This window comes from Mycolicibacterium aubagnense (assembly GCF_010730955.1).
Classification (GTDB): Bacteria; Actinomycetota; Actinomycetes; order Mycobacteriales; family Mycobacteriaceae; genus Mycobacterium; species Mycobacterium aubagnense.
On sequence record NZ_AP022577.1, the window covers coordinates 1,258,139 to 1,373,481 of the forward strand.

General features: G+C 66.0%; 110 protein-coding genes (2 of these 110 running past the window's edge). 53 read left to right on the top strand and 57 right to left on the bottom strand.

Annotated features, from left to right (window positions below):
- The 3 genes in view from G6N59_RS06210 to G6N59_RS06220 are tightly spaced (at most 56 nt apart) and all read left to right on the top strand, a layout consistent with a single transcriptional unit that may run on beyond the window.
- Positions 1–433 carry the 3' portion of a response regulator transcription factor gene (locus tag G6N59_RS06210; RefSeq protein ID WP_138231413.1) on the top strand. It extends 269 nt beyond the left edge of the window, so the window shows 433 of its 702 coding nt (coding positions 270–702); the start codon falls outside the window, past its left edge; the stop codon is at positions 431–433.
- Complete coding sequence (locus G6N59_RS06215; RefSeq protein ID WP_138231281.1) at positions 414–1,964, top strand: sensor histidine kinase; 1,551 nt, start codon at positions 414–416, stop codon at positions 1,962–1,964. Before G6N59_RS06210 ends, G6N59_RS06215 begins: the two co-directional genes overlap by 20 nt.
- A gap of 56 nt (positions 1,965–2,020) precedes the next feature.
- The gene (locus tag G6N59_RS06220) at positions 2,021–3,967 is read left to right on the top strand and encodes an ArnT family glycosyltransferase (protein ID WP_138231282.1); all 1,947 of its coding nucleotides are present in this window, start codon (positions 2,021–2,023) and stop codon (positions 3,965–3,967) included.
- A 72-nt stretch (positions 3,968–4,039) separates the two neighbouring features.
- Here G6N59_RS06220 and G6N59_RS06225 read toward each other — a convergent pair whose 3' ends face one another.
- On the bottom strand, positions 4,040–4,225 hold the full coding sequence (locus G6N59_RS06225) for a hypothetical protein (RefSeq protein WP_138231283.1): 186 nt from the start codon (positions 4,223–4,225) through the stop codon (positions 4,040–4,042).
- Positions 4,226–4,612: 387 nt separating this feature from the next.
- Between G6N59_RS06225 and G6N59_RS06230 the strand changes: the two genes are divergently transcribed.
- A complete protein-coding gene (locus G6N59_RS06230) occupies positions 4,613–5,965 on the top strand; it encodes a cryptochrome/photolyase family protein (RefSeq protein ID WP_138231284.1) in 1,353 nt (450 codons plus the stop codon).
- 96 nt (positions 5,966–6,061) lie between these two features.
- Here G6N59_RS06230 and G6N59_RS06235 read toward each other — a convergent pair whose 3' ends face one another.
- Positions 6,062–6,304: a hypothetical protein gene (locus tag G6N59_RS06235; protein WP_170212414.1), complete on the bottom strand. Its 243-nt coding sequence runs from the start codon at positions 6,302–6,304 to the stop codon at positions 6,062–6,064.
- A 472-nt stretch (positions 6,305–6,776) separates the two neighbouring features.
- On the opposite strand from G6N59_RS06235, the gene G6N59_RS06240 reads away from it, so the two are divergent.
- Complete coding sequence (locus G6N59_RS06240) at positions 6,777–7,121, top strand: hypothetical protein (RefSeq protein ID WP_138231414.1); 345 nt, start codon at positions 6,777–6,779, stop codon at positions 7,119–7,121.
- A gap of 463 nt (positions 7,122–7,584) precedes the next feature.
- Here the strand turns inward: G6N59_RS06240 and G6N59_RS31025 are convergent, their stop codons facing one another.
- Both G6N59_RS31025 and G6N59_RS31030 read right to left on the bottom strand, forming a co-directional pair.
- Positions 7,585–7,746 (bottom strand): hypothetical protein, encoded by a 162-nt coding sequence (locus G6N59_RS31025; protein ID WP_234884296.1) that lies wholly within the window; start codon positions 7,744–7,746, stop codon positions 7,585–7,587.
- 93 nt (positions 7,747–7,839) lie between these two features.
- Positions 7,840–8,082 (bottom strand): hypothetical protein, encoded by a 243-nt coding sequence (locus tag G6N59_RS31030; protein ID WP_234884297.1) that lies wholly within the window; start codon positions 8,080–8,082, stop codon positions 7,840–7,842.
- Here G6N59_RS31030 and G6N59_RS06245 point away from each other — a divergent pair.
- A complete protein-coding gene (locus G6N59_RS06245) occupies positions 8,054–9,817 on the top strand; it encodes an alkaline phosphatase family protein (RefSeq protein WP_234884298.1) in 1,764 nt (587 codons plus the stop codon). The two genes, G6N59_RS31030 and G6N59_RS06245, sit on opposite strands and share 29 nt — an antisense overlap.
- 98 nt (positions 9,818–9,915) lie before the next feature.
- Here G6N59_RS06245 and G6N59_RS06250 read toward each other — a convergent pair whose 3' ends face one another.
- On the bottom strand, positions 9,916–11,691 hold the full coding sequence (locus tag G6N59_RS06250; protein ID WP_138231286.1) for an acyl-CoA dehydrogenase: 1,776 nt from the start codon (positions 11,689–11,691) through the stop codon (positions 9,916–9,918).
- A 113-nt stretch (positions 11,692–11,804) separates the two neighbouring features.
- Here G6N59_RS06250 and G6N59_RS06255 point away from each other — a divergent pair, with 113 nt between their 5' ends.
- The 3 genes from G6N59_RS06255 (at position 11,805) to G6N59_RS06265 (ending at position 16,199) form a co-directional block, all read left to right on the top strand.
- On the top strand, positions 11,805–12,389 hold the full coding sequence (locus G6N59_RS06255) for a TetR/AcrR family transcriptional regulator (protein ID WP_138231287.1): 585 nt from the start codon (positions 11,805–11,807) through the stop codon (positions 12,387–12,389).
- Between the two features lie 124 nt (positions 12,390–12,513).
- Positions 12,514–14,712 carry an adenylate/guanylate cyclase domain-containing protein gene (locus G6N59_RS06260; protein WP_138231288.1) on the top strand — a complete coding sequence of 733 codons (2,199 nt, stop codon included), beginning with the start codon at positions 12,514–12,516 and terminating at the stop codon, positions 14,710–14,712.
- 2 nt (positions 14,713–14,714) lie between these two features.
- Positions 14,715–16,199: a mechanosensitive ion channel domain-containing protein gene (locus G6N59_RS06265; protein ID WP_138231415.1), complete on the top strand. Its 1,485-nt coding sequence runs from the start codon at positions 14,715–14,717 to the stop codon at positions 16,197–16,199.
- Here the strand turns inward: G6N59_RS06265 and G6N59_RS06270 are convergent.
- From G6N59_RS06270 to G6N59_RS06290, 5 genes are all read right to left on the bottom strand, one after another.
- Positions 16,196–17,686 carry a class I adenylate-forming enzyme family protein gene (locus G6N59_RS06270; RefSeq protein WP_138231289.1) on the bottom strand — a complete coding sequence of 497 codons (1,491 nt, stop codon included), beginning with the start codon at positions 17,684–17,686 and terminating at the stop codon, positions 16,196–16,198. The genes G6N59_RS06265 and G6N59_RS06270 overlap by 4 nt on opposite strands.
- Positions 17,687–17,698: 12 nt before the next feature.
- Positions 17,699–18,274, bottom strand: a complete 576-nt coding sequence (locus tag G6N59_RS06275; protein WP_407665824.1) for an Rv1363c family protein — start codon at positions 18,272–18,274, stop codon at positions 17,699–17,701.
- Positions 18,202–18,966 (bottom strand): Rv1363c family protein, encoded by a 765-nt coding sequence (locus tag G6N59_RS06280; RefSeq protein ID WP_138231416.1) that lies wholly within the window; start codon positions 18,964–18,966, stop codon positions 18,202–18,204. Before G6N59_RS06280 ends, G6N59_RS06275 begins: the two co-directional genes overlap by 73 nt.
- A gap of 274 nt (positions 18,967–19,240) precedes the next feature.
- Complete coding sequence (locus G6N59_RS06285; protein WP_138231291.1) at positions 19,241–20,725, bottom strand: FadD3 family acyl-CoA ligase; 1,485 nt, start codon at positions 20,723–20,725, stop codon at positions 19,241–19,243.
- The gene (locus G6N59_RS06290) at positions 20,722–22,275 is read right to left on the bottom strand and encodes an AMP-binding protein (protein WP_163911026.1); all 1,554 of its coding nucleotides are present in this window, start codon (positions 22,273–22,275) and stop codon (positions 20,722–20,724) included. The genes G6N59_RS06285 and G6N59_RS06290 overlap by 4 nt, the downstream gene beginning before the upstream one ends.
- Before the next feature lie 160 nt (positions 22,276–22,435).
- Here G6N59_RS06290 and G6N59_RS06295 point away from each other — a divergent pair, with 160 nt between their 5' ends.
- On the top strand, positions 22,436–23,836 hold the full coding sequence (locus G6N59_RS06295) for an HNH endonuclease signature motif containing protein (protein ID WP_138231293.1): 1,401 nt from the start codon (positions 22,436–22,438) through the stop codon (positions 23,834–23,836).
- A 157-nt stretch (positions 23,837–23,993) separates the two neighbouring features.
- Here the strand turns inward: G6N59_RS06295 and G6N59_RS06300 are convergent, their stop codons facing one another.
- From G6N59_RS06300 to G6N59_RS06335, 8 genes are all read right to left on the bottom strand, one after another.
- A complete protein-coding gene (locus G6N59_RS06300; protein ID WP_138231294.1) occupies positions 23,994–25,262 on the bottom strand; it encodes a cytochrome P450 in 1,269 nt (422 codons plus the stop codon).
- A gap of 19 nt (positions 25,263–25,281) precedes the next feature.
- Positions 25,282–26,487 carry a cytochrome P450 gene (locus G6N59_RS06305; RefSeq protein WP_138231295.1) on the bottom strand — a complete coding sequence of 402 codons (1,206 nt, stop codon included), beginning with the start codon at positions 26,485–26,487 and terminating at the stop codon, positions 25,282–25,284.
- 25 nt (positions 26,488–26,512) lie between these two features.
- Positions 26,513–27,982, bottom strand: coding sequence for an aldehyde dehydrogenase family protein (locus tag G6N59_RS06310; protein WP_138231296.1), 1,470 nt, complete (start codon positions 27,980–27,982; stop codon positions 26,513–26,515).
- Positions 27,975–28,985: an SDR family oxidoreductase gene (locus tag G6N59_RS06315; RefSeq protein WP_138231297.1), complete on the bottom strand. Its 1,011-nt coding sequence runs from the start codon at positions 28,983–28,985 to the stop codon at positions 27,975–27,977. Before G6N59_RS06315 ends, G6N59_RS06310 begins: the two co-directional genes overlap by 8 nt.
- Positions 28,978–30,093 (bottom strand): spirocyclase AveC family protein, encoded by a 1,116-nt coding sequence (locus G6N59_RS06320; RefSeq protein WP_138231298.1) that lies wholly within the window; start codon positions 30,091–30,093, stop codon positions 28,978–28,980. The genes G6N59_RS06315 and G6N59_RS06320 overlap by 8 nt, the downstream gene beginning before the upstream one ends.
- 3 nt (positions 30,094–30,096) lie before the next feature.
- Entirely contained in the window at positions 30,097–31,209 is a 1,113-nt protein-coding gene (locus tag G6N59_RS06325; RefSeq protein ID WP_138231299.1) for an ABC transporter substrate-binding protein, read from the bottom strand.
- A 100-nt stretch (positions 31,210–31,309) separates the two neighbouring features.
- Entirely contained in the window at positions 31,310–32,098 is a 789-nt protein-coding gene (locus G6N59_RS06330; protein WP_138231300.1) for a CbbQ/NirQ/NorQ/GpvN family protein, read from the bottom strand.
- Positions 32,095–33,801, bottom strand: a complete 1,707-nt coding sequence (locus G6N59_RS06335) for a nitric oxide reductase activation protein NorD (RefSeq protein WP_138231301.1) — start codon at positions 33,799–33,801, stop codon at positions 32,095–32,097. Before G6N59_RS06335 ends, G6N59_RS06330 begins: the two co-directional genes overlap by 4 nt.
- A 135-nt stretch (positions 33,802–33,936) precedes the next feature.
- On the opposite strand from G6N59_RS06335, the gene G6N59_RS06340 reads away from it, so the two are divergent.
- The 4 genes from G6N59_RS06340 to G6N59_RS06355 all read left to right on the top strand — a co-directional run bounded on the left by G6N59_RS06340 (position 33,937) and on the right by G6N59_RS06355 (position 37,541).
- A complete protein-coding gene (locus G6N59_RS06340; RefSeq protein ID WP_138231302.1) occupies positions 33,937–34,869 on the top strand; it encodes an SDR family NAD(P)-dependent oxidoreductase in 933 nt (310 codons plus the stop codon).
- Between the two features lie 58 nt (positions 34,870–34,927).
- Complete coding sequence (locus G6N59_RS06345) at positions 34,928–36,232, top strand: TetR/AcrR family transcriptional regulator (protein ID WP_407665825.1); 1,305 nt, start codon at positions 34,928–34,930, stop codon at positions 36,230–36,232.
- 80 nt (positions 36,233–36,312) lie between these two features.
- A complete protein-coding gene (locus tag G6N59_RS06350) occupies positions 36,313–37,083 on the top strand; it encodes an enoyl-CoA hydratase/isomerase family protein (RefSeq protein ID WP_138231303.1) in 771 nt (256 codons plus the stop codon).
- Positions 37,080–37,541 carry a hypothetical protein gene (locus G6N59_RS06355; protein ID WP_138231304.1) on the top strand — a complete coding sequence of 154 codons (462 nt, stop codon included), beginning with the start codon at positions 37,080–37,082 and terminating at the stop codon, positions 37,539–37,541. The genes G6N59_RS06350 and G6N59_RS06355 overlap by 4 nt, the downstream gene beginning before the upstream one ends.
- On the opposite strand, the gene G6N59_RS06360 is transcribed toward G6N59_RS06355, so the two are convergent.
- Genes G6N59_RS06360 through G6N59_RS06380 form a run of 5 tightly spaced genes read right to left on the bottom strand, consistent with a single transcriptional unit; the run spans position 37,535 to position 43,520 of the window.
- The gene (locus G6N59_RS06360) at positions 37,535–38,989 is read right to left on the bottom strand and encodes an AMP-binding protein (RefSeq protein WP_138231305.1); all 1,455 of its coding nucleotides are present in this window, start codon (positions 38,987–38,989) and stop codon (positions 37,535–37,537) included. The genes G6N59_RS06355 and G6N59_RS06360 overlap by 7 nt on opposite strands.
- Complete coding sequence (locus G6N59_RS06365; protein WP_138231306.1) at positions 38,986–39,753, bottom strand: SDR family NAD(P)-dependent oxidoreductase; 768 nt, start codon at positions 39,751–39,753, stop codon at positions 38,986–38,988. Before G6N59_RS06365 ends, G6N59_RS06360 begins: the two co-directional genes overlap by 4 nt.
- Entirely contained in the window at positions 39,744–41,201 is a 1,458-nt protein-coding gene (locus G6N59_RS06370; protein ID WP_138231307.1) for an AMP-binding protein, read from the bottom strand. The genes G6N59_RS06365 and G6N59_RS06370 overlap by 10 nt, the downstream gene beginning before the upstream one ends.
- A gap of 7 nt (positions 41,202–41,208) precedes the next feature.
- On the bottom strand, positions 41,209–41,940 hold the full coding sequence (locus G6N59_RS06375; protein ID WP_138231308.1) for a GntR family transcriptional regulator: 732 nt from the start codon (positions 41,938–41,940) through the stop codon (positions 41,209–41,211).
- Positions 41,937–43,520 carry an SMP-30/gluconolactonase/LRE family protein gene (locus tag G6N59_RS06380; RefSeq protein ID WP_138231418.1) on the bottom strand — a complete coding sequence of 528 codons (1,584 nt, stop codon included), beginning with the start codon at positions 43,518–43,520 and terminating at the stop codon, positions 41,937–41,939. Before G6N59_RS06380 ends, G6N59_RS06375 begins: the two co-directional genes overlap by 4 nt.
- A gap of 138 nt (positions 43,521–43,658) precedes the next feature.
- On the opposite strand from G6N59_RS06380, the gene G6N59_RS06385 reads away from it, so the two are divergent.
- Genes G6N59_RS06385 through G6N59_RS06435 form a run of 11 tightly spaced genes read left to right on the top strand, consistent with a single transcriptional unit; the run spans position 43,659 to position 57,071 of the window.
- The gene (locus tag G6N59_RS06385; protein ID WP_138231309.1) at positions 43,659–44,510 is read left to right on the top strand and encodes an SDR family NAD(P)-dependent oxidoreductase; all 852 of its coding nucleotides are present in this window, start codon (positions 43,659–43,661) and stop codon (positions 44,508–44,510) included.
- Positions 44,510–45,862, top strand: a complete 1,353-nt coding sequence (locus G6N59_RS06390) for an aromatic ring-hydroxylating oxygenase subunit alpha (protein WP_138231310.1) — start codon at positions 44,510–44,512, stop codon at positions 45,860–45,862. Before G6N59_RS06385 ends, G6N59_RS06390 begins: the two co-directional genes overlap by 1 nt.
- A complete protein-coding gene (locus tag G6N59_RS06395; protein WP_138231311.1) occupies positions 45,859–47,703 on the top strand; it encodes a flavin-containing monooxygenase in 1,845 nt (614 codons plus the stop codon). The genes G6N59_RS06390 and G6N59_RS06395 overlap by 4 nt, the downstream gene beginning before the upstream one ends.
- Positions 47,704–48,615, top strand: coding sequence for an SDR family NAD(P)-dependent oxidoreductase (locus tag G6N59_RS06400; RefSeq protein WP_138231312.1), 912 nt, complete (start codon positions 47,704–47,706; stop codon positions 48,613–48,615). It abuts the gene before it with no gap.
- A 19-nt stretch (positions 48,616–48,634) separates the two neighbouring features.
- Complete coding sequence (locus G6N59_RS06405) at positions 48,635–49,750, top strand: CaiB/BaiF CoA transferase family protein (protein WP_138231420.1); 1,116 nt, start codon at positions 48,635–48,637, stop codon at positions 49,748–49,750.
- Positions 49,751–49,752: 2 nt separating this feature from the next.
- Complete coding sequence (locus G6N59_RS06410) at positions 49,753–50,904, top strand: acyl-CoA dehydrogenase family protein (protein ID WP_138231419.1); 1,152 nt, start codon at positions 49,753–49,755, stop codon at positions 50,902–50,904.
- Positions 50,901–51,791: an acyl-CoA dehydrogenase family protein gene (locus G6N59_RS06415; protein WP_138231313.1), complete on the top strand. Its 891-nt coding sequence runs from the start codon at positions 50,901–50,903 to the stop codon at positions 51,789–51,791. The genes G6N59_RS06410 and G6N59_RS06415 overlap by 4 nt, the downstream gene beginning before the upstream one ends.
- Positions 51,788–52,954, top strand: a complete 1,167-nt coding sequence (locus G6N59_RS06420; protein ID WP_138231314.1) for an acyl-CoA dehydrogenase family protein — start codon at positions 51,788–51,790, stop codon at positions 52,952–52,954. Before G6N59_RS06415 ends, G6N59_RS06420 begins: the two co-directional genes overlap by 4 nt.
- Positions 52,951–53,895 (top strand): acyl-CoA dehydrogenase family protein, encoded by a 945-nt coding sequence (locus tag G6N59_RS06425; protein ID WP_234884301.1) that lies wholly within the window; start codon positions 52,951–52,953, stop codon positions 53,893–53,895. The genes G6N59_RS06420 and G6N59_RS06425 overlap by 4 nt, the downstream gene beginning before the upstream one ends.
- A gap of 12 nt (positions 53,896–53,907) precedes the next feature.
- Entirely contained in the window at positions 53,908–55,620 is a 1,713-nt protein-coding gene (locus G6N59_RS06430; protein ID WP_138231316.1) for a thiamine pyrophosphate-binding protein, read from the top strand.
- 32 nt (positions 55,621–55,652) lie between these two features.
- Positions 55,653–57,071 carry an aldehyde dehydrogenase family protein gene (locus G6N59_RS06435; protein ID WP_138231317.1) on the top strand — a complete coding sequence of 473 codons (1,419 nt, stop codon included), beginning with the start codon at positions 55,653–55,655 and terminating at the stop codon, positions 57,069–57,071.
- 60 nt (positions 57,072–57,131) lie between these two features.
- On the opposite strand, the gene G6N59_RS06440 is transcribed toward G6N59_RS06435, so the two are convergent.
- The 9 genes from G6N59_RS06440 to G6N59_RS06480 form a co-directional block, all read right to left on the bottom strand.
- Positions 57,132–58,754 (bottom strand): MCE family protein, encoded by a 1,623-nt coding sequence (locus G6N59_RS06440; protein WP_138231318.1) that lies wholly within the window; start codon positions 58,752–58,754, stop codon positions 57,132–57,134.
- Positions 58,754–59,965 (bottom strand): MCE family protein, encoded by a 1,212-nt coding sequence (locus G6N59_RS06445; RefSeq protein ID WP_138231319.1) that lies wholly within the window; start codon positions 59,963–59,965, stop codon positions 58,754–58,756. The genes G6N59_RS06440 and G6N59_RS06445 overlap by 1 nt, the downstream gene beginning before the upstream one ends.
- Positions 59,962–61,200, bottom strand: a complete 1,239-nt coding sequence (locus G6N59_RS06450) for an MCE family protein (protein ID WP_138231320.1) — start codon at positions 61,198–61,200, stop codon at positions 59,962–59,964. Before G6N59_RS06450 ends, G6N59_RS06445 begins: the two co-directional genes overlap by 4 nt.
- Complete coding sequence (locus tag G6N59_RS06455; RefSeq protein WP_138231321.1) at positions 61,200–62,318, bottom strand: MCE family protein; 1,119 nt, start codon at positions 62,316–62,318, stop codon at positions 61,200–61,202. Before G6N59_RS06455 ends, G6N59_RS06450 begins: the two co-directional genes overlap by 1 nt.
- On the bottom strand, positions 62,319–63,335 hold the full coding sequence (locus tag G6N59_RS06460) for an MCE family protein (protein ID WP_138231322.1): 1,017 nt from the start codon (positions 63,333–63,335) through the stop codon (positions 62,319–62,321). It lies immediately after the preceding gene.
- The gene (locus G6N59_RS06465; RefSeq protein WP_138231323.1) at positions 63,332–64,522 is read right to left on the bottom strand and encodes an MCE family protein; all 1,191 of its coding nucleotides are present in this window, start codon (positions 64,520–64,522) and stop codon (positions 63,332–63,334) included. Before G6N59_RS06465 ends, G6N59_RS06460 begins: the two co-directional genes overlap by 4 nt.
- Positions 64,523–64,558: 36 nt before the next feature.
- Positions 64,559–65,416 (bottom strand): ABC transporter permease, encoded by an 858-nt coding sequence (locus G6N59_RS06470; protein WP_138231324.1) that lies wholly within the window; start codon positions 65,414–65,416, stop codon positions 64,559–64,561.
- A gap of 7 nt (positions 65,417–65,423) precedes the next feature.
- Positions 65,424–66,239, bottom strand: coding sequence for an MlaE family ABC transporter permease (locus G6N59_RS06475; RefSeq protein ID WP_138231325.1), 816 nt, complete (start codon positions 66,237–66,239; stop codon positions 65,424–65,426).
- 236 nt (positions 66,240–66,475) lie between these two features.
- Positions 66,476–67,972, bottom strand: coding sequence for an aldehyde dehydrogenase family protein (locus G6N59_RS06480; protein ID WP_138231326.1), 1,497 nt, complete (start codon positions 67,970–67,972; stop codon positions 66,476–66,478).
- A gap of 118 nt (positions 67,973–68,090) precedes the next feature.
- On the opposite strand from G6N59_RS06480, the gene G6N59_RS06485 reads away from it, so the two are divergent.
- Together G6N59_RS06485 and G6N59_RS06490 are read left to right on the top strand one after the other, a co-directional pair.
- Positions 68,091–68,636 carry a thioredoxin domain-containing protein gene (locus G6N59_RS06485; RefSeq protein ID WP_138231327.1) on the top strand — a complete coding sequence of 182 codons (546 nt, stop codon included), beginning with the start codon at positions 68,091–68,093 and terminating at the stop codon, positions 68,634–68,636.
- A 99-nt stretch (positions 68,637–68,735) separates the two neighbouring features.
- A complete protein-coding gene (locus G6N59_RS06490; protein WP_163911033.1) occupies positions 68,736–69,137 on the top strand; it encodes a DUF732 domain-containing protein in 402 nt (133 codons plus the stop codon).
- An 83-nt stretch (positions 69,138–69,220) separates the two neighbouring features.
- On the opposite strand, the gene G6N59_RS06495 is transcribed toward G6N59_RS06490, so the two are convergent.
- Positions 69,221–70,411: an amidohydrolase family protein gene (locus tag G6N59_RS06495; RefSeq protein WP_138231329.1), complete on the bottom strand. Its 1,191-nt coding sequence runs from the start codon at positions 70,409–70,411 to the stop codon at positions 69,221–69,223.
- Between the two features lie 85 nt (positions 70,412–70,496).
- Positions 70,497–71,087, bottom strand: coding sequence for a TetR/AcrR family transcriptional regulator (locus tag G6N59_RS06500; protein WP_138231330.1), 591 nt, complete (start codon positions 71,085–71,087; stop codon positions 70,497–70,499).
- A 145-nt stretch (positions 71,088–71,232) separates the two neighbouring features.
- On the opposite strand from G6N59_RS06500, the gene G6N59_RS06505 reads away from it, so the two are divergent.
- Positions 71,233–72,519, top strand: coding sequence for a cytochrome P450 (locus G6N59_RS06505; protein WP_138231331.1), 1,287 nt, complete (start codon positions 71,233–71,235; stop codon positions 72,517–72,519).
- 96 nt (positions 72,520–72,615) lie between these two features.
- Here the strand turns inward: G6N59_RS06505 and G6N59_RS06510 are convergent, their stop codons facing one another.
- Complete coding sequence (locus tag G6N59_RS06510) at positions 72,616–73,821, bottom strand: CaiB/BaiF CoA transferase family protein (protein ID WP_138231332.1); 1,206 nt, start codon at positions 73,819–73,821, stop codon at positions 72,616–72,618.
- Between the two features lie 245 nt (positions 73,822–74,066).
- Here G6N59_RS06510 and G6N59_RS06515 point away from each other — a divergent pair, with 245 nt between their 5' ends.
- The 5 genes from G6N59_RS06515 (at position 74,067) to G6N59_RS06535 (ending at position 78,085) form a co-directional block, all read left to right on the top strand.
- Complete coding sequence (locus tag G6N59_RS06515) at positions 74,067–74,765, top strand: SDR family NAD(P)-dependent oxidoreductase (RefSeq protein WP_138231333.1); 699 nt, start codon at positions 74,067–74,069, stop codon at positions 74,763–74,765.
- A 17-nt stretch (positions 74,766–74,782) separates the two neighbouring features.
- Entirely contained in the window at positions 74,783–75,652 is an 870-nt protein-coding gene (locus G6N59_RS06520) for a mycofactocin-coupled SDR family oxidoreductase (RefSeq protein WP_138231334.1), read from the top strand.
- Between the two features lie 12 nt (positions 75,653–75,664).
- Positions 75,665–75,859, top strand: a complete 195-nt coding sequence (locus G6N59_RS06525; protein WP_138231335.1) for a ferredoxin — start codon at positions 75,665–75,667, stop codon at positions 75,857–75,859.
- A gap of 43 nt (positions 75,860–75,902) precedes the next feature.
- On the top strand, positions 75,903–77,246 hold the full coding sequence (locus G6N59_RS06530; RefSeq protein ID WP_138231336.1) for a cytochrome P450: 1,344 nt from the start codon (positions 75,903–75,905) through the stop codon (positions 77,244–77,246).
- A gap of 77 nt (positions 77,247–77,323) precedes the next feature.
- On the top strand, positions 77,324–78,085 hold the full coding sequence (locus G6N59_RS06535; protein ID WP_138231421.1) for a MerR family transcriptional regulator: 762 nt from the start codon (positions 77,324–77,326) through the stop codon (positions 78,083–78,085).
- Positions 78,086–78,108: 23 nt separating this feature from the next.
- Here G6N59_RS06535 and G6N59_RS06540 read toward each other — a convergent pair whose 3' ends face one another.
- Together G6N59_RS06540 and G6N59_RS06545 are read right to left on the bottom strand one after the other, a co-directional pair.
- Complete coding sequence (locus tag G6N59_RS06540) at positions 78,109–79,287, bottom strand: acyl-CoA dehydrogenase family protein (RefSeq protein WP_138231337.1); 1,179 nt, start codon at positions 79,285–79,287, stop codon at positions 78,109–78,111.
- Positions 79,271–80,269, bottom strand: a complete 999-nt coding sequence (locus G6N59_RS06545; protein ID WP_138231338.1) for an acyl-CoA dehydrogenase family protein — start codon at positions 80,267–80,269, stop codon at positions 79,271–79,273. Before G6N59_RS06545 ends, G6N59_RS06540 begins: the two co-directional genes overlap by 17 nt.
- A gap of 105 nt (positions 80,270–80,374) precedes the next feature.
- Here G6N59_RS06545 and G6N59_RS06550 point away from each other — a divergent pair, with 105 nt between their 5' ends.
- From G6N59_RS06550 to G6N59_RS06565, 4 genes are all read left to right on the top strand, one after another.
- Complete coding sequence (locus tag G6N59_RS06550; RefSeq protein WP_138231339.1) at positions 80,375–81,451, top strand: amidohydrolase family protein; 1,077 nt, start codon at positions 80,375–80,377, stop codon at positions 81,449–81,451.
- 16 nt (positions 81,452–81,467) lie between these two features.
- Positions 81,468–82,610 carry an amidohydrolase family protein gene (locus tag G6N59_RS06555; RefSeq protein ID WP_138231340.1) on the top strand — a complete coding sequence of 381 codons (1,143 nt, stop codon included), beginning with the start codon at positions 81,468–81,470 and terminating at the stop codon, positions 82,608–82,610.
- 1 nt (position 82,611) lies between these two features.
- Positions 82,612–83,001, top strand: a complete 390-nt coding sequence (locus G6N59_RS06560) for a Rieske (2Fe-2S) protein (RefSeq protein WP_138231341.1) — start codon at positions 82,612–82,614, stop codon at positions 82,999–83,001.
- A gap of 85 nt (positions 83,002–83,086) precedes the next feature.
- On the top strand, positions 83,087–83,989 hold the full coding sequence (locus tag G6N59_RS06565; RefSeq protein WP_234884302.1) for an alpha/beta fold hydrolase: 903 nt from the start codon (positions 83,087–83,089) through the stop codon (positions 83,987–83,989).
- A gap of 2 nt (positions 83,990–83,991) precedes the next feature.
- On the opposite strand, the gene G6N59_RS06570 is transcribed toward G6N59_RS06565, so the two are convergent.
- A complete protein-coding gene (locus G6N59_RS06570; RefSeq protein WP_138231342.1) occupies positions 83,992–84,453 on the bottom strand; it encodes a hypothetical protein in 462 nt (153 codons plus the stop codon).
- Between G6N59_RS06570 and G6N59_RS06575 the strand changes: the two genes are divergently transcribed.
- Genes G6N59_RS06575 through G6N59_RS06620 form a run of 10 tightly spaced genes read left to right on the top strand, consistent with a single transcriptional unit; the run spans position 84,452 to position 93,412 of the window.
- Complete coding sequence (locus G6N59_RS06575; protein WP_138231343.1) at positions 84,452–85,732, top strand: NADH-ubiquinone oxidoreductase-F iron-sulfur binding region domain-containing protein; 1,281 nt, start codon at positions 84,452–84,454, stop codon at positions 85,730–85,732. The genes G6N59_RS06570 and G6N59_RS06575 overlap by 2 nt on opposite strands.
- A complete protein-coding gene (locus G6N59_RS06580) occupies positions 85,729–86,025 on the top strand; it encodes a ferredoxin (protein WP_138231344.1) in 297 nt (98 codons plus the stop codon). Before G6N59_RS06575 ends, G6N59_RS06580 begins: the two co-directional genes overlap by 4 nt.
- Entirely contained in the window at positions 86,007–87,674 is a 1,668-nt protein-coding gene (locus G6N59_RS06585) for a thiolase C-terminal domain-containing protein (RefSeq protein ID WP_138231345.1), read from the top strand. The genes G6N59_RS06580 and G6N59_RS06585 overlap by 19 nt, the downstream gene beginning before the upstream one ends.
- On the top strand, positions 87,671–88,585 hold the full coding sequence (locus G6N59_RS06590; RefSeq protein WP_138231346.1) for an alpha/beta hydrolase: 915 nt from the start codon (positions 87,671–87,673) through the stop codon (positions 88,583–88,585). The genes G6N59_RS06585 and G6N59_RS06590 overlap by 4 nt, the downstream gene beginning before the upstream one ends.
- Positions 88,585–89,403 carry an NAD(P)-dependent oxidoreductase gene (locus tag G6N59_RS06595; protein ID WP_138231347.1) on the top strand — a complete coding sequence of 273 codons (819 nt, stop codon included), beginning with the start codon at positions 88,585–88,587 and terminating at the stop codon, positions 89,401–89,403. Before G6N59_RS06590 ends, G6N59_RS06595 begins: the two co-directional genes overlap by 1 nt.
- Positions 89,400–90,203 carry an NAD(P)-dependent oxidoreductase gene (locus G6N59_RS06600; protein WP_138231348.1) on the top strand — a complete coding sequence of 268 codons (804 nt, stop codon included), beginning with the start codon at positions 89,400–89,402 and terminating at the stop codon, positions 90,201–90,203. The genes G6N59_RS06595 and G6N59_RS06600 overlap by 4 nt, the downstream gene beginning before the upstream one ends.
- Positions 90,200–91,411: a cytochrome P450 gene (locus G6N59_RS06605; RefSeq protein ID WP_138231349.1), complete on the top strand. Its 1,212-nt coding sequence runs from the start codon at positions 90,200–90,202 to the stop codon at positions 91,409–91,411. Before G6N59_RS06600 ends, G6N59_RS06605 begins: the two co-directional genes overlap by 4 nt.
- The gene (locus tag G6N59_RS06610) at positions 91,408–91,611 is read left to right on the top strand and encodes a ferredoxin (protein ID WP_138231350.1); all 204 of its coding nucleotides are present in this window, start codon (positions 91,408–91,410) and stop codon (positions 91,609–91,611) included. The genes G6N59_RS06605 and G6N59_RS06610 overlap by 4 nt, the downstream gene beginning before the upstream one ends.
- Entirely contained in the window at positions 91,608–92,660 is a 1,053-nt protein-coding gene (locus tag G6N59_RS06615; protein ID WP_138231351.1) for an NAD(P)H-dependent amine dehydrogenase family protein, read from the top strand. Before G6N59_RS06610 ends, G6N59_RS06615 begins: the two co-directional genes overlap by 4 nt.
- A complete protein-coding gene (locus G6N59_RS06620) occupies positions 92,657–93,412 on the top strand; it encodes an SDR family NAD(P)-dependent oxidoreductase (RefSeq protein ID WP_138231352.1) in 756 nt (251 codons plus the stop codon). Before G6N59_RS06615 ends, G6N59_RS06620 begins: the two co-directional genes overlap by 4 nt.
- 23 nt (positions 93,413–93,435) lie before the next feature.
- Here G6N59_RS06620 and G6N59_RS06625 read toward each other — a convergent pair whose 3' ends face one another.
- The 13 genes from G6N59_RS06625 to G6N59_RS06685 all read right to left on the bottom strand — a co-directional run bounded on the left by G6N59_RS06625 (position 93,436) and on the right by G6N59_RS06685 (position 103,761).
- Positions 93,436–93,726: a DUF1330 domain-containing protein gene (locus tag G6N59_RS06625; RefSeq protein ID WP_020102581.1), complete on the bottom strand. Its 291-nt coding sequence runs from the start codon at positions 93,724–93,726 to the stop codon at positions 93,436–93,438.
- A 14-nt stretch (positions 93,727–93,740) separates the two neighbouring features.
- A complete protein-coding gene (locus G6N59_RS06630; protein WP_138231353.1) occupies positions 93,741–93,935 on the bottom strand; it encodes a ferredoxin in 195 nt (64 codons plus the stop codon).
- Positions 93,932–95,221, bottom strand: a complete 1,290-nt coding sequence (locus G6N59_RS06635) for a cytochrome P450 (RefSeq protein WP_138231354.1) — start codon at positions 95,219–95,221, stop codon at positions 93,932–93,934. The genes G6N59_RS06630 and G6N59_RS06635 overlap by 4 nt, the downstream gene beginning before the upstream one ends.
- A 97-nt stretch (positions 95,222–95,318) precedes the next feature.
- Positions 95,319–96,164, bottom strand: coding sequence for a TauD/TfdA dioxygenase family protein (locus tag G6N59_RS06640; RefSeq protein WP_138231355.1), 846 nt, complete (start codon positions 96,162–96,164; stop codon positions 95,319–95,321).
- Entirely contained in the window at positions 96,161–96,496 is a 336-nt protein-coding gene (locus tag G6N59_RS06645; protein ID WP_138231356.1) for a hypothetical protein, read from the bottom strand. The genes G6N59_RS06640 and G6N59_RS06645 overlap by 4 nt, the downstream gene beginning before the upstream one ends.
- Positions 96,497–96,498: 2 nt before the next feature.
- A complete protein-coding gene (locus G6N59_RS06650) occupies positions 96,499–97,758 on the bottom strand; it encodes an aromatic ring-hydroxylating oxygenase subunit alpha (RefSeq protein WP_138231357.1) in 1,260 nt (419 codons plus the stop codon).
- 39 nt (positions 97,759–97,797) lie between these two features.
- Positions 97,798–98,541 carry an SDR family NAD(P)-dependent oxidoreductase gene (locus tag G6N59_RS06655; RefSeq protein WP_138231358.1) on the bottom strand — a complete coding sequence of 248 codons (744 nt, stop codon included), beginning with the start codon at positions 98,539–98,541 and terminating at the stop codon, positions 97,798–97,800.
- An 8-nt stretch (positions 98,542–98,549) separates the two neighbouring features.
- Entirely contained in the window at positions 98,550–99,566 is a 1,017-nt protein-coding gene (locus tag G6N59_RS06660) for a ferredoxin--NADP reductase (RefSeq protein WP_138231359.1), read from the bottom strand.
- Positions 99,567–99,747: 181 nt separating this feature from the next.
- Positions 99,748–100,200, bottom strand: a complete 453-nt coding sequence (locus G6N59_RS06665; protein ID WP_138231360.1) for a MarR family winged helix-turn-helix transcriptional regulator — start codon at positions 100,198–100,200, stop codon at positions 99,748–99,750.
- Positions 100,200–101,471, bottom strand: a complete 1,272-nt coding sequence (locus G6N59_RS06670) for a metal-dependent hydrolase family protein (RefSeq protein WP_138231361.1) — start codon at positions 101,469–101,471, stop codon at positions 100,200–100,202. The genes G6N59_RS06665 and G6N59_RS06670 overlap by 1 nt, the downstream gene beginning before the upstream one ends.
- Positions 101,468–101,797 (bottom strand): hypothetical protein, encoded by a 330-nt coding sequence (locus G6N59_RS06675; RefSeq protein ID WP_138231362.1) that lies wholly within the window; start codon positions 101,795–101,797, stop codon positions 101,468–101,470. Before G6N59_RS06675 ends, G6N59_RS06670 begins: the two co-directional genes overlap by 4 nt.
- Before the next feature lie 2 nt (positions 101,798–101,799).
- A complete protein-coding gene (locus G6N59_RS06680; protein WP_138231363.1) occupies positions 101,800–103,065 on the bottom strand; it encodes an aromatic ring-hydroxylating oxygenase subunit alpha in 1,266 nt (421 codons plus the stop codon).
- Between the two features lie 93 nt (positions 103,066–103,158).
- Complete coding sequence (locus G6N59_RS06685; protein ID WP_138231364.1) at positions 103,159–103,761, bottom strand: TetR/AcrR family transcriptional regulator; 603 nt, start codon at positions 103,759–103,761, stop codon at positions 103,159–103,161.
- Between the two features lie 90 nt (positions 103,762–103,851).
- Here G6N59_RS06685 and G6N59_RS06690 point away from each other — a divergent pair, with 90 nt between their 5' ends.
- From G6N59_RS06690 to G6N59_RS06715, 6 genes are all read left to right on the top strand, one after another.
- A complete protein-coding gene (locus tag G6N59_RS06690) occupies positions 103,852–105,006 on the top strand; it encodes a spirocyclase AveC family protein (RefSeq protein WP_138231365.1) in 1,155 nt (384 codons plus the stop codon).
- A 6-nt stretch (positions 105,007–105,012) separates the two neighbouring features.
- Positions 105,013–106,167 carry a spirocyclase AveC family protein gene (locus G6N59_RS06695; RefSeq protein ID WP_138231366.1) on the top strand — a complete coding sequence of 385 codons (1,155 nt, stop codon included), beginning with the start codon at positions 105,013–105,015 and terminating at the stop codon, positions 106,165–106,167.
- Position 106,168: 1 nt separating this feature from the next.
- Positions 106,169–106,987 (top strand): CbbQ/NirQ/NorQ/GpvN family protein, encoded by an 819-nt coding sequence (locus tag G6N59_RS06700; protein ID WP_138231367.1) that lies wholly within the window; start codon positions 106,169–106,171, stop codon positions 106,985–106,987.
- A complete protein-coding gene (locus G6N59_RS06705) occupies positions 106,984–108,675 on the top strand; it encodes a nitric oxide reductase activation protein NorD (protein WP_138231368.1) in 1,692 nt (563 codons plus the stop codon). Before G6N59_RS06700 ends, G6N59_RS06705 begins: the two co-directional genes overlap by 4 nt.
- Positions 108,676–108,753: 78 nt before the next feature.
- On the top strand, positions 108,754–109,782 hold the full coding sequence (locus G6N59_RS06710; protein WP_138231369.1) for a phosphotransferase family protein: 1,029 nt from the start codon (positions 108,754–108,756) through the stop codon (positions 109,780–109,782).
- Positions 109,779–110,747, top strand: a complete 969-nt coding sequence (locus G6N59_RS06715; protein WP_138231370.1) for an NADPH:quinone oxidoreductase family protein — start codon at positions 109,779–109,781, stop codon at positions 110,745–110,747. Before G6N59_RS06710 ends, G6N59_RS06715 begins: the two co-directional genes overlap by 4 nt.
- Before the next feature lie 22 nt (positions 110,748–110,769).
- Here G6N59_RS06715 and G6N59_RS06720 read toward each other — a convergent pair whose 3' ends face one another.
- The 6 genes from G6N59_RS06720 to G6N59_RS06745 form a co-directional block, all read right to left on the bottom strand.
- On the bottom strand, positions 110,770–111,267 hold the full coding sequence (locus G6N59_RS06720; RefSeq protein ID WP_138231371.1) for a hypothetical protein: 498 nt from the start codon (positions 111,265–111,267) through the stop codon (positions 110,770–110,772).
- Complete coding sequence (locus G6N59_RS06725) at positions 111,267–111,869, bottom strand: TetR/AcrR family transcriptional regulator (RefSeq protein ID WP_138231372.1); 603 nt, start codon at positions 111,867–111,869, stop codon at positions 111,267–111,269. Before G6N59_RS06725 ends, G6N59_RS06720 begins: the two co-directional genes overlap by 1 nt.
- A gap of 96 nt (positions 111,870–111,965) precedes the next feature.
- Complete coding sequence (locus G6N59_RS06730) at positions 111,966–113,114, bottom strand: acyl-CoA dehydrogenase family protein (protein WP_138231373.1); 1,149 nt, start codon at positions 113,112–113,114, stop codon at positions 111,966–111,968.
- Complete coding sequence (locus G6N59_RS06735) at positions 113,114–113,902, bottom strand: enoyl-CoA hydratase/isomerase family protein (protein ID WP_138231374.1); 789 nt, start codon at positions 113,900–113,902, stop codon at positions 113,114–113,116. The genes G6N59_RS06730 and G6N59_RS06735 overlap by 1 nt, the downstream gene beginning before the upstream one ends.
- Positions 113,899–115,125 (bottom strand): CaiB/BaiF CoA transferase family protein, encoded by a 1,227-nt coding sequence (locus tag G6N59_RS06740; protein ID WP_138231375.1) that lies wholly within the window; start codon positions 115,123–115,125, stop codon positions 113,899–113,901. The genes G6N59_RS06735 and G6N59_RS06740 overlap by 4 nt, the downstream gene beginning before the upstream one ends.
- Positions 115,122–115,343, bottom strand: partial view of an SDR family NAD(P)-dependent oxidoreductase gene (locus tag G6N59_RS06745; protein WP_138231376.1) — the end only. 537 nt of this gene lie beyond the right edge of the window; 222 of the gene's 759 nt are visible here — the last part of the coding sequence; its start codon lies beyond the right edge, outside the window — the gene reads right to left on this strand; the stop codon is at positions 115,122–115,124. Before G6N59_RS06745 ends, G6N59_RS06740 begins: the two co-directional genes overlap by 4 nt.

Here is a 115,343-nt window from a genome sequence, read left to right on the forward strand (position 1 = left end):
CACCATCGAAGACCGCATCGCCGGATTGTCAGCGGGCGGAGACGATTACGTCACCAAGCCGTTCAATGTCGAGGAAATGGTGCTGCGGATGCGGGCACTGATTCGGCGGACCGGCGTCGGCGTCGCAGCCGACAGCGCGCAACTGGTCGTCGGCGATCTGGTACTGGACGAAGACAGTCGCGAAGTCACCAGGGCGGGCACCGACATCACTTTGACCGCGACCGAATTCGAGGTGCTTCGGCTGATGATGAACAATCCTCGGCGGGTGCTGACCAAGACCCAGATCCTGCACGCCGTATGGGACTATGATTTCGAGGGCCGCTCAAACGTGGTGGAGCTGTACATCTCCTACCTACGCAAGAAGATCGATGCCGACCGCGCACCCATGATCCACACGGTCCGCGGGGTCGGCTATGTCCTCAAACCGCAGTGACGTCGTGGTGGCGGCCCCTCCGCCGCGGTCGCGAAGTGGCCGGAAGTATGCACCGCGCACTTGGACGTTGCGGCGCCGCCTGATCGTCGTGGTGTCGGTGCTCGGCGCGGGGCTGTGCGTCGCTGTTGGCGCCGGCACACTGATTGCGTTGCGGCACTTCCTCATCGGCCAACTCGACAACCAGGTTCTCGATGCCCAATCCCGGTCGATGACGTTCTTCGAGTTCGGGCCCCCGCCATTCCTGCGGTTCTCCGGTCCCGGGCCGATGTTCCTCGACGGCCCCGGCCAATCGGCGGGCACCGTGGGCGCGATCATCTCGCAGCCCGGGCAGAGCCACGCGGCGGTCATCTTGACCAGCGGCGACCGCCGGCCGGTCAGCTCGGCGGCATTGATACAGCTGGAACGAATTCCCCAGGGACGCACCGTCAGCGTCGACCTGGACGGCCTGGGTCCGTACCGGCTCGTCGCGCAGCCGTCCCACAATGAGGTCGTGGTGTCGGGTCTGCCGCTGGCTGGAGTGCAACAGACTCTGCGATCCGTCACCTGGATGATCGGTGGCTTTTCCACGCTGGCTCTGGTGGCGGCGACTGCCGCGGGGACTGTGATGATTCGCCGCGAACTCGTTCCGCTGTCACGGATGTCCGACGCCGCGCAATACGTTGCCGGACTGCCGCTGCACGAAGGTGACGTGCAAATTCCGTCGCAGATCGAGCCTGTGGACGCCGACACCGCGCATACCGAGGTGGGCCGGTTGGGCACCGCGCTCAACAGCATGGTCGACCGGGTGGCCGACGGGCTGGCCACCCGCCACGCAAGCGAGACTCGGGTACGGCAGTTCGTCGCCGATGCAAGCCACGAGCTGCGAACACCACTGGCCTCGATCCAGGGGTACACCGAGGTGGCCCGCCGGTTGATCACCGGGATACCTGATGACGCGGCGGATGGATTGCGCACCGACCTGGTCTATGCGCTGACCCGCGTGCATGCCGAGTCCCGGCGGATGGGTCAACTGGTTGAGGACATGCTGCTGTTGGCCCGGCTCGACGCCGGCCGGCCCTTGGAGCACGACGAAGTCGACCTGTCCCAGATGGTGATCGACGCCGTGAGCGACGCCCACATGGCCGGCCCCGAACACCGGTGGGCCCTGGACCTGCCGGACCACCCGGTGATGGTCGTCGGCGACCGGGCGCGGTTGCAGCAGGTGCTGACCAATCTGCTGTCGAACGCCCGAGTCCATACCCCACCCGGCACCACGGTGGTCACCGCGCTCGCCGGGGCCGCCGGCGGGCCGGTCTCGTTGACAGTGACCGACGACGGACCGGGAATTGCACCCGACGTGCTGCCGGAGATCTTCGAACGCTTCGCGCGCGGCGACGAATCCCGCTCCCGGGCAGCCGGGAGCACCGGGCTGGGTCTGGCCATCGCGCAAGCCGTGGCCAAAGCACACGCCGGCACGATCACCGTGCACAGCGATGCGGCCGGATCGGCGTTCACAGTGACGTTGCCCGCGCCGGACGGCCCGCGATCATAGCTGCCCCTCAGACTCGACCAACGATGAACCCAGGTAACTCACGAACCATGAGGAGCATGTTGCAGAACCTGACCGCACCGCATGCGCGACAACCCGATGCCGAGTCGGCTCCTTGTGCGTCCCAGCCGGCGGCAGACCCGCGTTGGGCGCGGCCGGCTCTCGCTGTACTGCTGGTGGCCACCGCCGCGTTCTGGACTGTCACGCTGGGCCGGATGGGTTGGGCCAACGCGTTCTACGCCGCTGCGGTACAGGCCGGCACCCAGAGCTGGAAGGCGGTGCTGTTCGGCTCGTCGGACGCCGCGAATTCCATCACGGTGGACAAGCCACCCGCGTCGCTGTGGCCAATGGAGTTGAGCGCCAGAATATTCGGCGTCAACACCTGGTCGATACTGGTCCCGCAAGTCGTGATAGGCGTCGCCTCGGTCGGGCTGTTGTACATGATCGTACGACGGCAATTCGGCCCAGTCGCGGGCCTGATCACCGGTGGCACACTGGCTTTGACACCCGTGGCCACGCTGATGTTCCGGTACGACAATCCGGACGCTCTGCTGGTGCTGCTGATGATCGGTGCCGTCGGCGCCCTGATGCGGGCGGTAGAGGACGGCCGCACCCGGTGGTTGGTGCTGTGCGGCGCTCTCATCGGATTCGGCTTTCTGACAAAACAATTGCAGGTCATGCTGGTGGTTCCGGGTTTGGCGCTGACCTTTGTGGCCGCAGGTCCGTCGCGGCTGCGCACGCGGATGCTGCAATTGGTCGCAGCACTGCTGTCGATGGTGGTAGCAGGTGGATGGTGGGTCGCGCTGGTGGAGCTCATCCCAGCGGCCGACCGGCCCTACATCGGCGGGTCGACGGACAACAGCTTCTTGAACCTGACGTTCGGGTACAACGGCATGTCCCGGCTCAGTGGCAGTCATGGCGGTTTCCCCGAGCCGCCACCGGGCCTTTCCACGCCCCCTGGTGGCAAGCACGGCGGGTTCCCGTTCGGCTCAGATCCGAGCATTCTCCGTCTGTTCACCGGCGAGTCCGGGACCCAGATCTCGTGGCTGCTGCCCGCCGCGCTGATCTTTCTCGTCGCCGGAATCATCTTGTGCGGCAAGGCTGCCCGCACCGATCCGCGACGTGCTCAGTATCTGGTTTGGGGAGGTTGGCTGCTCGGCACGGGCGGTGTGTTCAGCTTCATGTCGGGCCTGTACCACGATTACTACACAATGGCACTGTCGCCGGCCGTAGCCGCGCTGGTCGGCATCGGCGCGACCCAGCTGTGGCACCGTCGTTCGACCATCTGGGCTTCGCTGACCCTGGCCACAACGGCCGCGATCACCACCGGATGGTCGTGGGTATTGCTGAACCGCACACCGGATTTCGTGCCATGGTTGCGCTGGGCCGTACTGGCTGTCGGTATCGCCGCGGCGGTGCTGCTGGTGCTGGATCGGCTACGTGGTGCCCGATTCGGATCGTGGGCCGCCGCGCTCGCCCTCGTCGCCGCATTGGCCGGCCCACTCGCGTACTGCGTACAAACCGTAGCCACGTCGCACAACGGCGGCGTCGTCACCGCCGGGCCGCAGGTGGCCGGTGCACATCCCCCCGGGCCGCTTCCGGGGTTCGACAAGGCGCCCAGCGCGCACCTGGCCCAGCTGTTGCGGGCCGATGCTGGTGAATACACCTGGGCAGCGGCCACCATCGGATCCAACGAAGCGGCGAACTACCAGTTGGCCTCGGGTGAGCCGGTGATGCCGATCGGCGGATTCATCGGCAGTGACCCCTCGCCGACACTTGCACAATTCCAGAAGTACGTCGCCGACGGTCAGATCCACTACTTCATCGTGTCGCGGGGACCTGGTGGACCTGGGATGCCCGACGCGCCCGGGCGGCAGGGCAAGGCGGACAAAACTGTGACCGAGGGCGCCAAGATCTCCGACTGGGTGAAGCAGAACTTCATTGCCGACACCGCCGACGGGGCGACCTACTACGACCTGACCTCGCCACAGCACCACGGTGCCTAGGCCGGTACTGCCGAATACCGTTGTCAAATAACGAAAGAACGAAGGAACTCGCTGAGCGGTCGACCAGAACCGTCAACCACCGGGCTGCGACCGGGCCGGCTCCGACGAGGAGCCGGCCGCAAAATCAGCGGTCGGGTCGGCGGCCTGCTGGATCAAGACGGCTGCGATAGCCGCGCCCAAACCCGCACCTGCGCTGATCAACCCGAAAGCTGCCAGTGCCACCCCGGCCCGACGACGCGTCTTGCGCTGCATGATCATGCGCACCATCTCCTCGTTGCGGAACAACCTGACAGTCGCAGACCATATCGCAGCGTGGTTCGGTGCGCTGAACTGTCGAATTTGCTGACATAGCACCAGAAAATGCGCTCGAACATCCACTCGTGACGAAGGGCCTTGCGCCATCGATTCCCTTGACCATGTTGCGCTACAGCATATTTCAGCGGTCTGTCGATCAACTCAACAGCGTTTGAGGCCGATGGGAATTGGCGTCAAGAAGGCCGATCAACAGTCCCGCCGCCGCATATTCATACCGCCGCAATACAGTATCCATACGAATTCCCCAGGGTCGGAGTCGAAGCGGGCCAAGTTTCCGAGCCTTCGATCACGGCCTGGCGTTGCGGCCCCGTGGTCGGTAAGTATGTACTCGTGCCATCCCTGCTCTGGTTCCGCCGAGACCTCCGGTTGAGCGATCTACCCGCGCTATCGGCAGCGGTCGACCAAGACCGTGATGTACTCGCCTGCTTCGTTCTCGATCCTCGGCTCGAAGCCTCCTCGAGTGCCCGCCGCCTGCAATTCCTCGGAGACTCCCTGCGGCAGTTGCACGCGGATCTGTCCGGCCGATTGCTGGTCACTCGTGGACGTCCGGAGGAGCGAATTCCGTTGCTCGCCGATGAGATCAACGCGTCCGCAGTTCACGTGTCGGCGGACTTCACTCCGTTCGGCCGACACCGCGATGCACGCGTACAGGATGCGTTGGGCAACGTACCGCTGGTGTCCACGGGCTCCGCGTACCTGGTCTCACCCGGCCGGGTCATGAAAGACGACGACACACCTTATCGGGTGTTCACCCCGTACTTCCGGCGATGGCGCGATCATGGATGGCGCCGGCCGGCCCGAACCGGAGTGCATTCGGCGCAGTGGATCGACCCGGACGGGTTGCACACAGCGGCGGGCCAGCCGGGCCACATTCCGGATCCCGGTGTGCCGCTCTGCTTCACCGCCGGCGAGGCGTCGGCCCTGCAGCGGTGGAGGCGATTCGTCGCCGATGGATTGATGGACTACGCCGATCAACGAGACCGGCCCGCAGCCGACGGCACCAGCGCACTGTCGGCGCATTTGAAGTTCGGCACGATCCATCCCCGCACCATGGCCGACGATCTGGACCTCGGGCAGAGCAGCCACGTTGCGTATCTGCGGCAGTTGGCTTTTCGTGATTTCTACGCGGCAGTGTTGTACCACTGGCCGGACAGCGCGTGGCACAACTGGAACCGCGATTTCGACGCGATCGAAACGGACACCGACGCCGCGGCGGTACGACTGTTCGAGGCGTGGAAGCAGGGCCTGACGGGATTCCCGTTCATCGATGCCGGAATGCGGCAGCTGAGCCAGACCGGTTTCATGCCCAACCGGCTGCGGATGGTCACCGCGTCGTTCCTCGTCAAAGACCTACACCTGCCGTGGCAGTGGGGCGCCCGCTGGTTCATGGCACAGTTGGTCGACGGCGACATCGCCAACAATCAGCACGGCTGGCAATGGTCCGCCGGCTGCGGAACTGACGCCGCCCCGTACTTTCGGGTGTTCAACCCCACGACGCAGGGAAAGAAGTTCGATCCCACAGGCGCCTACATCCGCCGCTGGGTTCCTGAGTTGGCGGACGTCGCAGATGTCCACCTCGCATCTGGCACCCGTCCACCCGGTTACCCGGCACCGATCGTTGACCACGGCGACGAACGTGCCGAAGCACTTCGGCGATATCGGGCAGTCGGGAGTCAAGGTTGACCCGAGGCACGGAGACGGGCCGACCACCCGGCCGTATCCCGTTCCGCGTCAACGGTGAGCGGGCTACGAGCCGGGCGGTCGAGTTGCTACGCGGGATCAGAATGGCGGAGGCGGCAGCAACGGTCCACCCGGGGGCGGCGGAATCCCCGGCCCCGGCGGCGCGAGGCCGGGCCCGCCGGGAGGCGGCACATTGGGTCCGGGCGGCAGGATGCCCGGACCGGGCGGTGGGGGCGGCTGCGCGCCGGCGACGGCTGCGCTGAATCCTGCGCCCGCACCCATCAGCGCGATCGCAACCAATGCGACCCCCGTACGGTGACGTGTCTTGTGCTGCTTTGACATTCGCACATCTCCTAGATTGTGGAACTACTGACGGTTGCCGACAGTAACCCATTTCAGCAGGTGGGGTGAATTGTCTGATTTCGGCAACATCGCGCACCGAAGCACTATTTCGTGGGACATTTCGCTAATGTCACGTTCCGTACCGTTGTAGCCAAATGTATTGTCATACAGCATCTTACGATCCATCAAACGTCCTCCGGAAATGTCACTTTCATTCACCGGACAAGGCAATCGATCAGGTTGCGCGCATTCCCGACTCCATTCTCCGCGCCACATTCATATCGGCGCAGTACGGAATCCATATGAATTCCCCAGGGTTTGACGCGCGTTGTTCTTCAACCGCTGTGTTGTGCGGACATATCCGGCAGCTGAACAGGTGAGTACGCCGACCGCAGCCGCAGACGGGCCTGGCACATGGCAGGCCCGTCGCCTTACGCTGACGACCATCACGCACGACCACGCGGAGGCCACGTTGCAGAATCCAGAAGCTTTTCTCGACCAGTTCGCCGACGACGCAGGTGGTCGGGTATTCGCCGAGCCGTACCACACGCCCGACGGGGCGACCGTCATTCCCGTGGCGAAGATCGGCCGCGGCGGCGGCGCCACGACGGCAAAACCGCTCGGCGTGTTCGTTATTCGCGATGGCGGCACAACGTGGGTACCGGCGGTGGATGCCGACCGTATCGCGTTGATCGGCGTGGTGACCGGCCTGATCACCGCGGTGATCGGTTGCCTGGCGATCCTGCGGCGTCCGCCGTGGCCTGACCTGTCCGACCACGGGAATCCGGTGTCGCGTCGCCGCCGATTCAATCCATAACTCCCTCGTTGCGTGGTTTCGCGATTCCACGCCCGGGTAACCGTGGTGCGGGGGTCGTGGAGTTGTTCTGCCGCGGGACATGGGCCACCGGCATGCAGGCCGTTTGGAACCCTGACCTGGGCGCCTGGGGCGTTTGGGACATGCGGACCAGCACGTTCAATCGGCTTTAGCACCCCAAGAAGCGGCCGCCACCCCGTCGTGACGACGCGGTGGCGGCCCGCATTTGTCCACCGCCAGAAGCGGTCATCACCAAAATCACTGGAAACTGTACGAATACTCCCAGCTTCATTCCAGGCGGAAATGCTAATCGCTACGTCAATTCTTTCTACCGTTACCGCCAGACATTGGCAGCGGGCGGGCGGAGGGGATGAACCATGGGTTGCGCACGGTATGTCGGTCGGGTCGGGGCCTTGGCGGTGTTCCTCGGAGTGGGTGTATCGGTCACAACAGGACAGGGACTCGCCTACGCCGAGCCGACATCGACATCGACGTCGACCAACACGTCGCATGCGACGGGTGCGACGGATGCGACGGGCTCGGAGAAGGCGGCGCCCAAACACGCGCCTGCCCCAGCCACCGCGACACAGCCCGACGCCACACCGGCATCGACAACAGCGGATTCCACGCCGTCTCCTGTCCACAATCCGAAACCGCGGTCCAACAACGACAATAAGGGCACCGACACGGCCGACCGTCACCGTACCGCCAATCTCAATCGTCACGCGGCAAGCGTCACCACGACAGCGTCAACCTCGACAACTGCCGACATATCCATCAGCGCCACAAAGAAACCCATCCAGCCGCAACCCACCGCTGCCACGATCAGCCACTCCCCCGCGCCGTCGATCGTCGCAACGGCGGCGGTGCCTGCCACCGCATCACCAGGGCATACGACCACGACGACCCCGTTGGCGGCGGTCGTGACCCCGACCGTGTCCGCACCGACCGCGCCCAACCTCATCGGCCAGATCGTCAGCGCGGCAAAACAACTCATCGGCATCGCCCTGCAACCCCTGGTGTCGGCCCTGCCGTCGAACGTGCCCGCCAATTCACCGGTACTGTGGACGGTGCTCGCTTGGGTGCGCAAGCAGATCGAGACGAATCTGCTTCCCCCACATGTGGTTTCCGCTTGGAACGTGACCAGCCCGAACCTGCTGGTCAACCCGAGCGCAGAACTCGGGGACCCGTCACTGTCCGGCGGCAGCACGGTGTCCATTCCCGGCTGGACCGTCACCGGCACGCCGACCGTCATCAAATACGGGACCGTGCGCCAGATCCCGCTGGGCCTGTCGACGCCCGGGCCGACGCTGCCGTCGATCTTCAATTTCCCGAGTGATCCTCCGACGTCCAGCGACACGCAGTTCTTCGGCGGCGGCAATGTTGCGACCTCGACGCTCAGCCAGACAGTCGATCTGAGTGGCGCCGCGTCGGGCATCGACGCCGGCACGACGCCCTTCAAGCTCAGCGGGTACCTGGGCGGCGCCATGATCGACCCGTCTGAAGCGTCGGTCAAGGTCACCTTCCTCGACGCCAATGGGACGCAATTGGGGGTCGGCAATGTCGCGCCCGTCGGTCCCCTCGATCGCTGGCTCCAAACCGGACTACTCCAGCGCAGCACCGAAGGGACCATCCCCGTCGGCACGCGGTCAGCGCAAGTGACGCTGACACTGCAGGACTTGAACCCATTCACCGGTGGTTACAACAACGCGTTCGCCGACGACCTGTCATTCACTGTGGGCGCCGCCCTCCCGGCTCCACCGCCGCCCACCCCGCCGAAGTCGACGGTCGGCGCACTGGATCACGTCTTCATGGTCTATCTGGAGAACAAGGGCTACGGCGACATCGTCGGCAGCCCCAATGCGCCGTACCTCAACAGCCTGATCAACACCTACGGTGTCGAGACGGATTACTACGCGCTGACCCACCCGAGCGATCCGAACTACTACCCGATCCTCGGCGGCTCGGACTTCGGGCTCAGCTACAACTGTGCGACCAACTGCATCAACGCCACGAACCTCGCCGACAGAATCGAGGGCGCCGGCAAGACGTGGGCCGGGTACGCGCAGGGCATGTCCGCGGCCGGGCCGTACGTGTCGACAAGCGACTACGCGCCCGACCAGCTGCCGTTCCTGGCCTTCAGCGACATCTACAACAACCAGGCCCGGGCCGATGCACATCTGCACCCGCTGACCCAGTTGGCGACCGACCTCTCGTCGTCGACGACCGCACCGAATTTCGCCTGGTTCGCGGCGAACGAGGCCAACAACGGCGAGGGCCCCATCGATTTCCCCACGGGCATCCTCAATTTCATCGGCAGCATGTTGACCAACCACCAGTACAACGTCAAGGCCGCCGACGAGTTCCTGCAGCAGACGGTCCCCACCATCGTGAATTCAGCGGTGTGGAATGACCCGACGCAGAAGAGCGCAATATTCATCACGTTCGACGAAGACACCGACAATCTGTCGCTGGGCTTCGGCAATGGCGGCAATCACGTTGTCACCGTGGCGATCCCGTCGCCCGGCGCCGTCGCAGCCGGGATGCGTTCCGGCAACTTCTCTGACAGCAGCTACGCCAACCACTACAGCCTGCTCCGGACCATCGAGAATTCGCTCGGCGTGGCGCCGTTGACCAACAACGACGCCTTCGCCGATCCTCTCAACGGGTTCTGGGACCCGGCACCCGTGATTCCGTAACCGGCCCCGGACGCCCACATCTCGCTACCTCCCGAAATTGAACGTAGGACCCGAGGAAACCTCGGGTCCTACGTCTACTTCAGTGCGGGTTCAGCAGATCAGAACCAGTCGACCTGCGCCTCGACGGTGGTGCGGTCCAGGCTGGCCAGCAGGTCCAGCTGGGTCGTCACCTTGGGCAGCTCGTAGCGGAAGAAGTACTGTGCGGCAGCACGTTTCCCGTCGTAGAAGTTGCCGGTGTTGCCGCCGACGGCGTTCAGCTGCTCCAGCCAAATCCAGGCCATCACGATGTGGCCGGCGGCCTCCAGGTAGGCAGTCGAGTTCGCCAGGGTGGTCTCGGGATCACCGGCGGCCCACAGCGTCGCGGTCACCTCGACCAGGCGCTCGGTCTGGGCCTGCAGCTCCCGTGCGTAGTCGGCGGTGGCCTCCGATTGCAGTGCGGCCTGGACGGTCTCGTTGATCCGCCCCTGCAGCAGCTTCAAGCCGGCGCCGTCCTGCATGACGACCTTGCGGCCCAGCAGGTCGATGCCGTGGATGCCGTGCGTGCCTTCGTGAATGGCGTTCAGGCGGTTGTCGCGGTACTGCTGCTCCACGTCGTATTCGGTGGTGTAGCCGTAACCACCGTGGATCTGGATGCCCAGGTTGTTGGCTTCCAGGCACCACTGCGACGGCCAGCTCTTGGCGATCGGGGTGAGGACCTCGAGCATGAGGTTGGCCTCGTCCAGCTCGGCACCGGTGAAGATCCGCATCTCGTCGACCAGGCGCGCGCAGTACAGGCCGAGCGCCAAAGCGCCTTCCACATAAGACTTTTGAGCCAGCAGCATGCGCTTGACGTCGGCGTGCTCGATGATCGGGACCTGGGAGCGTGTCGGGTCCTTGTCGCCGACCGGACGGCCCTGGGTGCGCACCTTGGCGTACTCCAGTGACGTGAGGTAACCGGCGTAGCCGATGGCGGTGGCCATGGAGCCGACAGCGACACGGGCCTCGTTCATCATGTGGAACATGTAGGCCAGGCCGCGGTGCTCTTCGCCCACAAGGTAGCCGACAGCGCCCGGCTCGTCGGTGGGCCGGTGGCTGCCGTCGCCGAAGTTCAGCAGGGCGTTGGTGGTGCCGTGGTTGCCCATCTTGTGGTTGAGGCTCACGAGCGCGACGTCGTTGCGGGTGCCGTCGGTCAGGAACTTCGGCACGATGAACAGCGAGATGCCCTTCACGCCGGGGCCGCCGCCGGGGACCTTGGCCAGCACCAGGTGGACGATGTTCTCGGTCAGCTCGTGGTCACCACCGGTGATCCACATCTTGGTGCCGGTGACGCGGTAGGTGCCGTCGGCGGCCTTGGTGGCCTTGGTGCTGATGTCGGCGAGCGAGGAGCCGGCGTCCGGCTCCGAGAGGCACATGGTGCCGAAGTAGCGGCCTTCGAGCATGGGGCGAACCCAGGTGTCGATCTGCTCGTCGGTGCCGTACTCGGTCAGCAGGTTCGCGTTACCGACAGTGAGGAACGCGTACGAGAAGGTGGCGGGGTTGGCGGCGCGGAAGAACGCCGCCGAGGACTGCGCGACCACGTTGGGCAGCTGCATGCCGCCGACGCGTTCGTCGAACGAGCTGGCCATCAGGCCCGCGGCGTTGAAGTCGTCCAGGGCCTGCTTGATCTCGTCGATCAGCACCACTTTGCCGGTCTCGTCGACGAACGGCGGGTTGTGGTCGGCCTTCTTGTTGTGCGGTGCGAAGCGCTTGGTCGCGATGTCGGCGCTCAGGTCGAGGACGGCGTCGAAGGTGTCACGCGAATGCTCCGCGAAGTGCTCGTGCTTGGTGAGCTCGACCACGTCGAGCCACTCGTAGAGCAAGAAGTCCAGGTCGCGCCGAGACATGAAATCACTCACGTGGGTTCTACCTTCCAAAGCAGCCGAACATTAGCAGTCGCTCATTTCCTAAGCGATTGCTAATATCGCCTATTGACCAGGCCCGTGTCAACTGTGTGTACGATCACGTGCACATGAAGACCGACCGGACAACCGATTCGGCCGCAGCCGAACGCATCCGGCGCGCGGCCATCGAGGCGTTCGCCGAGTCCGGCTACGGCGGCACCTCCACCCGCCAGATCGCCAAGCGCCTCAACATGAGCGCGACGGCCATGTACCCGCACTACCGGTCAAAGGAAGAGTTGCTCTACGCCATTGCGCTCGAAGGCCACGGCAGCCTCCTCGCGACCTTGCGCGCCACGGACGACGCCGCCGCACCATGTGCCGAGCGCTTCCACGCGGTCGTCGCGGCGTTCGCCACCTGGCATGCAGAGAACAGCAAGCAGGCCAGGGTGGTGCAGTACGAACTGCACGGCCTGACCCCGGCCCACTACCGCACCATCGCCCCGCTGCGCCACCAGGTCACCGCCGTGATCGCCAACATCATCGAAAGCGGTATGGCGACAGGCGAATTCCACGTCGACAACCTCGACGACGTGGTCATGGCGATCTCGTCGCTGTGCGTCGACGTCTGCCGGTGGTTCCCCTCACGCACGCACCGCGATCCCCATAAATTGGGCGAAATCTACGCCCAGGTCGCCGCCCGGCTGGTGCGCTGACCGCGCTCGTCTGAGTGCCGGCCGATAGGCCAATCGGTACTCGATTTTCCGCGGATTACGTGCAATAACCGGCCAGCCGGCGCTGACCGTCGTGGTGTACTTGCTGCCGACGACAGGAGGCCCGATGGTCAACCCTCCACCGGAGGTCCGCGATGAGGTCGTACCGGCAACAACGGACAACCCATCCACTGTGGACGACGCACTGGCGCCTGAGGTCCGGTTGCGGCGCGTGCGCGGCCGCTTCAGCATCCAGTCGAAGCTCATCACGATGCTGTTGGGGGCCAGCATCGTGTCGGCTGCCGTGGTGGGATTCATCGGTTACCAGACCGGGCAGGCCTCGTTGCGAAACGCTGCCTTCGACCGGCTCACCCAGGTCCGGGAGACCCAGGCGCGCCAGTTCGGCAGTCAGGTCTCCACCTTGAAGAAGGCGCTGCTCGTCTACACCAGCGGCCCGGCGATGGGCGATGCGCTGCAGGCCTTCAGCGCCGGATTCAACGAATTGACCAACACCCCAATTGATCCCGCGCAGCAGCAGGCCATTGTCAACTACTACGAAAAAGAGCTGATCAACCCGATCCAACAGGCGACGGGCGCCAAGCTCAATATCGACCTGCTGCTCCCGTCGACCAACGCCGCCAAGTACCTGCAGGCCCACTACGCCGTCCCGGCTGCGCAGCCGAATGGGCCGGCACCCGCCCCGGATCCCAGCGCCTGGGGGGCCGCAGCGACCCGCTACGACCCGTTCTTCGACAAGATCGTGAACTTGTTCGGATATGGCGACGCGCTCCTGATCGACCCGGCAGGCACCGTCGTGTACTCGGCGAGAAAGCGTGCCGACCTCGGAACCAACATTCTGTCCGGACCGTACGAACAAGGGAATCTGCACGAGGCCTACGTGAAAGCGATGGGCGCTGATCGGGTCGACTATGTGTCGGTCACCGATTTCCAGACCTATCACCCGGCCGGCGACCATCCCGTCGCCTGGATGGGAGCGCCCGTCGTGGCCGGAGGTCGCACGATAGGCGTCCTCGCCCTCCAGCTTCCCATCACCGGGATCAACGCGCTGATGACATTCAACGGTGAATGGCAGGACAACGGCCTCGGCGCCACCGGCGAAACCTACCTCGCCGGGGCCGACGATCTGATGCGGTCGAACTCCCGCCTGTTCGTCGAGAACAAGGATGCCTTTCAGCGAGAGGTCACCGCGGCCGGGACGCCCGCCGAACTGGCGGAGCGGGCAGTCCGCCTCGGCGGCACCACGCTGATTCAGCCTGTCGGTGGCGACGCCACCCGAGCGGCGCAACGCGGCCAGACCGGGGTGCGGATCACGACGGACTACCTCGGCCAGGAGACCCTGCAGTCCTATGCGCCGGTGTCCGTGGGGCCCGACGTGACGTGGACGATCGTGGCCAAGATCGACACCGCCGAAGCCTTTGCCCCGGAACGGGTTTTCACCAGAACCATGGGTGTCGCCGTGGCGGCGATCGTCATTCTGGACTGCCTGGCCGCCATGGCCCTGGCGCAGTTGTTCGTGCGCCCCATCCGCCGGCTCGAGGCCGGTGCGCAAAAAGTCAGCCGGGGCGACTACGACGCCGTGATCCCGGCGCGGACCCGGGACGAATTCGGCGATCTGACCAAGACTTTCAACGACATGAGCCGGCTACTGGGTATCAAGGACGAGCTGCTGCGCCGCGAACGCCAAGAGAACGCACAGCTGCTGCGGTCACTGATGCCGGAGTCGGTCGCGCAGCGGTACCGCCGAGGCGATGAAACCATCGGCGAGAGCCATCAGGACGTCGCCGTGCTCTTCGCGGACATCGACGGCCTGGACACCCTGGCCGGCGACCTACCGTCCGACGAATTCCTCACCGTCGTCAACGAATTGGTCCGCCAGTTCGACGATGCCGCCGAACGGTGCGGCGTCGAGGCAATGCGCATTCTGCGCAACGGCTACACGGCCAGTTGCGGCCTGAATGTGCCTCGGTTGGACAACGTCGAACGCATCGTGGCGTTCGCCATCGAGATGCAACGCATCGTGGGCCGCCTCAACGCCGAGGACAATCTGCAGCTCGGTTTCCGGGCCGGTATCGACACCGGCCAGGTCACCAGCGGGCTGGTCGGCAGCAACACGATGATCTACGACATGTGGGGCAGCGCAGTCGACCTGGCCTATCAGATCCAGGCCGGCGGCGGCGAACCCGGCATCTACGTCACGTCGCGGGTGCGCGACGCGGTGCATGACACTCACCGGCTCACCCAGGCGGGACAGTTCGCCGCCGGTGACGCCGAGGAGCCGGTCTGGCGGCTGACGGGGCGGCGGTGAGCATGTACACCTCGGGGCCGGCGTGGTTCTTGTGGGTGGCCGCCATTGCCATCGGCCTGCCGGCCAGCCTGATCATCCTCACCGAATGGCGCCGGTCCCTGTTGCGCCGGAACAGTCCGCTGGCTGCGCCCGTGGGGCTCTTGCGCACCTACGTGCTGCCGGTCGTGGCCGTACTGTTCCTGCTGCTCAAAGTCGCCGTCGTCCCCGCGCGCGATATGCCCATCCGGATCGTGGCGACCCTACTGGTGTTCCTGACGCTGCTGCTGGTGCTCTCCGGCCTCAGCAACACCATGTTCGCCAACGCGCCAGAAACGTCGTGGCGGAGCCGGATCCCGCGGATCTTCATCGACGTGGCCCGCATGGTGTTCATCATCCTGGGCCTGGCGGTGATCTCCCGCTACATCTGGGGCGCCAACGTCAAGGGCGTGTTCACCGCCGTCGGCGTGAGCTCGGTGGTCATCGGCCTCATGCTTCAGCACTCCGTCGGCCAGATCGTGTCCGGTTTGTTCATGCTGTTCGAGCAGCCGTTCCGGATGGGCGACTGGCTGGACACCTCGGCGGCCCGCGGCCGCGTCGTCGAGGTGAACTGGCGGGCCGTCCACATCGAATCCAGTACCGGCGTGCAGATCACCCCCAACTCGGTGCTGGCCGGCACGTCCTTCACCAACCTGAGCCGGTTGGCCACCGCGCACACCACGGTGACCACCACGTTCGCCGCCACAGATTCGCCCGACCAGGTGTGCGCCACCCTCACCCGGATCGCGACCAATCTGCCGCAGCGTGGCGACGACGTCGAGCCGACGACAGTGCCGATCGGGGACCACAAGTACCGCACCACCATCGGCCTCAAATCCCCCGGCGACGACGACGCCGTGCAGGCCACGTTCCTGCGCTGGGCCTGGTACGCCGCGCGGCGCGACAAACTGCACCTCGACGGTGTCGCCGACGACTACTCCACCCCGAAACGCCTCGAGGCGGCGCTCGACGAAGTCGCCGCACCGGCGATGCGGCTGAGCCAGAGCGACCAGCGGGCCCTGATGCCCTACGCACGTCTGATCCGTTACGGCACAGGCGAACTCATTCACGCCCCAGGAGAGGTTCCCAAGACCATCACGGTGCTGGTCTCTGGCCGGGTGCGGTTGACCGTGCCCGCCGGCGACGGGTCCGTCACCGCGGTCCGCAGCCTCGACAAGGGTGCGCTCCTGGGCGTTGCCGCGTTCACCCACCAGGCCAACCTGGCGTACGCGCACGCCCTCGACGAGGTCACCCTCCTGCAGATCGAGCACGACGAGATTCAGCGGCTGCTGACCGACCGTCCACTGCTGTCCCGGGAATTCGGCCGCCTCATCGACGAACGTCGTACCGAGGTGCAGTCCGTCCGCAGCGCCGCGAAGAAGGCGATCCAGGCGGCCGGTCAGGACGTCACCGGTCAGGACGCGCTGCCGTCAATCGCGACCCCCGGCAGTCAGGGAGCCGAATCCCGTTAGCTCGCAGGCACGCTCAGTTCGCCGGCCAGTTCGCGCCGCAGGACCTTGCCGGTCGGAGAGGTCGGCAACTCGTCCCGAAACACCACGCGATCGGGCGTTCGAGAACCGCGCAGGGCTGCCCGCACATGCTGGCGCAGTGCCTCGGGGTCCGGCGACTCGTCGGCCTCGGGCACGACGACCGCGACAATGATCTGTCCCCACTCGGGATCCGGCACGCCCACCACCGCGACGTCGCGTACCTGCGGATGTTCGACGAGGACGTCCTCGAGCTCCGCGGGCGCGATGTTCTCCCCTCCGCGGATGATGGTGTCGTCGGACCGGCCGTTGATGAAAAGGAAGCCCTCGGAATCCAGCCAGGCGAGATCGCGGGTCGGGAACCAGCCGTTCTCGTCCAGCACCGAACCGAGGTCAGTGTACTTGCCCGACACCTGCTCGCCGCGGATGAAGAGCTCACCGATCTCGCCGTGGCCCAACGGTTTACCGTCTTCGGCCCGGATCTCCACCTCGATCCCGGGCACCGGCCGGCCGACCGATCCCAATCGTCGCTTCACGTCCTCATCTGGTGACTCGTGTGCGGCACGGTGGTCCTCGGGTGTCAGGACGGCAATGGTCGAGCTCGTCTCGGTCAGCCCATAGGCATTGACGAACCCGACCTCCGGCAACAGGTCGAGGGCCCGACGCACCAGTGGCAGCGGCACTTTCGATCCGCCGTAGGCCAGGTTGCGCAGGGCACCCGGAGCGGCCGCGCCGCGCACGAGTTCGGCGACGATCCGGTCCAACATGGTCGGCACCACGGTGCCCGATGTGACAGCTTCCGCGGCTGCCAGTCGGAGCCATTCGGCGGCGTCGAACTTTGGCAGGTACACCATCTTTCGACCCGCATACAGGTTCGACAGCGCCGCGCTCACGCCGGCGATGTGGTACGGCGGCACGCAGATCAGCGCGGCGTCCCGCGCGTCGGCCGAGTCGAATTCGACGGTGCGGGTGACGTAACTGGTCAGGTTGTGATGCGAGAGCTCGACAGCCTTCGGCTTGTTCGTCGTGCCGGAGGTGAACAGCACGATGGCAACATCATCGGGGTCGGCGAACTCGGCCGCTGCCTCCGTGGTTTTGCCCGCGTCGACGAAAGCCTTCGATTCCATTGCGCGGTCGTAGTTTTCGGCGACGTCGGCGTACTCCTCGTCGTAGATCACCAACGGATCCGGCAAGCGCGCGATGAGGTCGCGCAACGCGCCGGGGCTGAGGCGGTAATTCAGCGGCGTCAGCGGACGGTTCGCCCGCGCCGACGCGAAGATGAGGAGCGGCAGCATGGCGCCGCCGGTCCCGATGTACGCGACGCTACCTGCGCCGGACGCCGAGACGACACCACCTCCGCCGTCGGCGAGCCGGTTCAGTTCATCTGTCGTCCAGCGGGTTTCGCCGGAGACGACCGCGGCACGGTCCGAATTGGCCGACGCCGCCATATCGAGCAGAATCGCAAGACTCACGGAAGACTCCGTCTAAATGGGATCGAACTTCGAAATGAGCCAATTGCCACCGCTTTTGGCCATGGTCACCCGAACGCTACTGGCGGCCAGGCTCGGTTGCGGCCGCTCGGTGCTCCGCGTCTCCTGATCGATGAACAACAGCACCACGGCCGAGTCGGGCTTCAGCTCCGAGACCGCCGACTGGACCACGGACGCGGTCGTCTTCACGCCACGCTGCTTGGCGGCCGGCGCCACGATCTGCTGGCTGAATTGGCTGTAGTACGTGAGGAAATCGCCGGTGAGATGCGACTTGGCAGCCGAGAAGTCCTTGTCCAGCGTGTCAGGCGAATAGGACAGCAGGGCCACCGCGCCGGCTGATGCCGCATCGATCACCGTGTGTTCAGCAGCGGCATCGGTCTGCTTGTCAGGCCGATACTGGGTCCAGTACAGCGATCCCGCCAGCGCCGCCGACGCGGCGACCAGCAGCGCCACGACGATCGGCAGCCACCACTTCTTGATGCTCACGTTCTTGACACTCACGGTACGAACTCCACCTTCGCCATTTTGAGCACGCCGCCGTCGCGGCTCACAGTGACCTTCAGCCGCCACGCGCGCGGGTCGTTCTTCGCGCCTGCGGAATTCGTGACCTCCGATGTGGCGGCGACCAGCACCACCGCGGAATCCTCGCTCATCGACTGCACCGCGGTGAGGTTGACGGTGCCGTTCGTCACGACCTTGGACTCTTGCACCACCTTGACGAAGTCGGTTGCGCGCGAGGCGAAGTCGGCCTTGAATTCGCCGGTGGAGCTGTCAAGGATGTGCTGCACACCCTCTTTGGCGTTGTTGAAGTCGAGCGATGTCATGTTGACCACACCCAGCCGGGCCGCCGCGGTGAACTCTGCCGCCCGTTGCCGGTCGGCCTCGACGCCGCGGTGGTGCCAGATGATGGCGGCACTGATACCCAGCAGCGCGACGATCAGCAGTGCGGCCACCCCTACCGCGAGTACTCCACGGAGCGACCGCCAACGGGGTGACTCACTCGGGTCCGCGGGCTCACCGACGAGATCAGGGTCACCGACGGCTGCGGCGTCGTCCACTTCCGGCTCATTGAGTTCAACGGCAGCCACCGGCGCCTCATCGACGGCCGCGGCGGTCGCCTGCGCCTGCCTGCGCAGTCGGATGGCTCGTGCCCGAGCGCGCGCGGCTTCGGCAGCCGCTTCGGCCGCTTCGGCTTCCGCCTCTGCTTCCTCGGCCAGGATCGCCGGATCGTCGTTCGGTGCGTGGGCTAGCTCGTCGGCCATGGCGCTCTTCGGGGTCATGAGTCGGAGTCCAGTGCCGCCGACTCGACGGACTCCGTTATGCCTACCATCCGCCATGCGCACGTCACAGCCGAACTCGCGGTGGAGTGCCATGCAGACCACCATCGTCGTTGCGCCGCGGCAGCATGGACACCTCCTCATCCGATCAGCAGATGCAAACGACATTATCAGAAGCGATAATGGCATTTCTAGACATCGCCTAATTGCCCACTCTAAATGCGTTTCTAACTGCGAGAATATTATTCTCGCTATTTGTTCAGCGGTCGGATGGTGCCGCGTCGGCGCGACGCTGCAACGTCGGACCAGCCATCGCCACCAGCGCGTCCTTGGTGACCTTGCCGGTGGCGTTCTGCGGCAGTTCCTCGACGAATTCGACGAACCGCGGCGCCTTGTACCCCGCCATCCGCTCCCGACTCCACGCGATCAGTTGCTGTTCGGTCATCGGCGACGCCGAGACGACGAACGCCATCCCTACTTGCCCCAACCGGTCGTCGGGAACACCGATGACCGCGACCTGATCCACCGCCGGATGTTCGAGCAGGTAACCCTCGATTTCCGCCGGATACGCATTGAAGCCACCGACGATGAACATGTCCTTCTTCCGGCCGATGATGCGCAGCCGGCCGCTGTCGTCGAACGATCCGAGATCACCGGTGTGCAACCAGCCGTCGGTGTCGACGGCCTCCGCGGTGGCGACCGGATCGTCGAGGTATCCCGCCATCACGGTGTAGCCGCGGACCAACACTTCGCCGTCGTCGGCGATGCGTACCTCGACGCCGTCCGAAGGGCGACCCACCGTGGTGGCGATGTCCTCGAACGAGTCGCCAGGCCGGGACATCGTGGCCGTGCCGCACTCGGTGAGCCCGTACCCCGTCGCGAGCGTCTGGAAAGGCAGCTCGTGCAGGACGCGGCGCACCAACTCCACGGGGATATCCGCGGCGCCGGTGACGCCGGCCCGCAGCGTCGCGAGCCTCGCCTTGTCCGGCACCGCGAGCAGCGAGTGGTAGAGCGTCGGTGGACCGGGAAGCACGGTGATACTTTCGCGCTCAACGAGTTCCACGACGGCGTCGGCGTCGAACACCGCCACCGGCAGTATGGTGGCGCCGCGGATCAGCGCGGCGATGATGCCCGCCTTATAACCGAAGGTGTGGAAGAACGGGTTGACGATCAGATATCGGTCGCTTTCCCGAAGGTCGACCCGGTCGCACCACTCGGCGTACTGCCGCAGGGTCTGCCGGTGGTTCATCATCACGCCCTTGGGGCGGCCGGTGGTACCCGACGTGTAGATGATGTCGGCGATGTCGTCGCCGTCGATGTCGCGGCACTCGTAGGGCTCTGCGTTGTCGAGGAACCCCGACCTCAGGTCGATGGCCGGCACACCGGCGGGGACATCGAAATCCTGCCCCAGGAAACCTTTCTCGACCATCACCGCCTTGGCGCCGCTGCGGGTGATGATGTCGGCCGCCTCCTCGGCCTTGAACCGGGTGTTGACCGGAACCACTACTCCCCCAGCGGTGATCAGCCCCAACGCGGCGATCACCCAGTCGGCCGAGTTGGGCGCCCAGATGGCGACCCGGTCGCCCTTCGCGATCCCCAGCGCGTGGAAGGCGCCCGCTGCTCGCCGGATACGCCCCGCCAGTTCGGCGTACGACAGGCGCAGCGGTCCGTCGACCAGCGCTTCCGCGTCGCCGAATCTCTCCGCGGTGCTCAGCACCATCTCCGGAATTGTGCACCAGCTCATGATCGAAGCCCTTGGCGCACCAGGAATTTCTGCACTTTCCCGCTGGCGGTCCGCGGATAATCCGCCACCTCGTGTAGTTCCTCGGGCCACTTCTGGCGCGCCACACCCGCAGTCGCGAAGTGCTCGCGCACCTGCTGCAGCGTCGGCAGGACCTGGCCGGGCCTGACCCGCACGACGGCGGCCACCCGCTCGCCGAGCCGGGCGTCGGGTGCCGCCACCACCACAGCGTCGGCGATGTTCTCCATGCCCAGCAGCACCTCTTCCACTTCCACGGCACTGACGTTCTCCCCGCCGCGGATGATCACGTCGGCCTTGCGATCGGTGATCGTGAGATACCCGTCCGCGTCGAGGAATCCGATGTCGCCGGTGCGGTACCAGCCGTCGTCGTCGAAGGCCTGCGCAGTCAGCGCGTCGTCGGTGTAGCCGAGGCACAAGTCGGGGCCACGGCTGAAGATCTCGCCCTCGTCGTCCAACCGGATCTCGACGCCCGGCCGGGGATCGCCGTCGGTGAAGAGACGTTTCACCTCAGGCGCGGTCGGATGAGTGCCGGTGATCGACGGATGCTCGGTGCTGCCGTACGCGCGGTAGACGAATACGCCCAAGTCTGACAACCGGCGCGTCACCGCCGCCGGCACCGATGATCCGCCCAGGCCAACGGTTTTCAGCAACGCATGGTGTTCGTCCGTGCAGTCGGGATGGTCCAGCAGGCTTGTGACGAAGTACGGCGGTCCGCCGCCGACCGCGAGTCCGTCACGCTTCATCAATGCCAGCACCTGGCCGGCATCCCAGCTGTCGCAGAGGTTGATGGGCCGTCCTTCCAGCACCGGGATGAGGAACGCGCCGACCATGCCGATGAAATGGCCGACGGGCGCGACAGTCAGCTCTTTGCCACGCTTGGTGGGGTATCCGGCGTTGAGTTGGCGCGTCTCGCAGACCAGCGACTGATGGGTGTGGACGACGCCTTTGGGGTTGCTGGTCGTGCCGGACGTGTAAGCGATGAGCGCCGGTGCGGCCGGGTCGACGGGGAGGGTGCCCGTCATCGGTTCGTCGGCGAGCAGGTTGTCGAAGTCGCGGCCCACCACCCCGACGATCGGCACGTCGGCGCACAGATCGGCGTGGTGGGCCGGCCGACCGGCGTTATCGGCGGTGATGAAGACGCGCGGGGCGGCGTCCGCGAGGATGTGCGCCAGTTCCTTGCGGCCGTAGAAGTGCACGATCGGTACGACGACCGCGCCCAGAAACGCCGCCGCCCAGAACACCGCGGCGGCTTCCATCCAGTTCGGCAGTTGGAAGGCGACGACGTCGCCGGGGCCGACGCCACGTGCCCGCAGTCCCGCGGCGAGCCGGCGGGCCACATGCTCGGCCTCGGCGTAGGTACCCGACCAGCCCCGGACTGCCGAGTGGATCCGGAAGTCGGCGTCGGGCGCGGCCCGCACGCCGGCAGCCAGCAGGTCACCGACGGTTTCGGTGGTCCACCAGCCGTTGTCTCGGTATCTGGCGGCGAGATCGGCGGGCACGGTGCGGTTTACGGGGCTGCGGAGACCAGTCATGACACCGGGAATCGTATTCTCCAAAATAGAGAAAGCCAATATCGCCGGTTGGGCCTTGGCGCTGAAAACTTTGGCCACTTTGTTTGCGCTGGTCACGGTAGGTAACTAGCGCCCCATCTGGCACGCTCACTTGTCAGTGCTTCGAACTAGTGTTCGCAGCATGAGATTCGCCGATCCGGCTGTTATCGAGGAGGCCTACGCCGACCTCGAAGCTGACACCACCCGGATCGCAGACCTCGACTACAGCAGGTTGAGTGTGCCGGACCTACTGGAGTTGCAGTCCCGCCGCGAACGACAGAAGTGCGCCGCCGAAGCGGTCGATCACCGCATCCTGGCCGCCCTGGTAGCCCAAACCAGCCCGAAAGAGATCGGCGGGAAAAACTGGGCCGACGTGCTGCGGATCCGCCTGCACATCGACGCCAAGGAAGCCCGCCGGCGGGTTCGGGATATGGAGAATCTAGGTCCACGATTGGGGTTGACCGGCGAGGTGTTGCCACCGCGGTGGGAAGAAGCCGCCCGGGCTCAAGCCGATGGGGCGATCAACACCGACCACGTCGAAGTGATCGCAAACTTCATGGCGAACCTGCCCGACTGGGTGGATCCGGCGACCACAACCCAGAGTGAGCAGACGCTGGTGGCCCGGGCGAGGCACCAGACCCCCGAAGAGCTGCGAGCCGCGGCCAACAAACTGCTCTACGAACTCGACCAGGACGGGCCCGAGCCCGACGACACCGAACGCGACCGCAAACGCGGGATCAGCCACGGTAAGCAACGCCAGGATGGGACCTCGGAGGTCAGCGGCCCCCTGACCCCCGAAGCCCGCGGGTATTGGGATGCGATCTACGACAAGTACGCCGCCCCCGGGATGTGCAACCCCGCCGATGAGGTGCCCTGCATCAGCGGGACGCCCACGGCGGAGCAGATCGCGGGCGACACCCGCACTCTCGCGCAACGTCAACATGACGCGCAGATGTGGGTCGCCCGCATGGCCCTGACCTCAGGCATGATGGGCGAACACAACGGGCTACCCGTCACCGTGATCGCGACCGGGACCGTCACAGACCTCGAACGCGGCGCCGGTGTCGCGGTCACCCATACCGGGACGAAGCTGCCGATCCGAGATCTGATCCGTATGGCGGGTCAGGGTGCGCATCACTATCTGACGGTGTTCGACCAGCACAGCAGCATTCCGCTGTATCTGGCCCGGGCCCGCCGCACCGCATCACCGGGCCAACGCCTCGCCCTGTTCGCCGCCCACCTGGGCTGCACCCGACCCAATTGCACCGCCCCAGCCTCGCGCTCCCAAGCCCACCACCTGATCCCATGGAAACACGGCGGCAGCACCGACATCACCAACCTCACCCTGGCCTGCGGCTGCGACAACCGGCTCGCCGACACCGGCGGCTGGAGCACCACCATGGGCCCCCACGGCCGCACCCCGTGGACCCCACCACCACTCTTAGATGTCGGCCAACCAAGAACGAATCAGTATCACCACCCGACGCTGCATCCCACCGAGGGTGAGGACGCCGATGGCGAAATCGAGAGTCCCACAGACTGATTGGCATTCATGGCGGGGTGGCAGCCACCGCGCGATGCCGCACGCGCAGGCGGCAGGCCGGCACGGCACGCACCGTAGGGCCTACACCTCGGCCTGCGCACTCGTGGCCTTCCGCAATACGCTCCCGCGGAGGAACTCTCAGATCGGGAGACACGCGCTAGCCGGCAGGACTGAACTCCAGATGCAGCTCGGTGAGCCCGCGCATCTGCCAGGTCGGCTCGTAGGTGTAGCGCCGCGTGCCGGCCGGGCCATGGTGCTCTTCGCTGATGCGGATGTCGGCCATTCGGTCGAGGATCCGGTTGAGCGAGATGCGGCCCTCGGCCCGTGCCAGCGGTGCGCCGGGGCACGAATGGCTCCCCCGGCCGAACGCGATGTGCTCGCGCACGTTGGGCCGGTCGAGACGAAATTCATGGGGCTGCTCGAACTTTCGCTCGTCGCGGTTGCTCGCGCCGGGCAGGAGCATCACCATCGAGCCGGCCGGCACCACGGTGTCACCGACGGTGGTCGACGTACGCGCCATCCGGAAGTGACATTTCACCGGGCTCTCCATCCGCAGCGCCTCCTCGACGAAAAGCGGTATCAATTCCCGGTTTTCGCACAGCAGCTGCTGCATGTCGGGGTTCTCTCCGAGCACCTGCATGCCGAAGCTCAGCAGCTTCGTCGTGGTCTCCTGGCCCGCCGCGAACACGAACGTCGCCAACCGCACGACATCGATGATCTCGGGCGTCGATCCGTCCGGGTATTTCGCCTGCGCCATCTCGGTCAGTACGTCCTCGCGCGGCTCGCGGCGGCGCTCGGTGATGTAGCCGGTGAATTTCTCGTCGAGCCATTCCAGTGGGTTGTGAGCGCGGGTGACGGTGTCGTCCGTGATATCGCCGACCACCTGGCTCCCGTTCACCGCCCGGAACTCGTCGTGGTCGGAGCGCGGTATGCCCAGCAGGTCGGCGATCACCAACCCGGAGAACGGCCGCGCGTAGTCGGCCAGGAATTCGCCCGATCCGCGGGAGACAAACCGGTCCAGCAATTGGTCCGACAGCTCCCACATGAAGTCTTCGTTCTCCTTGAGCCGCTTGGGGGTCAGTAGTCGGCTCAGGAGCCCGCGGGTTCGGGCATGCAGCGCACCGTCCTGGGTGACGATGTGTTCGCTCATCGGAATCCGATCGCGGTACTCCTCGAGCAAATCACTGATGTCGTCGCCTTCCGGCTGAAAAGGCAACCCGGAGAAGGGGCCTGCCACCGACACGCACGACGAGAACGCGCCGTCCTTGTAGACGGCGAGCGCTTCGGAGTGCCCCGACACCGCCAGCACCCCGTGGTGCGGTTGGTCCAGTACAGGGCATTTCGCGCGCAACCCGTCGAAATAGGGGTACGGATCGTCGACCAGCGAAGGATCGGCGAAGAAGTTGGTCGAGTCGAGGTCGGTCATCAGACGCTCCTGGTTGATTTCAGCCGAACAGCACGGGCAAGGCGGTCGGCGACCGGAAGACCTGCCCACGGATATGGGGGGCCTCGGCCGCAGGGTCCAAGCGCAGATTGGGCAGCCGGTCGAACAGCAGGTTCAGCGCCACCCGCATCTCCAGCCGGGCGAGGTGCATGCCCATACACACGTGCGCGCCGTGCCCCCATGAGATTGGCGTGCGGGCCGCCCGGAAGATGTCGAAGCTGTCCGGATCGGCGTAGCGGTCCTCCTGGCGGTTCGCGGCCCCGAGCATCGGCATCACCGACGAACCCGCCGGGATGTCGACGCCACCCAGCTGAGTGTCGCGCACGGCGACGCGGGTGATGGTCAGCAGCGGCGCCTCCCAGCGCACCGCCTCCTCGATGGCCTGCGGGATGAGCGACCGGTCGGCCCGGACGGCGTCGAGTTGGTCCGGGTGGGTCAACAGGCCGAGCAGCAGGTTGCCCAGCGAGCGGTAAGTGGTCTCCACGCCGGCCGGCAACAGCAGCCGCAGGAACGAGAAGATCTCGTCGTCGTCGAGCTTCTCGCCGTCGATTTCCGCCACGGCGAGGCTGCTGATCAGGTCGTCCTGCGGGTCGGCGCGGCGGGCAGCAAGGATCGGGGCGAAGTACTCCTCCAGCGCCTTGGAAGCGGCCTTCCCGCGTTCGGGATTGATGGTGAACGACAACAGCGAGATCGACCACCGCTGGAACTGCGGGTAGTCCTCTTCCGGCAGGCCCAGCAGGCCGGCGATGATCCGGGTCGGGTAGGGAAAAGTGAATTCCTTCACCAGGTCCACCTGGCCGTCGCCGACGAAGCCGTCGATCAGTTCGTTGCCGACACGACCGACCAGGTTCCCCTCCCATCGCGCAAGAGCCTTCTGGGAGAACGCCTTTGATACCAGCGCACGATGTCTGCCGTGGTCGGGCTCGTCCATACCCAGCATCACCCGCTGTCCCAGCACCTCACCGAACGCCTGGATCACGATGGCCGACGAGAAGGTCTCGTTGTCCCGCAGCATCGTGGCAATGTCCTCGTGGCGGTACACGATGAACAGCGGCTTGCCCTCTTCGCCCGGCATCACCGACATGTCGATGCGCTGGATGCCCTCCTCTCGCCGCAGTCGGGCCATCTCGGTGTAGGGGTCGCGGACGTCACCCGACACGACGTCGTCGAACGCGCCGAAATCCTCGAGGTCATCGAACAGCTCCATTGTGTTGGGCTCCTTGGGTTTCTGGTCAGTTGTTGCGCGCTGGGTACGAGACCGACTTGATCTCGGTGTACTGGTCGAATCCGGCGGCGCCGTTCTGTCGGCCGACGCCGCTGGCCTTGTAGCCGCCGAAGGGCGCCTCGGCGCCGTAAGCCGAGGTCCCATTGAGGCCGATGAATCCGGCCCGCAGGCGGCGCGCGACGGCGACCGAATGCTCGATGGATCCGGACATCACGTTGCCGGCGAGGCCGTACACGCTGTCGTTGGCGATGCGGATCGCATCCTCTTCGTCGTCGAACGGGATCACCGCGAGCACCGGCCCGAAGATCTCCTCCTGCGCGATCGTCATCGCGTTGTCGACATCGACGAAAAGCGTTGGCCGGACCCAGAATCCCTTGGCGAATCCAGCGGGTGGCTCGGGGCTGCCGACCAAGCAGGTGGCACCCTCGTCGATGCCCTTCTGGATGTACCCGAGTACGCGGCTGCGCTGTTTGGCCGAGATCACCGGCCCGCACAGGGTCGCGGCGTCCTGCGGATCACCCGGGGCGACGTTCTCGTAGATCGCTTTGAGGATGGCCACGCCCTCGTCGTAGCGGCTTCGTGGCAGCAGCATTCGCGTCGGGTTGGCACAGCCCTGACCGGCGTGCATGCAGGGCGCGATACCGATGGCGCAGGCGAGACCGAAATCCGCGTCCTCCAGCACAATGGTCGCGGACTTCCCGCCGAGTTCGAGGAACAACCGCTTCATGGATGCGGCACCCTTCTCCATGATCCGTACGCCGACCGGTGTCGAGCCGGTGAACGAGATCATGTCGACCTTCGGCGACAGCGTGAGTTCCTCGCCCACCAGGTGATCGGAGGCGGTCACGACGTTCACGACGCCTGCCGGGATGTCGGTCGACTCGGCGATCAGCCGGCCCAGCCGGGTGGCGTGGAACGGTGTGTCGGGTGCCGGCTTGAGTACGACGGTGTTGCCGGTGGCCAGCGCCTGGGCAAGCTTGTGGATGCTGACCTCGAACGGGAAGTTCCACGGTGTGATGGCGCCGACCACGCCGACCGGTTCACGCCACACCTTGCGCGTGGTCAGCTGCCCGGTCAGCGCGACGAAGGCGTCGCCCAGGTCGGTCTCCCAGGGGTATTCGTCCATCAGCTGGATCGGGTATCTCAGTGCGTCGGAGAGCGGGGCATCCAGCTGGGGGCCATAGGTGATGGCACGCGGGGCGCCGGCTTCGAGAATGAGTTCCTCACGTAGGGCTTCCTTTTCGCCTTTGAGCGCGTCGTCGAGCTGTTGCAGGCAGCGCTTGCGGAACTCGAGATCGGTGGACCAATCGGTGTCATCGAACGCCCGCCGCGCGGCGTCGATGGCCCGCAGCATGTCGGCCCTCGACGCGTCGGAAACCTCTCCGATGACTTCCTCGGTAGCGGGGTTGATATTGGCGAACGTGCCCGCTTCTCCGTCGAGGAGCTTGCCGTCGATCAGCATGCGCGACTCAGACATGATCCCCGCTCTCGGAGGTGTTTCTGGTGGACGAAAGGCGCATCCCCACAGCGGCGACGCGTTGCAGAACGGCGGTCGGCACGATGCGGGCAGCCAGCACCATGGCCCGCTGCCCGGCCGTCAAGTGGATCGCGCCCGGCCGCAGTCTGCCCTGACGCGGCAAGCCCATCGCGATCCGCACCATCTGATGCAGGCCCGCCGTCGGCAGCACCTTGTTCGATAGCAACAGCATTCGCGCGTCGAGGCCGACCGGGTGCTTGGTGAACGGTCCGCCGTCCTCCAGCGCCGCGGCCAGGCCACGGGCAAACCGTTCGGGTGACTGCGCCAACCGCATCGCCGCGCGGCCCCGCTTGTCGATGTTGCGGTGGTGCGGGGCATATGGGCCGTCGAAATCTCGGAGGTCCGTGGTCCCGGCGTCGGTGATGATGTCGGTGTCGAACGTGCCGGTGACCAGAACGGTGACGCCCAGTCCGAACGGGGCGACCTCACCGGCCAGGGACTCCGCCCAGCGTTCGAGGGCACCTTTCGCGGCGGAATACGCTGCGATGGCGGGCATTCCGCGGACCCCACCCTGGCTGGAGATCACCACGATCCGGCCCTGACCGGCTGCCCGCATCGCCGGCAGCAGCGCCTTCGTGAGCAGTACCGGACCCGTCACGTGGGTGGCGAGCATCTGGTCCCACAACTCGATGGGCGTCTCCTCCACCATCCCGGCCGCCGAGATTCCCGCGTTGTGCACCAACGCATGCGGGGCGCCCACGGCATCCTCGATGAGTTCGGCCGCCGCGGCGATCGACGCCCGGTCCTGTAGATCGAGGGGCACGCCGATCAGGCGCGGGTCGTCGTCGAGTGCACCGGTGGCCTCGCGCAGCCGTGGCATTCCCGCGTCCGGGGTCCGCATCGCGGCGACCACCCGCCAGCCATCCCGATAGAGGCGCACCGCGGAGGCGAAGCCCAGCCCCCGGGATGCGCCGGTGATGACGACCGTGCGTGACTCAGCCATGCTGTCCTTGCGCCGCGCAGCGGTTGCTCGTGGCACCCAGCTGAACGTCCGGACGACCGGCGGGCTGGCCTGTCATCCACGTCGACAGGATGCCCACCGAGTACGGGCCCTTCTGTCCGTTCTCCTCGTAATAGCCCTGTGGATCATAGATTTTGGCTTCCGGATATGGCCAAGGACAGGCCACGGAGGTGGCATAGCCCGACATGCGGATGGCCGTGAACCCGGCCCCGTAACAGAAATAGGCGATGTTCACGACGACGAACATGACCGTGAACATGCCGAGCACTGGACGGCCCGCAAACAACCGGGCCCGCTGCGCCAACTTCTCGGCCACGGTGCGGCCGGTGTCGTCGCGGTAGACGAGGATGCCCGCGGGCACCATGACGAAGGTGACCATGGTCGACTCCCAGAGCAGCGGGAACTGGAACGTGGTGCCGGTGAAGATGGAGCCGAACGGGATCACTTGCGAGTAGATGTACAGCCCGGTGCGGACCAGGGTGAGCTCGAGCATCATGTCGAACAGGAACCCAATGACGAAGATGAACCCGCCCAGTGTCACCAGTGGGTGGCGCCACACGAACGAGTCGACGGGCTTGCGGGCCTGAATCTTTCGCAGAATCCACACTGCCGGGAAGTACGGACCGAATTGGAACATGACGTAGCCGAGAACGATGAAGGGTTCGACCGTCGGCGACAGCGACACCCAGGGCCAGTCCTCGGGCCAGTGCCACAGCGCCGGGTTGTAGACCGCGTACGGCGACCAGTTCATGTACGGGTCCTGCCACACGATCGCCGTGGTGATGAAGGCCATCAGCACGATCGGGCTACCCGGGTTGCGCCGCCACCCCCAGACGCAGACACCGATCAGCGCGGGCACCGAGAAGATCGTGAAGACCTCCCAGACGGTGATCCAGTGGCTGAAACCGAACAGGAAGTCGACGGGCCGGGGCGCGCCCTCCACATTGGGATTGCGGATGCGCGGCGACACCGCTCCCCTGCGGGCGTAGTGGCCGACAATCGCGACGAGCGCGACGATGACCACCGACCACACCCACGGCCAGGGTGAACGACTCTGCCGCGGAGCGGGTTTGGCTTCCAGTGCGGTCATGCGTCACTCCTCGCCGAAGCGGTCGACCAGATGCGAATTGATGCCGTCGGCATCGAGTTGCCGCGCGACGAGATAGCCGGCGCCCATCCAGGCACGGCGGGTCCACCTGCCGAATGACACGCGGGTGCCCGGCGCGCCGGCAGCGGCGGGCATCATCTTGACCCGTTCCAGCGCCTCTTTGACGCCGCGGGGGCTCAGCGGGTGCGCATCGGTGAAGGCCCGCAGCAAGGCGGTGGCGACGTCGCGGTTGACGACGGGAACGCAGTATTGCGGGCGCCGCCCGTATTCCTTCTCGTACTCGTCGAGGAATCGCTGCCCGACGGAGTTGGCTTCGTCGTACTGGTCGACGCCGGTCCATCCCATGAACGCCTGCCACATCACGGGGTTGATCCAGGCGTTCTGGAAGGCGGTGCTGGTGTACCGCGGTGGGTCCCAGTCGAGGGCCTGCAGCGCCGCGTTGAGGAACACGATCCCGAAACCGAAACCGCAGTGCACCAACGCATCCGGCCTCGCGTCGGACATGGCCTTGACGACCTCGTTGATGTTCTGTGCCGTCTGCGCGATCTTCGCTTCGGCGACGATGCGAATGCCCTTGCGCTGACAGGCATTCCGGAAGTGCTTCAGATAGGTGTCGCCGACCAGCGAGTGCTCGATGAGCACACCCACTTCGCGGTGCCCGGCCTTGGCCAGCAGGTCGGCCCAGAAGATCGGCTCGTCGGTGAGCGAACCCTGGGGAAACGAGAACGTCCATTCGCCCAGCCAGTCGTCACTGCCGCTGACGCTGATAGCCGGAATCCGGAAACGCTCCTCGATGGCCTCGCGGGTGGGAACCGCGTTGTCGGAGATGTGCGGCCCGAAAACCGCCAGACATCCTTCGTCGACGAGTTCACCGAACGCGTCGATGACGGCCTTGACGGTACCTTTCGGCAGGCCTTCGACCTCCTTGTAGACGATCTCGACCGGGCGGTCGATGATGCCCTCGGCCAGGGCCGTTTTGAACACGAGCTCGAAGGACCGTGAGAGGTCGTCCTTCATCTCCTTCGGGTACACGTCCGGCAGCCGGAAATCCATCAGGTAGCCCAATTTGATGGGCTGCGCAGTGCTCTCGTAAGACATGCCACCTCCGTTGGTACCTGCCAGGAGAGATGAAACCTAATATTTGTTCTGAACCTAGCTGAGCACTCGCTCAGCGTCAATCATCGCGGTGACGCGTGGGTCAGTCCCGCAGGTAGACGTCGATCATCTCGTCGAGACCCCGGCCCACAATCGGATCGTCGGTGAGTGGACCGGCGATGGCCGCGCGGGCAGCCTCCGGCGCGCTCAGCCCCTCGGCGATCAACCGTCCGGCGGCGATGAGCACCCGGGTCGAGGCCACCTCCCGCAGGCCGGCAGTCTCCAAGCGGCGTATCGCGTGCGCGAACGACACCAGGCGGGCCGCGGCATCACTGCCCACCCCAGCCTCGTGCGCGACGATTTTCTCCTCGACTTCGCCTGCGGGGAAATCGAATTCGATGGCGACCAGCCGTTGCCGGGTCGAGTCCTTCAAGTCTTTCAACACACTCTGATAGCCCGGGTTGTAGGACACCACCAGACCAAAACCCGGGGCGGCATCGAGCGTGATGCCGAGCCTCTCGATGGGCAGCTGCCTGCGATGATCAGCCAGCGGGTGCAGCACCACGGTCGTGTCCTGCCTCGCTTCGACCACCTCGTCGAGATAACAGATGGCGCCCTCCCGGACGGCCCGGGTCAGCGGGCCGTCGACCCACTCGGTCTCACCACCCCGCAACAGGAATCGTCCGACGAGGTCGGCCGTGGTCAGGTCGTCGTGGCACGACACCGTGATCAGCGGGCGACCCAGGTCGTAGGCCATGGCCTCGACGAAACGAGTCTTACCGCAACCGGTCGGCCCTTTCAGCACTATCGAAAGCCCCTGCCGGAAGGCCGCTTTGAATACCTGCTCCTCGTTGCCGACCACTACGTAGTAGGGCCGCGCCCCTGCCGTCATACAGCTGATCCTTTGGTGGTGGGTTTCGAGATGCACCGACGGACGTCGGCCGACTGCAACGCCGATCGGAACAGCGGGCCGATGGTGACACTGAGCTGATCGAGCCGCGGCAGTATCGCATGCGCAGCACTGCCGAAAACCTTTCGCAATTGGTCGGTTTCGGTGCCGGCGCCGACAGTCAGGCACAGACAGCCGATCCCCTGGCGCCGAGCTTCGGCAAGGGCATGACGAGCGTCTGCCGCCCCGTATGCCCGCTCGTAGCCATGGTCGTACGCAAGCCCATCGGATAGCACGACCAGCAGCCGCCGCGCGGTGCCGCCGTCGCGTTGCAGCACCGCAGCTCCGTGCCGGATCGCCGCACCGAGCCGCGAGTAGGCGCCGGGGCGCAGACCGTGGAGACGGCGCAGCACCACTGCGCTCACGTCGTCGCCGAAACGCTTCACCGGCATCGTCCGCACCGCCGAACGCCCTTGGGATTGAAAGGCATACAGCGCCACGCGGTCACCGAGGTCGTGCAGCGCGACCATCAACGCGGCGGCGGCGGCCCGCTGGTGTTCATGCACCGTCCGCCCCGCGGGGCCGAGTTGCCCCACCGAACCGGAAGTGTCCAGCAACAGCAGTACCGACAGGTCGCGGCGGCGCCGGAGGCTCGCGATGTACACAGCCTCGTCGGGCGCGGAACCCGCGAGTAATTCCGCCTGCGCCTCGACCGCGGCGTCGATGTCGATATCGTCGCCCTGAGCCTGCCTGCGGCACCGATCGAGCCCGACACCGAGCCGAGCCAGCGGCCGGCGCAGGCCATGGGCGTCGGGCACCCAAGGCACGCTGGTCCGGTCGGGCTCGGGTTCGACCTCCTGGACCGTGCACCAGTCCGCCCGGTAGCCGCGCCGGTGGACATCCCACTCCGGATAGCTGAATCCGCCGGTGTCCCAGGCACTCCCCTCGTCGGCAGCGGTGGCCATCGAGACCACGGCATGCCCGCCGCCCACCGGTCCGGACCGGGTCCGGTGCGTCGGGGTATCGGCACCAGGCGTGCCGCCCTCCCCGAGCTTGCGCGCCATCGACATCATCTTCGCGAGCAGCTTGCCCACGCCACCGCCACCGCCGACCGGGCTGGTGAAGATGTCCACAACATCGCCTTGGTCTTCGTCGGTGTCACAGGGTAGTTCGGCAAGTTCACACTGTCGCCGGCCACGCGGAACATGCTGGCCGTGCCCGCCGTATTTCGCCGCCGCCAAGACCTTTCGCGATCTGATCGCACCGAAGATCGGGGGCGGATCCGCGATCGGTTCGCGGCCGAACGCCAGGGCGAGGGATGCATCGGGCGAGTCGCTGCGGCGCGCGAGGTCCGTGTCGATGAGTACCCGCACCGCCGGCGGCAACAGTGCCTCCATCTGTGCCAGGGCGCGGTGGCCTTCGACGGCCAGATACCGGCGCGCGATGTCGCCGCGCCGGCCGATCCGGCGCATGATGTCGGCGTCCAGGCTGCCGGCCGCCAACAGCGACGACTGCACCGCCAACGCGCGCCGCTGATCGATCGCGGTGGCGGACGGATCGACGAACATCGTGTCGCCGTCGGTCCACGCCGGCTCCCCCGGAACGGCCTCCGCGACGTCGACGGGGCGGCCCGCCATGGCGGATGCGAGCAGGCCGAACCGGTGGATGTCCTCACCGGTCGCGTCGGTCTCCACGGAATCTGTCATACCTCGCCACAACCTTGACCAAATATCTGTTCCACCATAGAGTTCGAATTCGACCGCAGTCAATGACAACGTCGGAGAACGTGGACTTCTTGCGGAGGATGCCTCGTGCAATGGCGAATTCATCTGGAGCAGAACATGATTGACTTCGCGGGACAGTCGGTGATCGTGACCGGGGCCGGCCGCGGCCTGGGCCGCCTGTACGCGCTCGAACTCGCCCGCCGCGGAGCCGCCGTGGTTGTCAACGACCTGGGCGGCTCGATGCGGGGTGACGGCGCGGATCCCAGCGTGGCCGACGATGTCGTCGCCGAGATCACGACCGCCGGCGGCTGTGCGGTGGCATCGCATGATTCGGTGGACACCCCGGCGGGCGGTGCCGCGATCGTCGCCACGGCGGTCGAGAGTTTCGGGCGGGTCGACGCGGTGATCAGCAATGCCGGCATCTTCAACAGCATTGCGTTCGAGGACCTCTCGGCCGACGACTGGCGCCGGATGCTGAGCGTGCACCTCGACGGCGGTTTCTACCTGAGTCAGCCGGCTTACCGCGTGATGAAGAACCAGGGCTACGGACGATTCGTCTTCGTCTCGTCGTCGGGCGGCATGTTCGGTCAGCCGATGGAAGCGCACTACGCGGCGGCCAAGGCGGGTCTGGTCGGGCTCTCGAATGTCATCGCGATCGAGGGCGCCGCCCACGGCATCCTGTCCAATACGGTGCTGCCGTTTGGCTTCTCCCGCATGGTCACCGAGACGGTTGGCGATCCGAAAGCCCTGGAAGAGACGGGCTTCCTGAAACTGATCGCACCAGAGTTGGTGGTGCCACTCGCGGTGTTCCTGGCCAGCCGGACCTGCGAGTTCACCCACCACAACTATTCAGCTTGCGCGGGACGTTACGCGCGGGTGTTCGTCGGTCTCGGTGATGGCTGGCTGGCCGGCACCGAACCCGCGCCGAGTGTCGAGGACCTCGTCTCGCATCTCGACGAGGCCACTGCCACCGAACCGTTCGCCATACCCGGCTCGATCTTCGAGGAGGTGTTCGGCGTCTGCGATCGCCTGGGCGTCAAGGTCTTTTAGGCCACGATCGAACCGTTACCGGAGCAGGACCCCGAACTTCTGTTCCACGCTAGATTGGGTGGAGCGTGGTAGCCGACCGCGCACGTCCGGAGGGAGGGCTCTGCTGACCCACGCATATGACGACGGCACCCGTCGGACCGAAATCCTCCAGACCGCCGCGTCGCTCATCGCCTCCACCGGCCTGCGGACGTCGCTGCAGGAGATCTCCACCGCCGCAGGCATTCTGCCTGGCAGCCTGTATCACCATTTCGAGTCCAAGGAAGCGATCCTGGTCGAGCTGATCCGGCGCTTCCATGCCGATCTCCATCGGATCGGCGCCACCGCCCAGGAGCGGCTCGACGGACCCGACGCCGCCCCGTTCCCGGAGAAGATCGTCGCGCTCGGGTCCGCCATCGCGCGGTGCGCCGTCCAGCACGGCGCTGCCCTGCAAATGTCGTTCTACGAATCCCCCAGCGACAACCGCGAACTCGTCAAGCTGCTCGGTGAGCCGCACACCGCCGTCCAGCAGGCCATGCTGAACACCCTCCGCGCGGGTAAATGGGCCGGTTACCTCAGGCCGGAGATCTCCGACCTCCCCACGCTGGCCGACCGCATCTGCCAGTCGATGATGCACGTGGGCCTCGACGTGATTCGGAACAACGCGTCTCCCGATCAGGTCGCCACGGTCATGTGCCGGATCATGCTCGGCGGCCTGGCCGGCCGGCTGCCCACCGATGCCGAACTCGACCGCTCGCCCGCGCTTGGCGTCGCCCGAGCCGCGATCGAAACCTGGTCGGACGACGTGGTTTCCGAAGGCAGCGACAGAGCGATCCACGTGCGCGCGGTGGCACGGGCCGAATTCGGCCGTCGCGGTTACGAAGTCACCACGATCCGGGACATCGCGTCGGCAGCCGGGATGGGGATCGGGACCGTGTACCGACTCATCGGGTCGAAGGAAGAACTTCTGGCCTCCATCATGGCGTCCTTCGGCACGAAGGTGGGCGAGGGTTTCGACCGCGTGCTGAGGGCGGACGCGACGCCGGTGCAGAAGCTGGACGCGCTGAGTTGGGTGAACATCAACGCACTGGACCGGTTCCCGGACGAGTGGAAGATTCAGCTGGCTTGGATGCGACAGTCACCACCTGATACGCCCGCCATCGGTCTGGCGTTCACCACCCGTATGCGGCAGCTGAAGACCCTGGTGTCGGAGGGCCTGCGGTCCGGCGATATCCGCATCGACAGCCCGAACCGCGAAATGCTGGCCCGCTGCGTCATGGACGTGTTGTGGATGCCGCAGAACATCGTCGCGGCCGAAGGCACGCGCGCGGCGTTGATCACCGCGCGCGACACCATGGTGCGCGGCATCGCCGTCCGCGACACCTGAGTCGCAGCATCCCCCTTGGCCAGCACTGCGGTGATGCTATTCTCTCAAATGGAGAATGCCACTATCAGTTAGGTAGCGCCATGCAGGGCCAGCACAGCGACGGGTCGCGTTCGGTGAACGTGGAGTTCGACAGCGGGTTGGCTGTGCTGACCATCGACCGCCCGCACGCCCGCAATGCGATTTCGCTCGACACGATGGACCAGCTGAATGCCGCGCTGGACACCGTGGTCGAGGCCCGGGTGCTGGTGATCAAGGGCGCGGGAGACCGCGCCTTCGTGTCGGGCGGGGACCTCAAGGAACTGGCCGCCATCACCACTCACGACGAGGCCGCCGAGATGGCGTGGCGGATGCGCGGCATCTGCGATCGGCTGGTGAATTTCAGCGGCCCGGTGATCGCCGCCCTCAACGGGCACGCGCTCGGCGGGGGCGCGGAGTTCGCCACCGCCGCCGACATCCGGCTGGCGGCCGACGACATCAAGATCGGCTTCAACCAGGTGACCCTGCAGATCATGCCGGCATGGGGCGGCGCGGAACGCCTGGCCGCGCTCGTCGGCCCTGGCCGGGCCCTGATGCTCGCGGGGACCGGGGAGGTGCTCAGCGCTGCTGAGGCCGAACGAATCGGCCTGGTGGACAAGGTGTTCGAGCGGTCACGCTTCGACGATGGCTGGCTCCAGGTGGCCCACGCACTGACGGCAGCGCCGGTGCGCGATATCAAGCGGGTGGTCCGGGGGCTGTCACCCACGGACGCCGTGGACGCCTTCGCCCGGCACTGGATTTCCGACGAACATTGGGAAGCCGTCGACAATCGCACCAAACCGGTGCAGAGTCTTGACGCAGGACGCCCAGCGTGAAGGGAGCATTCGTGTTTCGGCTGCTGCTGACCGCGACGACGGCCGGTGCCGCGGCGCTGGGCTTCGCGTCCCCTGCCGGTGCGGCGCCGCCGCCCGCCCCCACCGGCTGCATCATCACGGGCTACATGCTCCCCATGGGGTGCGATCAGACCACGGCTGCCTCCAATGGTGTTCCGCGCTGGGGCAACGCCTGCAACGATCGCAACAAGCTCGCGTGGGATGACACCGACGTCGGCACCGTGATCGGCACCATCCTGTGCGACGGCAACGTGTGGACCCGCATGGGCCAGCCACCGCAGGGGGTACATCCGGCCGGCTCCCCGTGCGGCGTCGACGACGGCGTACAACCATTCGAGTTCTCGGCGACGCCGGACAACCACCTGGTGGTGTGCGACTGGATGCAGCCGCCGGAGACGCGGACCTGGGTGCCGTACGAGAAGAAGTGGTCGAGTTACTGAGCGGCCAGCCGCGCCCGTAGCTCACGTTTGAGGACCTTGCCGTAACTGTTCTTGGGCATCTCGTCGAGGTATACGTACCGCTTGGGCCGTTTGAACCGCGCGATGCGCTCCAGCAGATGGGCGTCCAACTCGTCGCCCGGCGCGGTGCCGACGATGAACGCGACGGCGATCTCGCCCCACTCGGGATCCGGCGCACCCACCACGGCGGCTTCCGCGACGCCGGGATGCTCCAGCAGCACTTCCTCGACTTCCCGCGGATAGATGTTGCTGCCACCGCTGATCACCACGTCTTTCGACCGGTCACGCAGGGTCAGGTAGCCGCGGTCGTCGAACGAACCCATGTCCCCGGTGTACAACCAGCCGTCCCGCACCGTGTCGGCGGTGGCGGCAGCGTTGTTCCAGTAGCCGGCCATGACAACGTCACCACGGCAGACGATTTCGCCGATCTCGCCGGCGTCGGCGCGAGTACCGTCCTGACGCAGCACGGCCACCTCGACACCGGTGCGGGCATAGCCGACGGAGCCGAGGATGGCGTCATCACCGGATTCGTGGTCCGGGCGGCGCAACCCGGTGATCGTCATGGGCGCTTCGCCCTGGCCGTACAACTGCGCGAACACGGGACCGAACGCGGCCATCGCCTTCTTGAGCCCATCGAGGTACATCGGCCCGCCCCCGTAGATGAGGGCGTGCAGATTGCGCGGCCGGGCTCGCCCGGTGCCGACCAGACGCGCCACCATGGTTGGGGCCAGGAACGCGCTGCTGCCGGGATGGTGGTCGCAGAGGTCGAGGAATTCGTCGGGGTCGAAGGCACCCGACTCGGGCACGACCTGACGCGCGCCCCGTAGCACGTACGGCGGGATGTAGAGCCCGGAACCATGCGACATGGGCGCCCCATGCAGGAGGCTGCAGTTCTCATCCGGGTCATCGAGATCGGCCAGGTGAGCCAGCGTCATGGCCATCAGGTTGCGATGGGACAGCATCGCGCCTTTGGCGCGGCCGGTGGTGCCGCTGGTGTAGAACAGCCATGCCAGTGCCGACGGGTCGGCGTCCGGTGGGTCGACCGGTGGTGCGGCCAGTCGCCGCGAATACGACTCGGCGCCAATGACTTCGGTGGGCCGCTGAAGACGAGCCCCAATGGTCGGTGACGCGAAGACCAGCGAAGCGCCGCTGTCGTCGAGGATCTGCCCCATCTCGCGGGCGTGCAGTTTGTAGTTGATCGGTACGGCCACACATTGCGCGGCCCAGACCGCGAACAACAGTTCGACGATCTCGGGACAATTCTCGGTGGCGATCGCGATCCGGCTGCCGGGTGTTCCGAGCCCGGCGGCCAGGGATAGTGCGCGCTGCCGCAACTCTTTCCACGTGTGCAGCTGAGTCTGTCCGTGGTACACCGCACCGCGATCCCCAAATCGGGTGGCGGCGAGGTCGAGAACGGCGAACATGTTCACCGCGCGATCCACACCGAGTCCAGTGCGTAATCCGACAGGTACTTGGTGGAACTCCACCCGCCGTCGACAACGATGGTCTGGCCGTTGATGAAACTCCCTGCCTCCGAACACAGGAACGCCACGGTGCCGGCAACGTCCTCGACCCGGCCGAGCCGTTGGTGCGGGGTCATCTCGACGTTGATCTTGCGGAACCGCTCGTCGTCCAATCGGTGTGCGACCATCGGTGTGACGGTGACTCCGGGCGCCACGGCGTTGCACCGGATGCCGTGCGCGCCATACTGGCATGCGATGTGTGTGGTCAACGCTGTCAGCCCGCCTTTGGCCGCCGAATACGCGCCGCCGCGCAGCCCACCGACGACGGCGAAAGTCGACGTGACGTTGATGATCGCCGAACCCGGCGCCAGGTGCGGGATGACGTCGCGGGCCAGTCGGAACGGCGCACGCAGCATCAGCCCCAGGGCGTAATCCAGTGCCTCGTCGTCCGTTTCGTGCAGCGGCTTCGGGCTGCCGACCCCGGCGTTGTTCACCAGAAAATCAATGCGTCCCCACCGGCTGAGCGTGGCCTCGACGATGCGGGACGGCGCATCGTCGTCGGTGAGATTCACGGCCAGGGTGGCGATGCGGTCGGGGTTGCGCTGTCGCAATTCCGCCAGGCGGGTTTCATCCCGACCGGTACCCAGCACGGCCATGCCGGCCTCGGCCAGCGTTGTCGCGCAACCGAATCCGATCCCGCTACTGGCGCCCGTGACTATCGCTACCTGCATGTCAGCCTCGCTCTGATCTGGTGCTTGAGAACCTTGCCCGCGTCGTTCTTCGGCAGCGCATCCCACGTCTCGACCTGCTCGGGAACCTTGAACCGCGCGATTCCCTTCGCCACCAGGAAGCTCCGCAATTCCGCGATCCCGGGTGGCGAGCCTGCGGACGGCACGATCACCGCACAGGCCCGTTCGCCCGTCCGCTCGTCGGGCAATCCCACGATGGCAACCTCCGCGATACCCGGATGGCCGACCAGGATGTCCTCGACTTCCTTGGGCGCGATGTTCTCACCGTTGCGGACAATGATGTCTTTGGCCCGTCCGGTGACCACGAGGCAGTCGCCCTGCCACCGGCCGAGGTCGCCCGTCGGAAAATACCCTTCCGCGTCGCGGGATTCGTCCTGTGGGTGACGGTAGCCGACGAGCATCTGCGGTCCCCGGACCCGGATCTCGCCCACGACGAGCCTGATATCGGCGATCGCCGGGCGACCGTCGGTGTCCGCGGCGGCGTCGGGATCATCGAGCGCGCCGACCGTGGTGACCGGAACCTCGGTGGAGCCGTAGACGCGGCTGACCTTGGCCCGTTCGAAATAGGCTGTGGCCCTGCGAATCAACGATGATGGCACGGATGCTCCGCCGCAGATGAACACCTTCAGGTCGGGTAGCCGGGTCCCGGCCCGCGCGGCGGCGTCCAGAATCTGTTCGAGAAACGGCGTCGCGCCGGCTACGTGGGTACATCGCTCGGCGACCATGAGCGCCACCGCCTCGTCGGCGTTCCAGCGCTCCATCAGCACGGCGGTGGTGCCGAGCAGCAGCGGGCACTCGAACGCGTAGATGGAGCCGCCGATGTGGGCGATCGGAGAAGGGACGAGAAAGGTGTCACCCGGCTCGATCAGCCAGTGGTCACGTAGCTGCCCGATCAGCGCACCGATCGAATTATGGCTGTGCAGTACACCTTTCGCGCGTCCGCTGGTGCCCGAGGTGTACAGCAGCAGCGCGGGGTCATCGGGTGCGACGGCCGGGAAATCCGATGGCACCGCGGCGGCCGGCAGTGCGCCGTCGCGCACCGCGACGATCTCTGGCGGCGTGCCCATCGCCGCCGTCACGCGAGCGAGCATGGCGGCGTAGTCATGGCCGCGAAACTCTCTCGGGATGAAGATCATCCGGCAGTCCGCGTCAGCGAGGATGAACGACAGTTCATGGTCCCGCAGCGACGGCAGGATGGGGTTCACCACCATGCCCGCGAGCGCTGCCCCGAGGTAGACGACCGCGGCCTCAGACCAGTTCGGCAGCATGAACGACACCACACTGCCGCGCGGCAGCCGCGCAGAAAAGTGGGCCGCCAGCGCACACGCCTCGCCATACAGCCCGGCGCCATCGACGCGGTGCGCACCGTCGATCAGGACGGTGCGGCTGCTGGTCGCGAGTTCGCGGAGGCCATCGACGATTGTCCGCATCACCGCCTCAGCTCTTGACCCGCCGCATCGTCATCGAATGCCGGTACCGTGCCGCCGGATGCGTGTTGACGGTGACCTGGGCGATGTCACCGTCCGACGTCCGGTAGGTACGCCGCATCTGGAGGGCGGCCGTCCCCAGGTCCACCTTGAGCTCCGCAGCCAGGCGGGATGAGACGACCACCGCCGAAATCTCTTGGTGCACTTCAGCGATACTGACACCGAACAGATCCTCGAGCAGCGGGAAGATGGGCCCCGAGTGCCGGTGCAGCAACCGGCCGACGGCCGCGAACTCGCGGTTGATGTAGTACTCGGTGCGACAGATGGGCGCACCGTTGCCGCTGCGGAAACCCTCGACCGCCAGCCACTGCGAGCCGAGCGCGAGCCCGGTCCTGGTCTCGTGATCGGCATCGACGGTCACCATGGCGGTGGACACGATCTCGAACTGTGCGCCCTCTGCAAAGGCCAGCAGATCGTCTATCGACATCACGTCCTGCGCATAGGCGTTCGCCGTCGACCTGGGCACCACCAGGGTGCCCGCGCGCGGCTTCGACTCGACCAGGTTGTCGTCGCGAAGTCGGCGCAGGGCTTCCCGAACGGTGTAGCGGGACACGGCGAATCGCTCGCAGAGTTCGTGTTCGGTGGGCAGCTGGGAACCGACGGGGTACACCCCGTCGACGATCTCCTTGCGCAGAGTGCGCGCCACCTGCAGGTAGCGATGTTCGGCGGTCGGGGCGGTCACGAGCACTCCCGACGCAGAGCGAGCACGCTGCCGTCGCCGTCGGCAGAGACATAGAGGGTGCCGTCGGGTGCCGCGGCGATGCCCGCGAACGGGCCCTGCGGCCCGGAGAACGGCGGCAGGCCTTTGAGTGGTTTCGGCGCCACCCCGGGTGGCGCGCCGATGGGCAAATCCCAGGCAATGCTCGTGCGGGCCTTGCTGTTCAGATCGAACACGACAATTTCCTTGCTGCCCGCATCGACGACGTAGAGCCGTCCATCAGCCACGACGATGCCCTGTGGGCACCCCAACCCGTCGGCTACGACCTCGACCATCGAGCCCGTCAGTTTCACCACCCGGCCCGCCGCCGATTCCGAGACCAGCACCCCGCCGCCAGGCGCCATCGCAACCCCCACCGGATCCAGCAATCCCGTCGCCAGTGTCTCGACCCCACCGGCCCGCACCGCGAGCACCCGGCCCGACCCGAGTTCGGCGGCGACCACGGTATCGCCGTCGACCGCCACCCCGTACAGCTGGTCGAATCCGTCTGCCAGCACCTCGGTTTCGGCGCGGGCGGGCGCATACCGACTGATCTGACCACCCGAAGTGGTCACCACGAACTCTCCCGCACCACAGGGCGCCAGGCCGCGCAGGAACCCGGGATATCCCGGTGAGAACAGCATCCCGACCGTCTGCAGCCCACCGTCGGCGCCCACCGCATAGAGGTAGGTGCCGTCGGCGATGTACAGTCGGCCATCATCTCCGACCGCGAGGTCCAGCGGCCAGTTCAGCCCACCCGGCAGCAGAGCACGCGTCGATCCGTCGGGGAGAATCTCGGTGATCTCGCCCGTGAAATGTGATGCGAACAAACGATTTCCGACAAAGGTCAGGTTGTCGAGCCCCGGCGTCAGCTGCGCCAGCACACGTTGTTCGCCACTGCGCGGGTCGATGCGGAGTACTTGTCCGCTGGCCACCTGAGTGGAAACCATGAAGCCGTCGGCATCGAACTTCACCGCGTCGGGCACCCCGAGGCCTGCCGCAACCCGCTGCGGCTCACCACCATTCGGGTCCACCCGCCAGATCTCATTGGCACTCAACACCGGAAAGTACAGCATTCCATCGGGACCGATTTCCATCGCGTTGGGTGACGGCAAGTCCTCCAACAGAACCCGCACCACTCCCCCGTCACGGTCGAGCTCCATCAGCCGCCCACCGTCACGACATTCGTTGACGAACACCCGATCCTGGTGCACCGTGATGCCGTTGGCGCTGGGAAGGTCGTCCCGAAGCACGCGGGTCCGGCCCGCGGTGTCGAGCACGCTGACCCGGCCGTCCATCACCTCGGTGGCGTACAGGTTTCCGGCTGCGTCGAACGCAACGTCGTCGGGCGCGATGATGTCGCCGCCCTTGGCGGCCACGGTCGCCAGCTCTCCGGTGACCGGGTCCAGGGCGCTGATCTGACTGCCGGTCACCTGCGCGACGTAGATGCGCCCGTCGGGACCGGTACGCAATCCGTTGGCACCGAACAGCCGACTCGGCGCGGTCACCCGGTCCAGACGCCAGCCCTGCGCAACACTCGGTCGGGTCGCGATATAGCGGCTCATGAGCGGCGACGGTATCAAGCCGCAGTAGTCCAGACAATAGGGCGTCGTCATCGCACCGAACCTCTTGACGAGCTGATTCTCCCTGCGGAATAGTGTTCTCCAATATGCAGAACAAGCTATGTTGTCCGGACAATTAGCGTGTCGACCACAGGACTCTTGAGGTTGGACGGCCGCATCGTTGTCGTCTCCGGCGCCGGCGGTGGTGGCATCGGCACCACCGTGACCCGGATGGCCGCGGAAGCAGGGGCGACGGTGATCGCCGTCAGCCGTTCACAGGCGAACCTCGATCGGCACGTCGTGCCGCTCACTGCCGCCGGCCTCGCCGTCATCCCCATCGCGGCCGACGCATCCACCGACGAAGGCATCACCGCGGTGATCGACCTGGTGCGCCGCACCGATGGCGCCCTGCACGGCCTGGTCAACGTTGCGGGCGGTGCCGAGCCCGGCACCTGGATGCCCTCGACGCGGGTGACGCGTGACGACTGGCGGGCGTTGTTCAACCGCAATCTCGAGACAGCGTTCTTCATGAGCCAGGCCGTGGCCAACGAACTTCGTGCCACCGGACGTCCCGGGTCCATCGTCTCGATCTCGTCGGTCAGCGGCATGAACACCGCGCCCTTTCACATTGCGTACGGCACGGCCAAGGCGGCCATCGTCGCGATGACCAGGACCATGGCGGTCGAGCTCGCGGCCCACGACATCCGCGTCAACGCCGTCGCCCCCGGGGTCACCCAGACGGCCGCCTCGGCGACGTATGTGGACGACGATCCGGATCGCGATCGCCAAGCCATCGCGATGGGCCGCCGCGGGCACCCCGAAGAACAGGCCGGCGCAATCCTTTTCCTGCTGTCGGACCTGTCGAGCTACATGACCGGCCAGACCCTGCTGGTCGATGGCGGCCTCAATCTCAAGTGGAGTCACCTCGGCGCCGACCACACTTCGTTGTTCCTCAAAGACGAGGCCTTCCGCACCACGATCAAGGAGATGTGATGGAGGAGCTGTCACAGCCGACGATGATCGGCGTCGACGCGTATGTCAGTCCCGAGTACGCCCGTGCCGAGCGGGATCGGTTGTGGCGCAAGGTATGGCAGCAGGTCGGGCGCGTCGAGGAGCTGCCGGAGATCGGCAGCTACCTGACCTACGACATCCTCGATGACTCGATCATCGTGGTCCGCACCGGGGCCGGCACGACGGCAGATGATTTCCGGGCCCACCACAACGTCTGCATGCATCGCGGACGCCGGTTGGTCGACACCCCGGACGGCGCGAAGCACGCCTGCGGGCGCAGCCCCAAGAGCTTCGTGTGTGGATTCCACGGCTGGACTTACGGACTCGACGGCGCCTGCACGCATATTCGCGAGCAGGACGACTGGCAGGGTGCACTAACCGGGCAGAACACGCACCTGGCTCCGGTGCGCGTCGAGTGTTGGGGCGGCTGGCTGTTCATCAACATGGACACCGACTGCGAACCATTGGCTGACTACCTCTTTCCGGCAGCCAAAATCCTTGACCCGTTCCGGCTGGACAACATGCGCTACAAGTGGCGCAAGTGGCTGAACTTCGACTGCAACTGGAAAGTCGCGATGGAAGCCTTCAACGAGACCTACCACGTGTTCACCACCCATCCGGAGTTCAACCGGTTCGGCGAGTTCAAGGGCTGGGCCAAGGCACAGGGCCGGCACAGCAACATCGGCTATGACGCACCCAAAGGTCTCGACGAAACAAAGTCGAAGATTCGGCTCGGGATCGGCGACCCGCGCATCTCGACCGCCGAAATGCAGATCTACACAATGGAAGAGACCAACGCGACCACCACGCAGACGCTCGTAGATGCCGCCAAACGCCTGGTCGACGAGTTACCGGAGGACACCCCGGCGGACAAGGTGCTGGAGCATTGGCTGTCCTCGGCACGCCGCGATGACGAGGCGCGCGGCGTCATCTGGCCGACCATCCCCGCCGATGTCCTGGGCCAGAGCGGCACGGCGTGGCAACTCTTCCCCAACTTCCAGATCGGCCAGGGCCTGACCAGCGCGCTGTGTTACAGCGCCCGGCCGGATCCGAGCTACGACCCGAACAAGTGCATCTTCGAAGTCGCGGTGTTCGAGCTGTATCCGAAAGGCCGAGAACCGCAGACGGAATGGGAGTACACCCCCAAAGACAGCCCGAATTGGCTGTCGGTGCTGCCGCAGGACTTCTCGAACATGGCCGCGGTGCAGCAGGGCATGAAGTCGGCCGGCTTCCCCGGCACGAAGCCCAATCCCTACCGGGAACGCAGCACCGTGAATCTGCATCACCAGCTGTCGAAGTACATGGGCACCGGCGAACCACAGGAGTTGCGATGACGTTGTCCGAGACGTGCGGACCCACCCAGACCCCCGACGTCGACATCGACGCGATGCGCGTGAAGTACGCGCGCGAGCGGGCGAAGCGGGTACGTCCGGAGGGCTCGGCCCAATACCTCGAGGCCGCCGGCGATTACGCCGATTTCTCCGAGAACGATCCGCATACCCCCGTGACACCGCGAGCACCGATCGATGCCGACCTCGAGGTGGCGATCCTGGGCGGCGGGATCGCCGGACTTCTCGCGGGCGCCTACCTGACCAAGGCCGGCGTCGAGGACGTGCACGTAATCGAGGCGGGCGGCGACTTCGGCGGGGTGTGGTACTGGAACCGCTTCCCCGGAATCCAGTGCGACAACGACGCCTACTGCTACATCCCGCTGTTGGAAGAACTGGACTTCATGCCGTCGAAGAAGTTCGCCGACGGCGCCGAGATCTTCGCGCACTGCCAACACATCGGGAAACACTTCGGGCTCTACGACGGTGCCCTCTTGTCGACGCAGGTACGCACCGTGCGCTGGGACGAGGACATCAAGCGGTGGCGGCTGACCACCAATCGCGGCGACGACATCCGCGCCCGCTTCGTGGTCATGACGCAGGGCTCCTACAACCGGCCGAAGCTGCCGGGTATCCCCGGCATCAAGGACTTTCAGGGTCACGTCTTTCATTCCGCCCGGTGGGATTACCACTACACCGGCGGCGATGCGAATGGCGGACTCGACAAGCTGGCCGACAAGCGCGTCGCCCTGGTCGGCACCGGCGCGACCGGAGTGCAACTGGTCCCACACCTCGGCCGGGATGCCCGACACCTCTATGTCTTTCAGCGCACACCGTCGTCGGTGGACTTCCGCGGCAATGAACCCACCGATCCCGCGTGGGCAGCGTCGTTGCAGCCGGGCTGGCAGGCCGAACGCAAGCGGAACTTCCACCGATGGTCGCCGTTCGAAGGCGTGGTTTTCGATGCGCCAGACCAGGTCTGCGATTTCTGGACCGAACTCGGCCGCAATCTCACGGCCCGCATCGCGGCGAGCCCCGATCCCACCGCCCTCGGCATCGACCAGATCATGGCGATGCGAGAGGAGGAGGACTACAAGATCATGGAGCGGCTGCGCCGCCGGATCGCCGACCTGGTCGACGATCCGGACACCGCGGAGGCACTCAAGCCGTACTACCGATTCATGTGCAAGCGCCCGACATCCAGTGACGAGTATCTGCCGAGCTTCAACAGGCCCAATGTCACCCTGGTCGACGTCGCGGAGTCGCAGGGCGTGGAGCGACTCACCCGGACCGGCATTGTCGCCAATGGGGTTGAGTACGAGGTGGATTGCGTCATCTTCGCCAGTGGATTCGAGATCTCGACCGAGATCGGCCGCCGCTACGCGATGGATGCGATCGAGGGCCGCGACGGCGTGTCACTGTTCGACCACTGGCGCGACAGTTACCAGACCCTGCACGGGATGACGAGCCGCGGCTTCCCCAACCAGTTCCACACCGGCTTCATCCAGGGCGGCGTGTCAGCCAACACCACCGCGATGTTCGAGCAGCAGGCCGAACACATCGCCTACATCATCGCCGAGGCCATCAAACGCGGCGCCACCACCGTCGAGCCCAGCCAGGCGGGACAGGACGCGTGGGTGGCCACCGTCCGGGAACTCGCCTTCGACAACTCGGCCTTCGACAACAGTTGCACGCCGGGCTATTACAACAACGAGGGCCGCGGTTTCGGAGATGGCGGCCGATCCTTCCTCGGTGAGGTGTACACGCCGGGCTTCTACGCATTCGACGATCTGCTGAAGGAATGGCGCGACGCCGGTGACCTCGATGGCCTGGTATTGGGAAACTAGATGTCCGACTTGAGATTCGAGGGCCGCGTCGCGATCGTCACCGGCGCCGGCCGAGGGCTGGGACGCTCGTATGCGCTCCTGCTCGCCTCGCGTGGGGCCCGCGTGGTGGTGAACGACCCCGGCGGCGCGCTGTCCGGCGATGGAGCCGACACGGGCCCGGCCCACGATGTGGTGCAGGAGATTCTCGCGGCCGGCGGCCAGGCCGTCGCGTGCACCGACTCCGTGGCCACCCCGGCCGGTGGGCAGGCGATCATCGATGCCGCGCTGCACCAGTACGGCCGGGCCGACGTCCTGATCCACAACGCCGGGAATGTCCGACGGGCACCGCTGCGGGATATGACGTCCGACGACTTCGACGCGGTGCTCGACGTTCACCTGCGCGGTGCCTTTCACGTTGTGCGAGCGGCTTTTCCGGTGATGTGCGACGCCGGCTACGGCCGCATCGTGCTGACGTCGTCGATCGGCGGACTCTACGGCAACCACCAGGTGGCGAACTATGCAGCCGCCAAGGCCGGCGTCATCGGTTTGTCGAATGTCATTGCCCTGGAAGGTGCTTCAGACGGAGTCACCTGCAACGTCGTGGTCCCGGCAGCCGTCACGCGCATGGCCGCGGGCATCGACACGTCCGCCTATCCCCCGATGTCACCCGACCTGGTGGCCCCTGTCGTCGGCTGGCTGGCCCACGAGTCCTGTTCGGTCACCGCCGAGATCTTCATCGCGCTGGCCGGCCGGGTCGCTCGGGTCATCGTCGCGGAAACACCCGGTGTGTACCGGCCGTCGTGGTCCATCGAGGAGGTAGCCGCACAATCTGCCAACATCCGTGACGCGCATGAACCGGTGAGCTTCCCTGTCGTCCCCGACGGGCACGGCGATCACATCCGCTACAGCTTCGCGATGGCCGTCCGTGGCTAGCGGGCCGGCCAGCGGGCCTCTGCACGGGCTACGTGTCGTCGACCTCACCGCCATGGTGATGGGGCCCTACTGCACGCAGATCATGGCCGACATGGGCGCGGACGTCATCAAAATCGAACCGCCGCAAGGTGATGACACGCGCTTCATCTCGGTGGGTCCGGCACCGGGCATGAGTGGGGTGTTCGTCAACGTGAACCGCGGCAAACGCAGCGTGGTGCTGGACCTGCGCACCGACGCCGGAAAATCGGCGCTGCGGGCATTGTGTGAGACGGCCGACGTCTTCATCCATTCGATGCGGGCCAAGGCCATCACCCGACTGGGCTTCGGCTATGACGACGTGGCCGCGCTCAATCCGCGCATCGTCTATACGAACTGCTACGGCTACGGACGCCGTGGCCCGGACCGGGACCGGCCCGCCTACGACGACACGATTCAGGCCGAATGCGGGCTACCCGCCCTCCAGGCGCAACTCACCGGACAAGCCGACTACGTCGGCACCATCATGGCGGACAAGATCGCCGGGCTCACCGCGCTCTACGCGACCACCATGGCGCTGTTCCACCGCGAACGTACCGGGGAGGGCCAGGAGGTCGAGGTCGCGATGTTCGAGACCATGGCCTCGTTCATGCTCGTCGAACATGCCAACGGCGCCATGTTCGACCCGCCCCTGGGTCCTGCCGTGTACCCGCGCACCGTGGCGCCCAACCGCCGTCCCTACCGCACCAGCGACGGCGAGATCGCCGCGCTGATCTATAACGACCGGCACTGGAAGGCATTCATCGATGCCGTGCAACCGCCGTGGGCCAGCGACCGGTACGCCACTCTGGAACAGCGTGCCCGCAACATCGACATCGTCTACGGGCTGGTGGCCGAGACCATGAAGGAACGGACCACCGACGAATGGCTGGCTCTGTTCCGAACCTTGGAAATCCCGGCTGCACCGCTGAACACCCCCGACGCACTGTTCGACGATCCCCACCTCAACGCCGTGGGCTTGTTCGAGACGGTGGACACCCCACATGGCCCGGTGCGCTTTCCCGGTGTGCCGACCTGGTTTTCCCGCACGCCCGGCCGGGTGGCCGGCCCGGCACCGATGTTGGGCGCCGATACCGAAGAGGTGTTGAGCGAACTGTGAGCATGGACTTCGAGATGGGCGCGGACGCCACGGCGCTGCGCCGACAACTGCGCGACCTGGTGAACGAGCATGTGCCGGAGGACTTCCTGGGTGCCTTCACCGACGATCCGGCGGATCTGGCTGTGGCGCAGCGGTTCTGCCGCGTCCTCGCCGAGCGTGAGCTGCTGTGCCTGGCCTGGCCGCGCGAATTCGGCGGTCGCGGTGCATCGGTGTGGGAACAGACCGTGGTGCGCGAGGAGATGTGGGCGCACCACGAGCCGCGCGGCGCCCAGTACATGGGCGTCAACTGGGTCGGCCCGATCATCATGCGCCACGGCACCCAACAGCAACGGCAGCAGCACCTTCCACTGATCGCCCGCGGCGAGGTGATCTGGTGCCAGGGTTTCTCGGAACCGGAGGCGGGCTCGGACCTCGCGTCGCTGCGCACCACCGCACGTCCGGACGGCGACGGCTGGCGGATCACCGGCCAGAAGATCTGGACCTCCTACGCCACCATGGCGCAGTGGTGTTTCCTGCTGGCGCGGACCTCCCGCCAGGAGAAGAAACAGGACGGACTCTCGATCTTTCTTGTCCCGATGGATGATCCGGCGATCCAGGTCCGGCCCATCCGCACCATGCTCGGCCCCCACCATCTCAACGAGGTGTTCATCGACGAGCTTCGGGTCACCCCGGCCGACGTGCTCGGCACGGTGGATCAGGGCTGGTCGATCGTGCACGACGTGATGTCCTTCGAGCGGGTCGGCATCGCCCGTTATGCGCGCTGCGAGCGGCTGCTGACCGCGGCGCCGACGGCACTGGGCGATCGGTGGCCGTCACTGCCGGATGAGTTGCGCAGCAGGTGGGTACGCATGATGACGCACTGCCGGCGGGCTCGCCTGCTGGCCTATCGGGTAGTGGCACTGCAGGCCGCCGGGCAGGTGCGGCCGGCCGATGCGGCGGCATACCGCATCGCCGTCACCCGGCTGGATCAGGACAGCGCAGAGGTACTGACGGACCTGGCCGCCGAGGTGGCCGACGACACCGCGTACACCCGGTGGTTCCAGGCCGAGGTGGCCGACCACTGGCGCTACTCGCAGGCGTCGACGGTGTCATCAGGAAGTATCGAGATGCAGCGCATCCTGCTCTCCCGAGCATTGTTGGCGGCGGCGCGGTGATTCTCGATCTCGGTGAGCAGGCCGAAGAGTATGGCCGACAGGCGCTTCGGGCGTTCGCCGCGGCCGGCGGCGACGCCCTGCTGCAACAGGCGGAAGCGAAGCCGAACACGCGGGCGGAACTCGTCGACCGCGTGCTGCGGGAGCTGGGCGCCTGGGACCTGAACGCACACACCGACGCCGACGAGCTGGAGGCGGCGGCAGCGCTGTGCCGCAGCGCCGGGTATTGGGCGCTGCCCTATCCAGTGGCCGAAATCCTGGCTCGCCCTCGGGATCTCACGGTCGACGGATTATCGGTGGTGGCCGACATCAACCCGGCTGCCCCGGTGGCCGGACTCGACGGACCGTGGGCGACCGTCACCGTCGCCGGCACCCGCAGTGAGGTCGTCGAACACGGGCCGGCCGGCCCCGCGTTCGTGGCCCCGCTCGTGCTATCCGCGGTCCATGACCGCGGATCCGCCGACGTCGCGCTGGCTCTGGTCCTGCCGTGCTGGACGCTGCTGGGCATGCTCGACCGGGCCATGGAACTCACCGTCGCATACGTCACGATGCGCAAGCAGTTCGGCGCGCCCCTCTCGTCTTTCCAGGGTGTCCAGTTCCAGCTGACCGACGCCGAAGTGGAACGCAGCGGGCTGGACATCCTGGCCAAACACGCGTTGTGGAGCGTCGGCACCGACCAGCCGGAAGCCGCCAATGATGCGTTGGCGCTGCGGATGTCGGCGCTGGAAGCGGCCGACACTGTCTTCCGGGTCTGCCATCAGCTGCACGGCGCCGTCGGCTTCTGCGACGAGACCACCCTCTCGTGGCTGTCGCGATACAGCCAGCCACTGCGCCGGCTACCCCTGGGCCTCTCCGCGACGAAAGCGGAACTGACTCGGAGGATGTCGTGACCACCGGCTTCCGCGAACACGTGCGCGCCTGGTGCGAGGCGCATGTCCCCCACGACTGGCGGCGCACCCAGACCGGGGCCCCGGAAGCGGAATTCGTGCGATTCCAGAAGGCATGGTTCGCGGAGTTGCACGCCGCGGGATTCGCCGTTCCGCACTGGCCCCGCGAATGGGGTGGCGGCATGAGCGTGGCCGACCAGATCGTGCTGTATCAGGAGCTGGCCGCACACGATGCACCCCGGCTGGTTCTGGCGTTCGTCGGCATCCACCACGCCGCGGCTACCTTCCTGGCTGCGGGCACGGAAGAACAACGGCAGCAACATCTTCCGGCCATCCTCGACGGTGAGCTCTGGGTGCAGGGCTTCTCCGAACCAGAGGCCGGCTCGGACCTGGCGAGTCTGCGGACCTCGGCCCGCCGTTCGGGTGACTCATACATCGTCAACGGCCAGAAGCTGTGGGCTAGCGGTGGCGCGCACGCCGACTGGTGCCTGCTGCTGGCCCGCACCGATCCGGATGCCCCGAAGCGCAAGGGCATCACGTACTTCCTGCTCGACATGCGCAGCCCGGGCGTCGACGTCCGCCCGATCCGCAACGCGATGGGTGACTCGCACTTCTGCGAGATCTTCCTGACCGACGTGGTCATTCCGGCGGCGAATCTCGTCGGCGCGGAAAACGAGGGATGGCAGGTGGCGCAGCAGACATTGGGCGCGGAGCGCGGCCTGACCATGCTGGAACTGTCGGAGCGCCTGGCCCACAACGGTTTTCGCCGGCTGGTCGAGACCTGTCCGACCGACGATCCGATGGTCGCCGACCGGCTGGCCCAGTTCGAGATTGAGATCAGCGGGCTACGCGGCCTCTGCCGCCGGTTGGTGGAGAACGTGGATAACGAAGGAGCCGGCTCGACCAATCCCGCCGACGCGTCGATCGTCAAGCTGTTCTACAGCGAATTGCTGCAACGGCTCACTGATTTCGGCGTCGAAGCCGGCGGCCTGGACGTCCATACCCAGTTGACGAAGCCGATGTCAAGTGGCTGGGAGTCGGGCTCGTGGCTCCTCGACTTCATCGGGTCATGGGAGTGGACCATTCCCGGCGGGACCAGCGAGATTCAGCGCACCATCATCGGCGAGCGCGGCCTGGACCTGCCGCGAGAGCGGAGTGCGTCGTGACCGATTTCGGCGAATTCCATGACGAGCTGCGGTCGGTGGCCGGCGACGTGCTGGCCAAAGGCAGCAACGTCGAGTGGCCGTCGCTGGTCGAGGCCGGCTGGGTCGGGCTCGAGGTGCCGGAAGAGTTCGGTGGTGCCGGGGCGACGTTCGCCGAGGTGGCCGTGCTCTGCGAGGAACTGGGCCGCGCCGCGGCAACCACCAGTTATCTGGGCAGTGCGGTACTGTCGGTCGGGGTGCTGAACATGCTGGCACCCAGCGCGGTTCGCGATGAGCTGTTGGCTGGGGTCGCGACCGGCAGCGTCCGGCTGGCCGTGGCCATGGACTCAACCGATTTCGTGCCTGACGCCGAAGGCGCCGACCGACTCCTGATGGCCTCCGCCGACGGCGTCTCCGTCGTCACCCCAGCTATCGTTCCCCGGCCGGTGCTCGACGAGACGCGGCGCCTGGCCACCGTGGTCCCGGGCAGCGCTGCCGAAACCCTGCACTTCGCAGACGGCGCCGTCGACCCGATCGGCCTCCTACGCGATCGGGCGGCGGTGGCGGTCGCGGCCGACAGCCTCGGCACCGCCGAGGCGGTGCTCGCCGCGACGGTGGACTACACCAAGGTGCGCCATCAGTTCGGCCGCCCGATCGGATCGTTCCAGGCCGTCAAGCATGCCTGCGCCGACATGCTGGTCCAGGTCGAAGTGGCACGTGAACTCGTCCGCGCCGCAGTCGAATCCGTTGCGCAGGGCCGCGCCGATGCCGCCGCGTCGATGGCCAAGGCCTACGCCACCGGCGTGGCCGTCGACATCGCGGGCAAGGCCATGCAGCTCCACGGCGGCATCGGCTACACGTGGGAAAGCGGCATCCACGTATACCTCAAACGCGCCGCACTCAACCGTTCGCTGTACGGCTCTCCCGCAGCACACCGCAGACAACTCGCCAAGCGCTACCGATAGAAGGAGTTTCAGATGGGCGTACCGGTCTACAAACGCATTCTCGACCTGTTCGAGGCCGAAGGAGTCAACACCCTCTTCGGCATCCCGGATCCCAACTTCGTGCACATGTTCACCGAGGCCGCAGCTCGCGGCTGGTCCGTCGTGGCGCCGCACCACGAACTGAGCGCCGGCTTCATGGCCGAGGCCGCCTCGCGAATGACGGGGAGGCCGGGTCTGTGCATCGGAACGCTCGGACCGGGTGTCGCGAACATCGCCGGCGCAATGATGTGCGCACTGGTGGAGAACTCACCGGTCATCTTCCTGGGCGGACAGCGGGCCCGCATCACCGAGCGCCGCGTGCGTCGCGGACGCATCCAATTCATCCAGCAGGAAGGACTTTTCGCGCCGTCGGTGAAGTACAGCAGCTCCATCGAGTACGCCGATCAGACCGACGAGATCATCCACGAGGCAATCCGCCGGGCGATGTCGGGCACCCCGGGCCCGGCCTACGTCGAATTCCCGTCACACGTGATCCTCGACGAACTCGACGTGTCGGAGGCACCGAGCCCCGCGGCCTACCGGCTCGTCAACCAGGGCGCGGGCGCGCGTGAGGTCGCCGAAGCCGCAAAGTTGATCACGGCGGCCAAGAGCCCGATCCTGCTGGTCGGTCACGGCGTGCACACGTCACGCACCCAACAGGAGGTGAAAGAACTCGCCGAACTGATGAACTGCCCCGTCATCCAGACCTCCGGCGGCACGTCCTTCATCCCCGGCCTACAGGACCGGACGTTCCCATACCTGTTCTCGCCGGCCGCGAACCAGGCCGTCGAGGATTCCGACCTGTGCGTCGCGCTGGGCACCGAACTGGGTGAACCCATGCACTACGGCCGGACCCAGCACTGGGCGGCGGGCAACGCGAACCGTAAATGGGTTTACGTCGAGCAGGATCCGGCCGCCATCGGCGTCAATCGTTCGTTCGACGTGGCGCTGGTCGGCGACCTGCGCGGAGTCGTCCCACAGCTCGTCGAGGCACTGCGCGACACCCCGCGCGCACCGACGGCCAATCTCGACACCCTGGTCACGGCCGACGCAGCCGAACTCGCCGAACTTGCGGAGAATGCGCCGTCCGGGCGCGCTCCGATCCATCCGGCGCGTTATGTCGTCGAGGCCACCAAGGCGTTCAGGGAACTCGAGGACGGCATCATGGTGCGCGACGGCGGCGCGACCGTGATCTTCCAGTGGACCTACTCGCAGTCCAAGCCGCGCGACGTCATCTGGAACCAGAACTTCGGCCACCTCGGCACCGGTCTCCCCTACGCCGTCGGCGCCTCGATCGCCGAAGGCCGCAAACGCCCGGTCATGCTACTGACCAGCGACTCGGCATTCCTGTTCCACATCGCCGAATTGGAAACGGCTGCGCGCGAGGGCCTTCCGCTGGTATGTGTAGTCGGGGTCGACCATCAGTGGGGCCTGGAGGTCGGCGTCTACAAGCGGACCTTCGAGCAGCCGTCGCCGCAGCCCGGCGTGCACTGGAGCAAGGACGTCCGGATGGACAAGATCGCCGAGGGCTTCGGCTGCCACGGCGAGTACGTTGAGAAGGAGGACGAGATCGGTCCGGCCATCGCGCGTGCCTATGCCAGCGGAAAGGTCGGAGTGGTGCACGTGTGCATAGACCCGAAGGCAAACTCTGAGGAGATGCCCAAGTATGACCGATTCCGCACCTGGTACGCCGAGGGCACACAGTGAAGACGCCGAGGGCACACAGCAAAGGAGAGGCAATGCGCGAGTATTTGCAGTTCTATGTCGACGGACGGTGGGTCGACCCGGTCGAGCTGACCCCACTGGGAGTCGAGAACCCTGCCACGGAAGAGGTCGCGGGCCGCATTGCCCTGGGCTCGGCAGCCGACGTGGACAAGGCGGTCGGGGCCGCCCGGCGCGCATTCGGCTCGTGGTCGCAGACCAGCCGCGAGGAACGTCTCGATGTGCTGCAGGCGATCAGTGCTGAATATCTGAGGCGCCAAGGCGATCTCGCCGAAGCCGTGCGCGAGGAGATCGGCGCCCCGCCGGCCCTCGCTGCCGGCGCCCAGGTACAGCTCGGCATCGGACATCTCATGACCGCGATCGAGGTGCTCAAGAATTTCGACTTTTCGCGCCGGCTCGGCAACACGCTGGTGTCCAGCGAGCCGATCGGCGTCTGTGGGCTGATCACCCCGTGGAACTGGCCACTCAACCAGATTGCCGTCAAGGTGTTCCCGGCATTGGCGACCGGCTGCACCGTGGTGCTCAAGCCCTCGGAGGTCGCCCCGTTCTCGGCGCAGATCTTCACCGAGGTCATCGACGCCGCAGGCGTGCCCGCCGGCGTGTACAACCTGGTCTTCGGCGACGGAGCCGGTGTGGGAGCGGCCATTTCGAGCCATCCGGGCATCGACATGGTGTCATTCACCGGCTCGACGCGCGCCGGTATCGAGGTCGCGAAATGCGCGGCCCCGAGCGTCAAACGGGTCAGCCAGGAGCTCGGCGGCAAGAGCCCGAACATCGTGCTCGACGACGAGGCCTTCGCCACCAGCGTGGCCGCCGGCGTCTCCGCGATGATGCCGAACTCGGGCCAGAGCTGCAATGCGCCGTCACGCATGTTGGTGCCGAACTCCCGCATGGCAGAAGCGGTTTCGATCGCGGCAGAGACCATCGAGGGTGTACAGGTAGCGGATGCCGCCAACCCGAAAGCCATCGGGCCGGTCGCCTCGCGCGCGCAGTTCGAGCGCATCCAGGGCCTCATCGCCAAGGGCATCGCCGACGGCGCGAATCTGGTCGCCGGGGGCGAGGGCCGCCCCGCCGGAGTCGACCGCGGGTTTTATGTCCGGCCAACGGTATTCGCCGACGTGACCAATGACATGACCATCGCCCGCGAGGAGATCTTCGGGCCGGTGCTGTGCATGTTGGGATACGACGACATCGACGACGCCGTCGACATCGCCAACGACACCGAATACGGCCTGGCCGGCTATGTTTCGGGAGCCGACATCGACGCCGCGCGCGCCGTGGCCCGGCGGATCCGGGCCGGCTGGATCTCGATCAACCACGCTTTCGACATGAATGCGCCGTTCGGCGGCTACAAGCACAGCGGCAACGGGCGTGAATGGGGCGAGGCCGGATTCCACGAATACCTGGAAACCAAGAGCGTGCTGGGTCACGGCTAGCGCTCGGTGTCGGTGACCGCGGGCGGCTGAACACATTTCAGCCGCCCGCGGTCTCGCGTTTCACGACGTCAGCATGTTCTGCCAGGTCTTGGGCGCCGACCGGGTGGCCAGATCGGCCTGCCGGGACAGTTCGCCGTCAGGGGCCACGTAGTCCCCCGTGCGCGGGTCGTACTGCGCGTAGCCGACGCCGCCGGTGAACGCGCTCGGAGCCGCCCCGGGCTCATCGGCCGGAGGTACGGCCGGCCGGGGCTCAACCGGGTCGCCACCGGGGATCGGCGGGACGCTACCCGCGTTGCCCGAAGCGCCCGGAGTGGTGATCGGATTCTGTGGCGGCAGCACCGGGTTGTTCGGCGGCGGGCCCGGTGGCGGAGCGCCGGCGGCCGGCCCTTCACCGACCGGGGCATACAGCCCCTGGTCCGGGAACCACCGCGAATCCGGCGGCACGCCTTGCCGTTCCAGGCTGGGGTCACGGGGATACGGCCCGACGACGGGCATCCGCGGCGCCAGCGGCTCGTATTCCTGGTCGCTGTTACATATTTCGGCGGTCGGCGCGAACTTGCCCGGCTTCGTCATGCACGGCGTATTGCGAATACCGCGCACACCTACCGGTGCATCCTGCGGCAACTTGCAGTACACGTCGTCGGGCAGATCCAGCGTGGTGGTGTCATACGCCGGTCGCCACGACGAGGGCGGCAGAAAGCCCAAGGTGCATGGGGGCGGGTCTTCCGCACCGATCCGGAAGCTACCGATACCGAGGCCGGATCCGTTGCGCGACGTGCCATACGAGATCACTGTCGAGACCACCGGCGGCAGCAACACCAGCGCCTGCTCCAGCCCGGGACGATAGGTCACGCCGAGCTGCCCCAACGAGGTCAAGTTGGCCAGCAGTACGGGGACAGTGATTTTCAGCTTGTCGAAGAGCTTGGTCGCGTCGTCTGCCACCGCGGGCCCACGGTCCAGCAGGCTGCGGATCTGGGGATCGTTGGTGACCAACTGATCGGTGACGCCGGTCAGGCTGCCCGACCACACCCGCAGCGAATCTGTGCTCTGCACCTGGGAATCCAGCAGCGGCGAACTGTTCTCGATGAGCTCCCGTACCTTGTCCCGCTGTTCGTTCAGCCCACCGGCCAGTTTCCCGGACGAGTCCGCCAGCGATTGCAGGTCGTAGTCGGCGCCGTTGAACGCCTTGTAGGTTTCGTCGAGCAACTGGTGCAGCTTGTCCTTCGGCAGGGTGGCGACCAGTTCGCTCGCGCGGTCCATCATCGGCCCGATCGGCGGCGGGACGGCGTCGGGCCCGGCCCGCACGACGGAACCGTCGTGCAGATACGGCGCCGAATCGGTGTGTGGCAACAGATCGACGTACTGCTCCCCCACGGCCGACACACTGCGCACCACGGCCGACAGATCCGCTGGGATCTTCGACGACGAGTCGAGCGACATCTGCACGCGCACACCGGTTTTCGTCAGCTCTACGTTGGTGACCCGGCCGACCTCCACGCCGCGGTAGGTGACGTTGCTGAACCGGTACAACCCACCGGTGTCCGGCAGTTCGAGGGTGACGTTGTAGCGCCCGATCCCGGCGAGCGATTGCAGCTGCATGTAGCTGAAGGCCATCACGAAGACCCCGACAATGGAGGCGATCGTGAAGATCACCAACTGGATCCGGACAAAGCGCGACAGCATCAGTGTCCCCCTTGATCCGGCGCCTGGGCCGGCGCCGGGCCGGGCAACGGTGGCGGCGCGACGTCGGGCGGCCGCGGTGCGAGCACCGCGGGCGGCGGCGCCACCCCGATGCCGAGCGGGTCCTTTGTCTGCTCGGCGTATCCGGGATCACCGATCGCGGCCTGAATCCCTTGCGTCGGGTCACCGAAGCGGGTACCCATCCACAGTTCTCGCCGGATGCGCGGCAACGTCAGATCGAGTGTCGCCGACAAGTTCAGATAGTCGCCCTTGATGTAGCGGTCGATGGCCGCCTGCCCGTAGGGGAATGTCGTCGCCATCGCTATCGACTTGTCGATGACAATTCCGACGTCGGCCAGCGAGCGGGTGATGGGTTCCATGTGCCGGAGATTCGCAACGAGGTCGGCCTGGGTGTCGTTGATCAACGAGGTCGCGGTGTCACTGAAGGTCCGCAGTTTCGTCAGTGCCGCCGTGATATTCGGCCGCTGCGCGACCATGACTTCGAGCGCCTGGGGCATGATCCGCAGTGCCTCGGTGACGGCGTCGCGCTGGCCGGCGAACGTACCGATCAGTCCGTTGAGAGCCTTGATCGTGGTGACGATGTCGTCGCGTTGGTCATCGATCGTGCCGACAAACCGGTCCAGCCGGCCGATGAGGTCGCGGATCGATTCCTGGCGGCCGTCGAAGGCGTTGTTGAAGCTGTGGATGATGCCGCCGATCTGACCGACACCACCGCCGTCGACAACCGTCGCCAGGGCGGCCAGCGTGCGCTCGGTCGATGGATAGGTCGACGACTGGTTCAGCGGAATGGTCGTTCCGGGCGCCAACCGACCGGCCGGCGCCGTCCCGGGAACCGGGTCGAGCTCGACGTGCGTCGAGCCGAGCAGGCTGGTCTGCCCGATTTTAGCGACGACGTTGCCGGGCACCACAACGCCCGGCTTGACCAAGATATCGACCTCGGCGTGCCCGTGGACCACCTTCATGGGTCCGACGCTGCCGACCACGACGTCGTCGATCATCACTGGCGAATTCGATTCCAGCGTGCCGACATTGGCGAACTCGGCATGGTAGACCGTCGCTCCCGCGACGCGTCCCGGCGCACCCGGCAGGGGCAGCGAATTCACGCCCTGCCAGGCGCACCCACTCAGCGGCGCCACGGCGCACACTGCCACGGCGAGCGGCCGCCAGACCCGGCGGGTGGTTGCGCGCGTCATGAGGCGGGCCGTTCGGCCGGCAGCAGCATTCCCGGCAGGGTGGCCGGCGGTGGCGGCTCCGGGCCGGAGTAGCCGGGCATCAGTTTCGCTTCGCTGTAGATCAGCTGGTCGGGGCGCGGCGTGGGACCCAAGAACGGGTTGACCGGGATCGGCAGGTAATTGAAGTTCAGCAGTCGGAGCGCCGGACCCAGGTACTCGGCGCACTTCTTCGCGCCTTCCGCCGGATCGCCGCCCTGGATACCCGCGATGGCGCCGCACACGAACTGGGCCGGATTGGAGAACCCGTTGACGGCGAACATGCCGTTGGCGGTACCGGACACCGGGTCGTAGATGTTGTAGAAGTTCGACATCACCGTCGGGAACACGTGCAGGAGCTCTTCGAGTTCTTTCTTGTTCCCGACGAGGGTCTGCGTGACGTCGGTCAAACGGGTCACCGACTCGGCGGTGCGGTTGTTGACGCTCGACATGAAACGCTGGATGTCCCCGACCGCCACCGACAGGTCCGTCAGCGCAGCGTCCAGGTCGGAGCGACTCGAATCGAGAACGCTCGACAGCGTCGCCAAGCGGTCCTCGAACTGCACGATCTCAGTGTTGCTGTTGCGCAACGCCGTCACGAACACCTGCAAGTTCTTGATGGTGTCGACGATGTTTCCACTGCCGTCGGCCAGCACCCGGCTCACTCCCGACAACTGCGCGAGGGTGTCCCGCAGCCGGTCACCGTTGCCGGCCATCGCATTTGCCGCACTGTCGACGAAACGTCCGGCGACGGACGTGTCCCCCGGCTTGGCCGGTCCGAGCTCGGTGACCAGCCTGGTCAGTTGCGCCTTGACTTCGTCCCATTCGACGGGCACGGCTGTGCGCGAGACCGGGATGACCGCCCCCTCCGGCAGCGTGGGACCCGCGGTGCGGTAGGCCGGTGTCAGCTGGACATAACGCGCGGCCACGAGGTTCTGCTGGACGATCACTGCTTTGACGTCCGCCGGGATCGGTACGTCCCGATCCACGTTCAGCGTCAGCTTCACGGTCTGGCCCTGCGGCTGGACATCCGACACCGTGCCGACCTTGACGCCGGACACCCGGACTTCGTCGCCCGAGTACAGACCGGTCACGCGGGTGAAGATGGCGCCGAAGGTCCTGGGTCCGAACATGTTTCGGTATCCGACGTAGATCCCGGCAGCCAGCGCGGCGCTTACCAGTGCCACGGCCAGGATTCGAATCAGCATCCGTCGGGTCATCAGTGCGGCACCTGCCCCACGGTCGGCCCCTCGGTCTCTTCGCGGTTATAGCAATGGTCGAAGCTGTACGGCGGCTTGAATCCGTTGCGTTCACCACCGCAGTTCGGCCACGGGAACAGCGTTCGGGGCTGTACTCCAAGTGCCGCATCGATGAAGGGCTGTATCTCATGTCCGTCAATCAGATTGGCGACGAACGCGTTGTAGTACCCGCCGTTGTTGACCGCTTCGCCCTGAGTCATCACGACCTTCTTCAGACCCGGGATCGCCTTCGCGATGTTGTCCTTGTTCTTCTCCAGCACGGCCACCACCGAATTGAGGCGATCCAGCGCCGGCGCCAGCTGCGCTTCGTTGTCATGCACCAGGGCCGACAGCTGCTTGGCCACCGCCGAGGTGTTGGCCAGCAGCGTCACGATGGCCTCGCGCCGCTCCACCAGCATGCCGAGCAGCGAATTGGCGTTCAGAATAAGGGTGTTCAGCTGGTCGCTGCGCTGTGACAGCACGTTTGTGACGTCCGCCGCACTCTTCAACAGCTCCGACAGCGATTGATTGCGGTCGTTCAGCGTCCGCGACAGTCTGGCCACCCCATCGAAGGTCGGCCCCAACTGAGGCGCTATCTGGTCCAGGGTCTGTGACAACAGGTCCAGCGACTGGCCCAGCTGGTTGGTGTCGGTCCCGGCGGTGTTCTTCGTCAGCTCATTGACGGCGTCGGTCAGCGAATACGGTGACGACGTGCGGGAAATCGGGATCACCGACCGCGGCTTGAGCGGCTTGTCGCCCGCCGACACCAGGGCGAGCGTGCGCGCTCCCAGCAGTGTTCCGGTCCGGATGTGGGCGGCGGTGTCCAAGCCGAGAGACACCCGGCTGTCAACCGTGAAATCCACTACCGCGTCACCGTTTTCCAGTGACACTTTCGAGACCGTGCCGACCTTCATGCCCGACACCACGACGTTGTTGCCAACCTCCAGGCCGCCCGCCTCCGAGAACACCGCCGAGTACCGCACCGACATCGCCCAGTCCTTGAACTTGTCCGGCGACAGACCGACCAGGATCACCAGGATCACGGTCACGACGCCGATGATGCCGACGCGGATGAGTCGTGCACTGCCATACTTCAGCATCTACTGGCACCTCCCCGCGTTGGACCTGACCCACGGCAGGACGACGACCCGGCCCTCGCGGTCGTTGACCCGCACCGTGAGGTCGCAGATGTAGTACTGGATCCAGCTGCCATATGCGCCGGTTCGCGCTTCTTTGCGGTAGTTCTCGGGTGCGCGTTGCAGTGCGGTGTCCAGGGTCTGCTTGTCCTGGTCCAGGTTATTGCCGAGCCGCAGCAGCTGGTTCACCGTGCCGGCCAACGGCTTTCGCGTCTGGCTGAGTAGATCCGAGATCGTTGCCGTGCCCTTGTCGAGCGAGTCGATGGCAGCACCGACCGGATCCCGGTCTGCCGACAACCCCGTCACCAGACGCTCCAGCCGGTCGACAGCGGTCGAGAACTTGTCCCCGTCGCGCGCCATGGTCCCGATGAGCACCTTCAGGTTGTCGATCAGCTGGGTGATCACCTCGTTGTTGTCCGCCAAGGAACCGCTGAACGAAGACGTATGCGCCATCAGCGAATTGATGCCGTCGGCCTGTCCTTGAAAGACCTGCAGCAGCGACGACGTCAAGGCGTTGACATCCTGAGGGTTGAGGCCCTGCACGACAGGCTTCAGACCGCCCAGCAGGAGATCCAGGTCGAGTGCCGGTGCTGTCCGCTCCAGCGGGATCGTGGATCCGGCGGGCAGCACCTGGGTGGGTCCGGGCCCGTCGACGAGGTCGAGATAGCGATCACCGACGAGATTCAGGTACCGCACCTCGGCGCGGGTGCCGGCGGTGACCGGGATGGAGTTGTCGGCGTTGAACGAGACGGTGACCTTGCGGTCGTCACCGAGATCGAGGCCGGTGACGGTGCCGACCCGGATGCCGGCGACCCGGACAGAGTTCCCGGCCCGCAGGCTCGATGCGTCGGCGAACACCGCCTTGTATTCCTTGGTGGATCCGGTTCGCGTCTCGCCGAGCACCATGAACAGGAACCCCGACGCGATCATCATGACCACGGCGAAGATGGCGAACTTGACCGCTGCCCCACGTGCGTTCATCGTCCGGGTTGTCCGATCTGTGGGGTGTTGCGCGGCGGCCCATCGATGGGGCCGTACAGCAGCTGCTTGAGGCCGTCGCTGTTGAGAATGATGTTCTGGTTGCCGTACTTGAACGGGTTGGTGCCGGTGTCGGTCACGACGTAGTTCGGATGCTGTTCGAAGGCCACGGGCAACACCTCGCAACGTGGACCGCCTTTGGCGGCCACCTTCGGCAGATCGCCCGGGTAGCGGTACCGCTCATGGCCCCACAAGAAGCTCGCCGACAGCGGCAACCCACCGGGGGCGGGATCCTGGGGCTGAGACCCGAAGTCCGCCAATCCCTTCAGTGAACAGGTGAGTGCGGGGTTGTACTCGTCGAACAGCCCGGAGAGCGGCAGGAAGAGGCGTAACACGTTGGCCAGCCCCTGGTGGTTCGCGGCGATGAACTCGTTGCCGGTGTCGGCGAAAGTGCTCATGCTCTTCAGCGTGGCATCGAGGTCCTTCTGCTTCTCGACGATGGACTTGCTGATCCTGGTCGCGTTGCGGGTGATCTGCACGAGATCATTCGCGGCGGCGTTGTAGGAGTCGAGCACCGTTGGCGCAGTGGATATCTCCGACTGCATGGTCGGCAGTGCCGGTTCGATCGTGGCAAGCAGGTTGTCGGCGTTGACAAGCGTCTGCCCGAAATCGTTGCCGCGGCCGGACATTCCGCGCGAGAGCGCGCCGAGGGTTTCGTTCAACTTGGCGGGTTCGACTTCGGCCAGGACCGAGGTCAGTTGTTCGAACACTGTGTTGATCTCCACGGTGACGTGGTCGGCCGACACCACCGCGCCCGCCACCAGGGGTTTCGGCGACGGGGTCTCGGGCGCTTTGAATTCGACGAATTTCGCACCGAACGCGGTGGATGAGGCGATGTCGACCGTGGCGTTCGCCGGGATGAGCCCGAGTTGATCGGGGTTCATCTCCAGGTGCAGCTCGGCCTTGCCATCGGTCCGCTCGTCGATCGAGGCGACGCGGCCGACCTCCACGCCGCGCATCTTCACCTTCGCGTCCGGGTTCATCACAAGGCCTGCTCGCTCGGCCAGTACCGTCACCGGCACCGACCCGGTGAACTCTCCGCTGAACCGGGCCAAGGCGAAGGCGACGAGGGCCGCGATCACGATGACGACCCCGGCCCCGGCCAGCAGCCGTGCAGAATTTCTTGTCATCCCACCTCTACCGTCTGTCCTTCGCGCAAGCGCTCATCACCCGGACAAGTTGAAGTTGCCGTTGGTGCCGTAGATCGCCAGGGAGACCAGCAAGGTCACCGAAACGGTCGCGATGAGTGACGTACGCACGGCGTTGCCGACCGCGACACCCACGCCGGACGGTCCGCCGGAGGCGAAGAATCCGTAGTAGGTGTGGATCAGCAAGATCACGAGCGCCATCAGGATCGCTTGCACGAAGGACCAGAGCAGGTCGACCGGATTGAGGAACGTGGCGAAGTAATGGTCGTAGAGGCCGGCGGACTGACGGAACAGGTACACGGTGACGAACCGGCTGGCCAGGAACGAGAGGATCACGGCGATCGCGTACAGCGGCACGATCGCGACCATGCCCGCGACGATGCGCGTCCCGACCAGATACGCCACCGACGGGATGGCCATGGACTCCAGGGCGTCGATCTCCTCGTTGATCCGCATCGCGCCCAGTTGCGCGGTGGCCCCCGCGCCGAAAGTCGCCGCCAAACCGATGCCGGCGATCACGGGCGCGGAGATGCGGACGTTGATGAATGCCGCCAGGAATCCGGTCAGCGCCTCGATGCCGATATTGCCCAGCGAGCTGTAACCCTGCACCGCCAGCGTGCCGCCGGCCGCCAGGGTCAGGAAGCCCACAATGACCACCGTTCCGCCGATGAGAGCCAATGTGCCTGCGCCCATGCTGATCTCGGCGACCAGCCGGATGGTTTCGCGGCGGTAGCGCAGCGCGGCGAACGGCGCTCCCACCAGAGCCATCCAATAGAACATGCCGTGGTCGCCGATGCTGCCCAGGACGCCCGCGGGCTTGCGTAGCAACGCCAGCAGCCTCGGGAACCGGTGGCGCAGGATCACCTGTGTCGACATGACAGCCTCATTTCACCGTCATCCGGATACCGATCGCGGTCACGACGACGTTGACGACGAACAACGCCATGAACGCGTAGACCACCGTCTCATTGACCGCATTGCCAACGGCTTTGGCGCCACCACCGGATATCGTCAGGCCGCGGTAGCACGCGATCAGCCCGGCGATCAGCCCGAACAGCGCGGCCTTGATACACGAGATGATCAGCTCGGGCACTCCGGTCAGGAGCGTGATGCCGGCCCCGAATGCGCCCGGGTTCACATCCTGGACGAACACCGAAAACACGTAGCCGCCAAGGATTCCGATGATGCAGACCAGACTGTTCAGCAGCAGGGCCACGATTCCGGAGGCCAACATCCGCGGTGTCACCAGACGCTGGACGGGGTTGATGCCCAGCACCTCCATCGCCTGAATCTCCTCGCGGATGGTGCGGGAACCGAGATCGGCGCAGATCGCGGTGGCGCCCGCACCCGCGACGATGAGCACCGTGACCATCGGCCCGACCTGGGTGACCGCACCGAACGCCGCACCGGCCCCGGACAGGTCGGCAGCGCCGAGCTCACGCAGCAGGATGTTGAGGGTGAAGCTCACCAGCACGGTGAACGGGATCGCCACCAGCAACGTCGGGAGCAGCGAAACCCTTGCGATGAACCAGGATTGGTTCAGGAACTCCTGGAGATGAAACGGTCGCTGGAAGATGAACCCGAAGGCATCGGCGCCCATGGAGAACAGGCCGCCGACGGCCTGCATCGGCTTGCCGAAGCCACGGCCGAGCGCCGGCAACCCGGACGACCAGTGGTCCTGTCCTTTATTCGCGACCATCGGCCGGCCCTTCCAGAGTGGTCACCGCGGACACCGCGGTCGGGCCACCGAGGTTGTGAGCCAACCCGATTCGCGCGCCGGCGGTGGCGACGTTTCTCACACGTCCCCCTCACCAGTCGGCAACATTGGGAACCCCGATGTGGAGCGAGTATTCCTCACGCAGCCACCCGTTCGGGCACAAATGCACATCCGTGTTCGGGGGCTCCGGACCGGACGTCAGACATCGGCGCAGCACATCATGCGACCACCGTGGCGAATGTCTTCGACTCGAGGAACTCCTCGAGTCCCGCAGCTCCCATCTCTCGTCCGATGCCCGACTGCTTGTAGCCACCAAATGGGCTGTCGGGGCTGAAGTAGTTGCCGCCGTTGATGGAGAACGTTCCGGTCCGGATGCGGCGCGCCACCGCCAGCGCGCGGTCCTGGCCGCCGAACACCGCGCCCGAGAGTCCGTAGATGGAGTTGTTGGCGATCCGCACCGCGTCGTCGTCATCGTCGTACGCGATCACCGCGAGCACCGGGCCGAAGACCTCGTCCTGAGCGATCTCGCTGTCGGGGTCGACGTTCGTCAGCAGCGTCGGTGTGTAGAAGTAGCCGGGGTCGACCTTCTCACCGCCGGTCACCAGCGTCGCCCCGGCCTCGACGGCGCGCTTGACCATGCCGTCGACTTTGTCCCGCTGCTTTTCACTGATCAAGGGACCCATGTAGGTCGTGGCGTCAGCCGGGTCGCCGTAACGCACGAGAGCGAAGTTGTTCTTGACCAACTCGACGATCTCGTCCTGGTGGGCCCGCGGCACCAGTAGCCGGGACGTCAGGGCACAGCCCTGGCCGGCGTGGGTGACCATGCTGAACGCGGAGAACATGGCCGCGGTGTTGAAGTCGGCGTCGTCGAGCACGATCGCCGCGGACTTTCCGCCGAGTTCGAGGAACACGCGCTTGAGGGTGTCGCTGGCGGCCGCCATGATGCGCCGGCCCGTCGGCGTCGAACCCGTGAACGTCACCATGTCGACGTCGGCGCTACTGGTCAGCGCCGCACCGACAGCGGGGTCGGCGCCGCTGAGCACGTTGACCACACCCGCCGGGATGTCGGTGTGACCCGCGATCAACTCCCCCAACGCCAGTGTGACCAGCGGGGTGTCCGGCGCGCCTTTGAGAATGACGGTGCATCCGGCGGCCAGGGCGGGCGCCAACTTCGCCAGCGCCAACTGATTCGGGTAGTTGTAGGCGATGATCGCGGCCACCACCCCGCCGGCTTCCTTCTCTACCCAGCGGTGGTGCTGCATACCGCGGATCTCGATGTTGCCGAGGTCTTCGGTCATCGAAAAGGTCTTCAGCAGTTCGGCGTAGTAGCGCACGATGTCGATGGGCTGGTCGAGTTGCGCCCCCGCACACAGTGCCGCGGTGGCACCGACCTCGGCGATCGTGAGCGCGGCGAGCTCCTCGCGGTGCTCGAGCAAAGCGCGATGGAGCTGTTCCAGACAGCGGACCCGGAAGTCGACGTTCGTCGACCAGTCGGTGGCGTCGAAGGCCCGGCGGGCAGCGGCCACGGCCGCCTCGGCGTCGGCCACGGTGGCGTCGGGGGCATGTCCCAGCACTTTCCCCGTGGCGGGGTTCAGGGAGGCGAACGTGCGCTCAGACGTGAGGAGCCGGCCGTCGATCAACAGTCGTCGGTCGGCGGCGCCGGGTGGTGCATCGCCTTGCCGTGTGCCGACTGCCTCAGCGGTATCCTGCGGCATCCGTCCTCCTCGCTTGCGGGAATGCCATTCTCATTTCGTGGAAACATTACATTCAAGAAGCGAGAATGTGAACGAGATTGTGCGGACGGATTTGCCTTCGAGGCTCTACCGTATGTCTATGACGCCGCGAGCCTGGACCGTCTTGAAGAAGTTCGCAACATTTGCCGCCACCATCGCGGTGGCGGGCCTGGTACCGATGGCCGCCGCGCCGCTCGCCGCCGCCGACGAAAAGCCGTTGGGCGACAACAGTGAGCGCCTGAAGTTCTACGGCACCGAGGTGGGCGGCGGCCTGTTCGACGGCCGCACCTTGATCGGCAAACCGACCGTCATCTGGTTCTGGTCGCCACCGTCACTCTGCGGGATCTGCCTGGCCGAAGCCCCTGTCATCAGCCGCGTTGCGGCCGCCAACCCGCAGGTCAGCTTCCTCGGGATCGCCGGCCGAGGCGCGGTCGGAAGCATGCGCAGCATTGCCGCCGACAACAACCTGAAGTTCCCCAACCTGACGGATGCCAACGGTCAGCTGTGGCAGGCCTTCTTCGTTCCGTGGCCACCGGCATGGGCTTTCATCCGCCCCGACGGTGATGGCTACCTGATCAACGACATCACCTCGCCGATGACCGAGGATGCGCTGGCCGCCCGGGTCGCGGCACTCACCGCCGCCTGAGACAGGCCAATCAACTCGCCCGAGCGAGCGAGAATGTTATTCTCGCAATTTGAGAGCCGACCCGATATCCGGTCGGCCCACCACCTGACGGAGCTGCCGGTGATCGCCCTCCACCTCCGCGGACTCGCGTTCGCCGCGTGCCTCGCCGCCGCTACGCTGGCGGCGCCGCCGGCCATGGCCGACCAGGGCGAGGACTACCTGCTCCAAGAGCTGCGGAAAACGAACCTGAAGTGGATGGCGCCGGGCGGAGAACCGGAGATTCTGGGCATCGGCTACGACATCTGCAACGACTGGGCCGCGGGGGTGCCGTATGCCGACGAGGTCGCCGGACGCATCGGCCCGCCCGGCTGGTGGTCACAGCGCAACGCCCGGTTCTTCATCGCACTATCCACGCGGTCGTTGTGCCCGGGCTTCTTCCTGAACAAGGTGCCGCCGGCGGACCAGGAACTGATCGTGCAGCCCGAGCGCGCCTGGCCGCCGGATCCGCTGCCGCGGAACTGACCACCAGACACAAAGACCGCCGAAGCCGAAGATGGCGCCGCCGACAGGTTCGCCGGCGGCGCCATCTCGCGGGTGGCGTCGACTCAGACAGTGACGAGCCGGGCGAGGTTGCCGCCCATGATCTTTGCCTGATCGTCGACCGGCAGGTGCTGCAGCGCGGTCACGTAGTGCGTCGGCTCAGCCAGACCTTCGGGGTGTGGCCAGTCGGAGCCATAGAGCACCTGGTCCACGCCCACGAGGTTGATCAAGTCGTCGATGCCCTCCTCATAGAAGGGGCTGACGTGGATGCGGTTCTTGATCTCCTCCATCGGATTACCGAGGAAGGCCTCGGGCGCCTTCTTGTAGACCTCGGCCATCTGATCGAGCAGCGGGAACATCCACTTCGACCCGGCCTCGACGATGCCGACCTTCAGCCTGGGGTGCCGGAACAGCGCACCGTGGATCACCCACGAGGCCACCGCGTCCTGGATCGGACGCCACTCGTTGAGGATGGCCATCGCGTTGGTCTGGAACGGCAGCATCTCCTGCGCCGCACCGTCCCACTCCGAGGTGTAGCGGGAGTAGCCGCTGTCGGATGAGTGCATGCCGATGAAGACGTCGTACTCGACGCACTTCTCCCAGAACGGATCGAACTCGGGCAGCGCGAACGACCGCGGCCCGCGGAATCCCGGCACCGGCGCCGGGCAGACCAGGATGGCGCGCGCACCGCGCTTGACGCACCATTCGAGCTCCTCGATGGCCTTCTCCACGATGGGAAGCGTGATCACCGGGGTGGTGAAGATGCGGTTCTTGTAATTGAAGCCCCACACCTCGTCCAGCCACTGGTTCAACGAATGGATGAGAACGTGGATGGCAACCGGATCGTCGCGCAGCCGTTCTTCGATCAGGCTGGCCAGGGTCGGGAACATCAGGGTGCGGTCGAGGCCCAGCTGATCCATGAGCTCGAGACGCGGAGCCGGCTCGAAGAAGGCAGGGATGGCCTTCATCGGCTCACCGAAGAGCTCGCGCCGGGTCTTGCCCTCCGGGTTGCCGTACTTGAAGTACTCCTCCCAAGCGCCCGGCCGTGCCACCACCGAGAACGTGGGGTTCGGGATGTAGTTGCTGATCTGACCCCGGATCGCGATCTTGGTGCGACCGTTGACCTCGACGTACTGGACGACGTCCTTGTACTCCTTCGGCAGGTATTTGGTCAGCGCCTCCGGCGGCTCATAGAGGTGATTGTCCGCGTCGAACAGCGGAAACGGAATATCGACCCGATGCGACAGTTGTCCCATGAAATTCTCCTTCGCGAATCATGAGAATCTTATTCTCATATGACGCGAACACGCAATCGCTTCCACGGGGTTACCGAGCGGACAGCTAGTTCTCGGTGGCCGGATCGAGCTTGCGAAGGTGCCGATCGAAGTACGCGAGGATCTCGTCGTGACCGACGGAGACCCCGAGTGCGGCCTCCATGGTCAACAGCTGCGACATCCCGACGATGAGGGAGATCGCCACGATCGGGGGCAACTCGTCGGCGTCGATGCCGTATTTCGCCAAAACCGAGCCGACCAGCTCGGCCTGCCCTTCCAGGAACTGCTGCGCGGCACCGGCAATCTCGGATCCGAGCTCCTTGCGGTGGTTGGCCAGCGCCGCGTATTCCATGATCAGCGCGGTGTCGCGGTTCTCGATGAGGAAGGTCCACAGCGCCCGCAGCGGGTTCGGCGCCAGCAGGATCATCGACTGCGCCGCCAGGCCCTGCTCGGTTCTGCGCCGGAAAGCGGCCAGGAACAGATCGTCCATGGTGCGGAAGTAGTAGTGGACCAGTTGCGGCTTGAGACCGGCCCGTTCGGCCACCCGCCGGGACGTCACCGCGGCGTAACCCTCGTCGAGCATCAACGCCTCTGCGGCATCCAGTAGCGCCCCGCGATTCTTCGACTCGGGTCCGCCAATCCTTCGCTCCGATGCCATGCCGTCTCAGTCCGTTCTCGATCGCCGCCGCGCCGATCGTAATTGTCCACATCCCGCCGTGTGACCTTGACCACGCCACAACCCAGATGCTAAGCAAGTGCCCAGCACTTTGGTTGCAATTCGATGCCTGGAGGCCAGCCCACACATGACGAACTTCGACGAGGTCGACTACTACACCGACCAGTCACTGGTGCCCGACCCGCACCCGTACTTCGACCATCTGCGCAACAAGTGCCCGGTGACGCGGGAGAACCACTACGGCGTGGTAGCCGTGACCGGCTGGGAAGAGGCCAACGCGGTTTACAAGGATGCCGACTCGTTCTCCGCATGTGTCGCCGTGACCGGACCGTTCACCCCACTCCCGTTCACCCCCGAGGGCGACGACATCTGCGCCCAGCTCGCCGAGCACCGCACCGCCATCCCGATGTACGAGCACATGATCACCATGGATCCGCCCGAGCACACCCGCGCCCGCTCGCTGCTGTCCCGGCTGCTGACGCCCAAGCGCCTCAAGGAGAACGAGGACTTCATGTGGCGGCTCGCCGACCGTCACATCGACGAGTTCATCGCCGACGGCAAATGCGAGTTTTTGGCTTCGTACGCGCGGCCGTTCTCTTTGCTCGTCGTCGCCGACCTGCTGGGTGTCCCCGAGGAGGACCACGAGGAGTTTCGTCAGGCGTTCGGCGCCGAGCGCCCCGGCAGCCGCGTCGGCGCGCTCGACCACGAACCGCTCGCGTCCAACCCGCTGGAATGGGCCGACGAGAAAGTCGGTCAGTACCTCGAAGAACGTCGCAGTCACCCCCGCGACGACGTGCTGACCTCGCTGGCCACGGCCAAGTACGAAGACGGTTCGACGCCGGAGATCAGCGACGTCGTCAAGACCGCGACGTTCCTCTTCGGCGCCGGCCAGGAAACGACGGCCAAGCTGCTCACCGCGGCCATGCGCTTCCTCGGCGAGCAACCCGAGCTCCAAAAGCGGTTGCGTGAGGACCGCAGCCGCATCCCGAACTTCGTCGAAGAATGCTTGCGCATGGAAAGTCCGGTCAAAACGCTGCACCGGTTGGTTCGCAAGTCGACGAAGGTCGGCGACATCGACACCCCGGCCGGCACCGTGGTCATGATCAGCCCCGGCGCGGTCAACCGTGATCCACGGCGGTTCGACCAGCCCCACGAATTCCAGTTGGACCGCAAGAACGTTCGCGAGCACCTGGCCTTCAGCCGGGGCGTGCACTCCTGCCCGGGGGCACCGCTGGCCCGCGTCGAAGGCCGGGTGTCGTTGGAGCGGATTCTGGACCGCCTGGGCGACATTCAGCTCGACGAGGCCGCCCACGGTCCCGATGGAAACCGGCGCTACAACTACGAGCCGACCTTCGTGCTGCGCGGCGTCACCGACCTCAGCATCAACTTCACTCCGCTCGCCGCCAGGGCCTGAGCCGGCGGCGCACGTGGGTCGGCACCGCGAATGTGCACACAGATCGTGAAATTCGGCACGATGACGATCTATTCGAACATTCGCGGTGGCCCGGCGTCACGTGACCGCGCCCGCCGACTTGAGTTCGATGATCCGGTCCCAGTCCATGCCGAGCTCCAGCAGGATCTCCTCGGTCTGCTCGGCGAAACCGGGCGCCGGCCCGGTCTGCGGCGGAGCGACGTCGAATTGCACCGGGTTGGCGACCAATTCGAGTTCTCCCGCCTGCACCAGGTAGTCGTTGGCCCTGACCTGGGCGTCCTTGGCAGCCTGCAGTGTGTCCTGGACCGGGGCCCACGGACCGGAGAGGGTGGCGAACCGCTCGCGCCACTCTGCCAGCGTCTTGGTCGCCATCGCCTTGCCCAGAATCTCTACGGCCACTGCGGTATTGGTCGCGATGTCCTGCGCCGTCGCGAACCGCGGATCGTCGATGTACTCGTCCAGTTCCATGTGCCGGCACACGTCGGCCCAGAACTTGGTCGGCTGCATCATGACCAGAGAGATGATCCGCCCGTCGGCCGTTTCGTAAAGGCCCACAAGTGGATTGACAGGCGAACCGTGCACGCCAGGGGGCGGCGCCTCCATCAGCTGGCCGAGGTGGGACGTCAGCGCGACGGTGTGGCCCATGGACCACAGTCCGCTGCCCAGCAGCGAGACGTCGACGATCGACGGCACGCCGGTGCGCTCCCGCTTGAACAGCGCCGCCGCGATCCCACCGGCCAGGTTGGTCCCGGAAATGGTGTCACCGTAGGCCGGTCCCGGCGGCGCGATCATGCCCGGCATGCCGGGCGGTGTGATGGTCGCGGCAGTGCCGGCCCGGCACCAGAACGCCGTCATGTCGTAGCCGCCCTTCTCGGACTCCGCCCCGCGCGGACCCAGCGCGCTGCCGCGCGCATAAATGATCGCCGGGTTGACGGCCCGGATGTCGTCGACGTCGATGGCGAACTTCCTGCGGTGCCCGGGCAGAAAACTGGTCAGGAAGACATCGGCACGACGCGCCAGCTCCAGCAGGACCTCACGCCCCTCGGGGACCGCCATGTCGAGCCCGATGCTCCGCTTGCCGCGATTGGCGTGTTCGATGTTGGGGTTCGGGTCCCCCTCGACGCGCAGCGTCCCGGTCTGCCGGAGGCCGCGCTGCGGATCGCCGGTCACCGCGTGCTCGACCTTGATCACATCAGCGCCCCATTCGCCGAGCACCGCACCGCCCGACGGCACGAACCCGTACATCGCGACTTCCAGGACTCGGACACCATCCAAGGGCCCCATTCGACCTCCTCTGTTGAGAACCCAATTCTTCGATTTCGGCAATCTTACTCGCACAGAACATGTTTTCCGACAGGTGATCGGCTATGGAACCGACAGCGAAAAGACCGTCTGCGACGCAGTCCTAGACCTTCGGCGCAGTTAGGAGCCATTATCGGCGGTTCTGTTGCGGGACAGCGAAGCTGGAGAGTATCGTTCTCAAAATCGGAAGGGAGATTTCTCTCAGTGATCTACAACGGTGCCCCGTCATGAAGAATGCCGTCGTTACCGGAGGTGGGTCCGGCATCGGTCGCGCCATCGTGGCGCGCCTACGGGCCGATGGCTTGAACGTCGCGACCCTTGACCTCAACCCGTCAGACGACGACTTCGGCTTCACCGCCGACGTCACCGACCGCGCTCAGGTCGATGCCGCGCTCGACGGAATCCGGGACAAGCTCGGCCCCATCACCGTGTTGGTGAACTCCGCCGGGCTGGAGAAGTTCAAGCGGTTCACCGACCTGGAATTCCAGGACTGGCAGCGCGTGATCGACGTCAACCTCAACGGCGTCTTCCACTGCATCCAGGCGGTGCTGCCGGACATGCTGGCGGCCGGCTGGGGCCGGATCGTCAACATCTCATCGTCGAGCACCCATTCCGGACAGCCCTACATGTCGCCGTACGTAGCCGCCAAGTCGGCCGTCAACGGCTTGACCAAATCGCTGGCGCTGGAGTACGGGCCCGCGGGAATCACCGTGAACGCCGTACCGCCCGGCTTCATCGACACTCCCATGCTGCGCAAGGCCGAAGAGCGCGGGTACCTGAAGGTCCAGCAGAGCATCGAAGCGACACCCGTGCGCCGCATCGGCCGGCCCGAGGACATCGCTGCCGCATGCGCGTTCTTGATCTCCGACGAGGCCGGCTACATCACGGGGCAGATTCTGGGCGTCAACGGCGGACGAAACACCTAGCGAAGGAAGGCTTTTCAATGACTTCAGCGGGACGAGTAGCGGGCAAAGTCGCCTTCATCACCGGCGCGGCGCGGGGCCAGGGCCGCAGTCACGCGGTCCGACTGGCCGAAGAGGGCGCCGACATCATCGCCGTCGACCTGTGCGAGGACATCGAGTCCATCGGATACCCGATGGCCTCGCCCGAGGACCTCGACGAGACCAGGAACCTGGTGGAGAAAACCGGCCAGCGCATCGTCACCGCGCACGCCGACGTCCGCGAGGTGACGCAACTGGGGACGGCCCTCGAGGCGGGCCTGTCGGAGTTCGGCAAAGTCGACATCGTCCTCGCGCAGGCCGGTATCGCCGGCATGAAAAGCGATGTCCCCCTTCAGGCCTGGATCGACACGATCAACACCAACCTGATCGGCACCATCAACGCCATCCAGGTCTGCCTCCCCCACCTCAAGGAGGGCGCCGCGATCGTCGCCACCGGCTCGACCGCCGCTCTGATGGACGCTCACCTGAAGATGAACCCGGGCAACGACATCGGCGGTTTCGCCTACATGACGTCGAAACGGCTGCTCTCCCAATATGCTCACGACCTGGCCACCGAGCTCTCGCCGCGCGGCATCCGCCTGAACGTGGTGCACCCCACCAACGTGAACACCGCGATGCTGCAGAGCCCGCCGATGTACAAGTCGTTCCGGCCCGATCTGCCGAATCCGACACGTGAGGACGCCGAGCCGGCCTTCGGCATCCAGCAGGCCATGAAGGTCAACTTCGTGGAGCCGGAGGACATCAGCAACGCCATCCTGTGGCTGGTCTCCGACGAGGCCCGCTACATCACCGGCACCCAGTTGCGGGTGGACGCCGGCGGTTACCTCAAGTGGTACGACTACCACGTCTGATCGGGAGTGACAGTGAAGGTTTGGGTTGACGGGCAGCGCTGCCAGGGCCACACGCTGTGCGCGATGATCGCGCCGGATGCGTTCGTGCTCAATGACATCGACGGCACGTCGTCACCGGTTGACGAGGTCGTGGCGCCGGGGCTCGAGGACGCGGTCCGCGAGGCCGCGCACTCCTGCCCCGAGCAGGCCATCACGATCGAAGACTAACGAGAGCCAGACCGCGCATGAGACCAGCAGGGAGACAGGAACTTTGAGCGTCCAGGACGAGCGCAAGAAGGACACCTTCCACTTCGACCGGCACACCCCGGAGTACCGGCTGCAGTTCGAGCAGATCACCGAGGAGATGCAGGCGCAGTGCCCGGTGGCCTGGACAGACACCTATAACGGGCACTGGGTGGCGGCCGACAGCAGGCATGTCTTCGAGTTGGCACGCTGTCCCGTCGTGTCCAATCACCACGACGTCAGCGGTGCGACACCGTTCCAGGGCATCACCATTCCAAAAGCCAGCCGCGCCAGCGTCGTTCGCGGTGGCATCCTCGAGATGGACGAGCCCGAGCACAGCACCTACCGCGGCGCGCTGAACCCCTACCTCTCCCCCGCCGCGATCAAGCGGTGGGAGCCGTTCGTCGACGAGATCACCCGCGCCGCGCTGGATGAACACATCGAGTCGGGCCGGATCGACTTCGTCGAGCATCTCGCCAATGTGGTGCCTGCGGTGTTCACGCTGGCGATGATGGGTATCGAACTGAAGAAGTGGAACGTCTACAGCGAGCCCACGCACGCATCGGTGTACACGCCCGAGCACGCGCCCGAACGCGAGAAGATCAACGAGCAGCACCGCGAGATGGGCATCGACATCATCAACAACATGATGGAGATCCGGCAGAACCCGCGGCCCGGCCTGGTCAACGCGATGCTGCAGTTGCGGATCGACGGCGAACCGGCCCCCGACCTGGAAATCCTGGGGAATCTGGGCCTCATCATCGGTGGCGGCTTCGACACCACGACCGCGCTCACCGCCCACGCGCTGGAATGGCTCGGCGAACACCCGGACGAGCGCGAGCGACTCAGCCGCGACCGCGCCACTCTGCTCAACCCCGCCACCGAGGAATTCCTGCGCTTTTTCACCCCTGCCCCGGGCGACGGCCGCACGTTCTCCGACGATGTCGAGGTCGAAGGCCAGCAGTTCAAGCGCTACGAGCGGCTGTGGCTGTCGTGGGCGATGGCGAACCGCGACCCGGCGGTGTTCGATCGGCCCAACGAGCTGGTCATGGATCGAAAAGGTAACCGGCACTTCAGCTTCGGCATCGGTGTGCACCGCTGCGTCGGATCAAACGTGGCGCGCACCGTGTTCAAGTCCATGCTGACGGCGGTGTTGGACCGAATGCCCGACTACGTGTGTGAACCCGAAGGCACTGTGCACTACGACAGCATCGGCGTCATCCAGGGCATGCGGAATCTGCCGGCCCACTTCACCCCTGGTGAGCGCCTGGGCCCCGGCCTCGACGAGACGCTGGGAAAGTTGCAGCGCATCTGTAACGAACAGGAACTGGCCCGGCCCATCACCGAGCGCAAGGAAGCGGCCGTCATCTAGGTCCGTCAACTAGGTTTGGACTTGACCCTCACGCGACGTGAGGGACCAGGCTGATCGACGTGACGCAGGAGATGCCGGTGGACGGACTCACCGTGGGCGAAGTCGCTGAGCGATTTGGCATCACGGTCCGGACCCTTCACCACTACGACGACATCGGGCTGTTGATCCCCAGTCGGCGGACCGCCTCGGGTTACCGGGTGTACACCTCGGCCGACCTGACGCGCTTGTCCCAGATCATCGTTTACCGCCGGCTCGATTTTTCTCTCGATGAGATCGCGAGTCTGCTCGATGCGGGCAACGAGGTCAGCCACCTGATGCGCCAGCGCGAACGCGTCATGTCCCGGCTCGATGAGATGAAATCTCTCGTCGAGGCCATCGATCTGGCATTGGAGAAAGCAATGACAAACAACCCTATGACCGACGCCGACATGCGTGAACTCTTCGGTGACGGGTTCGACGACTATCAGGCGGAGGCCGAGCAGAAGTGGGGTGAGACCGAGGAGTGGAAGGAATCGCAGCGCCGGGCCAGGTCCTACGGCAAGGAAGACTGGGTGCGGATCAAGGCCGAGGGAGAGGCTGTCGAGAAGGCACTGTCCGACGCCTTCCGCGCCGGCCTTCCGGCCGACTCCCAGGAGGCGATGGACGCGGCGGAGCAGCACCGGCTCCACGTCAATCGGTGGTTCTACGACTGCCCACCGGCCTTCCACCGGAACCTCGGCGACATGTATGTCAGCGATCCCAGGTACGTCGCCACCTACGACGAATCATTCGGGCTGCCGGGCCTCGCGGCCTACTGCCGTGAGGCGATCCACGCGAACGCGGCCCGAACCGGCCACTGACCGGTTCGGGCCGCGCACCGGCGTCAGCGTGGTCGCGGCAGGCCGAGTACGTGCTGGGCGATGATGTTGCGCTGAATCTCGGAGGTGCCACCGGCGATGGTGCCGCCGAAGCTGCGGGCATAGCGCTCGAACCAGCTGACGAAGTAGTGGTCCAGGTTCATGTGCTCGTACCGGCCCGACGTCGAGGGGTGGTTGAGTCCCTCGATTCCCGCTGCCGACAGGGCATTCTCGAGGGCGGTGCGCTCCGCCTCGGACCCGAGGAGTTTGAGTACCGACACCGACTGCGTGTCCATCTCGCCTCGGGAGGCCCGGGCCAGCGCCGCCGAACCCATGGCGCGCAGGGCGTGGTAATCCATGATGGTCGTGGCGTACTGGTCGCGCTCGAGTGCCGTGCGCGGCCGGAAGTCGGCGATCATGTTGGCGATCCGGTCGGCGAAACCCAACCACATCATGGTGCGCTCGTGTCCGAGCGAACCGTTGGCCACACCCCAGCCGCCATTGAGTGGGCCGACGAGGTTCTCCGCCGGAACCCTTGCGTCCGTGAAGAAGACCTCGTTGAAGTCCAGGTTTTCCTGGCTGCACAGGTCCGCGAACGGCCGGCACACCACACCGGGGGTGTCGGTCGGGATGATGAGCACGCTGATGCCCTTGTGCTTCGGGGCATCCGGGTCGGTACGGACGAACGTCAGCAGGAAGTCCGCGTCGTGTGCGCCCGACGTCCACACCTTCTGTCCATTGACGACGAAGTGGTCACCGTCCGGCACCGCGCGCGTGCGCAACGAGGCCAGATCGGATCCGGCGCTCGGCTCGCTCATGCCGAGTGACGCGGTCTTCTCGCCGCGGAGTACCGGCACCGCCCAGCGGTGCTTCTGTTCCTCGTTGCCGAACGTGAGCAACGACGCCGCAATGATATTCACGCCCTGGGGGTTGAAGCTGTGGTAAATCCGGCGGCGGCACAACTCGTCCAGATGGACGAATTGCTGCACCACCGTGGCGTTGCGCCCGCCGAACTCGGGCGGCTGCGCGGGCAGTAGCCAGCCGTTGTCGAACAGCAGCCGCTGCCAGTCACGCGCCCACTGCGGCATGTGCGACACCGACCGGGGCCGCTCCAAAGTCTCTGTCTCCGTTGGCAGATGCTCATCGAGGAACGCCGCGAACTCGGCGCGGAAGGCCTCGACGTCGGCGTCATACGAGAGTTGCACGGTACTCCTCAGCGATCATTGCGCGGTGTTCTGCGGCGCCGCCGAGCATCAGCTCGCCGGCCTTGGCCCGCTTGAGCGCGAACTGCAGGTCGTTCTCCCAGGTGAACCCCATGGCACCGAACGACTGCAGACCCTGGCGGAACACCAGGGCCTGGCACTCTCCCGCCGATGCCTTGGCCATCGCCGAGGCGAGGCGGCGCCGCGGATCGTCGACACTGATCGTCAGCGCGGCGAAGTAGGAGAGCGCCCGGGCCCGTTCGATGGCGACGTGCATGTCCGCGGCCTTGTGCTGCAGCGCCTGGAACGACCCGATCGGCACACCGAACTGCTGGCGTTCCTTGATGTGCTCCAACACCAGGTCGAGGATGCGCTGGCAGGCACCGACCATGTGCACCGCCATACCGGTCAGTGCGACGTGACGGCCGCGCTCGGCATCGGTCCCGAGACGCTCCGAGTCGGGCACCTGCACTCCGTCGAACGACAGGTCGGCGAGGTGCAGCACCGGGTCGAACACGAGGTCCCGCCGCACGCCCACCGCCGAAGCATCGACGAGGAAGACGCCGGCCTCCGTCACAACGGCGAGCCGTTCGGCGCGATCGCCGTCGAGCACATAGCGAGCGGTGCCGTCCAGCGCCCAACCCCGGCCGTCGCGGCGCGCCGAAACTCCTTGGTAGACCGCAGTACCCGCTTGTTGCGGGTCGAAGCGATCACCGGCCAACGGCGCGAATTGGGTCATCGTGGCCAGAAACGGCGTGGGGTCGGTAGCCCGCCCGAGCTCCTCGAGCACGATCGCCAACTCGACCGCGTTCTCGGGGTCGGCCATCTCGGTCCAGCCCGCATCCACCCATGTTCCCCAGAGCGGAGCCGGGTCGGCGTCGTACTCGGCGATGGCCCGGATCAATGTCGGTGGGCACTGCTTGGTTACGGCATCCCGGACGGTCTCCTGCCATAACCGCTGATCAGCGTCGAACTCCAAAAGCATGCGGCGCCTCCTATGGCTAAATTCGGTCGCGAAGTGAGAATAGCATTCTCTTTTGAGGTAATTAAGATTTACACTAGGTCGAAAGCTCGGGAGGGCAGCCTTGTGATGGAACACGACGACGGGACACGTACCCCCGTCATCGACGCCAGCGTGCACATCTTCTTCGGATCGAACCGGGACCTGCGGGATGCGCTGCGCGAACCGTTCAAGAGCCGCGGCTTCCCGGACTACGAAATGGACTGGTATGGCGCACCCGGAGGCGAATACGCCCCCGGGACCAAGGGGCCTGACGGCCAGTACCCCGGTTCTGATCCTGACATCGTTGCACGCCATCTGTTCGACAACCGCGGTGTCGATGTTGCTGTGCTGCACCCGATGTCGCGCGGAATCATGCCCGACCGGCACCTCGGCAGCGCGCTGGCCGCCGCGCACAACGAAATGCTGGTGTCACGCTGGCTGGAGCATCCCGAATTCGGCGACCGCTTTCGCGGCACCATCCGCATCAATCCCGACGACATTCCCGGAGCCCTGCGCGAGATCGCCAAGTACAAGGACCACCCCAGAGTGGTGCAACTCGGCATCCCGCTGCAGTCGCGCGAACTCTTCGGCAAGCCACAGTTCTGGCCGTTGTGGGAAGCGGCGATCGAAGCGAACCTGCCGGTGGCCGCGCACATCGAGGTGGGGGCCGGCATCGCCTCCGCGCCAACGCCGTCCGGCGTGCCGAACACCTATGAGCAGTACGCCGGCTTCATGGCGCTGAACTTCCTCTACCACCTGATGAACATGATCGCGGAGGGTGTCTTCGAGCGGATGCCCGAGCTCAAGTTCGTGTGGGCCGACGGCGCCGCCGACCTGCTGACCCCGTTCATGTGGCGCATGGACTGTTTCGGCAGGCCGCATCTCGAGCAGACGCCATGGGCGCCGAAGATGCCCAGCGACTACCTGCCCGACCACGTGTATTTCGTCCAGGGCGCACTGGACGGACCCGGCGACACCGAATTCGCCGGCGAATGGCTGAGTTTCACCGGCAAGGACGACATGGTGATGTACGGATCCAGCTACCCGCACTGGCAGCTCAACGACCTCACAATGCCCAGCTCCTATACCGCCGAGCAGCGCGACAAGCTGTGCTGGCGAAACGCCGCCGCACTGTACGGCATCGCCGTACCGGTCGGCGTGTGAGGAAGGAAGGATCGCAATGAGTGTGACTGTCACGCAGCGCAAACCCGCGGCCGAGCGCATCGCCGTCCGATGTGTCGATTCCGATGTGCACCCCGCCCCGCGCCGGGGCGAGTTGATCCAGTACATCCCCGAGCCCTGGCGCACCAGGTACTTCCTCAGCCGTAACGTCGGCGAACAGATCTACTACGACGCTCCCGACTACGCGCACACGTTCGCGATGCGCGTCGACGCCTTCCCACCGGACGGTGAATTCGCCTGCAGCGACCCCGATCTCGCCTTTCAGCAGCTGATCATGCAGGCTGGGGCAGACATCGCGATCCTGGAACCCGCCGCGTATCCGGCGCGGATCGGTGGCGCCAACCACGCGCTCAACGTGGCGCTGAACGAGTGGCAGCTCCATCACTGGCTCGACAGCCACAACAACTGGCACGAACGCTGGCGTGGCTCGATCTGCGTGGCGATCGAAGAGCCGCACGCCGCCGCGGCGGAGATCGAGCGACTGGCCGGCCACCCCTTCCTGGGCCAGATTCTGATCAAGGCCGAACCGCGTCCCGCGTGGGGCGACCCGAAATACGATCCGGTCTGGGCCGCGGCCACCAAGGCGGACATGCCGGTGAGCTGTCACCTTTCCCGCAGCCATCACGAAGAGTTACCCATGCCACCTGTCGGCATGCCCAGCTACAACCACGACTTCATGGTCACCTACTCGCTGCTCGCCGCGAACCAGGTGATGAGCATGATCTTCGAGGGGCTGTTCGACCGATTCCCCACGCTGCGCATCGTTTTCGTCGAGCACGCGTTCACCTGGATCCTTCCGCTGATGTGGCGCATGGACAAGCTCTACGAGGCCCGCAAGTCGTGGCTCGACATCAAGCGCAAACCGAGCGAGTACGTCAAGGACCACATCAAGTTCACCACCCAGCCCCTGGACTACCCCGAGGACAAGACCGAACTCACCCGGACGTTCGAGTGGATGGAGTGCGAGAAGATCCTGCTGTTCAGCTCGGACTACCCGCACTGGACCTTCGACGACCCGCGCTGGCTGGTCAAGCACCTGCCCGAGCACGCGCGGGAAGCCGTGATGTTCCGCAACGGCATCGAGACGTACAAGCTCCCGAGCACCGTGCCGGCGCTCGAGGGACAGGTCCGGGTGTTCTGAATTGACCGAACCACAAGAGCCCCGGCTGGCGCAGGGGCGCGAGCACGTCGTCGCCACCGTCGACGAAATCCCGCCGGGCACGCACAAATTGGTGCCCATCGGACGGCACGGAGTCGGCGTCTACAACGTGCACGGCACCTTCTACGCCATCGCGAACTACTGCCCGCACGAAGGCGGTCCGTTGTGTTCTGGCCGCCCGCGCGGGCGGACGATCGTCGACGACAGTGTGCCGGGTGACGCCGTGATGGTGCGCGACCTGGAGTTCATCTACTGCCCGTGGCACCAATGGGGCTTCGAATTGGCCACCGGCACAACAGCGGTGAAGCCCGAGTGGAGCATCCGGACGTACCCGGTGCGGGTCATCGGCAACGAGGTGTGGGTGCAGGCATGACCACTCCCTATTGCGCGAGCGTGCGTGTCTGCACAGGACACGCCGCCCATTTCTGGCATTTTGCGCACGTTCGCGGAGGTGCATCGTGAGAACGCCACTCGGCCCCGCACTCAAGCGCGGCGAGCAGGTCATCGAGATCAACGGCGGCAACGTCGTGTACGAAATCCTCGGCAAAACGGGCGATTTCATCGCCCTGACGCCCGGAGGCCGGTTCAGCAAGGACATCCCGGGTTTGCGTCCCCTGGCGCAGGCCCTGGTCGAGGGCGGCTACCGGGTGCTGCTGTGGGACCGGCCCAACTGCGGCAAGTCCGATGTGCAGTTCTATGGCCAGAGCGAATCGCACATGCGGGCCGAAACGCTGTACACGCTCATCTCCAAGCTGGGCATCGGACCCTGCATCCTCGCCGGCGGCTCGGGCGGGGCCCGGGACTCGATGCTCACCGCGATGCTCTACCCCGAGATCGTCACCAAGCTGGTGGTCTGGAACATCGTCGGGGGCGTGTACGGCTCCTTTGTCCTCGGCTCGTACTACATCGTGCCGAGCATCCTGGCAGTGCGCGGGGCGGGGATGAAAGGCGTTGCCCAAGTGGATGAGTGGCGCGACCGTATCGCCGACAACCCGGCGAACGTCGCCCGCCTGCAGTCCTACGACGCCGGTGAGTTCCTCAAGCTGATGCTGCGGTGGCTGGGTGCGTTCGTGCCCAAACCCGGCCAGACGATCCCGGGGGTCGAGGACGAGATGTTCGACAACATCACGGTGCCGACCCTGATCATCCGTGGCGGGGAGAACGACCTGGACCACCCGAAGCGGACGTCACTGGAAGTCAGCTGCCTCATCAAAGGTTCCCAACTGATCGACCCGCCGTGGCCGGAAGACGCCTGGGAGCGGGCCAACGAGACCCGGGCGGCGGGAAAGGTCAAACACTTCAACATGTTCGACACCTGGGTGCAGGCCGCGCCGCCGATCCTGGAGTTCCTCCGCCGATGACTTCATACCGTGCGGATGCGCACCTCACAGTTCAGCGACGCCTCCAGCGCCGTGTGGATGCGGCTCTCCGGAATCCGTTCCAGGTCCACCTTGGCCAGCGTCACGGTGACGATGTCGAAACCTTCCGAGCCGGGCTCACGTGCCACTTCTCCGGTGATCCCGAATCGCGCCAGCACGCCGTACGCGTCGTCATCGGTACCGCGACTGACATAGGTGACGACGCCGAGCTCCGGCGCGGTGCCGAATGCCTTGGCGCACAGGGCGACACCGGAATCCGGCCCACGTCCGGCGATCAGCAGTTGCACCTGGCGGCGCCGGGGCGGCAGCGCCGCCAGATTCACGTCGATCACGTCGAGACCCGCCGCGGCGGCGAGCTCCTTGAGGACCGCCATGCCGTCCGCTAACTGCTCTGACGTGAGTTCACCCGCCGGATCGACATCGACCCGCACCACCGCCGTGCGCATGCCGCTCAGCCTAACGGTGGCCACGTGGCCGGAGCTCACCCCGCGGCTGCTGCGCACCGGCGGCGCCCACAGCGAGGACCACGACAGCTACATCGCAGCCGGCGGCTATCGCGATCTCACCGACCCCGAGCGGCTGCTCGACGAGGTCGACCGCTCCGGGCTCCGCGGCCGCGGCGGCGCAGCATTCCCCATGGCGGTCAAGCTGCGTTCGGTCCGGGCGGGTGGCCGTGACCGCGGCGGAGCGATCGTCGTCGCCAATGGCGAAGAGGGCGAACCGGCGTCCATCAAAGACCGCTGGCTGCTGCGCAACCGACCCCATCTGGTGCTGGACGGCTTGCGGCTGGCGGCGACCATCGTCGGCGCCCAGCGGGCGTACGTCTATGTCTCAGACCCAGCCTCCGCAGCCAGCGTGGAAACCGCTGTCGCGCAGCGGCACCCGGGGCCACCCGTCGAGGTGGTGACTGTCACGCCCGGGTATGTCGCCGGCGAGGAGACCGCCGCCGTGCGTGCCATCAACGGTGGTCCGGCCAAGCCCACCGACAAACCACCGCGCCCGTTCGAGCAGGGTGTCGCCACGCTGCCCACGCTCGTCAGCAATGTGGAGACCCTGGCGAATCTCCCCCACATTCACGCGCATGGCGGCCAGGACTTCAGATCCGTCGGCACCGCATCGTCGCCGGGCTCGTTCCTGGCGACCATCACCGGCGCCGGCCGACCGCCCGCCCTCTATGAGCTGCCGCACGGCGTCAGATTCGCCGAGGTGCTCGAATTCCATGGCGTGCCGGCCGAAATGGCGACGGGCACCCTGATGGGCGGCTATTTCGCCGGCCTCCTGGGCCCTGGTGTGTTGGATGCGACGCTGGACCATGAAACCCTGCGCAGTTTGGGCAGCGGTCTGGGCTGCGGCGCCATCTCGATCCTGAACGGTGATTGCCCGGTGGCTGTCGCCGCGGCGGTGCTGGCGTACTTCGACCGGGAGAACGCCGGGCAATGCGGGTCGTGCTTCAACGGCACCGCAGCGATGGCCGCCGCCGCGGCGGGTCTGCGCGACGGCCTCGCGACCGGCGACGACATCGCCCGGCTGCGGAGGTGGTCCCGGGAGCTGCGCGGGCGTGGCGCGTGCGCGACGTTGGACGGCGCCGCCAACATCGCCGCCAGTCTCCTCGATCAATTCCCCGCCGAAGTGGCACGTCACCTGGAGAACGGTTGCCCGGCATGCCAATCCGGCGGTGTCATCCCTGCGCGACCATACGAAGTGGAGGCGGTGATGATGGCATGAAGATCCGCCTGGACCGGACGATGTGCGACGGGTTCGGCATCTGCGCCAAGCATGCGCCGTCGTACTTCTCCCTCGACGACTGGGGCTACGCGACACTCGTCGGCACCGGCGAGGTACCCGAGGCAGACCAGCCCGCCGTCATGCGCGCGCTACTGGACTGCCCGGTGCACGCCATCATCGAAATGACCGGCGGTCCACTCGCAGTGCCCACGCCCGCGCCGATTCACGGCGAGGCGCCCGAACCACACCCAGAGACCGACGCCAACGAAGCAGAATGGGGATTCGTCCGTTGACTCGCATACCGCTGCCGCAAGTGACGCCTGAGAACGAGTTCTATTGGACCGCAGGGGCCGACGGCGCGCTGCGCATCACCGCATGCGAGAAGTGCAACGCGCTGATCCATCCGCCGGCGCCGGTCTGCCGCTACTGCCGCGAGCGAAAGATGGGCGTCCGCACGGTGTCCGGTCTCGCGACGCTCATCGGCTTCACGCTCAACCAGCGATTCAGCATTCCCGGGTTGCCGGCTCCCTATGTGGTCGCCCAGGTGGCGCTGGTCGAAGATCCGCGAGTCCGCTTGACCACCAACATCATCGACTGCGATCCCGAGCAGTTGGCGCTGGGCCAGCAGGTGGAAGTCGTCTTCGAGCAGCACGAGGACGTGTGGCTGCCGCTGTTCCGCCCAGTCGCCGCCCAACCGGCGCCGGCTCCGCTGCCGACCGACGAGATCGAACCGCAGGACTTCGCCAAGCACGTGCGGCCGATGACCACCACCGAGAAGTTCGAAGACAAGGCCGCCATCACCGGTATCGGCGCCTCGCAGATGGGCCGCCGCCTGATGCTGGACCCGCTGGCGCTGACCATCGAGGCGTGCGAGAACGCCATCGCCGATGCCGGGTTGACCATGGCAGACATCGACGGGCTCTCGACCTGGCCCGGCGCGGGTCTCCCCGGCCCCTTCGGCGAGGGCGGGGTGACCGCGCTGGAGACCGCCCTGGGCCTCAAGCCGACCTGGTACAACGGCGGACCCGAGACCTTCGGGCCCGGCGGCTCGGTCATCGCGGCCATGCTGGCCGTCGCCGGTGGCTTGGCCCGCCACGTGCTGTGCTTCCGCACCCTGTGGCAGGCCACGTACGACGAACTCATGAAGCAGGGCAAGGCCGCGCCGATGGGCGGTACCCGCACCACCAGCTGGCAGCTGCCGTTCGGTGCGACATCGGCCGCACACACCCTGGCGCAGAACGCGCAACGCCATATGCGCCGCTACGGCACCACCAGGGAGACACTCGGCTGGATTGCGTTGAACCAGCGCGCGAATGCCGCGCTGAACCCGACTGCCATCTACCGCAATCCGATGACCATGGACGACTATCTGAACGCCCGGCCCATCACCACGCCGTTCGGGCTCTACGACTGCGACGTGCCGTGCGACGCGTCCATCGCCGTCATCGTGTCGGCCGTCGACGTGGCCCGCGACCTCGCCAAGCCGCCGATCCGCGTCGAAGCGGTCGGCACACAAATTCTCGAGCCGATCGAGTGGGACCAGAGCACGCTGACCCACGAACCGCAGGTGCTCGGCCAGGCCGCCCACCTGTGGACCCGAACCAACTTGAGGCCCAAGGATGTTGACGTCGCCGAACTGTACGACGGGTTCACGTTCAACTGTCTGTCCTGGATCGAAGCACTCGGGTTCTGCGGTATCGGTGAGGCCAAGGACTTCCTTGCCAGCGGCACCAACATCGCCCGCGATGGCGTGCTGCCCCTGAACACCCACGGCGGTCAGTTGTCGCATGGCCGCACCCACGGTATGGGCCTGGTTTACGAGGCGATTTCGCAGTTGCGCGGCGAGGCCGGTGAGCGTCAGGTCGCCGACGCCCGCGTGGCGGTGGTCAGCAGTGGCGGCCTCACTCCCAGCGGGGTGCTTCTCCTACGGACCGACTCATGAGCGCGGCGAGTAGCGCATCCGGATCGCCCATCCGCACTGTGCCGCGGATGGTCCGCGTCGGCGACGTCATGATGTCAGGGCTGATCGCCGAAGCTGAGGAGCCACGCGCCGTCATCGTCGCCGTACACGGCGGTGGCAGCAGCGCAGCGTATTTCGATTGTCCGGGGCACCCACGACTGTCGCTGATGCGCACCGCGGCGGCACTCGGCTACACGGTCGTCGCACTGGACCGCCCCGGATACGGGGCGTCCGACGCCTACCCCGATGCCATCGTGCAGCCGGAGCAGCGGATCGCCCTCGGCTACGGCGCGGTGGACGCGATGCTCGGGCCCAGGAACCGTGGCGCCGGCGTATTCCTGCTCGGTCACTCCAACGGTTGCGAGCTGGCGCTCCGCATGGCCGTCGACGAACGAGCGCCCCGGGCAGATGTTTTCGGCATCGCGTTGGCCGGTACCGGCCTGCGCTATCAGGACGCCGCCATGGAGATGCTCAAGTCGGCGTCGGTCACCCACCGCCCGCCCGGGCTGCGCGAACTGCTGTGGCACCCGGCAGAGCTCTATCCGCCGTTGACGAACACCCCCAATGCGCGCAGCGGCGCCCGGTACGAGGCCGCGATGGTGCAGGACTGGCCCCGCAGTGACTTCCCGGCGCTCGCCGCCAAGGTCCGGGTACCGGTGCACTTCACCGTCGCCGAGCATGAACGGGTCTGGCAGACGGACCCGAATGCCCTCGCGGCCATCAGCGGGTTGTTCACCGCCGCACCGCGGATGACGGTCCACCACCAGGTTGGGGCGGGCCACAACATCAGCGTTTCGGTAGGGGCTGCGGCCTACCACCTCACCATCCTGGCGTTCATCGAGGAATGTCTGGCCAACCAGCGCAGCACCACAGTCACATCGGAGGTCGGTTAGTGCGAGTCGGGTTCATCGGTCTCGGCAGCCAGGGCGCGCCGATGGCGCGCCGCATCGTGGCAGCGGGATATCCACTGACATTGTGGGCCCGGCGGGCGGCCTCCCTCGAACCGTTCGCCGACACCACAGCCAAGGTCGTGGAGACGCCGTCCGAGTTGGCTGCAGTCAGCGACCTGGTCTCTATCTGCGTGGTCGGAGACGACGACGTGCGCCAGGTGCTGGACGGAGACAACGGCATCTTCGCCGGATTGGCACCCGGTGGCATCATCGCCATCCACAGCACCGTGCATCCAGACACCTGCTGCGATCTCGCCAAATCCGCAGCAGACAGGGGGATTTCACTGATCGATGCGCCGGTCAGCGGCGGTGGTCCGGCCGCCGCCGCAGGCCGTCTCCTCGTAATGGTCGGCGGCGAGCCTGACGTCGTTGAGCGCTGTCGACCGGTGTTCGCCACGTACGCCGACCCGATCGTTCACCTCGGCGACGTCGGTTCGGGTCAGGTGACCAAACTGCTGAACAACCTGCTGTTCACCGCCAATATCGCGACCGCGAAATCCACCCTGGACCTGGGCCAGGCGCTGGGCGTCTCAGTGGACAGCCTCGCCGCGGTGATCACCCAAGGGTCGGCCAACAGCTTCGCGCTCGGCCGCATCGCGCAATTCGGCGGCAGCCTGGACGTCCTCAAATCCGTGGCAGCGGACCTGCTGACAAAAGACGTGCGCCTGATCGCGGACCTCGCCGAGGCCGCCGGCGCCACACCGGGGGCGGTGCTCGAATCCGCCGATGCCGCACTGGGTTTGATGGGCCGAACGCGGTGAACACGGTCGGCTTCGTCGGGGCGGGACGCATGGGTGGCGCCATGGTCGGCCGCCTCGTCGCGGCCGGCCACGAGGTGAACGTCCTGGCACGCACACCGGAGAAGAGCGCGGCCATCACCGCACTCGGCGCGACCCCGGTCATCGACCTGGCCGCCATCTGTGCAGGCGCCGACACGGTCGTCATCTGTGTCTTCACCGACGAGCAGGTCCGGGACGTCGCCGATGCCCTGGTGGCCGACCTGCGCCCGGGCACCGTCCTGGTCATCCACACCACCTGCAGCCCGCGCACTGCCGAGACCCTCGCTGACCGCGGCGTGGACGTCATCGACGCCGCGGTCAGCGGCGGTCCGCACGATATCGCCGCGGGCCGGTTGACGTTGTTCGTCGGCGGCTCCGACGCCGCGGTCGCGCGAGCCAGGCCCGTCCTGTCGTGTTACGGCGACCCGATCATCCACACCGGCCCGCCGGGCACGGGCCAGCGGGTCAAGCTCGTCAACAATGCGTTGTTCGCGGCTCAGATCGGGTTGATCAGCGCCGCAGTCGAACTCGGCGAGCGACTGGGCGTCCCCGAATCTACGCTGCTGACCGCCCTGCCCCACGCCAGCGCGGGCAGCCGCGCGCTGGACAGCATCTCGCGAGCGGGTTCGGCCGCGTCGTTCCGCGCGGTCGTCGGCGAGTTCCTGAGCAAGGACGTGGCGACGGTCCGAGCCACCGCGGCTGAGTTGGGCACCGGCCTGGGCGTGCTCGACACCATCATCGACACCGGCATGGCGCCGACGGGAGGGAGCAATCCAGCATGACCGCAACGAAACTCGTGTTCGACCCGTTCTCCGAGGACTTCTTCAACGGACCATGGGAGACCTACCGGCGAATGCGTACAGAAGCACCGGTCTATTACAGCGAGGAACACGACTTCTACGCGCTGTCCCGGCACGACGACGTCGCTCCTGCCTACCGCGACTTCGAGACCTATTCGTCGGCGTACGGTGCGGACCTGGCACAGGTGCGCACGGGGGTCGAGATGCCGGGCAACATGCGGATGATCATCTTCATGGATCCGCCCGAGCACCGCCACATCCGTAGCCTGCTGAACAAGGTGTTCACCCCGCGGGCAATCCAGTCGCAGGGCGACATGGTCCGCGCGAAGATCGACAAGTACCTGAACCGCCTCGATCCCCACGGATTCGACGCGGTACAGGACTTCACCGGACCGTTCCCCGTCGAGGTGATCACCAACATGATGGGCGTGCCCGAGGAGGAGGCCCAGCAGGTGCGGTACTGGATCGATGAATCGCTGCACCGCGAAATCGGTCAGGTCGAAAGCTCGGAGGAGGGTATCCAGGCCTATATCGACAGTGCGGCTTTCTATTTCGAACTGGCGCGCCAACGCAAAGAAGCACCGGGCGACGACTTGATCAGCCGCCTCCTGGCGGCCGAGACCGAACGCGAAGACGGCACCATCACCAAGCTCGAGGACTACGAGATCGCCGGATTCGCTTCATTGCTGGGCGGTGCCGGCGCCGAGACGGTGACCAAGTTGGTCGGTAACGCGGTCTACCTGTTCGCCCGTCATCCCGAGCAGTGGCAGAAGCTGTTGGAAGATCGCAGCAAGATCCCCGCCGCCGTCGAGGAGCTGTTGCGGTACGAGGCACCATCGCAGTACAACGTGCGCCGCAGTATGAAAGACGTACAGCTACACGGCACGACAATTCCCGAGGGCGCTCCGGTGTTCCTGCTCGGCGGTTCCGCCAACCGAGACCCCGAGGCGTGGACCGACGCCGACACTTTCGATATCGACCGCAACCACACCGAGGCCCAGAACCTCGGTTTCGGGTATGGCATCCACAGCTGCCTTGGGGCGGCGCTGGCGCGCATGGAGAGTGCCGTCGCGCTTGATGCATTACTGGACTTCATGCCGCGTTACGAAATCGATTGGGACGGTTGCAGACGCGTCCACATGCAGAATGTGATGGGATGGCAGAACGTCCCGGTCCGGGTGCTGCGATGAGCAAGGTGAGCGTCGACTTCGGGCTGTGCGAGAGCAACGGCGTCTGTGCGGGAATCATCCCCGACGTGTTCCATCTCGATGACCAGGACTACCTGCACATCCGGCAGGACGAGGTGACGCCGGCCAACCGGGACCGGATCCTCGAAGCCGTCCGCCAATGTCCCCGCCAGGCGATATCGATCACGGAGGATCCCGCATGAAGCCCTATCGCGTCGTTCAATGGACGACCGGCAATGTCGGCAAGAGCTCGGTCAAAGCCGTTGCCGCACATCCAGACCTGGAACTCGTCGGATGCTACGCCTGGTCACCGGACAAGGCCGGCCGGGATGTCGGCGAGCTGTGCGGGATCGAGCCCACCGGGGTGACCGCCACCAATGATGTCGCAGCACTGCTGGCACAGAAGCCGGATTGCGTGGTGTACAACCCGATGTGGATCGACGTCGACGAAGTCGTGCGCATCCTGGAAGCCGGCGTCAATGTCGTTGCGACAGCCTCTTTCATCACCGGACACAACCTGGGCCGCGACCGGGAGCGCATCACCGAGGCATGCCGCGTCGGCGGCTCGACCATGTTCGGCTCCGGGGTCAGCCCGGGTTTCGCCGAGCTGCTGGCAATCGTCGGCGCGATGGCGTGCGACCGGGTGGACAAGGTGACGGTCTCCGAGGCCGCCGACACCACCTTCTACGACTCACCCGCCACCGAAATCCCCTGTGGCTTCGGCATGCCCATCGATTCACCGGACCTGCCGCCGATGGCCGCCGCGGGCACCGCGATCTTCGGTGAGGCGGTTCGGTTACTGGCCGACTCGCTGGGCGTCGAACTCGACGACGTGCGGTGCGAAGCCGAATACGCCCAGACGACCGCAGACCTCGATCTCGGCTCGTGGACCATCGAGAAGGGCTGCGTCGCGGGCGTCGCCGCGAGCTGGCAAGGTGTGGTCGCCGGTAAGACGGTCATCGAGCTCAAGGTGCGGTGGCGCAAAGGCCAGTCACTCGAGCCCGATTGGGAGCTCGACGCCGACGCATGGACCATCACCATCGACGGGCGACCGACGGTCACCATGAAGGTCGGCTTCCTGCCGCCGCCGGACTTCCAGGCGACGACGATGGCGGAATTCATGACCCTGGGCCACATCATGACGGCGATGCCCGCCATCAACGCGATCCCGGCCGTCGTCGCGGCCGCACCCGGCATCGCCACCTACAACGACCTGCCACTGACCCTACCGCGCATGAAAGGCCTTGCATGAAAGAAGGATTCGAGAATCGGGTCGCCCTGATCACCGGGGCCGGCTCGGGCATCGGACGCGCCACCGCCCTGGCATTCGCCAAGGCGGGCGCCCGCGTCGTCGCCACCGACATCAACGGCGACGCGGCCCACGAAACCGCAGAATCGATCGGCGACGCCGCCATTGCCGTCGCCTCCGATATCTCTGACGAGGAGTCCGTCGCGCGGGCCGTGACTGCCGCCCTCGACACCTACGGCCATATCGACGTGCTGTCCAACAACGCCGGCGTCATCGACTCCATGGCGCTACCGGCCGATACCACGCTCGCCGAATGGGACCGGGTCATCCGGATCAATCTGACCGGCACGTTCATCGTGACGCACGCGGTGCTCCCCCACATGCTCGGCCAACGGCGCGGCGTCATCGTCAACACCGGCTCGGCCGCCGGAGTGCGGGGTGGATCAGCGGGCGCCGCGTACACCGCCTCCAAGCACGGCGTCATCGGCCTGACCCGTAACATCGCCTGGTCCTACGCCAAGGACGGGATTCGGTGCAACGCCATCCTGCCCGGTCCCACGCTCACCGGAATCACCGGCAGTATCAGCGGATTCAACGAGACGGGTCAGGCGCGCCTGACGCCGATCATCTCAGCGGCCCCGGATATCGCGCTGCCCGAGCAGATGGCCGACGTGATCGTCTTCCTGGCTTCCGATGCCGCCGCATTCGTCAACGGCGCGATCGTGGCGGCCGACGGAGGGTGGTCGGCGGGCTGACGCCCGCCAGCCGTCAGGTCGTGTCAGGCCCCGAAGCCCGACAGGATCACGGCGTTGCAGTCCGCGGCAGACTGCCGGACTTTCGCGGCCGCCTGGTACGCGTCGGATTCGTACCAGGCGCGCGCGGCGTCCACCGATTCGAACTCCAGCACGACGGTCTGGTTGCCGTGCCAGCTGCCCTCGAGCACCTGGGGGTTCTGGTCCACCGACACGATCGTGGCGGACGACATCGCCTTGCCGGCCAGCTTGGCGTACTCAGCCATGCCGGCCGGGTCCTTGACGTCCTCGGTGAGGATCACATATCCCTTTGCCACTCGAATCTCCTTGACTAGTCGTTGGTTTCGACGATTGCTTGTTCGGGACAGTTCGCCATGGCATCGCGAACCGCAACGACGAGATCAGCCGCCACCTCCGAAGGGTCGGCGACCGCATAACCGTCGTCGGTCATGCTGAAGACGTCGGGGCACAACGTCAGGCACATGCCGTGGCCACGGCACCGGTCCTCGTCGACGACAACCTTCATGACGCGCTCCCCGCAGGATCGAATTCGAGGTGCAGATCGATGATGCCACGCAGGATGTACGTCGGAATGTATTGGTACCGGCGGTTTCCCGCGGGCCCGTGGTGCGCCTCGGAGATCCGGATGTCGGAGGTTCGGTCCAGGAGCCGCTCCAATGCCACACGCGTCTCGGCCCGCGCCAATGGGGCGCCCGGGCAGCTGTGGATGCCGCGCCCGAACGCCAGGTGCTGCCGGGCGTTCTTGCGCTCGGCGTCGAACGTGTCGGGATCCTCGAAGCGACGCGGATCACGGTTGGCCGCACCGTTGATCACCATGAGCGTGCAGCCCGCGCCGATCACCTCGTCACCGATGGTGGTCGGCACGCGAGAGAGCCGGAAGTCGCCCTTCACCGGGCTCTCGATACGCAGGCATTCTTCGATGAAGTTCGGCAGTAGACTGCGATCCGCGCGGAGCTTGGACTGGATGTCGGGTTGCTCACCGATCACCTTCAGCGCCGTACTGAGCAGCCGGACCGTGGTCTCCTGCCCGGCCGAGAAGACGTTCGTGGCCACCCGCACCACGTCGTCGACCGTCGGCATGGTCCCGTCGGGGAACGTCGCGGTGGCCAGACCGGTCAGCACATCATCGCGCGGTTCGCGGCGGCGATCCTCCACATACACCGCGAAGGCCTCGTAGAGGTACTCGAAAGGTGTTTTTGAGAGCGTCTTTTCGTCGGTGCTGCCGAGTCCACCGCCGTGGGTGCCCTTCGCGAGCCGCTCGAGCAGTTCGGGGCAATCCTCGTCGGGTACACCGAGCAGGTCCGCGATGACGCGCAGGGTGAACGGCCCGGCGAAACCCTTGATGAACTCACCCTCGCCGGGAGCCAGGAACTCCCCGAGCATGTCGTCGGCGATCCGCCACATCGCGTCCTCGTTCTCCTTGAGGCGCTTGGGCGTGATCAGCCGCATCAGCAGGGCGCGGTGATTGGTGTGCGTCGGCGGGTCCAGGGTGGGCAGCTGGTCGCTGTACGGAATCTCGTCGCGGTGCTTCTCGATGAGCTCGCTGACGTCGTCGCCGTCCAGCGGCACCGGGAAGCCCGGGAACGGGCCTGTCACCGAGATGCATGACGAGAACGTGTCAGCGTCGTTGTAGACGTCGACCGCTTCCTGCCAGCCGGTGACCATCGTGACGCCGTAGTGCTCTTCGCGCGCCACCGGGCACTTGTTGCGCAGCGCCTCGTAAAACGGGTACGGGTCGTCGGTCAGCCGATCATCCCGGAAGAAATCGACCGCGCTGAGGTCTTCCGACACCTGTCCTCCATTCCAAGCACGCTCAGATGAGAATGTGATTCTCAAATGTGGTGATTACATTTCCATAGTGGTTCGCCGGCGTCAATGCGCCTGGCGGTCATTGGATCGGTTCGTCGCCGAGGACGGTGGTGCGCAGCATCTCTCGCGGCGAGTCGGCGGCGTAAGGGGCGGCGCGGTGCAGCACGCCGCGGTTGTCCCAGATGACGGTGTCCCCCACCGACCACGTATGGCTGTACACCTTCTCGGCAACCGTGGCTCGCTCCAGCAGTTCGGCGAGCAGTGCGCGTCCCTCGTCCCGGTCCATGCCGACGATGTGGTCCGCGGACGCGCCGAGGACCAGCGACCTGCGGCCGCTGAGATGCGTCCAGACCAACGGGTGCTCGTGTGTCCGCCGCGACCGCCACACCGCCAACTGCTCTGGCGACGGGTCGGGAGTGACCCGGCGCTGCGATGCCTCAAGCGAGTGCACCACCCGCATCTGCCCGTAGCGCTCCTGTTCAACGGCGCTCAACTCGTCATATGCGTCATAGGAATTGGCGAACTCGGTCTCGCCGCCGCTCGCCGCCACCGCGACGGCCGAGAGCACGGTCGCCTTCTGCGGATAGGTGTCCTCGATAGGGGTGCAGCCGTCGATGTGCCAGTCGAACGTCGCGCGGAGATAGGCCGCCGAGGCGTTCTTGGACGTGTCGAGAGTGATCGGATAGATTCCCGCGACCGGGTGGTGGCCGTCCGATGAGTGATCGACAGCGCCGAGTCTGCGACTGAACGCGACCTGCTCGTCCGGATCGAGGTGCAGACCGGGAAAGACCAGTACGCCGTTGTCCTCCAAGGCATCGAGCACTGCCGCGGCCAGGGCATCATCGGCGACCAGTCGCCCCGCATCGACGCCGACCACTTCGGCGCCGACCGACGACGTCAACTTGTTGAGCGTCAGCAGACTCACGGCACCGGCGCTCCGAGACGATTCATGATGGCGTCGGCGGAGTCGGCCGGCTTCTGCGTGCCGAAGATCTCGACGGCCATCGAAACCATGATCATCGAGTAGATCAGGTGTAGCAGGTTGAGCGCGTCGTCCGGCAGGTCGTCGAGTCCGTACTTGTCGCAGTAGTCGATGGCCTCCTCGAAGCGGGGCGTGAATGCGTCGTAGAACCGACGGATCTCGGCCATCGGGGTCTGCATGCGCATCTCCCAGCGTTCGGGTTCGGTTGCCAGGCACCACTGCTCGGCGAACGACTCGAACTCGGCGAAGGCACTGGGCAGTCGGGACTCGGCCACGATCACACCCCCGCCGGGGTGCGCCGGGCCTGGTATTCCTCAACCCAGTCGACCGATACCTTGTGCAGATGGCGCACCAGGATCTCCTGGTCCGACAGCGGGTAGTCGTCGACGACGTCGTACTCGAGTGCCGCCTGGGTCCCGCCGAGCATGCCGGCGTCCTGGAGAGCGAACTCCTTGAGCACCACCGAGGCGACCTCGTGCTCGATGCGCTCCCGTATGGTGCGCGCCGGGTGAAACGCGTTGTACGCCTCGAACTTATGGGTGTTGTGCGACGTCGGCCAGTAGCGGTACAGCAGATACCAGCCGTGGTAGATCAAGATCTCCAGGTTGGGGAAGATCTGGAAGTTCGTGATGCCCCACGGTTCGATGCCGCCCGGATTCAAGCCGGCCGAGAAGCGGGTCTCCGGGGTCCGCCAGGGCCCCACCAGGCCGCTGCGCGTCACCCTTTCGACCGGGTACATGTAGTCGGGGTCGAGCTTCCAGCGGCGGGTACCCGCTGTCGACACCAATCGGTGTGGTCCGTCGATCTGGAAGTGCCCGCATTCGAAGGTGGCGTTGGGTTGACGCACCGCGCTGGGCACCTGCTGGGAGTGCAGCGACGGCACATGGTAGTACTCCTGGAACGCGTCGGCGAAGATCTTCCAATTGCTGTTGTTCTCCGCCGCGAAGTCGTAACGCTCGGTCATCAACCCGAACGGGTAGTCGTCGAGCGCGGTGATCATCGGGCCGAGGAACTCCCGCAGGCTCCACTGGGGCTCGGGATCGAAGTTGATGAAGATGAAGCCGTTCCATACCTCGCAGTGCACGGGCTTCAACCCGTACCGGGAGCTGTCCAGCCCGAAGAACTCCCCTTCCTGCTGCACGAACGTCAGGTCGCCTTTGAGATCGTAGCGCCAGCCGTGGTACTTGCAGGTGAACTGCCGACAGCCGCCTTTGGTCTCTTCGTTGGGAAAGTCGTTCCACACCAGCTTGTTTCCGCGGTGCCGGCAGATGTTGTGGAAGGCGCGGATCTGTTCGTCGCGACCCTTCACCACGATCACCGAGGTCCTGGCGGCGTCGATCTCCTTGGTGAAGTAGCTGCCGACGCGCGGCACCTCCTCGATCCGCCCGACGTTGAGCCACGCCCGTTTGAAGACCGCCTCACGTTCGAGTTCGTAGAATTCCGGTGAGATCGAGTCGCGGAAGGAAATCGGCCCCGTGCCGAGTTCGGGGTAGTGCTCAGTCCAGCTGCCTTCAGCCGGCTTGGGCCACTTGGCCATGAACTCCTCCTCGAAGTGGTTGTGTCACATCGTTTTCCGTCACATCACAGCCCCGCCGTTGACACCGAGGGTCTGCCCGGTGATGAAGCCGGCCTCCGGCGAGCACAGGAAGCCGACCGCGGCGGCGATGTCGTCACCGGTGCCGAGGTGGCCCACCGGGATGCTCGCCGCCATCTGCTCGTTGGGCGGCAGGTTGCCCGCCGCCTGCGACTGGTGCTGCATCGGCGTCTCGATGCCCGAAGGCGGCACGTTGTTCACGGTGATTCCGGACGGACCGTATTCGCGGGCGAGCGATTTCGTCAGCGACAGCAGCGCGCCCTTGGACGCGGCATAGTGCGCCATGCCAGGCGACCCGCGCTGCGCGCTGGACGAGGAGATCATCACGATGCGCCCCCACCCGGCGGCCAGCATGTCGGGCACCGCGACCTGACAACAGTGGAACGTACCGGTCAGATTGACGTCGATGAGCCGCTGCCACGAATCGACGGTGATGTCGGTGAACGCCGCGAAATCAACCACGCCGGCGCTGGTGACCAGGATGTGCACGGGTCCGAACTCGCTACGCACCTTGGCGAAGGCTTCTTCCACCGACGCGCGGTCGCCGACATCGACGGCGATCCCGAGCGCCTCCACCCCGTCGGCGCGCAGGTCTTCGGCGACTCGCTGCGCCGCTCCACTGTTCAGGTCGAGGACGGCCACCTTGTGTCCCCGCCGCCCCAGTTCGTGACAGGTCGCCTCACCCATGCCCGATGCGCCACCGGTCACCACTGCCACGCGTGTCATGTGCACTCCTACTCGTAAACCACTCGGACGGTCTTGCTGGTCGGCAGCGACTGACAGGTCAGCACCCAGCCGTCGGCGACCTCGTCATCGTCAAGGGCGTCGTTGTTGAGCATGCGTGCGCTGCCTTCGACGATGCGGGCCATACACGTTCCGCAGGAACCGGTTTCACACGAGGAGGGCGCCCGCAGCCCGGCAATGCGCGCCGTCTGCAGCAGCGTGTTGCCCGCCCGGTACTCCACGGTCGTCTTGCGGCGGTCGAGTTCGATCGTGACTTCCTCGGTGTCCGACGCAGCCGCATCAGCGGCAGTGACCGCGACGATCTGAAAGCGCTCCAGGTGAATTCGGCTGCGCGGCGTGCCAGTCTGCATGACGGCGGATTCCACCGCGTCCATGAACGGCCCCGGCCCGCAGATGTAGAACTCGGCATCGCCGGCATCGGCGATGAAGGACGCGATGGCCTCCGGCTGCACGATGCCATCGACGTCGTCGAGGTGGTGACGCACCGTCAGGCGGTCGGGATGCGACTGCACCAGTGCACCAAGGGAATCGGCGAAGATCACCGAGTCACGACTGCGGTTGGCGTAGAACAACCGGATGCGGCGCGAGGTCCCCGCCAGCGCGGCGCCGATCAGTGAGTGGATCGGCGTGATCCCGCTGCCACCGGCGAAGGCGACGATGTCGCGCTCCCCCTCTCTCAGGACGAACCGCCCTTCCGGCGGGGCGGCATCGATGTGATCGCCCGCCGCGGCGGTGTCGTTCAGCCAGTTCGAGACGAGGCCGCCCCCGTCCCGCTTGACGGTGATCTGCAAGTCGTCGCCGTTGTGTGGCGACGACGACATCGAGTAGCACCGCCGGTGCTGGTCCCCGGCCAGGTGCACCCGCAGGGTCAGGAATTGCCCTGCCTGGTAACGGAATCGGGGCGCGCAGTCCTCCGGGATGTCGAGAACCAGCGACACCGCGTCGCCGGTTTCCCGCACCACCCGCTTGATGCGCAGTGACGCGAAGTCGTCCACAAGATCAGCCATCTCGTCGAGAGTATCAAGTACTTGTTATTGATATCAAGCACTTGATACTGACTTGTTGGGTTGGTCCACGTTTATTGGGTTGGCCCACGTCGTTGACCCTGTATTCAGGGCGCAAAAGTGCGAGTGGTGCGCACCGAGATGTGAGGGTGAACGCGACGGGCAGTCGATTGCGCGGTAGCGCTCAGTCGCCCACGTGATCGTCGATCAGCTTGTGCCCGGTGCCCTGCTCGACGACGCGCGTGAGCAGCCGCTTCAGGGTCTCCTGCTCGTCGGCGGTGAGCACGCCGAACACCGCTTCGTGCGCCTGCACCGCGTCGCTGACGACCGCGGCGGCGGTCTTGCGCCCCTGATCGGTCAGGAAGGCCTGCAAGATGCGGGCATGTTGGGGATCGGCCTTGCGCTCCACGAGTCCACGGTCTTCGAGTGCCTTCAGCGCCAACTGCACGCCCTGCGGCGTGATGAGCAAACGGCGCGCCAGGTCCGCGCCGGACAGCCCCGGCTCGTTGGCGAGTTGGCGCAGGACACCGATCTGGGCAGTGCTGACCCCGTGACTACTGACGGCTTCGTTCACCGACGTCAGCGAGAAGTAGAAGGCCTGCTTGAGGTACCAGAGGAGGTTTTGGTCCAAGTCCACTACGCACCTCCGTCCACCTGCTTGTAGATTTGCCCGTCTTTCATCACGAAGCGCACGTCCAGCGTACTGGCGATATTGCGGGAGACGTCGCCGGGGACGGCCACGATATCCGCGCGGTAGCCGGCGGCCAGACGTCCGAGTTCGTCGTCGGCGTCAATGAGCTCGGCGCTGGTCACCGTGGCCGCGCGGATGGCCTGCATCGGCGTCATGCCGCGGTCGACGAGCGCGCACAACTCCTTCGCGTTCTGCCCGTGTGGAACGGCCGGCGCATCGGTTCCGCAGGCGATGCGTACGCCGGCGGCGATGGCCTTCGGCAGCATCGCCTGCGCCTGCGGAAACACCACCTCGGCCTTTCTGCGCAGCTCGGGCGCGATGCGGTCGACGGCCATGGCCTCGGTGAGGTAGGTGGTCGAAACCAGGAACGTGCCGGTGTCGGCCATCAATTGGATGGTGTCGTCGGTCGCCAGGAAGCCGTGCTCGATGCAGTCGATGCCGGCGCGGATGCAGGCCCGAATCGCAGTGTCCCCCACCGCGTGTGCAGCCACGCGCACTCCCGCGCGGTGCGCCTCGTCGGCGATCGCGGCGAACTCGTCGTCGGAATACTGCTGCGCACCCGGAGCGGTGCTGTGTGACATCACGCCACCCGAGGCGGACACCTTGATCAGCTTGGCGCCGTGCCGAACCTGGTAGCGCACGCAGGCCCGGACCTCATCGACGCCGTTGGCGATGCCCTCCCCGACCGACAGCGGCATGATGCCCGGCGCCAGGCGCTGGAACACCGTCGGGTCGAGGTGGCCACCGTACGGCGTCACCGCGTGTCCGGCCGGATAGATGCGAGGGCCGACATGCCAGCCCTGGTCGATGGCCCGCATGAGGGCGACATCCAGCAGGTAGCCACCAGTCTTGACCATCAACCCGAGGTTGCGCACGGTGGTGAAACCGGCGTCCAGCGTGGCGCGGGCATTGACGGCGCCGCGCAGCGTCCGGTATGCCGGATCATCCTGCACGCCGTGCATCGGGCTCGGCAGCCCTTCCGGCCCTCCGGGGCCACCGATCAGCAGGTTGAGCTCCATGTCCATCAGGCCCGGCAGCAACGTCACGTCACCGAGATCGATGACGACGGCCGAATCCGGCAATGGCTCAACAGGATTGACGGCCTTGATGCGGTTGCCCTCGACCACGATGACGGCCGGTGACCGCACCTCGCCGCTGTCGACGTCGGCCCACCGGGCAGCCCGCAGCACAGTCAGCTCTGCCACTGGCGCCGTCATGGGATCGGTTCGTAGACGCAGTCGAGCTTCGTGGCCCCGGAGTCGGGAACGCGGGGCTGTTTCCAGCACTCGACGGGGAACGACACCATGATCATGGAGTAGAGCAGGTGCATGAGGTTCAGGACGTCCTCGGGCATGTCGTCGAGGCTGAACTTGTCACAGAACGCGATGGCATCTTCTGCTCGTGGGGTGATCGCGTCGTAGAACGCCTGCATCTGCGCCATGGAGCTGTCCAACCGCTTGGCGTAGCGCTGGGCCTCGGTCGGCAGGCACCACTCGGAAAATGGCTCCAGGTCGGCAAATTCGGCCGGCAGATTCACCGTCATGGTCAGACCCCCGCGGTCTTGCGCTGGTACTCCTCGATCCAGGCGGCGGTTTCGTGGTGCAGGTGCCGGATCAGTACTTCTTGGTCACACAACAGGAATTCGTTGACGGTGCGGGACTCGACCATGGTCTGGGTGGCCTCCAGCGTGTTGGCGTCCTGCAGGCCGTACTCCTTGAACGTCACCGCCGCGAGCTCCTGCCCGATGCGTTCGCGGGGACTGCGTGCCTGCGGGAAGTACAGCGTGCATTCGAAGAGATGCGTGTTGTACGACGTCGGCCAGTAGTGATAGGTCAGGTACCAGCCCTGCCCCCAGAACAGCACGACGAAGTTCGGGAACAACTGGAACGAATCCAGGCCCCACGGATCACATTTCGCCGGATTCAGGCCGGCGGGCAGCTCCCCCAGATCGGGTGAATCCCACGGCCCGAACAACCCGCTCTGGCAGATGTCCTCCATGGGCTTGCGCATCTCGGCGCCCATCTCCCAGACGCGGACACCGGAGGTGCTGACCAGCCGGTGCGGCCCGTCGATGCGGTAGTGCGGCGCCTCGAAACCGGCCTGGGCCGCTGCCTTCGAATAGTTGGTCGGCGACTGGTTCGCATGCAGTACCGGTGCGTGGTAGAACTCCTGGAACGCGTCCATGTAGAGCTTCCAATTCGCTTTGACCTCAGAGCGATAGGTGAACTTCGAGGTCAGTTTCTCGAACGGATAGCCCTCCAGACCCAGGATCATGGGGCCGAGAAAATCGCGCAGCGACTGCTCCGGTTGGGAGGCGAAGTTGACGAAGATGAAGCCCTCCCAGACGTCACAGTGCACGGGCACCAGCCCGTACCGGCCTTTGTCCAGGTCGAAGAACTCACCCTCCTGCTGCACGAACGTCAGGTTGCCGTCGAGGTCGTACCGCCAGGCGTGGTACTTGCAGGTGAACTGCTTACAGAAGCCCTTGGTCTCCTCCAGCGGCATGTCGTTCCACACCAGCTTGTTGCCCCGGTGGCGGCAGATGTTGTGAAAGGCCTTCACCTCGCCGGCATTGTTGCGGACCACGATGATCGAGGTGTTCACGACCTTGAGCTCTTTGGTGAAGTAGCTGCCTTTGCGCGGAAGTTGTTCGACACGACCGACATTCAGCCACGCACGCTTGAACACCGCCTTGCGTTCGATCTCGTACTGCTCGGGACTGATGGAGTCCTCGTACGACACCGGTTCGGTGCCCAGTCGCGGATAGTGTTCAGTCCAACTGCCTTCGGGCGGTTTGGGGAACCGGGCCATGGCGCACTCCTCCTCGACGTGACGACACAGCCGACGGTATCTGCCCGATGCCCCAATGACAAGTAGTTGATACTCGACGTCGCCAGCGCCTCGTCAGGCGAACTTGATCGCCGACACGTACATGTCGACGACCGGCCGGAACAGGTCGACGCCGTCGAGCTCGTTGCTCAAGACGATGGCATCGCTGGTGGCGAGGAGAATCTGGGCGAACGTGACCGCCGGTATCAGCAGCGTCCCGCCCAGGCGGTCGACACCCTCGACGATGAAGCCGGCCAACGCCTCCACCACCTCAGATCGCCTGGCCGCCACTCGATCTCGCACCTCTGGGTTGCGCAGGAGATAGAGGGTGAACTCGTACCCCAATGCGGCATGCTCGGCACCGCGGCCACGGCTCAGCTCCAGCCAGCGTTCGGCGATCTCGTCGCGCTCGTGCGCTCCGACACGTTCCGACCTCGACATCACTTCCGCGAATTTGTCGAAGTATTGGCGCCAGTAGCGGTCGTTGACCGCGAGGAACAGATCTTCCTTGGTGGCGAAGTGCTTGTAAATCGCCCCCTTGGTATAGCCGGCAACCGACGCGATCTCATCGAGAGTTGCTGGCGTGAAGCCCTTTTCGGCGAAGACGTCCTCAGCTGCATTCAACAGCAGCGAACGCGTGTGTTCCAGTCGCCGCTCCCGCGTCCAACGCTCCACCATGAAAAAATTCTGCCATAGATTCCCAGATTCCTATTGGAAACTGAGATACCAGTGAGTATCTTCAAGACAACACGAACTCGAGGAGGCCTCGTGAGTGAACTGCTGAGCAAGAAATCCACTGTCACCGAGTCGCTGGACGGATCCGCGAATCTCGGTGGCAGCCAAGCCCCGTCGGCGCCAGTCAAGATCTGGGCGTTCTTCGGCGGCGCCCTGCTGCTCTTCCAGATTTATGTCTGGACCCGCTGGGTCACCGGGCCATATTTCGTCCGGGTACCCGGCGGCCCGACCGACCCGCCGACCTACATGAAGGTCATGCTCATGGTGAACTGCGCCTTCATGGTGGTGGCATTCCCCACCGCCGTCTGGTGGTTCCTCATCAGGCCCTGGCTGCGCGAGCGGCGCATCACGCTCGACGGCATGCTGTTCGTCTCGTGCGCCCTGTTCTTCTTCCAGGATCCCCTGCTCAACTACACCAACACCTGGTGCACGTACAACATGTGGATCTGGAACATGGGCTCCTGGACGTCGAATATCCCCAGCTGGGTCTCCCCCGAATCGCCGGGACACCAAGTGGGCGAACCGCTTCCCATCAACATGCCCGGCTACGGCATGGTGCTGGTGACGTTGATGGTCGGCTGTTTCGCGATGCGCAAGATCAAGTCGCGCTGGCCGAACATCAGCAACTTCCGATTGATCTGTGCGACATACGTTTTCTGCTTCTTCTTCGACTTCGTCATGGAGGGACTGATCCTGGCGCCGATCGGGCTCTTCGTATATCCCGGCGCGATTCGCGCAGTGTCGATCAATGCCGGTACCTACTACCAATGGCCGGTATACGAAGGACTCATGTGGGGCGCCGTCATGACAACGCTGTGCTGCCTGCGGTTCTTCACCGATGACCGCGGTCGCACGGTCGTCGAGCGCGGGCTGGACCACGTTCGCGGCGGGGTGTTCCGGCAGCAGATGGTCCGGTTCCTGGCGATCTTCGCCGCCTGCAGTGCCGCGTTCTTCTTCCTGTACAACGTGCCCGCCCAGTGGTTCGGCCTGCACTCCGACCCGTGGCCCGAGGACGTGCAGAAGCGGTCGTACTTCAGCCAGAGCGTCTGCGACGAGAACACTCCGTGCCCGAACCCGGTGCTGCCCATGCCGACCAAGCGCTCCGGATACATCAACGTCGACGGCAAGCTCGTCCTCCCACCGGGCACAGAGATGCCCAAGGACGCCCCCGTCCAAACCGGGAAGTGAGGCCGCATGAGTGATCTGTCGCAGAAACGGGCAGTCGTCACCGAACCGCTCAGCGGGGTAGCCCTCGGCTCACCTCCCAAGATCACTCCCGTGCGCATCTGGGCCGCGGTCGGCGGGGCGATCCTGGCGTTCCAGCTCTACGTCTGGACCCGGTGGGTGACGGGGCCGAACTTCGAGCGCGTCCCGGCAGGGCCGAGTGACCCACCGACGTATATGAAGGCCATCCTGTTCACCTGGACGGGTGTCATCATCGTCGGATTGCCGGTTGCGGTGTGGTGGTTCATCATCCGCCCCTGGCGGCGGGAGCGGCGCATCACGCTCGACGGCATGCTACTGATCGCGTGCGGCCTGCTGTTCTTCCAGGATCCGTTGCTGAACTACGTCAACACGTGGAGCACCTACAACACCTGGATGTGGAACCGAGGTTCGTGGGTGCAGGACGTCCCCGGCTGGATGTCGTTCGGCGAGCCCGGCCGCATGATGGCCGAACCATTCCTGATGAACGCACCCGGCTACTGCTTCGTCCTGCTGTGCACGATGCTCGGCTGCTGGGTGATGCGCAAGGCAAAGTCCAAGTGGCCCAGAATCAATATGCTCGGTCTGATCGGCGTCGTGATCGTGTGGACGTTCTTCTTCGATTTCGTGATCGAGGGCCTGTTCCTCATGCCGATGGGGCTGTTCACCTATCCGGGTGCCATCCGGGCCCTGTCGGTCAATCCCGGAACCTACTATCAGTGGCCGATCTACGAAGGGCTCATGTGGGGCGGCGTGCAGGCGGGCCTGTGCTGCCTGCGCTACTTCACCGACGACCGCGGCCGCACCTTCGTCGAACGCGGGCTGGACACCGTGCGCGGTAGCTTTGTGACGCAACAGATCACGCGCTTCCTGGCGATCTTCGCCGCCTGCAGCGCATTCTTCTTCATCCTGTACAACCTGCCCGCCCAGTGGTTCGCCATGCATCAGGATCCGTGGCCCGAGGACCTCTTGAAGCGCTCGTACTTCCTGATGGGTGTCTGCGGCGACGGCACCGACCGGGCCTGTCCCGATCCGTCGATCCCGATTCCGCTGCAGAACTCGAGCTACGTCAACATCCACGGGCAGCTGGTGACGCCCGACGGTGTCACACTTCCGAAACTCGTTCCCGTCGAGAAGGGCAAATGACTTGCTGAACAACACTTCTGCAGTTGTCAGACCGGTGCCGAACGCACCGTTCTACCGCGCCATCGGCGACGAGGTGGAGGTCTTCCGCGCGGCGTCCCGCCGGGGACTGCCGGTGCTGCTGAAAGGCCCGACGGGATGCGGGAAGACCCGCTTCGTCGAGGCGATGGCGCACGAACTCGGGCGAGACCTGATCACCGTCGCCGGCCACGAGGACATGACGTCGGCAGACCTCGTCGGCAGGTTCCTGCTGAAGGGCGGTGAAACCGTCTGGGTGGACGGGCCGTTGACGCGGGCGGTTCGCGACGGCGCCATCTGCTACCTCGACGAGATCGTGGAGGCGCGCCAGGACACCACCGTCGTCATCCATCCACTCGCCGACCACCGCCGCGAGCTGCCGGTCGACCGGCTCGGCGTCACGCTGCCCGCGGCACCGGGCTTTCAGCTCGTCATCTCCTACAATCCCGGCTATCAGAGTGTCCTGAAGAACATCAAGGAGTCCACCCGGCAACGGTTCGTCGCCATCGAGCTCGACTTCCCGCCGGCCGCCGCCGAGACGGAAATTGTGATGCACGAGGCCGGCATCGATGCCGAAACCGCACGTGGTCTGGTCAAATTCGGCAACGCCATCCGCAACCTGGACGGCTCACCGCTTCGCGAAGTGGCGTCCACCCGCATGTTGATTCTGGCCGGCGAACTCGTCGCGGAAGGACTCAGCATGCGCACTGCCGTCCAGTCGGCGGTCGTCAAGGTGCTCTCCGACGACCACGACATCGTCCGCGCCCTCGGCGAGCTCGCGGACGCCGTCCTCCCCCGGCCGTGACCGATTCTGCCGGCCCCGAGCAGTTTCGGCTCCTCGCCACCCATGTCGCGGGCCGACCGGTCGATATCGCCGCGGCGCGGGAGGGTGGTGCCGCGTATACCGATGGCCAGGTCGTCTACGTCTCCGCGGCGCCGCCCGCACAGCAGCGCAGCGAGGTGCTGGTGCAGAGCGCGCTACTCGGCGCGGGCAGCCTCGATGCGGCCATGCTGAAGTCGCTCCGCGGCCGTCCTGCGGTGGCGCGACGCTACCTGGCGCTGGAAGGTCGCCGGGTGCTGGCCGAACTATCCCGCGACCTGCCACTCGCCGCCGAACTCGGTGCCGGCGAACCTCACACGGGCAGTGCCGGCCAGTCACTGCGGATCGCCAAGGGCCGCACGGCCGTCGAGGACGCGCCGGACTGGTTCGGCGTCATCAAACCTTCTCGGCTGCTGGCCTCGCCGATGGGTCCCGGCGCGCGCCCGACCGACAAGGACCTGCAGCTGAAATTCGAGGTGCCGGAGGTTCAGGAGGAACTGGGCGACGATGAATCGGACGGGGAAGCAGAAGACTCAGAGGACAGCAAGATCCTCAAGCTTTTCGAAGCGCCAATGGCGTCGCGAACGATGTCTGATTTCCTGTCCAAGCTGTTCGGCAGCTCGCGATCGAAGGGCGAGGACAACGCCGGCGCCGAGATGCAGATCGGCAGCGTTCGGCGGGTCGGCAAGGTCGGCCCCGATGCACGGCCCTTACCCACGCAGATCCGCTTCACCGACGACCGCCGTCCCGGTGCCACGCTGGGAGTCGGCGGCGCTCTCCATCCGGAGTGGGACGTCTTCGCGGGCCGGTACAAAGAGGACTGGTGCCGGGTCATCGACTTTCCGCTGACCGCCGCCGCAGATGTGTCCGCTGCCGGGGTCCCGCACGACGATGTGCTGCGGCGACGGCTGTCTCGAATCGGGCTCGGTCCCAAAGTTCTTCGTGGCCGAGCCGACGGCGACGAGCTGGACCTCGAAGCGCTGATCGACCTGTTCGTCGACCTCCGCTCCGGCTTCTCGCCGCCTGAGCACGTGTATCTGGAGCAGCGCAAGCTCTCGCGTAATCTCGGCGTGCTCATCTTGGTCGATGCCTCGGGTTCGGCAACCGAGACCGACTCCGACGGACTGGCCGTCCATGAACACCAGCGCCGGGCGGCTGCCACCATGGCCGCCGTGCTCGAAGAGCTCGGCGACCGCGTGGCCGTCTACGGTTTCCGGTCGCGGGGCCGCCACGCCGTCCACCTGCCTGCGATCAAGCCATTCGGGCAGCGGTTCGGCGCCGTGGGATGCGCTCGGCTGAATCAGCTTGAGCCGTCCGGCTATACCCGGCTGGGCGCCGCGATCCGTGGCGGCGGCGAAATCCTCAAGGAGCAGGCGGGCACACCGAACCGGCTGCTCCTCGTCCTGTCCGACGGATTCCCCTACGACGACGGCTACGAGGGCCGCTATGCAGAAGCCGACGCGCACAAAGCACTCGAAGAGTTGCGCCTGGACGGCGTTGCCTGCCTGTGCCTTTCGATCGGCGGCGCCAGTGAGACCGAAGCCCTCGAACGCGTCTTCGGCTCCGCCAGCCATGCCAGTGCCGGCACCCTGGCCGAGCTGAGCCCGCGCATGGATGAGCTGTTCCTGTCGTCCCTGCGCGAGTTGGCCGCACCGAAACCGGCGGGCAGTTAGACCGCAGGTATCAAGTACTTAACATTTTCCCGGCAGTGCGATATGACTGAGAAGACGACTATCTCGTCATGAGGTCGAATGAGTGGGGAACCTGTGATCGACGTTGCGCACCTTGCTGATTGGATGGACCGGTCGGGATTACCCGGCACAGGCGAACCCCTCGAAGCCACATACCTGTCCGGCGGCACGCAGAACGTCATCTACCGGATCACGCGCGGCGACCACACCTGCGTCCTCCGCATGCCGCCACCGGAGGCTCCGGCCGACCGCGACAAGGGCATCCTGCGTGAGTGGCGCATCATCGAAGCCCTCGACGGCACCGAGGTGCCGCACACCGCAGCGGTGGGGGTGTGCGAGGACGCGACGGTACTCGGCCGGCCGTTCTATTTGATGGGCCATGTCGACGGTTGGTCGCCCATGGACCAGCACGGCGTATGGCCCGACCCATTCCGCAGCGACGTCGACGCGCGTGCCGGTCTGTCGTATCAACTGGCCGAAGGCATCGCCCTACTGTCCAAGGTCGATTGGAAAGCCAAGGGCCTGCACGACCTTGGTCGCCCCGACGATTTCCATGAGCGCCAGGTCGATCGCTGGACCGCCTTCTTCGAGCGCATCCAGGGCCGACAGATCGACGGCCTGGGCGTCACCACCGAGTGGCTGCGCAATCACCGTCCCCTCGACTTCATCCCGGGGCTCATGCACGGCGACTACCAGTTCGCCAATGTGATGTACCGGCACGGCGCACCGGCAACGATGGCCGCGATCGTCGACTGGGAGATGGGTACGGTTGGCGATCCCAAGCTGGATCTGGGTTGGATGGTGCAGAGCTGGCCGGAGAATACCGATGTGCCGTCGGCCATGAACTACGTCGATATGCGCGGGATGCCTTCGCGCACAAAGATCGTCGACCACTACGCCGAGGTTTCCGGACGCCAGGTCGACGACCTCGACTACTACCTCGTGCTGGCCAAGTGGAAGCTGGCGATCGTGCTGGAGCAGGGCTTCCAGCGAGCCGGTGACAATGAGAAACTCCTCGCCTATGGACCTGTCATCACTTCGCTGATGCGCGAAGCGGCCGAACTCGCCGAGTCCAGCGACTACCGGTGAAAGCCGTCGTCTGCCCCGGTTACGGGCCGCCAGAGGTGGTCCGCGTCGATGACGTCCCGGCGCCCGCCTTGGACACGGGGCAGGTGCGGATCCGCGTCAACGTTGCCGCGGTGAACTTTCCCGACGTGCTGTTCATCGCGAATCAGTACCAGGTGAGTGTGCCCACCCCGTTCGTGCCGGGTAGCGAATTTGCCGGCATCATCATCGAAGTCGCCAACGCCGCAGGCGATTTCGCGGTCGGCGACCGGGTATCCGGTGCCGCACTGCATGGCGCCTTCGCCGAGGAGGTGGTGGCGCCCGCCGCCGGACTGACCCGCATCCCCGACGGCGTCGACGACCGGACCGCCGCCGCATACGGCGTCGCCCACGGCACCGCCTACCACGCACTGCGGTCCGCGGCGCAAGTCGACGCCGGGCAGGACCTCGTGGTGCTGGGCGCCGGGGGCGGTGTCGGGTTGGCTGCCGTGCAACTGGGGGTCCTGCTCGGCGCGACGGTCACGGCGGTGGCGTCATCGGATGAAAAGCTCTCGGCGGCAGCGTCATACGGCGCCGTCCACCTGGTGAAGCACGGCACTTCGGACCTGCGCGGCGCCTTGCGTCAGGCCGTCCCCGACGGCGCGCACGCGGTCATCGACCCGGTCGGGGGCGCTGTCGCCGAACCAGCGCTGCGATCATTGCGGCCCGGTGGCCGCTTCGTCACCGTCGGCTTCGCGTCGGGTGTCATCCCCCGCATCCCACTGAATCTCGTGCTCGTCAAGGGCGTGCACATCATCGGCTTCCAGCTCCGCGACATCCCGCCCGGCGAATTCCATCGCAACCGAACGGAACTCACCGAACTACTGACCGCTGGGCAGGTCGTGCCCCACGTCGGCGCCGTCTTCCCGCTCGACGACGCCGCGCGGGCCCTGCGCCTGGTTGCCGACGGCAAGGCCATCGGCAAGGTCCTCATCGAGGTCACCAGCTAGCGCGAGCAGTCTCGCTCGGACGTCAGCTCGCCGGAACGAGGTCCGCGGCAACCGAGGCCATCATGCCGATGCGGAACGTCTCGACCGAGTTCACCGCCCGCTGAACGCCACAGGCGGCCAGCGCTTGCGATTTGAAAGCCCGTGCCGCAGCGCTCAATTCATGATGAACGATATCGATGCCGGGCAACTCGGCAGGACACGCCTCGCCCCACAACGTGACCTCGGTCTGACCGGCCGCCAACGCCGCCAGCACTCCCGTGCGCACCCGCGCGTCGGTGTCGAACAGGTGGGCCGCGACGGCGACCGTCTGCGGGTGCGGCCGGGTCCTGCCCTCGACGAATGCCGAGTCGAGTTCCGCGGCATGGACACCCAGGATCTGCAGCGGGCGGTCATCCTCGTCGCCATCAGCGATCAGCACGGTGACATCCCAGCCTGCCGTCACTCGGTCGAACAACCAGCCACCGGCATTCTCGACGGCCTCCGCCACCGTGGCGGCGACGACGTCGAGGCGATACCGCATCAGGGGACCGTCGGAGCGAGCTCCCGGCGCAACGACTCCACGTAGTCCTTGAACACGTCGGTCACCGGCATCGAAGGATCGAGTAACCATAATGTCTCCATTCCGTTGACAAAGGCCAAAATCTGTACCGCCTTGACGGCGGGGTCCATGTCGCTGCGATAGCGGCCCGCCTCTTGGGCTTCCCGGATGCCGTCGCTGAGGATTTTGAGCGCGGCCCGGTAGCGCAGGTGCATGCGGTCATGCAACGGGGCGTCGGGCAGGATGTTCTCGACCAACAGCACAGCGAACGTGCCGACGAGTTCCGGCGACCGTTCGAACCGCTCCGGTACGTGCATCAGTTCTTCGATCAGGTCGCCACTGCGGTCGGCATGAGCGTCGTCGTCGGCGTCGCGGGCGTCGAGCACTGCATGCAGCAGCTGCTCCTTGGATTCGAAGTGGTGCAGCAGGCCGGCAGGCGTCACCCCCGCCTCGCGGGCGATCTGAGCCAATGACGTACTGCGCCAACCATTTCGGGCCAGCAGACGTTGCGCAACCTCGAGGATCCGCGCCTTGCGGTCGTCACCCTTGGCGAAGAGCGCGGCGTAGGGACGAGGCTCCGTCACGCCTGCTCCCTTCGGCCAAACCAACCTAGTGAACACACAGTAGGTTGGTTTGGCCGGTGTGACAAGGGTCTCAGCGGAATTGTTTCCGCTGAGCGGTCACAGGCCCAGCGACTTCGCGATGATCAGCTTCATCACCTCGCTCGTACCTGCATAGATTCGCGCCACGCGAGCATTCATGTACAGCCGCGTGATCGGGTATTCGAGCATGTAGCCGTACCCGCCGAACAACTGGACGCAGCGGTCGACCACGCGGGCCTGAACCTCGGTGCAGAACAGCTTGACGCGCGCCGCGTCGGCGCCGGACAGCTCGCCTGCATTCAGCTCGGAGACGGCCTTGTCGATCATGGTCTGGGCCGCCTCGATCTCGGCCGACATCGCGGCGAGTTCGAACTTGGTGTTCTGGAATGACGCCACCGGCGTGCCGAAAGCCTTGCGCTCCTTGACATATTCGATGGTCGTTGCCACCGCGGCACGCGCCTGGCAGACAGACCCGACGGCGACCGTCATCCGCTCCTGCGGCAGGTTGTGGCCGAGGTAGCCGAACGCCTCGCCCTCCTCCCCCAGCAGGTTGGCCGCCGGGACCCGCACATCGGTGAAGGCGAGTTCGACAGTGTCCTGCTCCTTACAGCCCATCTTGTCCAGCACCCGGCCCTTTTCGAAGCCCGGCATGCCGTCCTCCACGACGATCAACGACAATCCGCGCCGGCGGTTCTCCGGATCAGTAGAGGTACGGGCCACCACGATCACCAGGTCGGCCAGCAGCCCACCGGTGATGAACGTCTTGGCGCCGTTGAGGACGAAGGTGTCACCGTCGCGGACCGCGGTGGTCCGCACCCCGGCGAGATCGGAACCCGTACCGGGCTCGGTCATCGCGACGGCCGTCAGCAAGGTGCCGGCCGCCAGGCCGGGAAACCAACGAGCGCACTGTTTGTCGTTGGCGTAGCGCAGGAAGTACGGCAGAATCACGTCGAGCTGGGTACGGACCGTCGAGAGCGTGACGAGCGCGCGCGCCGCTTCTTCTTGCAGCACGACGTTGTAGCGGTAGTCGGGCAGTCCCGATCCCCCGTACTCCTCGGGGATGGCCATGCCGAGCATCCCCAGCGAGCCCATCTTCTCGAAGATCGAACGGGGCATCTGACCGGCCTTCTCCCAATCGGCGAAGGATGGCTCCACCTCCTTGGCGACGAAGTCGCGGACCAACTTCCGGAAGGACTCGTGGTCTTCGGTGAACAGATCGCGGCGCATCAAGACTCCAATCTGGGCACGGCCCACCGGCCGGTGAACGTCGGTTCGCGTTTGGCGGCGAATGCCGCATACGCCTCCGCGGCATCCGCGGTGGCGAAATTGACTGCCTGGGATCGGGATTCGTTGGCCAGCGCTTCCCGGAGGGTGGCGTCGGCGCCCTGGTTCAGCAAGGCCTTGGCCTGACCGAGCGCCACCGGTGGGCCCGCCGCCAGTCGCGCGGCGAGATCGTCGACGAAGCCGTCGATCTCGGCCCCCGACACCACCCAGGTCACCAGACTGAGCGCCTGGGCCTCATCGGCGTCGATCGTCTCGGCCAGCAGTGCAAGCCTTTTGGCCTGCTGGAGGCCGACGATCTTGGGCAACAGCCAGGAGCCGCCGAGGTCGAGAGACAGCCCGCGCCTCGAAAAGATCTGGGAAAACCGCGATTCCGGGGTGGCGACCACGAAATCGCACCCGAGCGCCAGGTTCCAGCCCGCGCCGACCGCGACGCCGGTGACCTTCGCGATGGTGGGCAACGACAGCTCATGCAGCGCCACCGCGACATCGGTGAGCTTCTGCAGTTTGCGCAGTGGGTGGATGTCCTCGGGCTCGGAGATGTCCGCCCCTGAGCAGAATGCTCCCCCGGCGCCGGTGAGTACCACCGCCCGCAGCCCGGGATCGCGGTCCGCCGCATGCAGCTCCTCCGCCAGCCGCACCCATAGTTCGGGGTTGATGGCGTTCTTGCGTTCCGGACGGTTCAGTGTCAAGGTGCGGACGCCGTCACGGTCCTCGCGGAGCAGCACACTCATCCGACGGCACCGCGCCCGCGCAGCCCGGCGATCTCCCCGGCGGTGAACCCGAGTTCGGTCAGGATGGCGTCGGTGTGCTGGCCGAGACCGGGCACCGCACCCATCGGGAACTCGAAGCCTTCGATGATGGGCGGCGGCAGGATGGCGTCGATCGGACCCGCGGGCGTGTCGACCCGGCGCCACCGGTCGCGCTCGGACAGTTGCGGGTGCACCAGCACCTCGCTGGGCAGGTTGTAGCGGGAGTTGCCGATGCCGGCCTCGTCGGCGACCTTCTGGATGTCGGCCAGATCGTTGGCGGCGCACCATGATCCGATCGCTTCGTTCAGCACGTCACGGTGTTCGCACCGGCCGGAGTTGGTGGCGAACCTGGCATCGGCGGCGAGGTCGGGCCGCTCGATGATGTCGCGCGCCAGGCGCTGCCATTCGCGGTCGTTGGTGGTGCCCAGCACCACGGTCTGGCCGTCGGCCGTGGCGAACGCCCCATACGGCGACACCGCGGGCGAACTCATGCCCAGGGGCTGCTGGTCGATGCCGGAATGCTGGGTGTAGGTCAGCGGATAGCCCATCAGTTCGGTCATGGTGTCGAACAGGCTGACGTTCACCGCCGCGCCGCGGCGCGTCCGCGCGTCACGCGAAAACAGCAGCGCCAGAATCGAAAGCGCCGAGTACAGTCCCGACGAGATATCCGCGACGGGTGGGCCGGGCTTGGCCGGCGCGCCGGGCGACCCGGTGATCGCGCACGTCCCCGACTCGGCCTGCACCAGCAGGTCGTAGGCCCGCTTGTGGGACAGCGGTCCGCCGGCGCCGTAGCCGTCGATCTCGACGGCGATCACATGGGGATGCGAGCCGGCCAGATCGGCGGGCGAGATGCCCAGCCGCGCGGTGGCGCCCGGTGCCAAGTTGGACACCAGGACGTCGGCGCCGTCCAGAAGTCGATGCAACACGGCCAGACCGTCGTCGGTTTTCAGATCGAGCGTCACCGACTCCTTGCCACGATTCGCCCAAACGAAGTGCGCCGCTTGACCTCTGACGACATCGTCGTAATCGCGCGCGAAGTCCCCGCCGTTCGGGTTCTCCACCTTGATCACCCGGGCACCGAAGTCCGCGAGGGTGCGGGTGCACATCGGCGCGGAAACGGCCTGTTCGAGGGCGATCACCGTCACGCCCGAAAGCGGTGCGGCGTCTTTCCCCCGGTCGCTGCGCCCTTGCCCCCGAGGTGTCACATGACCATCCCACCGTCCACCGCCAGCACCTGGCCGGTGATGTACGACGCGGCATCCGAGGCCATGAACACGAACGCACCGGCGACCTCGTCGGGGTCGGCCCAGCGCTTCATCGGGATGCGGTTCATCATGTTCGCCGCGAACTTCTCGTTGGTGCGGATGGTCTCGGTCATCGGCGTCGCCGCCAGCGGAGCCAGCGCGTTGACCGTGATGCTCTT

What these genes read in the sequence shown, in the direction of transcription:
- G6N59_RS06370 (WP_138231307.1), bottom strand. Translation starts at nt 41,201, where the DNA reads ATGCGGACAATCGTCGATGGCCTCCGCGAACTCGCGACCAGCAGCCGC.
- G6N59_RS06290 (WP_163911026.1), bottom strand. Translation starts at nt 22,275, where the DNA reads ATGACTGGTCTCCGCAGCCCCGTAAACCGCACCGTGCCCGCCGATCTC.
- G6N59_RS06710 (WP_138231369.1), top strand. Translation starts at nt 108,754, where the DNA reads ATGAGTGGGGAACCTGTGATCGACGTTGCGCACCTTGCTGATTGGATG.
- G6N59_RS06440 (WP_138231318.1), bottom strand. Translation starts at nt 58,754, where the DNA reads ATGCTGTCGCGCTTTGTCCGGATCCAGTTGGTGATCTTCACGATCGCC.
- G6N59_RS06580 (WP_138231344.1), top strand. Translation starts at nt 85,729, where the DNA reads ATGAAGATCCGCCTGGACCGGACGATGTGCGACGGGTTCGGCATCTGC.
- G6N59_RS06315 (WP_138231297.1), bottom strand. Translation starts at nt 28,985, where the DNA reads ATGGCTGAGTCACGCACGGTCGTCATCACCGGCGCATCCCGGGGGCTG.
- G6N59_RS06510 (WP_138231332.1), bottom strand. Translation starts at nt 73,821, where the DNA reads ATGGGGCCCTTGGATGGTGTCCGAGTCCTGGAAGTCGCGATGTACGGG.
- G6N59_RS06630 (WP_138231353.1), bottom strand. Translation starts at nt 93,935, where the DNA reads ATGAAGGTTGTCGTCGACGAGGACCGGTGCCGTGGCCACGGCATGTGC.
- G6N59_RS06340 (WP_138231302.1), top strand. Translation starts at nt 33,937, where the DNA reads ATGATTGACTTCGCGGGACAGTCGGTGATCGTGACCGGGGCCGGCCGC.
- G6N59_RS06720 (WP_138231371.1), bottom strand. Translation starts at nt 111,267, where the DNA reads ATGCGGTATCGCCTCGACGTCGTCGCCGCCACGGTGGCGGAGGCCGTC.
- G6N59_RS06570 (WP_138231342.1), bottom strand. Translation starts at nt 84,453, where the DNA reads ATGCGCACGGCGGTGGTGCGGGTCGATGTCGATCCGGCGGGTGAACTC.
- G6N59_RS06325 (WP_138231299.1), bottom strand. Translation starts at nt 31,209, where the DNA reads ATGTCTTACGAGAGCACTGCGCAGCCCATCAAATTGGGCTACCTGATG.
- G6N59_RS06695 (WP_138231366.1), top strand. Translation starts at nt 105,013, where the DNA reads ATGAGTGATCTGTCGCAGAAACGGGCAGTCGTCACCGAACCGCTCAGC.
- G6N59_RS06685 (WP_138231364.1), bottom strand. Translation starts at nt 103,761, where the DNA reads ATGGTGGAGCGTTGGACGCGGGAGCGGCGACTGGAACACACGCGTTCG.
- G6N59_RS06480 (WP_138231326.1), bottom strand. Translation starts at nt 67,972, where the DNA reads ATGCCGCAGGATACCGCTGAGGCAGTCGGCACACGGCAAGGCGATGCA.
- G6N59_RS06365 (WP_138231306.1), bottom strand. Translation starts at nt 39,753, where the DNA reads ATGCAGGTAGCGATAGTCACGGGCGCCAGTAGCGGGATCGGATTCGGT.
- G6N59_RS06680 (WP_138231363.1), bottom strand. Translation starts at nt 103,065, where the DNA reads ATGGCCCGGTTCCCCAAACCGCCCGAAGGCAGTTGGACTGAACACTAT.
- G6N59_RS06395 (WP_138231311.1), top strand. Translation starts at nt 45,859, where the DNA reads ATGACGTTGTCCGAGACGTGCGGACCCACCCAGACCCCCGACGTCGAC.
- G6N59_RS06670 (WP_138231361.1), bottom strand. Translation starts at nt 101,471, where the DNA reads ATGACGGCGCCAGTGGCAGAGCTGACTGTGCTGCGGGCTGCCCGGTGG.
- G6N59_RS06555 (WP_138231340.1), top strand. Translation starts at nt 81,468, where the DNA reads ATGAGTGTGACTGTCACGCAGCGCAAACCCGCGGCCGAGCGCATCGCC.
- G6N59_RS06620 (WP_138231352.1), top strand. Translation starts at nt 92,657, where the DNA reads ATGAAAGAAGGATTCGAGAATCGGGTCGCCCTGATCACCGGGGCCGGC.
- G6N59_RS06255 (WP_138231287.1), top strand. Translation starts at nt 11,805, where the DNA reads ATGAAGACCGACCGGACAACCGATTCGGCCGCAGCCGAACGCATCCGG.
- G6N59_RS06605 (WP_138231349.1), top strand. Translation starts at nt 90,200, where the DNA reads ATGACCGCAACGAAACTCGTGTTCGACCCGTTCTCCGAGGACTTCTTC.
- G6N59_RS06235 (WP_170212414.1), bottom strand. Translation starts at nt 6,304, where the DNA reads ATGTCAAAGCAGCACAAGACACGTCACCGTACGGGGGTCGCATTGGTT.
- G6N59_RS06350 (WP_138231303.1), top strand. Translation starts at nt 36,313, where the DNA reads ATGCAGGGCCAGCACAGCGACGGGTCGCGTTCGGTGAACGTGGAGTTC.
- G6N59_RS06505 (WP_138231331.1), top strand. Translation starts at nt 71,233, where the DNA reads ATGACGAACTTCGACGAGGTCGACTACTACACCGACCAGTCACTGGTG.
- G6N59_RS06655 (WP_138231358.1), bottom strand. Translation starts at nt 98,541, where the DNA reads ATGACACGCGTGGCAGTGGTGACCGGTGGCGCATCGGGCATGGGTGAG.
- G6N59_RS06390 (WP_138231310.1), top strand. Translation starts at nt 44,510, where the DNA reads ATGGAGGAGCTGTCACAGCCGACGATGATCGGCGTCGACGCGTATGTC.
- G6N59_RS06220 (WP_138231282.1), top strand. Translation starts at nt 2,021, where the DNA reads ATGTTGCAGAACCTGACCGCACCGCATGCGCGACAACCCGATGCCGAG.
- G6N59_RS06730 (WP_138231373.1), bottom strand. Translation starts at nt 113,114, where the DNA reads ATGCGCCGCGATCTGTTCACCGAAGACCACGAGTCCTTCCGGAAGTTG.
- G6N59_RS06260 (WP_138231288.1), top strand. Translation starts at nt 12,514, where the DNA reads ATGGTCAACCCTCCACCGGAGGTCCGCGATGAGGTCGTACCGGCAACA.
- G6N59_RS06515 (WP_138231333.1), top strand. Translation starts at nt 74,067, where the DNA reads ATGAAGAATGCCGTCGTTACCGGAGGTGGGTCCGGCATCGGTCGCGCC.
- G6N59_RS06615 (WP_138231351.1), top strand. Translation starts at nt 91,608, where the DNA reads ATGAAGCCCTATCGCGTCGTTCAATGGACGACCGGCAATGTCGGCAAG.
- G6N59_RS31030 (WP_234884297.1), bottom strand. Translation starts at nt 8,082, where the DNA reads ATGAGGTTGGGCGCGGTCGGTGCGGACACGGTCGGGGTCACGACCGCC.
- G6N59_RS06445 (WP_138231319.1), bottom strand. Translation starts at nt 59,965, where the DNA reads ATGACGCGCGCAACCACCCGCCGGGTCTGGCGGCCGCTCGCCGTGGCA.
- G6N59_RS06330 (WP_138231300.1), bottom strand. Translation starts at nt 32,098, where the DNA reads ATGACGGCAGGGGCGCGGCCCTACTACGTAGTGGTCGGCAACGAGGAG.
- G6N59_RS06585 (WP_138231345.1), top strand. Translation starts at nt 86,007, where the DNA reads ATGGGGATTCGTCCGTTGACTCGCATACCGCTGCCGCAAGTGACGCCT.
- G6N59_RS06265 (WP_138231415.1), top strand. Translation starts at nt 14,715, where the DNA reads ATGTACACCTCGGGGCCGGCGTGGTTCTTGTGGGTGGCCGCCATTGCC.
- G6N59_RS06335 (WP_138231301.1), bottom strand. Translation starts at nt 33,801, where the DNA reads ATGACAGATTCCGTGGAGACCGACGCGACCGGTGAGGACATCCACCGG.
- G6N59_RS06455 (WP_138231321.1), bottom strand. Translation starts at nt 62,318, where the DNA reads ATGCTGAAGTATGGCAGTGCACGACTCATCCGCGTCGGCATCATCGGC.
- G6N59_RS06675 (WP_138231362.1), bottom strand. Translation starts at nt 101,797, where the DNA reads ATGACGGTGAATCTGCCGGCCGAATTTGCCGACCTGGAGCCATTTTCC.
- G6N59_RS06575 (WP_138231343.1), top strand. Translation starts at nt 84,452, where the DNA reads ATGCCGCTCAGCCTAACGGTGGCCACGTGGCCGGAGCTCACCCCGCGG.
- G6N59_RS06300 (WP_138231294.1), bottom strand. Translation starts at nt 25,262, where the DNA reads ATGACCGACCTCGACTCGACCAACTTCTTCGCCGATCCTTCGCTGGTC.
- G6N59_RS06590 (WP_138231346.1), top strand. Translation starts at nt 87,671, where the DNA reads ATGAGCGCGGCGAGTAGCGCATCCGGATCGCCCATCCGCACTGTGCCG.
- G6N59_RS06435 (WP_138231317.1), top strand. Translation starts at nt 55,653, where the DNA reads ATGCGCGAGTATTTGCAGTTCTATGTCGACGGACGGTGGGTCGACCCG.
- G6N59_RS06545 (WP_138231338.1), bottom strand. Translation starts at nt 80,269, where the DNA reads ATGCTTTTGGAGTTCGACGCTGATCAGCGGTTATGGCAGGAGACCGTC.
- G6N59_RS06295 (WP_138231293.1), top strand. Translation starts at nt 22,436, where the DNA reads ATGAGATTCGCCGATCCGGCTGTTATCGAGGAGGCCTACGCCGACCTC.
- G6N59_RS06650 (WP_138231357.1), bottom strand. Translation starts at nt 97,758, where the DNA reads ATGGCCAAGTGGCCCAAGCCGGCTGAAGGCAGCTGGACTGAGCACTAC.
- G6N59_RS06450 (WP_138231320.1), bottom strand. Translation starts at nt 61,200, where the DNA reads ATGACCCGACGGATGCTGATTCGAATCCTGGCCGTGGCACTGGTAAGC.
- G6N59_RS06460 (WP_138231322.1), bottom strand. Translation starts at nt 63,335, where the DNA reads ATGAACGCACGTGGGGCAGCGGTCAAGTTCGCCATCTTCGCCGTGGTC.
- G6N59_RS06475 (WP_138231325.1), bottom strand. Translation starts at nt 66,239, where the DNA reads ATGGTCGCGAATAAAGGACAGGACCACTGGTCGTCCGGGTTGCCGGCG.
- G6N59_RS06225 (WP_138231283.1), bottom strand. Translation starts at nt 4,225, where the DNA reads ATGATCATGCAGCGCAAGACGCGTCGTCGGGCCGGGGTGGCACTGGCA.
- G6N59_RS06430 (WP_138231316.1), top strand. Translation starts at nt 53,908, where the DNA reads ATGGGCGTACCGGTCTACAAACGCATTCTCGACCTGTTCGAGGCCGAA.
- G6N59_RS06380 (WP_138231418.1), bottom strand. Translation starts at nt 43,520, where the DNA reads ATGAGCCGCTATATCGCGACCCGACCGAGTGTTGCGCAGGGCTGGCGT.
- G6N59_RS06320 (WP_138231298.1), bottom strand. Translation starts at nt 30,093, where the DNA reads ATGACCGCACTGGAAGCCAAACCCGCTCCGCGGCAGAGTCGTTCACCC.
- G6N59_RS06305 (WP_138231295.1), bottom strand. Translation starts at nt 26,487, where the DNA reads ATGGAGCTGTTCGATGACCTCGAGGATTTCGGCGCGTTCGACGACGTC.
- G6N59_RS06485 (WP_138231327.1), top strand. Translation starts at nt 68,091, where the DNA reads ATGACGCCGCGAGCCTGGACCGTCTTGAAGAAGTTCGCAACATTTGCC.
- G6N59_RS06610 (WP_138231350.1), top strand. Translation starts at nt 91,408, where the DNA reads ATGAGCAAGGTGAGCGTCGACTTCGGGCTGTGCGAGAGCAACGGCGTC.
- G6N59_RS06280 (WP_138231416.1), bottom strand. Translation starts at nt 18,966, where the DNA reads ATGGCCGACGAGCTAGCCCACGCACCGAACGACGATCCGGCGATCCTG.
- G6N59_RS06285 (WP_138231291.1), bottom strand. Translation starts at nt 20,725, where the DNA reads ATGAGCTGGTGCACAATTCCGGAGATGGTGCTGAGCACCGCGGAGAGA.
- G6N59_RS06735 (WP_138231374.1), bottom strand. Translation starts at nt 113,902, where the DNA reads ATGAGTGTGCTGCTCCGCGAGGACCGTGACGGCGTCCGCACCTTGACA.
- G6N59_RS06495 (WP_138231329.1), bottom strand. Translation starts at nt 70,411, where the DNA reads ATGGGACAACTGTCGCATCGGGTCGATATTCCGTTTCCGCTGTTCGAC.
- G6N59_RS06660 (WP_138231359.1), bottom strand. Translation starts at nt 99,566, where the DNA reads ATGGCTGATCTTGTGGACGACTTCGCGTCACTGCGCATCAAGCGGGTG.
- G6N59_RS06215 (WP_138231281.1), top strand. Translation starts at nt 414, where the DNA reads ATGTCCTCAAACCGCAGTGACGTCGTGGTGGCGGCCCCTCCGCCGCGG.
- G6N59_RS06400 (WP_138231312.1), top strand. Translation starts at nt 47,704, where the DNA reads ATGTCCGACTTGAGATTCGAGGGCCGCGTCGCGATCGTCACCGGCGCC.
- G6N59_RS06465 (WP_138231323.1), bottom strand. Translation starts at nt 64,522, where the DNA reads ATGACAAGAAATTCTGCACGGCTGCTGGCCGGGGCCGGGGTCGTCATC.
- G6N59_RS06410 (WP_138231419.1), top strand. Translation starts at nt 49,753, where the DNA reads ATGGACTTCGAGATGGGCGCGGACGCCACGGCGCTGCGCCGACAACTG.
- G6N59_RS06500 (WP_138231330.1), bottom strand. Translation starts at nt 71,087, where the DNA reads ATGGCATCGGAGCGAAGGATTGGCGGACCCGAGTCGAAGAATCGCGGG.
- G6N59_RS06550 (WP_138231339.1), top strand. Translation starts at nt 80,375, where the DNA reads ATGGAACACGACGACGGGACACGTACCCCCGTCATCGACGCCAGCGTG.
- G6N59_RS06470 (WP_138231324.1), bottom strand. Translation starts at nt 65,416, where the DNA reads ATGTCGACACAGGTGATCCTGCGCCACCGGTTCCCGAGGCTGCTGGCG.
- G6N59_RS06520 (WP_138231334.1), top strand. Translation starts at nt 74,783, where the DNA reads ATGACTTCAGCGGGACGAGTAGCGGGCAAAGTCGCCTTCATCACCGGC.
- G6N59_RS06310 (WP_138231296.1), bottom strand. Translation starts at nt 27,982, where the DNA reads ATGTCTGAGTCGCGCATGCTGATCGACGGCAAGCTCCTCGACGGAGAA.